This window comes from Bradyrhizobium sp. cir1 (assembly GCF_014198245.1).
Taxonomy (GTDB): Bacteria; Pseudomonadota; Alphaproteobacteria; order Rhizobiales; family Xanthobacteraceae; genus Bradyrhizobium.
The window spans coordinates 54553-169895 of the sequence record NZ_JACIHE010000002.1; the positions used below are offsets into that span (position 1 = coordinate 54553).

General features: G+C 61.3%; 102 protein-coding genes and 1 pseudogene (1 of these 103 running past the window's edge). 72 read left to right on the top strand and 31 right to left on the bottom strand.

Annotated elements, in window-relative coordinates; genetic code table 11:
* A protein-coding gene (locus GGD63_RS04800) for a peptidase M29 (protein WP_183239758.1) crosses the window boundary here: on the top strand, positions 1–622 show its 3' portion. The gene continues 425 nt to the left of window position 1, outside the view; only the last 622 of its 1047 coding nucleotides appear in the window; the start codon falls outside the window, past its left edge; the stop codon is at positions 620–622.
* Here the strand turns inward: GGD63_RS04800 and GGD63_RS04805 are convergent.
* From GGD63_RS04805 to GGD63_RS04825, 5 genes are read right to left on the bottom strand one after another with little or no spacing between them, the layout of a single operon-like run.
* The gene (locus GGD63_RS04805; protein WP_183239759.1) at positions 619–1611 is read right to left on the bottom strand and encodes a 3-hydroxybutyryl-CoA dehydrogenase; all 993 of its coding nucleotides are present in this window, start codon (positions 1609–1611) and stop codon (positions 619–621) included. The genes GGD63_RS04800 and GGD63_RS04805 overlap by 4 nt on opposite strands.
* Positions 1612–1614: 3 nt before the next feature.
* Complete coding sequence (locus tag GGD63_RS04810; protein ID WP_183239760.1) at positions 1615–2703, bottom strand: NAD/NADP-dependent octopine/nopaline dehydrogenase family protein; 1089 nt, start codon at positions 2701–2703, stop codon at positions 1615–1617.
* Complete coding sequence (locus tag GGD63_RS04815) at positions 2700–4235, bottom strand: class I adenylate-forming enzyme family protein (protein WP_183239761.1); 1536 nt, start codon at positions 4233–4235, stop codon at positions 2700–2702. The genes GGD63_RS04810 and GGD63_RS04815 overlap by 4 nt, the downstream gene beginning before the upstream one ends.
* Before the next feature lie 2 nt (positions 4236–4237).
* A complete protein-coding gene (locus tag GGD63_RS04820) occupies positions 4238–5527 on the bottom strand; it encodes an acyl-CoA dehydrogenase family protein (RefSeq protein WP_183239762.1) in 1290 nt (429 codons plus the stop codon).
* Positions 5528–5539: 12 nt separating this feature from the next.
* Entirely contained in the window at positions 5540–6355 is an 816-nt protein-coding gene (locus GGD63_RS04825; protein WP_183239763.1) for an alpha/beta fold hydrolase, read from the bottom strand.
* A gap of 198 nt (positions 6356–6553) precedes the next feature.
* Here GGD63_RS04825 and GGD63_RS04830 point away from each other — a divergent pair, with 198 nt between their 5' ends.
* The 4 genes from GGD63_RS04830 (at position 6554) to GGD63_RS04845 (ending at position 11954) form a co-directional block, all read left to right on the top strand.
* Positions 6554–7315, top strand: coding sequence for an SDR family NAD(P)-dependent oxidoreductase (locus GGD63_RS04830; protein WP_183239764.1), 762 nt, complete (start codon positions 6554–6556; stop codon positions 7313–7315).
* A gap of 42 nt (positions 7316–7357) precedes the next feature.
* Entirely contained in the window at positions 7358–8194 is an 837-nt protein-coding gene (locus tag GGD63_RS04835) for an enoyl-CoA hydratase family protein (RefSeq protein ID WP_183239765.1), read from the top strand.
* Between the two features lie 102 nt (positions 8195–8296).
* Positions 8297–10648, top strand: a complete 2352-nt coding sequence (locus GGD63_RS04840; protein ID WP_183239766.1) for a bifunctional salicylyl-CoA 5-hydroxylase/oxidoreductase — start codon at positions 8297–8299, stop codon at positions 10646–10648.
* A gap of 55 nt (positions 10649–10703) precedes the next feature.
* Complete coding sequence (locus GGD63_RS04845) at positions 10704–11954, top strand: flavin-dependent oxidoreductase (protein ID WP_183239767.1); 1251 nt, start codon at positions 10704–10706, stop codon at positions 11952–11954.
* A 10-nt stretch (positions 11955–11964) separates the two neighbouring features.
* Here the strand turns inward: GGD63_RS04845 and GGD63_RS04850 are convergent, their stop codons facing one another.
* Both GGD63_RS04850 and GGD63_RS04855 read right to left on the bottom strand, forming a co-directional pair.
* Entirely contained in the window at positions 11965–12423 is a 459-nt protein-coding gene (locus GGD63_RS04850; RefSeq protein ID WP_183239768.1) for a cupin domain-containing protein, read from the bottom strand.
* A 30-nt stretch (positions 12424–12453) separates the two neighbouring features.
* Positions 12454–13626, bottom strand: coding sequence for an ABC transporter substrate-binding protein (locus tag GGD63_RS04855; protein WP_183239769.1), 1173 nt, complete (start codon positions 13624–13626; stop codon positions 12454–12456).
* A gap of 277 nt (positions 13627–13903) precedes the next feature.
* On the opposite strand from GGD63_RS04855, the gene GGD63_RS04860 reads away from it, so the two are divergent.
* From GGD63_RS04860 to GGD63_RS04870, 3 genes are all read left to right on the top strand, one after another.
* Entirely contained in the window at positions 13904–14395 is a 492-nt protein-coding gene (locus GGD63_RS04860) for a MarR family winged helix-turn-helix transcriptional regulator (protein ID WP_035971233.1), read from the top strand.
* A gap of 147 nt (positions 14396–14542) precedes the next feature.
* The gene (locus GGD63_RS04865) at positions 14543–16234 is read left to right on the top strand and encodes a benzoate-CoA ligase family protein (RefSeq protein ID WP_183239770.1); all 1692 of its coding nucleotides are present in this window, start codon (positions 14543–14545) and stop codon (positions 16232–16234) included.
* Between the two features lie 21 nt (positions 16235–16255).
* Entirely contained in the window at positions 16256–16714 is a 459-nt protein-coding gene (locus GGD63_RS04870) for a RidA family protein (protein WP_409334041.1), read from the top strand.
* 21 nt (positions 16715–16735) lie between these two features.
* Here the strand turns inward: GGD63_RS04870 and GGD63_RS04875 are convergent, their stop codons facing one another.
* Positions 16736–17464 (bottom strand): CBS domain-containing protein, encoded by a 729-nt coding sequence (locus GGD63_RS04875; RefSeq protein WP_183239772.1) that lies wholly within the window; start codon positions 17462–17464, stop codon positions 16736–16738.
* Positions 17465–17676: 212 nt separating this feature from the next.
* On the opposite strand from GGD63_RS04875, the gene GGD63_RS04880 reads away from it, so the two are divergent.
* A complete protein-coding gene (locus tag GGD63_RS04880) occupies positions 17677–19515 on the top strand; it encodes an alpha/beta hydrolase (protein ID WP_183239773.1) in 1839 nt (612 codons plus the stop codon).
* A gap of 101 nt (positions 19516–19616) precedes the next feature.
* On the opposite strand, the gene GGD63_RS04885 is transcribed toward GGD63_RS04880, so the two are convergent.
* From GGD63_RS04885 to GGD63_RS04895, 3 genes are read right to left on the bottom strand one after another with little or no spacing between them, the layout of a single operon-like run.
* Positions 19617–20585 (bottom strand): CHAD domain-containing protein, encoded by a 969-nt coding sequence (locus GGD63_RS04885; RefSeq protein WP_183239774.1) that lies wholly within the window; start codon positions 20583–20585, stop codon positions 19617–19619.
* Between the two features lie 11 nt (positions 20586–20596).
* A complete protein-coding gene (locus GGD63_RS04890) occupies positions 20597–22132 on the bottom strand; it encodes a bifunctional aminoglycoside phosphotransferase/ATP-binding protein (RefSeq protein WP_183239775.1) in 1536 nt (511 codons plus the stop codon).
* Between the two features lie 24 nt (positions 22133–22156).
* Positions 22157–23140: a zinc-dependent alcohol dehydrogenase family protein gene (locus GGD63_RS04895; protein WP_183239776.1), complete on the bottom strand. Its 984-nt coding sequence runs from the start codon at positions 23138–23140 to the stop codon at positions 22157–22159.
* 174 nt (positions 23141–23314) lie between these two features.
* Here GGD63_RS04895 and GGD63_RS04900 point away from each other — a divergent pair, with 174 nt between their 5' ends.
* Together GGD63_RS04900 and GGD63_RS04905 are read left to right on the top strand one after the other, a co-directional pair.
* Entirely contained in the window at positions 23315–24154 is an 840-nt protein-coding gene (locus GGD63_RS04900) for a universal stress protein (protein WP_183239777.1), read from the top strand.
* 69 nt (positions 24155–24223) lie between these two features.
* The gene (locus GGD63_RS04905; protein WP_183239778.1) at positions 24224–26917 is read left to right on the top strand and encodes a bifunctional acetate--CoA ligase family protein/GNAT family N-acetyltransferase; all 2694 of its coding nucleotides are present in this window, start codon (positions 24224–24226) and stop codon (positions 26915–26917) included.
* A gap of 9 nt (positions 26918–26926) precedes the next feature.
* On the opposite strand, the gene GGD63_RS04910 is transcribed toward GGD63_RS04905, so the two are convergent.
* Entirely contained in the window at positions 26927–27439 is a 513-nt protein-coding gene (locus GGD63_RS04910) for a phage holin family protein (protein WP_183239779.1), read from the bottom strand.
* Entirely contained in the window at positions 27440–27715 is a 276-nt protein-coding gene (locus GGD63_RS04915; protein ID WP_183239780.1) for a hypothetical protein, read from the bottom strand.
* Positions 27716–27889: 174 nt separating this feature from the next.
* On the opposite strand from GGD63_RS04915, the gene GGD63_RS04920 reads away from it, so the two are divergent.
* The 3 genes from GGD63_RS04920 to GGD63_RS04930 are packed head-to-tail and all read left to right on the top strand — an operon-like array spanning position 27890 to position 30903.
* On the top strand, positions 27890–29026 hold the full coding sequence (locus GGD63_RS04920) for an ABC transporter permease (protein WP_183239781.1): 1137 nt from the start codon (positions 27890–27892) through the stop codon (positions 29024–29026).
* Positions 29027–29028: 2 nt separating this feature from the next.
* Entirely contained in the window at positions 29029–29796 is a 768-nt protein-coding gene (locus GGD63_RS04925; RefSeq protein ID WP_183239782.1) for an ABC transporter ATP-binding protein, read from the top strand.
* A 3-nt stretch (positions 29797–29799) separates the two neighbouring features.
* Positions 29800–30903: an ABC-type transport auxiliary lipoprotein family protein gene (locus tag GGD63_RS04930; RefSeq protein ID WP_183239783.1), complete on the top strand. Its 1104-nt coding sequence runs from the start codon at positions 29800–29802 to the stop codon at positions 30901–30903.
* Between the two features lie 128 nt (positions 30904–31031).
* Here the strand turns inward: GGD63_RS04930 and GGD63_RS04935 are convergent, their stop codons facing one another.
* On the bottom strand, positions 31032–31349 hold the full coding sequence (locus GGD63_RS04935) for a cytochrome c (protein ID WP_183239784.1): 318 nt from the start codon (positions 31347–31349) through the stop codon (positions 31032–31034).
* 159 nt (positions 31350–31508) lie between these two features.
* Here GGD63_RS04935 and GGD63_RS04940 point away from each other — a divergent pair, with 159 nt between their 5' ends.
* The 3 genes from GGD63_RS04940 (at position 31509) to GGD63_RS04945 (ending at position 33454) form a co-directional block, all read left to right on the top strand.
* Entirely contained in the window at positions 31509–32222 is a 714-nt protein-coding gene (locus tag GGD63_RS04940; RefSeq protein WP_183239785.1) for a Crp/Fnr family transcriptional regulator, read from the top strand.
* A gap of 93 nt (positions 32223–32315) precedes the next feature.
* Entirely contained in the window at positions 32316–32444 is a 129-nt protein-coding gene (locus tag GGD63_RS40560; protein WP_283811937.1) for a hypothetical protein, read from the top strand.
* A gap of 281 nt (positions 32445–32725) precedes the next feature.
* Positions 32726–33454, top strand: a complete 729-nt coding sequence (locus GGD63_RS04945; RefSeq protein WP_183239786.1) for a Crp/Fnr family transcriptional regulator — start codon at positions 32726–32728, stop codon at positions 33452–33454.
* 10 nt (positions 33455–33464) lie between these two features.
* Here GGD63_RS04945 and GGD63_RS04950 read toward each other — a convergent pair whose 3' ends face one another.
* A complete protein-coding gene (locus tag GGD63_RS04950) occupies positions 33465–34241 on the bottom strand; it encodes a cyclase family protein (protein WP_183239787.1) in 777 nt (258 codons plus the stop codon).
* A 295-nt stretch (positions 34242–34536) separates the two neighbouring features.
* On the opposite strand from GGD63_RS04950, the gene GGD63_RS04955 reads away from it, so the two are divergent.
* From GGD63_RS04955 to GGD63_RS04970, 4 genes are all read left to right on the top strand, one after another.
* Complete coding sequence (locus tag GGD63_RS04955) at positions 34537–35508, top strand: TRAP transporter substrate-binding protein (protein WP_183239788.1); 972 nt, start codon at positions 34537–34539, stop codon at positions 35506–35508.
* Positions 35509–35574: 66 nt separating this feature from the next.
* Positions 35575–36126 (top strand): TRAP transporter small permease, encoded by a 552-nt coding sequence (locus GGD63_RS04960; RefSeq protein WP_183239789.1) that lies wholly within the window; start codon positions 35575–35577, stop codon positions 36124–36126.
* Entirely contained in the window at positions 36117–37409 is a 1293-nt protein-coding gene (locus GGD63_RS04965; RefSeq protein ID WP_080136263.1) for a TRAP transporter large permease, read from the top strand. The genes GGD63_RS04960 and GGD63_RS04965 overlap by 10 nt, the downstream gene beginning before the upstream one ends.
* Before the next feature lie 78 nt (positions 37410–37487).
* Positions 37488–38294 (top strand): SDR family oxidoreductase, encoded by an 807-nt coding sequence (locus GGD63_RS04970; RefSeq protein WP_183239790.1) that lies wholly within the window; start codon positions 37488–37490, stop codon positions 38292–38294.
* 14 nt (positions 38295–38308) lie between these two features.
* Here GGD63_RS04970 and GGD63_RS04975 read toward each other — a convergent pair whose 3' ends face one another.
* The 4 genes from GGD63_RS04975 to GGD63_RS04990 are packed head-to-tail and all read right to left on the bottom strand — an operon-like array spanning position 38309 to position 42582.
* The gene (locus tag GGD63_RS04975; RefSeq protein WP_183239791.1) at positions 38309–39007 is read right to left on the bottom strand and encodes a substrate-binding domain-containing protein; all 699 of its coding nucleotides are present in this window, start codon (positions 39005–39007) and stop codon (positions 38309–38311) included.
* On the bottom strand, positions 39004–41127 hold the full coding sequence (locus tag GGD63_RS04980; protein ID WP_183239792.1) for a xanthine dehydrogenase family protein molybdopterin-binding subunit: 2124 nt from the start codon (positions 41125–41127) through the stop codon (positions 39004–39006). The genes GGD63_RS04975 and GGD63_RS04980 overlap by 4 nt, the downstream gene beginning before the upstream one ends.
* A complete protein-coding gene (locus tag GGD63_RS04985) occupies positions 41124–41594 on the bottom strand; it encodes a (2Fe-2S)-binding protein (protein WP_183239793.1) in 471 nt (156 codons plus the stop codon). The genes GGD63_RS04980 and GGD63_RS04985 overlap by 4 nt, the downstream gene beginning before the upstream one ends.
* A gap of 13 nt (positions 41595–41607) precedes the next feature.
* Positions 41608–42582, bottom strand: a complete 975-nt coding sequence (locus GGD63_RS04990; protein ID WP_183239794.1) for a tripartite tricarboxylate transporter substrate binding protein — start codon at positions 42580–42582, stop codon at positions 41608–41610.
* A gap of 234 nt (positions 42583–42816) precedes the next feature.
* Between GGD63_RS04990 and GGD63_RS04995 the strand changes: the two genes are divergently transcribed.
* Entirely contained in the window at positions 42817–44904 is a 2088-nt protein-coding gene (locus GGD63_RS04995; RefSeq protein ID WP_183239795.1) for a molybdopterin oxidoreductase family protein, read from the top strand.
* Between the two features lie 129 nt (positions 44905–45033).
* Complete coding sequence (locus GGD63_RS05000) at positions 45034–45816, top strand: enoyl-CoA hydratase/isomerase family protein (RefSeq protein ID WP_183239796.1); 783 nt, start codon at positions 45034–45036, stop codon at positions 45814–45816.
* Between the two features lie 48 nt (positions 45817–45864).
* On the opposite strand, the gene GGD63_RS05005 is transcribed toward GGD63_RS05000, so the two are convergent.
* A complete protein-coding gene (locus GGD63_RS05005) occupies positions 45865–47166 on the bottom strand; it encodes a hypothetical protein (RefSeq protein ID WP_183239797.1) in 1302 nt (433 codons plus the stop codon).
* A gap of 1529 nt (positions 47167–48695) precedes the next feature.
* Here GGD63_RS05005 and GGD63_RS05010 point away from each other — a divergent pair.
* The 3 genes and pseudogenes from GGD63_RS05010 to GGD63_RS05020 all read left to right on the top strand — a co-directional run.
* Positions 48696–49025, top strand: a pseudogene (locus tag GGD63_RS05010) (DNA-binding protein); the annotation flags it as partial.
* A 98-nt stretch (positions 49026–49123) separates the two neighbouring features.
* Complete coding sequence (locus tag GGD63_RS05015) at positions 49124–50185, top strand: toprim domain-containing protein (RefSeq protein ID WP_183239798.1); 1062 nt, start codon at positions 49124–49126, stop codon at positions 50183–50185.
* A gap of 339 nt (positions 50186–50524) precedes the next feature.
* Complete coding sequence (locus GGD63_RS05020; protein ID WP_183239799.1) at positions 50525–51448, top strand: SLOG family protein; 924 nt, start codon at positions 50525–50527, stop codon at positions 51446–51448.
* 792 nt (positions 51449–52240) lie between these two features.
* On the opposite strand, the gene GGD63_RS40565 is transcribed toward GGD63_RS05020, so the two are convergent.
* Positions 52241–52369, bottom strand: coding sequence for a hypothetical protein (locus tag GGD63_RS40565; protein WP_283811919.1), 129 nt, complete (start codon positions 52367–52369; stop codon positions 52241–52243).
* Between the two features lie 256 nt (positions 52370–52625).
* Here GGD63_RS40565 and GGD63_RS05025 point away from each other — a divergent pair, with 256 nt between their 5' ends.
* Both GGD63_RS05025 and GGD63_RS05030 read left to right on the top strand, forming a co-directional pair.
* Complete coding sequence (locus GGD63_RS05025) at positions 52626–52937, top strand: DUF736 domain-containing protein (protein WP_183239800.1); 312 nt, start codon at positions 52626–52628, stop codon at positions 52935–52937.
* Positions 52938–53305: 368 nt separating this feature from the next.
* On the top strand, positions 53306–54496 hold the full coding sequence (locus tag GGD63_RS05030) for a DUF932 domain-containing protein (protein WP_183240718.1): 1191 nt from the start codon (positions 53306–53308) through the stop codon (positions 54494–54496).
* Positions 54497–54641: 145 nt separating this feature from the next.
* Here GGD63_RS05030 and GGD63_RS05035 read toward each other — a convergent pair whose 3' ends face one another.
* Positions 54642–54887: a helix-turn-helix domain-containing protein gene (locus GGD63_RS05035; protein WP_246785362.1), complete on the bottom strand. Its 246-nt coding sequence runs from the start codon at positions 54885–54887 to the stop codon at positions 54642–54644.
* Between the two features lie 213 nt (positions 54888–55100).
* On the opposite strand from GGD63_RS05035, the gene GGD63_RS05040 reads away from it, so the two are divergent.
* The 18 genes from GGD63_RS05040 (at position 55101) to GGD63_RS05125 (ending at position 71894) form a co-directional block, all read left to right on the top strand.
* Complete coding sequence (locus GGD63_RS05040; RefSeq protein WP_183239801.1) at positions 55101–55373, top strand: DUF2285 domain-containing protein; 273 nt, start codon at positions 55101–55103, stop codon at positions 55371–55373.
* Between the two features lie 165 nt (positions 55374–55538).
* The gene (locus GGD63_RS05045; protein ID WP_183239802.1) at positions 55539–55733 is read left to right on the top strand and encodes a transcriptional regulator domain-containing protein; all 195 of its coding nucleotides are present in this window, start codon (positions 55539–55541) and stop codon (positions 55731–55733) included.
* Between the two features lie 94 nt (positions 55734–55827).
* The gene (locus GGD63_RS05050; RefSeq protein WP_312013087.1) at positions 55828–56310 is read left to right on the top strand and encodes a DUF2285 domain-containing protein; all 483 of its coding nucleotides are present in this window, start codon (positions 55828–55830) and stop codon (positions 56308–56310) included.
* A gap of 134 nt (positions 56311–56444) precedes the next feature.
* Positions 56445–56726 carry an AlpA family transcriptional regulator gene (locus GGD63_RS05055; RefSeq protein ID WP_008561544.1) on the top strand — a complete coding sequence of 94 codons (282 nt, stop codon included), beginning with the start codon at positions 56445–56447 and terminating at the stop codon, positions 56724–56726.
* 22 nt (positions 56727–56748) lie between these two features.
* Complete coding sequence (locus tag GGD63_RS05060; protein ID WP_183239803.1) at positions 56749–57630, top strand: replication initiator protein A; 882 nt, start codon at positions 56749–56751, stop codon at positions 57628–57630.
* A 283-nt stretch (positions 57631–57913) separates the two neighbouring features.
* Positions 57914–58378, top strand: coding sequence for a DUF2840 domain-containing protein (locus GGD63_RS05065; protein WP_183239804.1), 465 nt, complete (start codon positions 57914–57916; stop codon positions 58376–58378).
* A complete protein-coding gene (locus tag GGD63_RS05070; RefSeq protein WP_183239805.1) occupies positions 58375–58887 on the top strand; it encodes a S26 family signal peptidase in 513 nt (170 codons plus the stop codon). The genes GGD63_RS05065 and GGD63_RS05070 overlap by 4 nt, the downstream gene beginning before the upstream one ends.
* Before the next feature lie 2 nt (positions 58888–58889).
* Positions 58890–59720 carry a lytic transglycosylase domain-containing protein gene (locus GGD63_RS05075; RefSeq protein WP_183239806.1) on the top strand — a complete coding sequence of 277 codons (831 nt, stop codon included), beginning with the start codon at positions 58890–58892 and terminating at the stop codon, positions 59718–59720.
* Positions 59721–60138: 418 nt separating this feature from the next.
* On the top strand, positions 60139–61902 hold the full coding sequence (locus tag GGD63_RS05080) for a DUF3363 domain-containing protein (protein ID WP_183239807.1): 1764 nt from the start codon (positions 60139–60141) through the stop codon (positions 61900–61902).
* A gap of 37 nt (positions 61903–61939) precedes the next feature.
* Positions 61940–63928 carry a conjugal transfer protein TraG gene (locus tag GGD63_RS05085; protein ID WP_183240722.1) on the top strand — a complete coding sequence of 663 codons (1989 nt, stop codon included), beginning with the start codon at positions 61940–61942 and terminating at the stop codon, positions 63926–63928.
* Between the two features lie 6 nt (positions 63929–63934).
* Positions 63935–64360: a CopG family transcriptional regulator gene (locus GGD63_RS05090; RefSeq protein ID WP_183239808.1), complete on the top strand. Its 426-nt coding sequence runs from the start codon at positions 63935–63937 to the stop codon at positions 64358–64360.
* A gap of 544 nt (positions 64361–64904) precedes the next feature.
* Positions 64905–66506 (top strand): S8 family serine peptidase, encoded by a 1602-nt coding sequence (locus GGD63_RS05095; RefSeq protein ID WP_183239809.1) that lies wholly within the window; start codon positions 64905–64907, stop codon positions 66504–66506.
* A gap of 91 nt (positions 66507–66597) precedes the next feature.
* Positions 66598–67797, top strand: coding sequence for a hypothetical protein (locus GGD63_RS05100; RefSeq protein WP_183239810.1), 1200 nt, complete (start codon positions 66598–66600; stop codon positions 67795–67797).
* 24 nt (positions 67798–67821) lie between these two features.
* Positions 67822–68289 carry a Rieske (2Fe-2S) protein gene (locus GGD63_RS05105; RefSeq protein ID WP_183239811.1) on the top strand — a complete coding sequence of 156 codons (468 nt, stop codon included), beginning with the start codon at positions 67822–67824 and terminating at the stop codon, positions 68287–68289.
* Between the two features lie 35 nt (positions 68290–68324).
* Entirely contained in the window at positions 68325–69644 is a 1320-nt protein-coding gene (locus tag GGD63_RS05110) for a YCF48-related protein (protein WP_183239812.1), read from the top strand.
* A 74-nt stretch (positions 69645–69718) separates the two neighbouring features.
* Positions 69719–71176 carry a hypothetical protein gene (locus GGD63_RS05115; RefSeq protein WP_183239813.1) on the top strand — a complete coding sequence of 486 codons (1458 nt, stop codon included), beginning with the start codon at positions 69719–69721 and terminating at the stop codon, positions 71174–71176.
* Between the two features lie 38 nt (positions 71177–71214).
* Positions 71215–71580 carry a hypothetical protein gene (locus GGD63_RS05120; protein ID WP_183239814.1) on the top strand — a complete coding sequence of 122 codons (366 nt, stop codon included), beginning with the start codon at positions 71215–71217 and terminating at the stop codon, positions 71578–71580.
* A 128-nt stretch (positions 71581–71708) separates the two neighbouring features.
* Entirely contained in the window at positions 71709–71894 is a 186-nt protein-coding gene (locus GGD63_RS05125; protein WP_183239815.1) for a hypothetical protein, read from the top strand.
* Positions 71895–71947: 53 nt separating this feature from the next.
* On the opposite strand, the gene GGD63_RS05130 is transcribed toward GGD63_RS05125, so the two are convergent.
* On the bottom strand, positions 71948–72286 hold the full coding sequence (locus tag GGD63_RS05130; RefSeq protein WP_246785363.1) for a KTSC domain-containing protein: 339 nt from the start codon (positions 72284–72286) through the stop codon (positions 71948–71950).
* A 472-nt stretch (positions 72287–72758) separates the two neighbouring features.
* Here GGD63_RS05130 and GGD63_RS05135 point away from each other — a divergent pair, with 472 nt between their 5' ends.
* The 13 genes from GGD63_RS05135 to GGD63_RS05195 all read left to right on the top strand — a co-directional run bounded on the left by GGD63_RS05135 (position 72759) and on the right by GGD63_RS05195 (position 84159).
* Complete coding sequence (locus GGD63_RS05135) at positions 72759–73538, top strand: hypothetical protein (protein WP_183239817.1); 780 nt, start codon at positions 72759–72761, stop codon at positions 73536–73538.
* A 3-nt stretch (positions 73539–73541) separates the two neighbouring features.
* Complete coding sequence (locus GGD63_RS05140) at positions 73542–74207, top strand: hypothetical protein (protein WP_183239818.1); 666 nt, start codon at positions 73542–73544, stop codon at positions 74205–74207.
* A gap of 402 nt (positions 74208–74609) precedes the next feature.
* On the top strand, positions 74610–75524 hold the full coding sequence (gene trbB, locus GGD63_RS05145) for a P-type conjugative transfer ATPase TrbB (protein ID WP_183240724.1): 915 nt from the start codon (positions 74610–74612) through the stop codon (positions 75522–75524).
* A gap of 1 nt (position 75525) precedes the next feature.
* Positions 75526–75849 (top strand): TrbC/VirB2 family protein, encoded by a 324-nt coding sequence (locus GGD63_RS05150; protein WP_183240725.1) that lies wholly within the window; start codon positions 75526–75528, stop codon positions 75847–75849.
* Positions 75849–76112, top strand: a complete 264-nt coding sequence (locus GGD63_RS05155) for a VirB3 family type IV secretion system protein (RefSeq protein WP_183239819.1) — start codon at positions 75849–75851, stop codon at positions 76110–76112. Before GGD63_RS05150 ends, GGD63_RS05155 begins: the two co-directional genes overlap by 1 nt.
* 10 nt (positions 76113–76122) lie before the next feature.
* Positions 76123–78564 (top strand): conjugal transfer protein TrbE, encoded by a 2442-nt coding sequence (trbE, locus tag GGD63_RS05160; protein WP_183239820.1) that lies wholly within the window; start codon positions 76123–76125, stop codon positions 78562–78564.
* Positions 78561–79292, top strand: coding sequence for a P-type conjugative transfer protein TrbJ (gene trbJ, locus GGD63_RS05165; RefSeq protein WP_183239821.1), 732 nt, complete (start codon positions 78561–78563; stop codon positions 79290–79292). Before trbE ends, trbJ begins: the two co-directional genes overlap by 4 nt.
* Positions 79292–79663, top strand: a complete 372-nt coding sequence (gene trbK-alt, locus GGD63_RS05170) for a putative entry exclusion protein TrbK-alt (protein WP_183239822.1) — start codon at positions 79292–79294, stop codon at positions 79661–79663. The genes trbJ and trbK-alt overlap by 1 nt, the downstream gene beginning before the upstream one ends.
* A complete protein-coding gene (trbL, locus tag GGD63_RS05175) occupies positions 79660–80889 on the top strand; it encodes a P-type conjugative transfer protein TrbL (protein WP_183239823.1) in 1230 nt (409 codons plus the stop codon). Before trbK-alt ends, trbL begins: the two co-directional genes overlap by 4 nt.
* A 99-nt stretch (positions 80890–80988) precedes the next feature.
* Positions 80989–81672 (top strand): conjugal transfer protein TrbF, encoded by a 684-nt coding sequence (gene trbF / locus GGD63_RS05180; RefSeq protein WP_183239824.1) that lies wholly within the window; start codon positions 80989–80991, stop codon positions 81670–81672.
* Entirely contained in the window at positions 81669–82703 is a 1035-nt protein-coding gene (trbG, locus tag GGD63_RS05185) for a P-type conjugative transfer protein TrbG (protein WP_183239825.1), read from the top strand. Before trbF ends, trbG begins: the two co-directional genes overlap by 4 nt.
* The gene (locus GGD63_RS05190; protein ID WP_183239826.1) at positions 82700–83911 is read left to right on the top strand and encodes a TrbI/VirB10 family protein; all 1212 of its coding nucleotides are present in this window, start codon (positions 82700–82702) and stop codon (positions 83909–83911) included. The genes trbG and GGD63_RS05190 overlap by 4 nt, the downstream gene beginning before the upstream one ends.
* 2 nt (positions 83912–83913) lie before the next feature.
* Positions 83914–84159 carry a DUF2274 domain-containing protein gene (locus GGD63_RS05195; RefSeq protein ID WP_183239827.1) on the top strand — a complete coding sequence of 82 codons (246 nt, stop codon included), beginning with the start codon at positions 83914–83916 and terminating at the stop codon, positions 84157–84159.
* A 7-nt stretch (positions 84160–84166) separates the two neighbouring features.
* Here the strand turns inward: GGD63_RS05195 and GGD63_RS05200 are convergent, their stop codons facing one another.
* The 6 genes from GGD63_RS05200 to GGD63_RS05225 all read right to left on the bottom strand — a co-directional run bounded on the left by GGD63_RS05200 (position 84167) and on the right by GGD63_RS05225 (position 91774).
* Entirely contained in the window at positions 84167–86221 is a 2055-nt protein-coding gene (locus tag GGD63_RS05200) for a methyl-accepting chemotaxis protein (protein ID WP_409334042.1), read from the bottom strand.
* 264 nt (positions 86222–86485) lie between these two features.
* Positions 86486–87421: a LysR family transcriptional regulator gene (locus tag GGD63_RS05205; protein WP_183239828.1), complete on the bottom strand. Its 936-nt coding sequence runs from the start codon at positions 87419–87421 to the stop codon at positions 86486–86488.
* 64 nt (positions 87422–87485) lie between these two features.
* Complete coding sequence (locus GGD63_RS05210; protein ID WP_183239829.1) at positions 87486–88115, bottom strand: acyl-homoserine-lactone synthase; 630 nt, start codon at positions 88113–88115, stop codon at positions 87486–87488.
* Positions 88116–88213: 98 nt separating this feature from the next.
* On the bottom strand, positions 88214–88936 hold the full coding sequence (locus GGD63_RS05215; protein WP_183239830.1) for a LuxR family transcriptional regulator: 723 nt from the start codon (positions 88934–88936) through the stop codon (positions 88214–88216).
* A gap of 923 nt (positions 88937–89859) precedes the next feature.
* Positions 89860–90546, bottom strand: a complete 687-nt coding sequence (locus tag GGD63_RS05220; protein ID WP_183239831.1) for a Crp/Fnr family transcriptional regulator — start codon at positions 90544–90546, stop codon at positions 89860–89862.
* A 262-nt stretch (positions 90547–90808) separates the two neighbouring features.
* Complete coding sequence (locus tag GGD63_RS05225; RefSeq protein ID WP_183239832.1) at positions 90809–91774, bottom strand: LysR substrate-binding domain-containing protein; 966 nt, start codon at positions 91772–91774, stop codon at positions 90809–90811.
* A 214-nt stretch (positions 91775–91988) separates the two neighbouring features.
* Between GGD63_RS05225 and GGD63_RS05230 the strand changes: the two genes are divergently transcribed.
* Positions 91989–93158 carry a mandelate racemase/muconate lactonizing enzyme family protein gene (locus tag GGD63_RS05230; RefSeq protein WP_183239833.1) on the top strand — a complete coding sequence of 390 codons (1170 nt, stop codon included), beginning with the start codon at positions 91989–91991 and terminating at the stop codon, positions 93156–93158.
* Positions 93091–94170: a D-2-hydroxyacid dehydrogenase gene (locus tag GGD63_RS05235; protein WP_183239834.1), complete on the top strand. Its 1080-nt coding sequence runs from the start codon at positions 93091–93093 to the stop codon at positions 94168–94170. The genes GGD63_RS05230 and GGD63_RS05235 overlap by 68 nt, the downstream gene beginning before the upstream one ends.
* A 3-nt stretch (positions 94171–94173) precedes the next feature.
* On the opposite strand, the gene GGD63_RS05240 is transcribed toward GGD63_RS05235, so the two are convergent.
* Positions 94174–95166, bottom strand: coding sequence for a LysR substrate-binding domain-containing protein (locus GGD63_RS05240; RefSeq protein ID WP_183239835.1), 993 nt, complete (start codon positions 95164–95166; stop codon positions 94174–94176).
* Between the two features lie 225 nt (positions 95167–95391).
* Between GGD63_RS05240 and GGD63_RS05245 the strand changes: the two genes are divergently transcribed.
* The 11 genes from GGD63_RS05245 to GGD63_RS05295 all read left to right on the top strand — a co-directional run bounded on the left by GGD63_RS05245 (position 95392) and on the right by GGD63_RS05295 (position 113458).
* On the top strand, positions 95392–96942 hold the full coding sequence (locus tag GGD63_RS05245; protein ID WP_183239836.1) for an ABC transporter substrate-binding protein: 1551 nt from the start codon (positions 95392–95394) through the stop codon (positions 96940–96942).
* Between the two features lie 72 nt (positions 96943–97014).
* Positions 97015–97965, top strand: a complete 951-nt coding sequence (locus GGD63_RS05250; RefSeq protein ID WP_183239837.1) for an ABC transporter permease — start codon at positions 97015–97017, stop codon at positions 97963–97965.
* An 8-nt stretch (positions 97966–97973) separates the two neighbouring features.
* Positions 97974–99863 (top strand): dipeptide/oligopeptide/nickel ABC transporter permease/ATP-binding protein, encoded by a 1890-nt coding sequence (locus GGD63_RS05255; protein ID WP_183239838.1) that lies wholly within the window; start codon positions 97974–97976, stop codon positions 99861–99863.
* Positions 99863–100897 (top strand): ABC transporter ATP-binding protein, encoded by a 1035-nt coding sequence (locus GGD63_RS05260; protein WP_183239839.1) that lies wholly within the window; start codon positions 99863–99865, stop codon positions 100895–100897. Before GGD63_RS05255 ends, GGD63_RS05260 begins: the two co-directional genes overlap by 1 nt.
* A 5-nt stretch (positions 100898–100902) precedes the next feature.
* Complete coding sequence (locus GGD63_RS05265) at positions 100903–102960, top strand: hydantoinase/oxoprolinase family protein (protein WP_183239840.1); 2058 nt, start codon at positions 100903–100905, stop codon at positions 102958–102960.
* Positions 102957–104672 (top strand): hydantoinase B/oxoprolinase family protein, encoded by a 1716-nt coding sequence (locus tag GGD63_RS05270; protein ID WP_183239841.1) that lies wholly within the window; start codon positions 102957–102959, stop codon positions 104670–104672. The genes GGD63_RS05265 and GGD63_RS05270 overlap by 4 nt, the downstream gene beginning before the upstream one ends.
* Before the next feature lie 172 nt (positions 104673–104844).
* Positions 104845–106104, top strand: a complete 1260-nt coding sequence (locus GGD63_RS05275; RefSeq protein WP_183239842.1) for a Glu/Leu/Phe/Val dehydrogenase — start codon at positions 104845–104847, stop codon at positions 106102–106104.
* A 1005-nt stretch (positions 106105–107109) separates the two neighbouring features.
* The gene (locus GGD63_RS05280; RefSeq protein WP_312013090.1) at positions 107110–108798 is read left to right on the top strand and encodes a carboxylesterase family protein; all 1689 of its coding nucleotides are present in this window, start codon (positions 107110–107112) and stop codon (positions 108796–108798) included.
* Positions 108799–108968: 170 nt separating this feature from the next.
* Positions 108969–109895 (top strand): amidohydrolase, encoded by a 927-nt coding sequence (locus GGD63_RS05285; protein ID WP_183239844.1) that lies wholly within the window; start codon positions 108969–108971, stop codon positions 109893–109895.
* 1033 nt (positions 109896–110928) lie between these two features.
* Complete coding sequence (locus GGD63_RS05290; RefSeq protein WP_183239845.1) at positions 110929–112467, top strand: porin; 1539 nt, start codon at positions 110929–110931, stop codon at positions 112465–112467.
* Between the two features lie 430 nt (positions 112468–112897).
* Positions 112898–113458, top strand: a complete 561-nt coding sequence (locus GGD63_RS05295; RefSeq protein WP_183239846.1) for a MarR family winged helix-turn-helix transcriptional regulator — start codon at positions 112898–112900, stop codon at positions 113456–113458.
* Positions 113459–113707: 249 nt separating this feature from the next.
* On the opposite strand, the gene GGD63_RS05300 is transcribed toward GGD63_RS05295, so the two are convergent.
* Positions 113708–115066 carry a hypothetical protein gene (locus GGD63_RS05300; RefSeq protein ID WP_183239847.1) on the bottom strand — a complete coding sequence of 453 codons (1359 nt, stop codon included), beginning with the start codon at positions 115064–115066 and terminating at the stop codon, positions 113708–113710.
* Positions 115067–115343 lie beyond the last annotated feature (277 nt).

The following is a 115343-nucleotide window of genomic DNA, read 5'->3' on the forward strand; positions in this document are numbered from 1 at the left end:
AAAGCGCGTCCGCGCCGCGGCGAAGATGCTGCGCGGAACCAAGCGCATGCGGGTAACGTCGAAGGCCGGCACGGCGCTCGACATCGATATGGTCGGTGCTTCAACGGTCGGTGTGTGGGGCTGGACGGACAAGCCCGGCACGCTGGCTCATTGGCCCGGCGGAATCGTCGTCAGCTTTCCCAAGAGCGGGACGATCAACGGCACGCTGGTGATGGCACCCGGTGACATCAATCTGACCTTCAAGCGTTACCTGACCTCGCCTGTGAAGATGACCTTGAAGGATGACTATGTCGTCGAGCTGGAAGGCGAGGGCACGGATGCCGCTATGATGCGCGCCTATCTCGCCGCTTGGGGCGATCGCGAGGCCTACGCCGTGTCGCATGTCGGCTTTGGCATGAATCCGGGCGCGCGCTACGAGGCGCTGTCGATGTATGACCAGCGCGACACCAACGGCACGGAAATCCGTGCCGTCTCCGGCAATTTCCTGTTCTCGACCGGCGCGAATGAATTCGCCGGCCGCTACACGGCAGGGCACTTCGATCTGCCGATGATGGGAACGACCATCGAACTCGATGGCGTCGCGGTGGTCCGGGAGGGCGTCCTGCAGGACGTCTTCGGCTAGTTGCGGTCGAGCACGGGCGGGCGAGCCAGGTCGAAATGCCGGAGCAGGTCCACCATGGCCTGAAGCCGCTTGACGCGATAGGCATCGACGTCCATGCCCGAATAATCAAGAAAGCCGGCGCCCGTGCGGAGACCGATCCGGCCCTCGTGCATGTTCTTTGAAATCACCTCGGGCGCCCGATAGCGGTCGCTCCCGAGTGCGCCCTCGAGATAGCGGCTGGCGTAGTACAATATGTCGCCGCCGCCCCAGTCGATGAATTCGAGCAGCCCGAGCACGGCGTAGCGGAAGCCGAAGCCGTAGCGGATCGCCTTGTCGATCTCCTCGGCGCTGGCGACGCCTTCCTCGACCATGCGTGCAGCCTCGTTCATCGCCAGCGCCTGGATGCGCGGGACGATGAAGCCGGGCGTCGCCGCGCAGACCACCGGTACCTTCCCAATGCCTTCAAGCAGCGCCTTGACCTCGTCGACGATGGCGGGATCGGTGGCCTTGCCGGGCGAAACCTCGACCAGCGGGATCAGATAGGCCGGGTTGAGCCAGTGCACGTTGAGAAAGCGACGAGGGTTCACAATCGCACCGGAAAGATCGTCGACCAGAATGGTCGACGTCGTCGAGGCGATGATCGTGTTCGGTCCAACCTGCCTCGAGGCTGCCCCCAGCACTTCTCGCTTGAGCTCAACGACTTCTGGAACACCTTCGAAGACCATTCCGGCTTCGGACAGCGCTGCGCCGCTTTGGCTGGTCGGCACCACCGACACACGAGCGATGAGGGGATCGACATCTGCCTCGGTGAGCAGCCCCAACCTTGCGAGGCTAGCAAAAGTCTTCCTGATTTCCCCGAGTGCGTCCGCCTCCAGCTTGGCGAAATCTTCCACTGAACGGGCCTTGACGTCGATCATCGTGACCGTATGCCCCGCATAAGCGAACGCAACGGCGATGCCGCGCCCCATGCGGCCAGCCCCGAGACAGGCGATGTTGGCGCGATGGGTCATCGATCAGAATCCATTGCGAAGCAGTGTCTGCAATTCGGCCTTACTGAGGTTGCCAAGGCCAAGCGTATCGAGCGTTCGGCCGCCTTGTGCGAAATCCTCGCCACAGACCGCGCCACCGATCGCCAGGAAGGCCTTGGCCAGCGGCGTGGCCACGCCCGCCAGGTCGGCGACGGAGACCAGCAGCGATAGCCCAAGCCGCAAATCCTCACGCATGTAGCGGTGCTCGGTCAGTACGATGCGTTCGCGCCAGTCGCCGGAATCGGTCAGCCGGTCATGTGAGCCGCGGCCATACATCCAAATCTCGCCTTCCTTCTCGTAGTGATGAGCGAGCGGAAAATGCGGTGGGCCGTAGCCGAGCGCCTCGCGTACCGCGATCCGCTCCGCGTCGAGTGCGTCGGTGACGCGGCGGATAGCGGCTTGCGTTCCTTCCTTGTGGATATCCCACCTTTCGAAGTGCTCGATCGGGCCCGCATTCATCACGATCAGCGGCGGATGGATAATCGGGCCCGCATTCATCAGCGCGCCGGACAGAGCATCGCCGCACGGCTCGATTGCACCAGGGAAGGCACGTCCGATCACTTCGAGCGCATGTGGCGCCTGGTCCAGCGGGAACACCCCGACCGGAAGCCGTTTGGCGCGGATGGTGATCGCAACCTCGAACGGACCGTGCTTACGGGTGAGCCAAGGCAGCGTGCCGGTCTCGGCAAAGCTCACCTGGGCGTGATTGCCGGCATCCAGTGTGGCCTGCGCGAAGATCATCGAGCCAAATGTCGCCGGCGGCAGGAATACGACCTGACCGTCCCGCAGATGTGGCGCGAGGAGCCGGGCAATGTCCGGCTGTGCGAAAGCCGGGGCAGGGCACAGGATCAGTTCGGCGCCGTTTGCCGCCTCGGCAATATCGGTCGTGACCAGCGCGAGCTTTACCTCGTGGCGGCCGGTATGGTCCTTCACCACGATGCGCGAGCCGGCCGCGCGATGTGCCGCGACCTGATCTGCGTTCCGGCGCCAGAGCCGGACCTCGTGTCCCGACAGCGCAAAATCGCCAGCGGCCGCGAAAGAGCCGTTTCCCCCACCCAGAACCGCAATCTTCAAGATGCTTCTCCTTGCGCGCGCGAGCGCGCATCAAGCTGCTTCAGCAGGAAATGCTGGACCTTACCCAGTGCCGTACGCGGCAGGTCGGTGACGAAGACGATCTCACGCGGAACCTTGTAGCGCGCGAGCTGCGCCTGAAGATGCGTTCTCAGTTCGTCCGCTTCGAGCCGGCAGCCTGACCGCCGGATGACATAGGCGATCGGCACCTCGTCCCAGCGCGGGTCGGGCCGGCCGATCACGGCGCATTCGCTGACATCGGGGTGCTCGAGCAGAGCGCGTTCGACCTCGGCCGGATAGACGTTCTCGCCGCCGGAAATGATCATGTTCTTCTTGCGGTCGCGCACCCAGAAATAGCCGTCGGCATCACACAGGCCGATATCGCCGGTGCGATACCAGCCGTCGTGCAGCGCATCGCGTGTGGCATCCGCGTTGCCCCAATACTCGAAGAACACGTTGGGGCCGCGTACCGCGATCTCGCCCGGCGTGCCCGCCGGCACTTCGGCGCCGGCTTGGTCGATCACCTTCGCCTCGCAGCACAGGCCGGCAAGTCCGGTCGATCCCGCGCGCGAAAGGTCGCCGCCAAGCCGGGTGTACACCGCGATGGGGCAGGTTTCCGTCGAGCCGTAGACCTGAAGCACCGGGACGCCGCGCGCCACGAAGCGCTCGATCAGGTGCGGTGGCACGATGGTCGAGCCTGTGGCGACGGCCTTGAGCGAAGACAGATCAGCCGTGGACCAGGCCGGATGCTCGCTCACGGCCTGGATGATCGCCGGCACCATCACGGTCAGCGTCGGCCGCTCATTTTCGATAGCGGCAAGCGCCGTATCCGGCGCAAACCGCGCATGGATCGTGACCGTCGCGCCGAGCTGAAGCGCTGGCGTGGTCTGGATGTTGAGGCCACCGACATGAAAGAACGGTAGCACAGTCAGCACATGATCGTCGGAGGTCATGTTGTGCATGTGCTGGCTCATGACGCCGTTCCAGAACAGTGCCTCCTGGCGCAATACAGCGCCTTTCGGCCGTCCGGTGGTTCCCGACGTGTAGACGATCAGGAGCGGGCAGGAGGGATCAGTATGCGGGTTGCGGCTGTTGCCTTCGCCATGGGCCAGCAGGCTTTCGAATGTCGTGCCGCGAGGAGGCGTGAAATCGAAACCAATGACTGCGGTGCCCGGCGCAGTCTGCGCCAGCTCCGGGAGAACTCCCTCGAACGCCTGTTCGAGCACCAGCACCTTGGCACCCGCATCGTTGAGGATGAAGAGCTGCTCGGCGACCGCCAGTCGCCAGTTCAATGGCACCAGCATCGCCCCGAGCCGCGCGCAAGCATAAAGCAGAACCAGATAGTCCGGCCGGTTCAGGCTGAGAATCGCAACGCGGTCGCCGCGACCGACGCCGAGCTCCTGCTTCAAGGCCGTGGCCGTTCGCTCGATGCGTGCGGCGAATGCCGCGTAGCTCAGCCGTTCGCCTTCGAAGACAATGGCTGTCTTGTCTGGCGCGAACGCCGCGTTGCGGTCGATGAGATTACAAAGGTCCACCGTCAGTCGTCCGTCTCGCCGGCCTCGTACAGCGCCTCGCGCCCGATCCGGTCGAGGCAGAGCTCGGCTGTCCAGGGCAGCATCAGCGAGCCGCAGCGGCTATCGCGATAAATGCGCTCCAGCGGCAATGAGCGAAGCATAGCCTGGCCGCCGCAGGTGCGGATCGCGAGCGCCGCGAGCTCATTGGCGCCTTCCATCACCGAATATTGCGCGGCGTAAGCTCGCAACACCTGCTCTTTGCTCGGATTGGCGCGTGCTTCGGTGACTGCCTGGAACCAGATCGACTTGATCTGCTCCAGCTTGATCTGCATCTGCGCGACTGCGATCTGCTTGGTCGGGTACATTCGGCGCTTGACCGGGGGCATGCCCGGGACCTCGCCACGCAGATAGCGTACCGTGAAGTCATAGGCCGCTTGCGCGAGGCCCATATACGTCGGCGACAGCGTCAGGAACATATGTGGCCAGCGCATCGCAGCCTGGAAATAGACGCCGCGCGGCATCAGCGCCGAATCGTCCGGGACGAACACATCCTTGAACAGCAGCGTTCGCGAGACCGTCCCGCGCATGCCGAGCGGATCCCAGTCGCCGACAACGGAGACGCCTTCCGACTTTGCGGAGATCGCGAGGTAAAGCGTATTGCGGCGCGAGGCCTTTTCGCCTTCCTCGATCTCGGTGCAAAGCACGCCGTAATAGTCGGCATGGCCGGAGAGCGATGCGAAGATCTTCTTGCCGTTGACGATCCAGCCACCCTCGACCGACCTGGCTTCCGTGCCGAAGGCAACGCCGCCCGCGGCCGCCGCGCCGCCCTCGGAGAAGGGCTGCGAATAGATCGCGCCGTCTTCGACGATGCGCTTGTAATGGACTGCGCGTCGCCGCTCGTGCTCGGCGCGGGTTTCCGAATCCATGTCGAGGTCGTCGGCGAGGGGCCCCGACCACAGGGTCGAGCAGACATGCATGTTCCAGGTCAGCGCAGTGGCGCCGCAATAGCGGCCGATCTCGGCGGCTGCGAGCGCATAAGTCTGATAGTTTGCGCCAAGCCCGCCATGCTTCCTGGGGACGGCGATGCCGAGCAGACCGACGCGGTGCAGATCGCGATAATTCTCCGTCGGGAAGATCGCCTCGCGATCATAGGTCGCCGCGCGGCCCGCGAACACGCTCTGGCCGATTTCACGGGCGCGCGTGATGATACCTGCTTGCTCATCGCTCAGGCGGAATGCGACGGGGTCGAAGATCGGCGCATCCAGCGCGACCTTGTCGCTCGCGCCGATGGTCTTGCTGACTTGCATGGTCATTGCGTAGTCACCTTACGCTTTGGTCGCGACGGAATTCAGGAACCGGCCGAGTGCCTCGTCAAAGGCGCCGGGCCGCTCAAGGTTGGCGAGATGGCCGACGCCGGGCAGCTCGACATATTCAGCTGCAGGAATATAGGTCGCCGTCTTCGCCATCATCGGGGCAGGCGCATTGTTGTCCTTGGAACCGGATAGCAGCAGCGCCGGCACCGAAATCTCCTTGAGCGCGCTGCGCTGATCGAAGCCGATCAGGGCCAGCATCATGGCGCGATAGCTTGCCTCCGGCACGCTCGCCATGCACTCGCGCGCAAGCTCCATTCCGCTGGGATCCGGATCATCGCCGACAAGCTCTTTCACCAGCGAGGGCGCCAGCGACCTCATCGTCTCGCCGCGGTCGAGCGGCCCGAGCCGCGCCGCGATGAACGATTTCTGCCAGTCGCCGTCGGCCTTGCCGAAGGCCGGACTTGTCTGCGCCAGGACGACCGCACGGGCCAGTTTCGGCGCCTGCACCAGCCATTTCTGGACGATCATGCCGCCGATGGAATGGCCGACCAGAATAGGCCTGGTCGCACCAAGCTGTTCGAGGAATTGCTGGAGCGCGTCCGCCAGGGCACCAATGCTCACACTGGCAAGCGGCGCTGATCCGCCATACCCGGGCATGTCCCAGGCGATCGCGCGGAAGCGGTTGCCGAATGCAGCTAGCTGGTGCCGCCATGCGCGCGCCGCGCCGCCGATGCCATGCAGAAAGATCAAGGGTATCGCGTCGGAAGCGCCCGCAGCTTCATAGGCGAAGCGTCCGTCCTTTGTTATCATTGGCGCAGGCTGCGACACGCGACATCCTTTTGCTTGGCCCCGTGATGCTAACAGGCCTGTGGGGGATGGAAAGAGATAATTTTATACTTAAAGCAATTTCCGGGCCGGTCTCTGGCGCACGGCTATTCACGGCGACGATCGGCGGTTTCGTTGCAAAAATTTGAAGTTTAAAATATATCCGAAGGAGCGATCAACAGATCCCGAGGAGCCCAGCGCATGTCCGCATTGCCGCAATCGCCGCACGCGCTGGTGACCGGTGGCGGCCGCGGCATCGGCCGCGCGATCGCAGCCGCTCTCGTCGGGGCCGGCGCAACCGTGACGGTGCTCGGCCGGAATGCCGCAACTCTTGAAGAGGCAATCAAAGCGGGAGCCGCGCATTTCGCAGCCGTCGCCGACGTTTCAGACGAGGTGTCGCTCAACGCCGCTATCACGGAGGCGAGCGCGCGACAGCCGATCGATATCCTGATCGCCAATGCGGGCAATGCCGAATTCGCATCGTTCGTGAAATCGGACAGTGCCCTTTTCGCGCGCATGATGGACGTCAATTTTATGGGCGTGGTTCATACGATCCGCGCGGTCTTGCCAGGCATGAAGGATCGGCCCTATGGACGCATCGTGGCGGTCGCGTCGACAGCCGGGCTCAAAGGGTATGCCTATGTCAGCGCATACACTGCAGCCAAGCACGCGGTGGTCGGACTCGTGCGGTCGCTCGCCCTCGAAATGGCCGGCAGCAATGTCACGGTGAATGCCGTGTGTCCGGGCTTCACCGACACGGATCTCGTCGCCGGCAGCATCGAGAACATCATGAAGAAGACGGGGCGAACCCGCGAGCAGGCGATCGCCGAGCTCGCTAGGCATAATCCGCAGGGGCGGCTGATCTCACCTCAGGAGGTCGCCGACGCTGTGCTCTGGTTGTGCGGTGAGGGAGCCGGTGCGATCACCGGACAGGCAATCGCCGTTGCCGGTGGGGAAATCTAGCGTGCGAGGCACGGGCCGGAACAAGGAAGTTAAGGAGATCGCATGAGCAGACCAGCAAATCCTGTGACCGTGCCGCTTGCGGACTATTCGCCGCAACACTTCCTGCTGGCCGTTGTCGACGGTGTTGCCACGGTGACGCTCAATCGTCCCGAACGGAAGAATCCTCTGACGTTCGAGAGCTACCGGGAACTGACCGATTTCTTCCGTGCCTGCGCGTTTGACGACGCGGTCAAGACGATCGTCGTCACCGGCGCCGGCGGTAATTTCTCGTCCGGCGGCGATGTGTTCGAGATCATCGGCCCGCTCGTCAAGATGGACACCAAAGGGCTGACGGCCTTCACGCGGATGACCGGCGACCTCGTCAAGGCGATGCGGGCCTGTCCGCAGCCGATCGTGGCTGCGGTCGAGGGCATCTGCGCCGGCGCCGGCGCAATCGTCGCCATGGCATCCGATATGAGGCTCGCGGCCAGCGGGACCAAGGTCGCCTTCCTGTTCAACAAGGTGGGCCTTGCCGGCTGTGACATGGGTGCCTGCGCGATCCTGCCGCGGATCATCGGGCAATCCCGCGCCTCCGAGCTGCTCTATACCGGCCGGTTCATGACCGCGGAGGAGGGCGAGCGCTGGGGCTTCTTCAGTCGGATCGTCACACCCGAGCAGGTGCTGCCCCAGGCGCAGATTCTGGCCAGGCAGGTCGCGGAAGGGCCGACCTTCGCCAACACCATGACCAAGCGGATGCTGGCGATGGAATGGGCGATGTCGGTGGAGGAGGCGATCGAGGCGGAAGCCGTTGCCCAAGCTCTGTGCATGACCACGGCGGATTTCGAGCGGGCTTTCGAGGCCTTCGCCAACAAGGTCAAGCCGGTCTTCAGGGGCGACTGAGCCGGCTGCTATTAACCGTGGCCAAGCCAGCGACGGGGACTTGCGTGAAATTATTTTAGGCTTAAAATAGTTTTCACGGCCGGGTCAATTGGCGAGGCTCACATGAAAGTCGCGATCATCGGTGGCGGACCTGCGGGTCTTTATGCGGCGATCCTGCTGAAAAAGCAGCGGCCAAGCGCCGACATCACCGTGTATGAGCGCAACCGCGCCGACGACACCTTCGGCTTCGGCGTGGTGTTCTCGGATGCGACGCTCGACAATTTCGAGAAGCACGATCTTCCGAGCTATCGCCGCATCACCCAGGAATTCGCCTATTGGGACGATATCGCCGTGCATTTCCGCGGCATGGTGCACCGGGTCGGCGGCAACGGCTTTTGCGGCTGCTCACGGCAGAAGCTGCTCCTGATCCTCCAGGAGCGTGCACGTGAGTTGGGCGTCACGCTGCATTTCGAGGTGGATATCGACGACGAATCCCGCTTCGCCGATGCCGATCTCATCCTGCTCGCCGATGGCATCAACAGCCGCTTCCGCGAAAAATACGTCGGCCATTTCCAGCCGGAGGTCGACGTCCGTGCCAACAAGTTCGCCTGGATGGGCTCCACCAGGCCGCTTGATGCCTTCACCTTCATCTTCCAGGAAACGGAGTGGGGACCGTTCATCGCCCACGCCTATCAGTATGAAGCCGGGCACTCGACCTGGATCTTCGAGACTGACCCGCAAACATTCGAGCGGGCAGGGCTGACCGGGCTGAACGAGCAAGAGTCCGCCGCGCGGATGGCCGATATCTTCGGCTGGTTCCTCGATGGCCACAAGCTGCTTACCAACCGCTCGATGTGGCGCAATTTCCCGATGATCCGCAGCAAGCGCTGGGTCAAGGACAACATGGTGCTGCTCGGCGACGCCAAGGCGAGCGCGCATTTCTCGATCGGATCGGGCACCAAGCTCGCGATGGAAGACGCGATCGCGCTGGCTGAGGCGATGGAGAAAGCGCCCAGCATCAAGGCAGCACTGGAAGTTTACGAGCACGGCCGCCGTGAGGAGGTCGAGAAGACGCAGCATGCCGCCGACGTCTCGCTGGTCTGGTTCGAACACGTCGATCGCTTCTGGGATTTTGATCCCGTGCAGTTCGCCTTCGGCGTGATGACGCGCTCGAAGGCGATCACTTATGACAACTTGAAACTTCGTGCGCCAGATTTTGTGGCCGAGGTCGAAAAGTCTTTCGCAAAGAAGGTTCGCAGCAGCGGCTTTGACGTCAGCATCAGCAAGCCGATGGTGCCGTTGTTCCAGCCGTTCCGCTTGCGCGAGATGGAGATCGCCAACCGCGCGGTGATGTCGCCGATGTGCATGTATTCGGCGAAGGAGGGCGTTCCGGGCGATTTTCATCTGGTGCATTATGGCTCGCGCGCAATCGGCGGCGCCGGCCTGATCTTCACGGAGATGGCCTGCGTTGCCCGCGACGCCCGGATCACGCCCGGCTGCGCCGGCCTCTGGAATGACGAACAGGAGGCGGCGTGGCGGCGCATCGTGGATTTCGTCCACGGCAATTCGGCTGCAAAGTTCTGCCTGCAACTCGGCCATGCCGGCCGAAAGGGCGCGACCAAGCTGATGTGGGACGGCATGGACCGCCCCCTGGAGCAGGGTGGCTGGGAGGTCTTTTCGGCATCGCCGCTACCCTATTTCCCCGACAGCCAGGTGCCGCGCGAACTCGATCGTGCTGGCATGAATGCGGTGAGGGACTCTTTCGTTGCAGCGGCCGAACGCGGTGAACGCTGCGGCTTCGACATGTTGGAGCTGCACTGTGCCCACGGCTATCTGCTCGCGAGCTTCATCTCGCCACTGACGAACACCCGAACGGACGAGTATGGCGGCTCGCTCGAAAACCGCCTCCGCTTCCCGCTCGAGATCTTCGAGGCCCTGCGTGCGGTCTGGCCGTCGCACAAGCCGATGTCCGTGCGTATCTCCGCGACCGACTGGGCCGATGGCGGCATCATTGGCGACGACGCGGTAGCCATCGCTCGTGCTTTTGCCGAAGCCGGCGTCGATCTCGTCGACGTCTCGACCGGGCAGACCGTGCGCGATGCGCAGCCGGTCTATGGGCGCATGTTCCAGACACCGTTCTCCGACCAGGTCCGCAACGAGGCGCGGGTCGCCACCATGTGTGTCGGCAACATCACGACGGCGGACCAGGCGAACACCATCCTGGCCGCCGGCCGGGCGGATCTCGTCGCGCTCGGCCGTCCGCATCTGGTCGATCCTTTCTTCACCATGAAGGCGGCGGCCTGGTACGGCGCGGACGACGCCTTCTGCCCGCCGCAATATCTGCCGGGAAAAGATCAGATTTTCCGGAACAGCGTGCGCGACCGGCAGGATCTCGAGGAGCTGAGAATTAAGGCTAAGCCTAAGACCCGGGCCGAGCTGAAGGCGGAGGCGACAAAGCCGCTTGCGGCGGAGTAACCGCCCGTGCGACGTTAACTGCATTGCCTGGCGTATTTCGAGTGGAGTAAGGGCGATGAAGGCGATTATCGTCGGTGGTGGTATTGGCGGTCTGACCACGGCACTGATGCTGCGCTCGCGCGGCATTGGTTGCGAGGTCTTCGAGCAGGCCGACACCATCCGCGAGCTTGGTGTCGGCATCAACACGCTGCCGCATGCCATGCGTGAACTCGCCGGCCTCGGCCTGCTCCAGAAGCTCGACGAGGTCGCGATCCGCACCGACCAGCTCTACTACCTCAATCGTCACGGCCAGGAGGTCTGGCGCGAAGCCCGCGGCATCGACGCCGGCCACGACGTTCCGCAATTCTCGATCCATCGCGGCCGCCTTCAGGGCGTCATTCATCGTGCCGTCGAGGAGCGGCTCGGTGCGGACGCAATCCACACCGGCTGCCGTCTCGGTGCCTTCACGCAGGACGAAGGTGGCGTCACCGCCTATTTCTTCGATCGTGCCGGCGCCCACATCCACACTGCGCGTGGCGATATCCTGATCGGCGCCGACGGCATCCATTCACGCGTCCGCGAGACATTGTTCCCGAACGAGGGGCCGCCGTGCTGGAACGGCCTGATGCTGTGGCGCGGCGCCCGCGATTGGCCGCTGTTCCTCACCGGCAAATCGATGATCGTGGCCGGCGGTCTCAATGCCAAGGTGGTGATCTATCCGATTGCGGAGGGATCGAGCCCCGCGAGCCGCCTGACCAATTGGGCGGTGCTGGTGAAGGTCGGCGAGGGCAATGCCCCGCCGCCGCGCAAGGAGGACTGGTCGCGTCCGGGCCGCCGCGAGGAATTGATGCCGCACGTGGCGCGCTTCTCCGTGCCCTATATCGACGTGAAGAGCCTGATCTCGGCCACGCCCGAATTCTACGAATATCCGACCTGCGACCGCGATCCCTTGCCCTATTGGTCGTCCGGGCGCGTCACGCTGCTCGGCGATGCCGCGCATCCCATGTACCCGGTCGGCTCCAACGGCGCCTCGCAGGCGATCCTCGACGCGCGCTGCCTCGCCGACGCGCTGGTGCGCGCCGAGCACCCGCGCCAGGCGCTGCTCGAATACGAGAAGAAGCGCTTGCCGATGACCGCGGACATCGTCCGCTCCAACCGCCGCGGTGGCCCCGAGGGCGTCATCGATGCCGTCGAGCAGCTCGCGCCCGACGGCTTCGACAATGTCGACAACGTGCTGAGCTATTCCCAGCGCGAGGCGATCGTGCGCGGTTATGCCACAAAGGCAGGCTTCGCCGCAGTGCCAGGACTTGCGGCGGTGCGCGCCTGACGCCGCGTCGCTAGCCAGCGCCGGGAGGCGGCGGCAGGAAGTGGATGTTGAACTCGGCGGCCATTGCCACCACGTCCTCCGGCTTCTGCTCCTTCATGTTGTGCAGGCCCCAGAACAGGTCGAACAACTTGCGGCTCGGCGACACCCAGAACAGCACCTTCGCGGTCTGCTCCGATTTGTTGAAAATGCCGTGCGGCACGCCCATGCCGAGACGGATCAGGTCGCCCGCAGTCGCCTGCGCCTCCGAATTGCCGAGCATGAAGTCGAGCTTGCCCTCCAGCATGTAGAGATACTCATCCTGGTCGGGATGAATGTGTGGCGGCACGAATGTGCCCGGCGGCAGCGTCGCGTGCCAGGAGAAGCTGTTCTCCGCGTAGCTCTTCGGCACATAGGTCTGGCCGAGGATGTTCCAGGAAATGCCCTGGATCCCCTCATTGGCCCGCGTGATGCCGGTAATTTCGCTCTTCATTGCAGTCCTCCCTTAACGCGACGCGCGACCTCAGTTTGCCTTGCAGTCCTTGGCATAGCGGTCGCCGTAATTTTCAAAGACCTTCTGGACGATCTCGGTCTGGAACTTGCCGTCCGGCCGCTTGGCGACCTTGGTCAGGTAGAAATCCTGGATCGGGTAGCCGTTGGTGTTGAACTTGAAAGCGCCACGCAGCGAGGTGAAATCCGCCTTCTTCAGCGCGGCTCCAACAGCGTCCTTGTTCGAGAGGTCGCCTTTCACGCCCTTGATGGCGCTGTCGATCAGCATCGCGGCGTCGTAGGCCTGGAAGGCGTAAGTGCCGGGCACGACGTTGTAGGCCGCTTCATAGGCTGCAACGAATTTCTTGTTCTGTGGGTTGTCGAGATTGGGCGCCCAGTTTGCGCCGCCGAACATGCCGACGGCCGCGTCCTGCTGTGCCGGCAGTGTCGACTCGTCGACCGTGAACGCCGAGAGCACCGGAATGCTGTCAGCGAGGCCCGCCTGCCGGTACTGCTTGACGAGGTTGACGCCGAGGCCGCCCGGCATGAACGTGAACAGCGCATCGGGCTTCTGCGAGGAGATCTTGGACAGCTCCGGCTGGAAATCCAGCGTGTTCAGCGGCATGTAGGATTCTTCGACGATCTCGCCCTTGTAGTCGAGCTTGAAGCCGGCGACCGAATCCTTGCCGGCCTGATAATTCGGCACCATCAGGTACATGCGCTTGTAGCCGCGATCCTGTGCAACCTTGCCGAGGATCTCGTGGACCTGGTCGTTCTGATAGGATGTGACGTAGAAGAACGGGCTGCAGTCCTTGCCGGCAAAGGTCGACGGCCCGGCATTGGGGCTGATCAGGAACACTTTCGATTCCGTCACGGGCCGGTGGATCGCCTGGAGGATGTTGGAGAAGATCGGGCCGACCACGAAATCGACCTTCTCGCGCTCGAGCAGGCCCTTGACCTTGGTCACCGCCGCGTCCGGCTTGAGCTCGTCGTCGACCACCACGACCTCGACATCGCGGCCACCCATCTTGCTGCCGAGGTCCTTCACCGCGAGCGCAAAGCCGTCGCGAACCTGCTGGCCGAGCGCGGCGGCCGGCCCCGACAGGGTCACGATCACACCGAGCTTGATCTTCTCCTGGGCGAGGGCGGGGCTCATTGCGGTGCCGAGCAGCAAGGTGGCTGCGGCCAGGGTCGACTGAATTTTCATGATCTGTCCCTCGTGACATCGGGCCTGCGCTGCAAGGCGCGTACTCCAATCCAAGCTTATGCCGATGATGGCTGCCGCGGCAAGCAAGGCTCAAGACGTCGCCGTCCCGCGGCACAGCGCTCATGCAAGCGGCGCGCCAATTATTTGAAGCCTAAAGAAATTGGCGTGCGGTCGATTGCTGCAGCTTTGGACTTGCGGCCGGCTTCGATTTATTTGAAGCTCAAAACGTTGGGGAATCCGTGCCGGCGCCAATGCCTGCCGTCAATGACTGCATCAGATGCTTGATTCCGAGACCAAGGCCGTCGAGACTCCGGAAGACCATGCCGAAGAGCTTCGGCTGTGGCTGCGCTTGTTGACCTGCACGACCCTGATCGAGGGCGAGGTGCGCGGCCGGCTGCGGCAGCGCTTCGACGTCACGCTGCCCCGATTCGATCTGATGGCGCAGCTCGACAAGGCGCCTGACGGCATGACCTTGTCCGACGTCTCCAAGCGTATGATGGTCTCCAACGGCAACGTCACCGGTCTTGTCGAGCGTCTGGTGGAATCAGGCCATCTCGACCGGCGTACCTCGGAGACCGACCGCCGCGTCCAGGTGATCCGTCTCACAAAGCTCGGCCGCGCCGAGTTTCGCAGGATGGCAGCGGAACACGAGACCTGGATCGCCGATCTCTTCGCCGATCTGACGCCGAAGGACGTGCGCGAGCTGATGCGCCTGCTCGCCAAGACCAAGGCGTCGGCGCAGAAATCGGCCGCGCGCCGCCGGCCTTAGGGCCACGGTCGGCCGGACTGCCAATCCACTTTGCCGCAGCAAAATGCACGGGATGCCCAAAATCCGCTATTGCGCCAAATTGTTTTAAGCCTAAAATGTTTCCCAGATAGTGCTGCCGGGTGCTTTCCATGCGCAAAGGAGCGTGCGATGGCCAACGCTGCCAAGGTTCAAGCGTCGGGCCCGTATGACGGCAACGCCGCGACGGCCCATGTCGATACATTTGCGCGGCAGCATCTGCCGCCGCGCGAGCTCTGGCCCGAATTCATCTTCTCGCGGCCGGAGCTGCACTATCCGCCGCGGTTGAACTGCGTCAGTTATTTTCTCGACCGGTGGGTGGAGCAGGGTCATGGCGATGCGCCTTGCGTCATCAGCCCCGCCGTGAGCTACACCTATCGCGAGCTGCAGGCGCTCGTGAACCGCATCGCCAATGTGCTGGTCGGCAAGCTGGGCCTCGTCGCCGGCGGGCGCGTGCTGCTGCGTTCGGCCAACAATCCGATGATGGTCGCGACTTACCTCGCTGTGATCAAGGCCGGCGGAATTTGCGTGGCGACGATGCCGCTGCTGCGCGCCAAGGAGCTGTCCTATCCGATCCAGAAGTCGGAGATCACGCTGGCGCTCTGCGACGGAAAGCTCGCCGACGAGATGGAGAAGGCGAAGCTAGCTGCGCCCGGTCTCAAGCGGGTCGTCTATTGGGGCAATGGCGCGCCCGACTCGCTCGAGGCGCTGATCGCCGATGCCAGTCCCGAATTCACGGCCGTCGATACCGCATCCGACGACATCTGCCTGATCGCCTTCACATCGGGCACAACAGGCGATCCCAAGGGCACCATGCATTTCCACCGCGACATGCTGGCCGTCTGCGATGGCTACGCGCGCAACATCCTGCGGGCCGAGCAGAAGGATCGCTTCGTCGGCTCGGCGCCGCTCGCCTTCACCTTCGGCTTCGGCGGCGTGCTGTTTCCGATGCACATCGGCGCCTCTTTCGTGGTGCTGGAGAAGACGACGCCGGACGACATCCTGACGGCGATCGAGCAGTACAAGACCACAGTCTGCTTCACCGCGCCGACCGCCTATCGCGCCATGATCGGCAAGCTTGGGGGACGCGACATTTCCTCGCTTCGGAAGTGCGTCTCGGCCGGTGAGACGCTGCCAAAGCCGACATTCGATGCCTGGCTCAAGGCAACCGGCATCAAGCTGATGGACGGGATCGGCTCGACCGAGATGCTGCACATCTTCATCAGCGCGACCGAGGATGAGATCCGCCCGGGCGCGACGGGCAAGCCGGTGCCGGGCTATGAGGCCAAGATCGTCGATGATGCCGGCAATGACGTGCCGCCGGGCACGATGGGGAAGCTCGCCGTGCGCGGGCCGACCGGTTGCCGCTATCTCGCTGACGAGCGGCAGCGCAAATACGTCCGGGATGGCTGGAACATCACCGGCGATACCTATCTGATGGATAGTGACGGTTATTTCTGGTACCAGTCCCGCTCCGACGACATGATCGTGTCGGCCGGCTACAACATCGCGGGCACCGACGTCGAGGCGGCGCTGCTGACGCACCCTTCTGTCGTTGAGTGCGGTGTGGTTGGGGCGCCGGACGAGGCGCGCGGGATGATCGTCAAGGCCTATGTCATCGCCGCGCCCGGCGTGACGCCAGATGCTCAGCTCGCAGCCGAGTTGCAGGAGCATGTCAAACGCGAGATCGCGCCGTACAAATATCCGCGCGCAATCGAGTTTGTGACGCAGTTGCCGAAGACCGAGACCGGCAAGTTGAAACGTTTTGCCCTGCGACAGCTCGCGCAGGCCGCAGCGACGTCCTCGGGTGTCGCGGCGGAATGAGAGAAGGATAGAGAATTGTCCGTGACGACGCCGAAAGGCCCGCAGCTTGCGGTGCTGCCGACCGCCGACGAGAGTGACACGGGTTCGGTGGCGCAGATCCTCCAGCCGTCCGGCTGGCGGGTGCCGAAAGGCTATGCCAACGGCATCGCTGCCGAAGGGCGGATCGTCGTCACCGGTGGCGTGATCGGCTGGGATGCCGATGAACGGCTCGCCGACGGATTCGTCGCGCAGGTTCACCAGACCCTGAGCAACATCGCCGCGATCCTGAATGAGGCCGGCGCACGCCCCGAACACCTGGTGCGCCTGACCTGGTACGTCGTTGACATGGACGAATACCTGGCGAACCTGAAGGAACTCGGCAGGGTCTACCGCGCCGTCTTCGGTGCGCATTATCCGGCGATGGCGCTGGTCCAGGTCGTGCGGCTGGTCGAGAAGGCGGCTCGCGTCGAGATCGAGGCGACCGCCGTCATTCCTCGCTGAGCCGCGCTTCAGTTCGCTTTGTCAGCTTGCCTTGGCGAGATCGTCGTCTTCAGGTGAGTTCAGATAGACGCCGGACATGGTGTCGACCCAGCACAGATGGTCGTGGACCTTCTTCACGCCTTCGACGTTCTCCGCTGCGACGACAGCAGCCTGCCGCGCACGCTCTTCGGTGATGACGCCGCTGAGGTGAACGATGCCATCGCGGACGATGACGTTGAGGCCGAACGGGCACCAGTCGTTCTTCTCCATGGTATCGATGATGCGGCTGCGAATGTGATCGTCATCGGCCGTCGGATCCGGCACGTCCCGGGCGAGCCCCGCAACCGCCTGCAGCAGATTGGCGCGGGACACGATCCCGACGACTATGTCACCGCGCACCACCGGCAGGCGCTTCACGTTGTTCCGCTCCATGAGATCGACGATCTCGGCAAGTGCGGTATCCTCGGTGATGGTCACGGGCGAGGCGGTCATCACCTCCGAAACCTTGCGGCCGTGTTCGTGGACGAAGTCGCTGGCCGACTGTCCCGTGCCCAGGATGAACCGCAACCAGCGACCCCGCTTGCGTCCGGTGCCGATTTCGCTGCGGCGGATGAAATCTCCTTCCGAGACGACGCCGACCAGCTTGCCGGCATCGTCCACGACCGTGAGGCCGCTGACGTGCCGCTTCAGCATGATGTTCGCCGCCTCCACGATGCTGGTGTCGGGGGTGACCGAGATGACCGACCGGGTCATGATCTGATGGGCGCGCATGGAAGACTCCGCTGGCATGTCGAATTTCAATGCGCAAAACCTAGCCCGAGCGTCGCGGTACAGTTTGACCCAGGTCAAGCGGACAAAGCCGTTTTTGCCCTGATTGAGCAATTGTGATCCGTGCTCGCATTTGATGCAGCTCAACGCGCAGCGGAAGCGTCGCCATATCCTGCTATAAGCGTAGAACCAGAAGCCCGCAGGAACAATGAACCATGAGCGTCGTGAAGATATTTCCACGGGCCGAAGCGCCGCTGCAAGCTCCCTCCGCCGAGCCGGTTGCAGAGGTTTCTGCCGCGATTCCCAAAAAGGCCGCAGGGACGCCGGATATCTGCAATTGCCCGACCGAATCAGATTCGTATCCGCTCGATCGCGCGTATCATGCCATGCTGGCGCGGTTCACCGGCGGGATTTCGCCCGTGGCCTTGTCGCTCGCCTGGCTCGATTGGGGCGCGCATCTTGCTGCGGCGCCGCAGCACCAGATGGAGCTTTCCCGCAATATTTTTCGCGATAGCGGACGACTCCTGGAAGCCGCCGCGCACGCGACGTCGCAAGAGCCGTGGTCCGTCATTCGACCGCAGGAGCGGGATCGTCGCTTCAACGATCGGCAATGGGAAGCCGCGCCGTTCAACCTGTTTGCGCAGGCGTTTCTGCTCAGCGAGCGCTGGTGGCACGATGCCACGACCGGCATACGCGGCGTGTCCCACGCAAATGAAGCCATCGTCGAGTTCTCGATGCGCCAGATGCTCGACATGCTGGCGCCCTCCAACTTCGCAGCCACCAATCCGCAGGTTCTGGAAAAAGCGTTCCAGAGCGGCGGAGAGAATTTTGTGTTCGGCTGGCAAAACTGGTGCAGCGACCTGACGCGCCTGCTCTCCAGCTCGAAGCCGGTGGGCGACGATCAGTTTGTCGTCGGCAAGACGGTGGCGGCCTCGCCCGGCAAGGTCGTCTACCGCAACGGCCTGATCGAGCTGATCCAGTACCATCCGACGACCGCGCAGGTGCGGCCGGAGCCGATTCTGATCGTGCCGGCCTGGATCATGAAGTACTACATCCTCGATCTGTCGCCGCAGAATTCCCTGGTCAAATATCTGACCGGTCAAGGCTTCACCGTCTTCGCGATCTCCTGGCGCAATCCGGATGAGAACGACCGGGATGTGGCCTTCGACGACTATCGCAAGCTGGGTGTGATGGCCGCATTGGACATGATCGGTCAGATCGTGCCGGGCCGGAAGATCCACGCGCTCGGCTACTGTCTGGGAGGCACTTTGCTGTCGATCGCCGCTGCCGCCATGGGACGCGACGGCGATAGCCGTCTCGGCACCATCACGCTGCTCGCCGCGCAAACCGATTTCACGGAGGCCGGCGAATTGACGCTCTTCATCAACGAGAGCCAGGTCGCCTTCCTCGAAGACATGATGTGGCAGCGCGGCTATCTCGACACGACGCAGATGGCCGGCGCGTTCCAGCTGCTGCGCTCCAACGAGCTGATCTGGTCGCGGCTCTCGCGTGACTATCTGATGGGCGAGGGCTCTCCGCCGAGCGACCTGATGGCCTGGAATGCCGACGCCACTCGGCTGCCCTATCGCATGCACTCGGAGTATTTGCGCGAGCTGTTCCTCGACAACGATCTGGCCGAAGGTCGCTATCGCGTCGAATGCAGGAGCATCTCGCTGTCCGACATTCACACGCCGATGTTCGTGGTCGGCACGCTCGCCGACCATGTCGCGCCGTGGCGATCCGTCTACAAGATCCATTACCAGGTCGACGCCGACGTGACGTTCGTGTTGACCAGCGGCGGTCACAATGCCGGCGTCGTCGCGCCTCCTGGCGAGTCCTGGCACAACTATCAGGTCAAGACCAAGGCCGCGGACGCGCCTTATGTCGGTCCGGAGGAGTGGCTGAGGCTGGCGCCGCACGTCGAGGGCTCGTGGTGGCCTGAATGGACCCAATGGCTGGCGGCGCGTTCGGGCGCGCCTTGCGAGCCACCGTCGATCGGGGGCGGAGACATTGACGGCCTGCCCGACGCGCCGGGCGACTACGTCCACAGCTAGTCTAGAGCCATTTCCGTTCCGATTGAATCGGAACGGGTCTAGATTTCTATCTTGACGCCTTTTCTTCACGCGAACCGGTGTCCACGTCGCTCGAAAACGCTCTAATCCTTGGGCTCCGAGTTCGGCGCAAGGTCTGACGAGCGGAACGGCTTGGCCTTGTCCAGTTTCCGGTAGGCTTTCGCGGCGGCTCGCAGCAGCTTCCTTTCCCGCTTGCGGTCGAGGAAGCGAATGCCTGCCTCGGGGACGGCCTCGTTCAATGACGCCGCCAGCGTTTGTCCACGCACATCATCGTTCAATTGTCCAAGGGATTTCTGCGCCTTCCTCAATTGCTTGAGGATCGACTTCTGCTTGGTCAAGGATTCGTCGGCGAACAGGTCCGCGAGCGACTCGACCGAATAGGTCATCCGCTTGTTGAGAAGCCGCAGCTTGTGACGCTTCTCGACGTCAAGCTTGCGCAGCTTCCGGGCCTTCCTGAGCAGCGTCTCTTCCCACTCGGTCAGGCGGGCCGTCGCGTGGTCGGCCAGCGGGCACCGGCGCAGCCTGACCGCCTCCTTGCTGCGCCGGGTCGACCAGGGGCCGCTCTCGATCCAGGCCGAGGTCTGCTCGGACAGGCGCCGAAAGCGAGCGGATTGCAATGCGCGCGTCAGCAGGCGGTGGCTCTCGGCGCGTTTCTCGTCCCAGTGCTGGAGCTCGGCGACCACATCAAGCTCCCCGCCGCTCTCGGCGATGACCCGATCGATCGCGACATCGAGGTCGCGCACCATGCCCAGCTGGCTATTCAGCCATTTCAGCTCGGCCCAGACGTTTGGCCGCAGCCCGTCATCGACCATGGGGGAAAAGAAGCGGATGGCGGTGCGCAGATGCGTCAGCGCGATCCGGATCTGATGCAGCGCCTCGGGGTCGCCGCAGCAGGTGCCGTCATGCTGGGCGAGGACGGCATCGAGATGGCGGCGGGCGATGATCCGGAATGCGGTATCGCAGGCCATGCCGGGGCTGAGGCGGCCGGGCAGGACATTGCGCCGCGTCGCCGGCTTGGCGGGCGCGGTCGAACTCGTGGTGGGTCGCGACATCCTTGCCCGCGTCAATCAGATTGCCTTGCCTGCCTTGCGATCGCGTCCCGGCAGCTCTGAAGCGTCTGCTCCTGCGTGCCGGATGCATCGATGGTCGCCCAACCGACGTGACCGATATTATAGTGCTCTTGCTGCGCAGCAATCTCTTGCGTGGCGTCGGAGGCATCGCCGTGACGGCCGCCGATGCGGGCCTGACGGGTCGCGAGGTCGGCAACGAGGAATAGTCCGCTCAACGGCACGTTGCATTCGCGCCCCAGGGCGGCCAGTTGGTCCCGTTCGGACTCGCGTGCAAAGACGGCATCGACGATGACGGAATGGCCTTGCGCCAGCGCCTGCCGGGCGCGCTGCGCCAGCATCTCGTAGACGCGTGCCGTGACCTCAGGCCGGTAAGTGGACGGTGGCAGGCGGTCGGTGTGTCCCACCTGAAACAGCTGCTTGCGAACGATGTCGCTGCGCAGCACGACCGCTCCCGGCTGCGGCGCGATGTGGGGCGCTAGGGCGCGGGCGAGGACGGATTTGCCGGTGCCTGATAATCCGCCGACCGCAATCAGGCGCGGGGCGGGGGGAGCGATCAGCGCCCGGGCGAGGTCGAAATAACGACGTGCTTCGTCGAGAATTCCGCTCCGGTCCGCATCGGGCCGCGTCAGCCGCGCCAATGCGACCTGCGCACGGATTGCCGCGCGAACGGACATGAACAGCGGCAGGGCGGCCAGCGCGTCGAGAGTTTCGACGGACGTCGTGGTCAGGTACTGGTTCAGCACGATATTGGCTGCCGCGGCCTGGTCATGGCTCAGCAGGTCCATCAGCACGAATGCGAGGTCGTAGAGCACGTCGACGGTTGCCATCTGCGCATCGAACTCGATGGCATCGAACAGGATGGGCTGTTCACTGATCAAGACGATGTTCGCAAGATGCAGGTCGCCATGGCAGCGGCGCACGAAGCCCTGTCGGCCGCGTTCGTCGAGCAGCGGCCGCAGGCGCAGGAACATCGCGTGCGAGGCCGTGCCGAGCTGCTCGATCGCCTCGGCTGAGAGATGGTTGCCCTCCCGCAGGCCGTTGCTGTTTGCCTTGATGAGGCCGGGGATCGAGGAAACCCATGCCTTGCCGTCGGCGCGGGGCGCTGCCGCATGCGAAGCCGCGATGGCGTCAGCGGTTGCCGAGGCGAGGCTCGCATCGAGCGGGCCGGCCTTCGCCAGATGATCCAGCGTCCGGCTTTCGTCGAAGCGGGACATGTCGACCGCATACTCGAGCGGCCGGCCGCTGCCGTCGACCTTCAGCGATCCGTCGGTCTCCTCGGTGATCGCCACGACGCGATGATAGATCTGCGGCGCCAGCGGCCGGTTGATCCTGATCTCTTCCTCGCAGGCCGCCTTGCGTTTTTCGAGCGTCGAATAGTCGAGGAACGGAAACCGCACGGCTCGCTTGATCTTCAGCGCCCGCGGCCCGTCGAGAAAGACCGAAGCGGCATGCGTATCGATCCGCGTCACGCCGGGATGGGCGCAGAGCGCCGCGAAGATCCGTTCCTGGGCAGCCGTTTCGTCTGTCATCGAAGCTGGTGTCCCAAGATGCGGTCAGGGCTTCAGCACGGCTGCGCCTAGAATTTGTCCATTCCGCAGCATGTCCAGGACTTCATTGGCCTGATCGAGTGGAAATGCGGTCGTCTCCGTGTGTACGCCGGCTTGCGGGGCGATGCTTAGAAAATCGAGACCGTCCTGTCGCGTGAGATTGGCAACGGAGATCAACTGTCGTTCCTGCCAGAGCAGATCATACGGGAAGCTCGGAATGTCGCTCATATGGATGCCGGCGCAAACGACGCGGCCGCCCTTGCGAACGGCGCGCAATGCGGCCGGCACGAGTTCGCCGGCGGGGGCGTAGATGATGGCGGCGTCGAGCGGCGTGTCCGGCGTCTCGTCCGAAGCGCCGGCCCAGACGGCGCCGAGCCGGCGCGCGAGATCCTGTGCAGCCGCATCTCCACGCCGCGTAAACGCATGGACCGAGCGCCCCTGCCAGACTGCGACTTGCGCGACGATGTGGCCGGCGGCGCCGAAGCCGTAGATGCCGAGCCGCTCGGCCTCGCCGGCCAGAATCAGCGAACGCCAGCCGATCAGGCCTGCACACAGCAGAGGGGCGAGAGCCACGTCGTCGCCGGCTTCGCCGAGCGGAAAGGCGTAGCGCGCGTCGGCGACCACGTGCGTGGCATAGCCACCGTCCCGTGTATAGCCGGTGAAGAGCGGGCGGTCGCAGAGGTTCTCCATGCCCTCCCGGCAGAACCGGCAGTTTCCGCAGGTGAACCCGAGCCAGGGAATGCCGACCCGGTCGCCCAGCGCATGCGTTGCGACATTGGGGCCGATGAGATCGACGCGGCCGACGATTTCATGGCCGGGCACGATGGGATAGCGGATGTCGGGCAGTTCGGCGTCGACGACATGAAGATCGGTCCGGCAGACGCCGCAAGCGCTGACCCTGACCCGGATCTGGCCTTCGCCGGGGATTGGATCGGGGCGCTCCTCCATTCGGAGCCGCGCTCGCGGGGCCGCCAACACCATCGCACGCATCAGTCTCTCCGGGGCGGACCGCTCCGATCGAACTATCCATAGAATGGCAGCGCGCGGCCAGTCCTTGACTTCCGTCAATGCCCGTCCTCGCCCGGTCGGGCAGTTCCCGAGGCTTGACGAGGATCAAGCATCCTGACGAAAGCCGGCCTATTCTGGCAACTAAGGAGAATTCCGATGCCCATCAAGGACGTCTTTCTGCCGCTTGTCGGCCAGCCGCGTGGACCGACCCTCGCAGCGATCGAGAAATGCGTTTCCGTCGCCGCCGATCTCGGTGCCAGGATCACCGCGCTTGCGCTCGAGGAAGATCTCTTCGTACGACCAAAGGTGCTGCTCCCCGACGATTTCGACGCCGCCGATGCAAAGGGGGCTCCTGCAGCGGGCGATATGCAACGTCTGCTGGATGCCTTCACCGGTGCGGCATCTCGTGCCAACATTCGGACCCAAAGCCGGTCGGGCAAGGTGCCAGCGGACCAGATCGCGCCGATCCTGGCCGAACATGCGCGTTTCAGCGATCTCACCCTAGTCCCCGTGAAGCCGCATGACAGCCGAACGGAGCACATCATCGAGACGTTCCTGTTCGAATCCGGCCGACCGCTGTTGCTGTGCCCGGAACAGCATGTGGAGGTGCTGCGACCGGAATTCGAGAACGTCATGATCGCCTGGGATCACTCCGCGCGCGCGGCGCGCGCAGTTGGCGACGCGATGCCTATCCTTCAGGCTGCGGCCTCGGTCCGCGTGGTGACTGTGGCGGACGACAAGACTGACGAGATCGTGCAATCCGGAACCTCGCTCGTCGAGCATTTGAGGGAACACGGTGTCTACGCCTCGTTCGAAACGGCGAAGGGCGGCGGCAGCTCGATCGGCAAGGTGCTCGGCAGCTGGGCGAATTCCAATGCCATTGATGCGATCGTGATGGGAGCCTACCATCATTCACGCCTGAACGAGATCGTTTGGGGCGGTGTGACAAAGACTGTCATTGGCCAGCCACCGTGCTGGGTTATGATCTCGCACTAGGCTAGCCGCTCGTTTCCGGCCTGATCTCTCGACCATCGGAACCGCCCCCGACCGGGTGCATTTGCTTTCATGTCAACCTATCGCCTGAAGAATCTGCTGTCGCCGCGTTCAGTCGCGCTTGTCGGGGCTAGCGCCCGCCCGGTCTCTGTGGGACGTGCCGTTCTGGAAAACATTCACAAGGCCGACTTCAAGGGACAGTTCGGCCTGGTGAATCCGCGCCATGCGGAAATCGGCGGTGTTGCTGCGGTATCCAGCCTGGACAGGCTGGAATTCGTGCCCGAGCTGGTGGTCATCACCGCGCCGGCGCGAGAGATTCCCGGCATCATCGACCAGGCCGGGCGGCGCGGCTCGGCAGGCGCGCTGATCGTCTCGGCCGGATTAGGCCATGGGCCGGGATCGCTGCTGGAGGCCGCAATCGCGGCGGCCCGCAAATACGGCATGCGGCTGATCGGGCCGAATTGCCTTGGCATCATGATGCCTGGTGTGAGCCTCAACGCGAGTTTTGCCGCGCACATGCCGGGGGCGGGAAATCTCGCGCTGATTTCGCAATCCGGCGCGATCGCCGCCGGCATGGTTGATTGGGCCGCGCAGCGCGGCGTCGGCTTCTCCGGCATCGTCTCGATCGGTGACCAGATCGACGTTGACCTTGCCGACCTGCTCGACTATTTCGCGATGGATCACAAGACCCGCGCGATCCTGCTCTATATTGAGGCCATCAAGGATGCGCGCAAGTTCATGTCGGCGGCCCGCACCGCGGCGCGCGTCAAGCCGGTCGTCGTGGTGAAGTCCGGCCGCATGGCGCAAGGAGCGAAGGCAGCCGCGACCCATACGGGCGCGCTCGCGGGCGCCGACGCCGTCTATGATGCGGCGTTCCGCCGTGCGGGTATCCTGCGGGTCTCCGATCTGCGCGAGCTGTTCGACTGCGCCGAGACGCTCGGCCGCGTCGAATCGCCGACTGGAAAGCGACTGGCCATCCTTACCAATGGCGGCGGCATCGGCGTCCTCGCCGTCGATCGTTTGGTCGAGCTTGGCGGGATTCCGGCTTCGATCTCGGCGGACACTCGCAAGAAACTCGACGACGTGCTGCCGTCGACCTGGTCCGGCGGCAATCCCGTCGACATCGTCGGCGATGCCGATGCATCGCGCTACGCGGCTGCGCTCGAGGCGCTGCTGGCCGATTCCGACAATGACGCAGTTCTCGTGCTCAATGTGCAAACAGCGATCGCCTCGGCTGCCGACATCGCGACGACCGTAACGGATCTCGTCGCCAAATATCGCGAGCGGCACCGCAGTTGGGCAAGGCCCGTGCTAGCCGCATGGGTCGGGGCCGATCAGCCGATCATTCAGACGCTTTCCGGCGCGGGCATTCCGAACTACCCGACCGAGGACGATGCGGTGCGTGGCTTCATGCATCTGGTCCGGCATCGCGAAGTCGTCGAGGAACTGAGCCAGGTTCCTCCCGCGATGCCCGACACGTTTGTACCCGATGCCCAGGGCGCCAGACAGATCGTTGCCGCAGCCATCGCCGACGGCCGCAAATGGCTCGAGCCTGTCGAGATCAAGAACCTGCTCGAAGCCTACGACATCGCGATGGTGCCGACCTATGCCGCTAGTGATGTCGAGCAGGCGGTGGTCTGCGCGAACGAGATATTTGCACAAGGCGGGACCGTCGTGCTGAAGATCATGTCGCGCGACATCGTGCACAAGTCGGATGTCGGCGGCGTCGTGCTCAATCTGACGACGCCGGAGGCGGTGCGCGCGGCTGCTACCGATATTCTCGCCCGGGCCAGGAAGCTGCGGCCCGAAGCTCGCATCAGCGGCGTCATCGTCCAGGCGATGGTCGTCAAGGCGAAGGCGCGCGAACTGATCCTCGGTCTTGCCGACGATCCTACCTTCGGCACCGTCGTGGTCTTCGGCCGGGGCGGGACGGCGGTGGAGATCATCAACGACAAGGCGCTGGCGCTGCCGCCGCTCGATCTGCAACTCGCCCGCGATTTGATCGATCGCACGCGGGTCTCGCGGCTGCTGCGCGCCTATCGGGACGTGCCTGCCGTCAAGCAGGACGCGGTCGCCATGGTGCTGGTCAAGCTTGCGCAGATGGCGGCCGATATTCCGGAGATTCGCGAGTTCGACATCAACCCGCTGCTTGCGGATGAGACCGGCGTGACGGCAGTCGACGCCCGTGTCGCGGTGGGGCGGTCGCAGCGGAAATTCGCTGGCTCCGGCCCCGCCAATTTCGCCGTTCGGGCCTATCCCTCGCAGTGGGAGCGCCGTCTCAAGCTCAAGGACGATTGGCGGATCTTCGTGCGGCCGTTGCGTCCCGAGGACGAGCCGACCATCCATGAGTTCCTGCGTCACGTGACGCCTCACGACCTTCGCCTGCGCTTCTTCGCGCCGATGAAGGAGTTCACTCACGAATTCATCGCGCGGCTGACCCAACTCGACTATGCGCGCGCCATGGCCTTCATCGCATTCGACGAGGCGACCGGCGAGATGGTCGGCGTCGTCCGGCTCCATTCGGACTCGATCTACGAGAGCGGCGAATATGCGATCCTGCTGCGGTCGGATCTCAAGGGCAGGGGGCTCGGATGGGCCCTGATGCAGCTGATCATCAACTACGCGAGGTCGGAAGGGCTGAAGGTGATCTCGGGCGATGTGCTGCAGGAGAACACCGTGATGCTCGATATGTGCCGGCAGCTCGGTTTCGAGGTCAAGCCGGATCCGACCGAGCCTGATATCTGCGACGTCCGGCTGAAGCTCTGAGCGCCCCCGTCAGGAGCGCGCTTCAGCCGAATTTGCAGCGGCGGATGTTTTTGCAGATGTCTTGGCAGCTGTCTTGGCAGTGGTTCGCAAAGACTTGACGATAATCGCGATCAGAGGCACCAGCACCGGCACGATCGTGCTCAGCGGATGATGCACCGCGCCCGACACCTGAGCCTGAAGCGCGCGCGCCTCGAGCTGAAGGGCCTCGATGGACGCGCCGTGAATTTCGTTGGCAAGCTCGATGTCGCGGCCGGACGGAGCACGGCTAGCGATGACGAAGAGAATCGCCGCGATGGCAAAGTTGACGGTGCCGAGAATGGCGGCCGCGGCAATGGCGCTCCAGATCTGGACCAGCGCGAAATAGGCCGACAGCTCCAGCATCAAGAGCCCGAACGCTGCGATCAGCGCCGCAAAGGCGCGCAGGCCGAGGCCCATCAGGAGGTGGCGCAGCCTGATGTCCGCGATGATCCTGTCGGTGCGCCACAAGAGGCGCAGATGTTTGACGACATTCTCGCTATTCACCTAGTGTCTCCTCAGCATGAAGCCGACGACCACGCCGAGCGCGAAAGCCGAGGCGAGCGACGTCATCGGGCGCTCCGCAATGAGGCCTTGAAGCTGCTCCTGCTCGTCGCTGACGGTTTCGCCGAGCTCGGCAAGCGCGGCCTTGATCTGATCGGCCAGAGCCTCGGCACGGTCCTTCGAACTGTCGAACATCTGCTCGCCGGCCGTGCTCAAGAGGCGCGTGACGTCCACCTTGAGCGTCCGCAATTCTTCGCTCATCCTGTCGCTGTCGAACATGGATTTGATGTCTCCATTGAATGGAGCGAATCCTAGGGCCCGCCGGCGTGACCGCGTTTGACTTGCGTCAAGACGTGGGCAGGTCCGCCACTTGAGACAGGTCAAACCGGCCGCCACACGCTGGCCTAGAAGTAGCGGCTGAATGGGGACCAATTGTCCCGATGAGGTGGAAGCGTGAACACCGAACCGCTGTTGCTGGCAACGTCCTCTGGCGATGCGTTGAAATTGCGCCCGGAAGGGCCCTGGACCGCAGCGAACGTGGCGACGCTCGAAACTCTGTCCCGGTCGGTCGGAGCCGAGGTCGATCGGTCAAGAGTTGTGACCCTGGACATGTCGGGCATCAGCGCGCTGGATACTCTCGGCGCCTGGGTCCTGGAGAAACTGTCGCGCAGAGCCGCCTCATCCGGTAGATCGGCCGAGTTCATCGGTGTCGCCGACCATTTCAGCGGTCTGATGGACGAGGTGCGCCAGGTCAACCGCCACACGCCGCCGCCTGCAGCTGCGCCAAACCCGGTTCTGCTCAGGCTTGGCGATCTCGGCAAGTCCACCGTCGGCGCGCGGGAGGACATCACGATCTTCCTGCAAATGCTTGGCGCCTTGTTCATGGCCGTCGTCGGCGTGCTGCGCCGGCCACAAACGCTGCGGCTGACATCACTGGTCTACCAGCTCTACCGCATCGGATGGCAGGCGATTCCCATCGTCGCTCTGATCACGTTCCTGATCGGCGCCATCATCGCCCAGCAGGGATTCTTCCACTTCCGCAGGTTCGGCGCGGAATCCTACACCGTCGACATGGTCGGCATCCTGGTGCTGCGCGAACTCGGCGTTCTGATCGTCGCCATCATGGTCGCGGGACGTTCGGGAAGCGCCTACACCGCCGAGCTTGGCTCGATGAAGATGCGCGAGGAGATCGATGCTCTCTCGACCATGGGGCTCGATCCGGTCGACGTCCTGATCCTGCCCCGCGTTGCGGCTCTGGTCATCGCGCTGCCGATCCTGGCCTTCATCGGATCAATTGCCGCGCTCTATGGCGGCGGCCTCGTCGCGCAGTTCTATGGCGACATGGGGCCGGCGATCTACATCGCACGGCTGCATGAGGCGATTTCCGTCACCCATTTCGAGGTCGGCATCCTGAAGGCGCCGTTCATGGCGCTGGTGATCGGGATCGTCGCCTGCAGCGAGGGCTTGCGCGTCAAGGGCAGCGCCGAGTCGCTCGGGCGGCAGACGACGACGTCGGTGGTGAAGTCGATCTTTCTGGTGATCGTGCTCGACGGCCTGTTCGCGATCTTCTTTGCCTCGATCGGAATGTGACGATGAGCGAACACCAGGAAGAGTTCGCGATCAGGGTTCGCGACCTCGTGGTCGGTTTCGGCCGCCAGACCGTGCTCGATCATCTGTCGCTCGATGTGCGCCGGGGCGAGATTCTCGGGCTGGTGGGCGCGTCCGGCGGCGGCAAGTCGGTGCTGATGCGGACCATCATCGGCCTCATCCCGCGCCGGGGCGGCACCATTGAGGTCATGGGAGAGCCGATCGGCGGCCGCACGCGGGGCGCGGCAACGGCTTGGGGCATCCTGTTCCAGCAGGGCGCGCTGTTCTCCTCGCTGACGGTCCGCCAGAACGTCCAGTTTCCGCTGCGCGAAAATCTCGTCCTGTCGCCAGAGCTGATGGACGAGATCGCGATCGCCAAGCTGGAGATGGTCGGATTGCGGGCGCAGGATGCCGACAAATATCCGGCAGAATTGTCGGGCGGCATGACCAAGCGCGTGGCGCTGGCGCGCGCGCTGGCGCTCGATCCGCCGATCCTGTTCCTGGACGAGCCGACCTCCGGCCTCGATCCGATCGCCGCCGGCGATTTCGACGCGCTGATCAGGACCCTGCAAAAGACCCTGGGGCTGACCGTGTTCATGGTCACCCACGATCTTGCCAGCCTCACCACCGTCTGCGACCGCGTTGCCGCGCTCGCCGACGGCAAGATCGTCGCAATCGGGCCGATGCGCGAACTGCTGCAATCCGAGCATCCCTGGGTGCGCGCCTATTTCCACGGCAAGCGCTCGCAGATGCTGCAACACGAGATGAGATGAGACATGGAAACCCGCGCTCCCTACGTGCTGATCGGCAGCTTCGTGCTGGCCGCGATTATCGCGGTGTTCGGCTTCGTCTATTGGCTGAACAACACCGGCGGCATCGGGCCGCGTACGAACTATCACGTGCAGTTCCAGGGACCGGTGCCGGGTCTGCTGGTCGGCGCCGGTGTGCTGTTCAACGGCATCCGCGTTGGCGAGGTGACTCAGCTCGGGCTCGCGCCGGACAATCCGCGCTTCGTCAACGCGACGATCTCGGTTGCTTCGACGACGCCCGTGCGCGCCGACACCAGGGTCGGGCTCGATTTCCAGGGACTGACCGGCGTGCCGGTGGTGACGCTGGAGGGTGGCATGATCGTCGTCAAATCCGGTGAGCCCCTGACCTTGATCGCCGAGGCCGGCGCAGGCCAGAGCATGACGCAGGCCGCGCGCGATGCACTGCGGCGGGTCGACACCGTGCTGGAGGACAATTCCGGTCCGCTGAAGGACACCATCGCCAATCTCAAGACATTCTCCGACGGGCTCGCGCGCAACACCGGCAAGATCGACGGCATCCTGGCGGGTCTCGAGAAGATGACCGGTGGTGGGACGCCGGCACAGAAGATCACCTACGATCTGCGCGCGCCGCAGAACCTTGGCCCGGCCGGCAAAACGTTCTCGGCGTCGCTGGCCATTCCCGAGCCGACCGCGGTCGCGATGCTCCAGACCCAGCGCATGCTGTTCTCTCCCGTGGGTGACAACCCGGGCTTTGCCGATTTCCTGTGGGCCGACAGCATCCCGAAGCTGGTGCAGGCGAGGCTGATCGACAGTTTCGAGAACTACGACATCGCTCACGCGCCGCTGCGCACGAGCGATCTCGGACAGGCGGATTACCAGCTTCTGATCGACATCAGGCGCTTCCGGATTGCCACGGAGGGCGAGACCAGGGTCGAGATTGCCCTGTCGGCGCGGATCGTCGACAAGAACGGCAAGGTGGTCGCGTCCCGCATCATTGAGGCCAGCGAGAAGCTCGACAAGGTCGAGCCGGCGGCTGCCGTTGCAGCGTTCGATGCGGCGTTCGCCCGCATCGCCAAGGAGCTGATCGGCTGGACGGTGCAGGCGGTCTAAAGCATGATCCGGACCCGAAGGGCCGCGTTAGCGCAAAGTGCGAAGCGGTTTTCCGGAAAGATCAGCGTAAACAACAACCTAAAGCGCGATGATGATTCATCCCAATCTCATCGCGCTTTAGGGGCCGGCTATTCGAGCGTTTTCAGGTAGGACAGCAGATCATGGATCTGGTCCGGACTGAGCTCGAAGGCGGGCATGTCGGCGTGGCCGGTGTAGATGCCTTCCGCCAGAGCCTCGCCAAGGGTCTCGATCGGATACCGCCGGTGCAGGGTGCGTAGCGGGGGCGCGATCTTGAGCGGGCTCTCGGAGACGCGGTCGATCGCGTGGCAGCGCGCGCAATTGGTCTGTGCAAAGGCCTTGCCGCGTTGTTCGGCGGTAGGGGCTGCGAGCGCAGGCGTGATCAGAAGCAGGCCAATCAGGCCCTGGCGGAGCGCATGCTGAAACATGGAAGGCGGGATCCCGTCGAACTCTCGAGCCAGAATAGAGGGGGGGAGGAAGGCCAAAATTGATCTGGGTCAATCGCGTTTGTGGCGGCGCAGTAGAATGCAGCCGCGCGTGGCGGACTCGGCCGGGGGGCAGAGCTGGACCGGCGCTAGGAGCGGTGGATGAAGGCTTCCGTGGTCATGATTGAGCCGAACGGGCATTTCTGCAGCGATTGTGGCGTACGCGGATCGGCGGTCTGTTCGTCGCTGGATCCGGCCGAACTCAGGGAGTTCGAGCATCTCGGACGCCGCGTCCATTTTTCCTCGGGCGAGACCGTGTTTTCCGAGGAGGACATCACGACCTCGTTCTACAACGTCCTTGACGGCGTCATGCGGCTGTACAAGCTGCTGCCCGACGGCCGGCGGCAGATCGTGGGTTTCGCGTTACCCGGCGACTTCCTTGGGATGAATCTTTCCGGCCGTCACAATTTTTCGGCCGATGCAATCGGCGCGGTGATCGTCTGCCAGTTCGCAAAAACGCCCTTTGGCCGTTTCATCGAGGACCGTCCGCAACTGCTCAGGCGGATCAACGAGCTGGCCATTCGCGAGTTGGGCCAGGCGCGCGACCATATGGTCCTGCTCGGCCGCCGCTCGGCGGACGAGAAGGTCGCGGCGTTCCTGCTGGGCTGGCGCGAACGGCTGTTGGCGCTCAAGGGGCCGTCCGACACGGTTCCGCTTCCGATGAGTCGCCAGGACATCGCCGACTATCTCGGCCTGACCATCGAAACCGTCAGCCGCACCTTCACCAAGCTCGAGCGCCACGGTGCGATCGAGATCATCCACGGCGGAATCAGCCTGCTCGACCCGGCGCGCGTCGAGGCCCTCGCCGCAGCCTGACGGGCTTTCCACAGCGCTGCCGGCCTTTTTGATCCCGATCAATGACGCCGGCTACCGGCCGCAAATAATGCCGTCAAACAATCCGGGAGGAGCATGATGCCAGCTGACGCGTTGCTGATGACGATGGTCGTCGTGGCGATCTTCGTCGCTTTCGGGGTAGCTTTGGCGTGGGCGGACCGGCAAACCAGCGCGGGCCGGATCGATTCCGATTCCAAGCGCTGATGCTCCGGATCATAGCTTCCGTCTGATGCGCCGGCTATCGGCTCTCGCCCAGCCGGCGTTGGGGCGTTCGGCAGCGCCTTGACGCAATCGCGACTGCGGTGCCTGCAACTCTGCATCGACCGGGGCGCATTGGCGCATCCTTTGGGTGCCGACTCGGAGCCGCGCCTGGAGCAATTTCGCCGCATTTGCCTAAAACCGCGGGCATGCTTTCCGGTTGAAAAGCCGGGCAACACTGACTACGCAGGAACTCCAGTGCCTCGCAGTCTTAGGAGCCCAGCGGCGTGCCTCAGGACAAGACCGGCGACCCCCGACAATCGGCGGGCAACAAATTATCGGTCCTGCGCAAGCACCCGATCTTCGCGGATCTGGAGCCGGAGGCGCTCGATCAGCTTTGCCGCTACGCCAAGCACACCACCGTGAAGCGCGGCGCGACGATCGCCGCCAAGGGCGATCCCGGCAACAACCTGTTCGCGGTGATCACCGGAACTGTGAAGATATCCTCCTCGTCGCCCGACGGGCGGAATGCCATTCTCAATCTCATCGGTCCTGGAGAAATCTTTGGCGAGATCGCGGTTCTCGATGGTGCGCCGCGTTCGGCGGATGCGACCGCCAACACCAATTGCGAGCTCTACATCATCGACCGCCGCGACTTCCTGCCATTCGTGAAGAGTCAGCCGGCGCTGGCGATGAAGTTCATCGAACTGCTCTGCGCGCGCCTGCGTTGGACCAGCCAGCAGGTCGAACAGGTGATCCTGCAAAATCTGCCGGGCCGGCTTGCCAGTGCGCTGCTCGGTCTCACCGAAGAGCGCAAGCTCGATTCCGGCAGCGGTACGCTCGCCATCACCCAGCAGGAGATCAGCGAGATGGTGGGGATGACACGCGAGAGCATCAACAAGCAATTGCGCGCTTGGGCCGGTCGCGGTTGGGTTCGTCTCGAGCATGGTGCCATCGTGGTGCTAGACACCGATGCCTTGCGCGAGCTCGCGGAGAGCGGCCTCGACGGCGAATGATGCGTCGCACCTAATTGTCAATGATGGCGACGGCGCGGGTCCAGCCCGCCGAGGCGCGTTCGATCTTCACCGGGAAGCACGAGACAGTAAACCCGGTCGGGGGCAATTGATCGAGATTGTGCAGCTTCTCGAGATGGCAATAGCCGATGTGGCGGCCCGCCTTGTGGCCTTCCCAGATCAGGCCGGCGTCCTTGGTTTCGGCATATTTCCTCGCGGTGTAGACGAACGGCGCGTCCCAGCTCCAGCCATCGGTGCCGGTCAGCCGCACGCCGCGTTCGAGCAGGTACATGGTGGCCTCATAGCCCATGCCGCAACCGGAGTTGACGTAACTGGCCTCGCCGAATTTGGCGCCGGCGCTGGTGTTGACGACGACGATCTCGAGCGGCGACAGCGCGTGCCCGATGCGCTTGAGCTCCGTCTCGACGTCACCTGCAGTCACAACGTAGCCGTCAGGCAGATGTCGGAAGTCGAGCTTCACGCCGGGCTGAAAGCACCACTCCAGCGGCACCTCGTCGATGGTCCATGACCGCTCACCGCGGTTCATGGTCGGATGAAAGTGCCAGGGCGCGTCGAGATGCGTGCCGTTATGCGTCGACAGCGACACCTGCTCCACGGCCCAGCCCTGGCCATCCGGCAGGTCTTCCGCCCTGAGGCCGTCGAAGAACTGCAGCATGCGCGGCAGGCCCTGCTGGTGGTCGATGTACTGGATCGTCGGATGGTTGCCTGGCGGATCGGACGTCACGTCGTTTCGGAGCGGCACCGAAATATCGATCAGCTTCCGCGGCATGGGCATTCCCTCAAGACAGTCCAGTGTTTAGGATATCTTGAGGGGCCTCCATTGGAGGCGTCAAGTCACGTGCCGGCGACGTCGAGCCAGCCCGCCATACCCACCATAGTGCGAATTGCGCCAGAAATTGATCGATGCAACTCTTGCATTGATCGATGCTGGATTTGGCTTGGACAGAGAATGCCGCCCGCCCTAGGGACGACATTGGCGCTTGACTTCACGTCTGAAGTGGAGCGACCCAAGACGGCCTGCAGCCTGCCCGACAACGATATAATCACCTCAGGAGGAAGCCCAGATGAAGACACTCACCGGTATCATCGCAGCCGCTGTGCTGGCGGTCTCAGCACCCTTGGCGACCGCGCGCGATTTCCGTTCCGCCGACGTGCACCCCGCCGATTATCCGACTGTCGAGGCCGTCAAGTTCATGGGCAAGCAGCTCGCGACGGCGAGCGGCGGCAAGTTCGGTGTGAAGGTGTTTCCCAATGGAGCCCTGGGCTCCGAGAAGGACACCATCGAGCAGCTCAAGATCGGCGCACTCGATATGATGCGGATCAACGCATCGCCGTTGAACAACTTCGTGCCGGAAACCGTCGCGTTGTGCCTGCCCTTCGTCTTCCGCGACACGCAGCATATGCGCACGGTTCTTGATGGGCCGATCGGCGACGAGATACTGGCGGCGATGGAGCCCGCGGGCCTGGTCGGCCTTGCCTATTACGACAGCGGCGCCCGGTCCATCTACACCGTCAAGGCACCCGTCAAGTCGCTCGCCGACCTCAAGGGCCTGAAGATCCGCGTCCAGCAATCCGACCTCTGGGTCGGCATGATCCAGAGCCTCGGTGCAAACCCGACACCGATGCCGTATGGCGAGGTCTACACCGCCCTCAAGACCGGTCTGGTGGACGCCGCGGAGAACAACTGGCCCTCCTACGAGTCCTCGCGCCACTTCGAGGCGGCCAAGTTCTATAATGTCACCGAGCACTCGCTCGCGCCCGAAGTTCTCGTGATGTCCAAAAAGGTCTGGGACACGCTGAGCAAGGACGACCAGGCGATGGTCCGCAAGGCGGCCAAGGAATCGGTGCCGGTCATGCGCAAGCTCTGGGACGAGCGCGAGCAGGCCTCCCGCAAGACCGTCGAGGCGGCCGGCGTCCAGGTCGTGACCATCGCCAACAAGCAGGAGTTCGTCGACGCGATGAAGCCGGTGTACCAGAAGTTCGCCGGTGACGAGAAACTGCAGGGCCTCGTCAAGCGTATCCAGGACACGAAGTAAGAGCACGGCGGATCGGGTCCGGCGCCGCCGCAAGGTGACACCGGGCCCTCGCGACGGAGGCGCGGGATGACAGACCCACATGTTGCAGATCACGAGCAGGAGGCGGTCGCCGTACGCCCGTCCACCGGCCTGCTCTCGCGGATCAATGCACCCATCGCGCGCCTCGGCATGTATCTGTCGGTAGCGGGGCTGCTCGTCATCGTCACCATCGTGTTCTACCAGGTGTTCGGACGTTACGTGCTCAATTCCAGCCCGACCTGGACCGAGAACCTTGCGCTGGTCCTGATCCTCTACGTCACACTGATCGGCGCCGCCGTCGGCGTGCGCGATGCCGGCCACATCGGCATGGACAGTCTGCTGGTCATGCTTCCGGATCATCTGCGAGAAGAGATCGAGATCGTGATCCACGTTCTGGTGGCCCTGTTCGGCATCGCGATGGCCTATAACGGCTGGATCCTCGGGGCGTCGGTCGGAACCGTGAAAATCCCCAATCTCGGCCTGCCCGAGGTCATCCGCTACGTGCCGCTGATCGCCTCGGGCATCCTGACCGTCTCCTTCTCAATCGAGCACATCATTGCTCTCCTGCGCGGCGAAGAGGTCGTCCCGTCATGGAACTGATCATCCTCGGCGCCACCTTCTTCGGCTTCCTGATCCTCGGCGTCCCGGTCGCCTTCGCGATCGGCCTGTCGGCAATCTGCACCATCCTCTATGAAGGCCTGCCGGTCGCCGTCATCTTCCAGCAGATGATGTCGGGGATGAACATCTTCTCCTTCCTCGCCATCCCGTTCTTCGTCTTCAGCGGTGAGCTGATGCTGCATGGTGGCGTTGCCGACAAGATCGTGAAGCTCGCCAAGAATCTCGTCGGGCACATCCGCGGCGGCCTCGGCATGTCGAACGTGGTCGCCTGCACGCTGTTCGGCGGCGTCTCCGGCTCGCCCGTGGCCGACGTGTCGGCGATGGGCGCGGTGATGATCCCGATGATGAAAAAAGAGGGGTTCGATACCGACTACGCCGTCAACGTCACCACCCATGCCTCGCTGGTGGGCGCGCTGATGCCGACCAGCCACAACATGATCATCTATGCGCTTGCCGCCGGCGGCAAGGTCTCGATCGGCGCGCTGATCGCCGCCGGCCTTTTGCCGGCGCTCGTGCTGATGGTGTGCATGCTGGTCGCCGCTTACGCGGTCGCGGTGAAGCGCGGCTATCCGGCCGGCAAGTTCCCGGGCTGGGCCGAAGTGTTCCGTTCGCTCGCCGCCGCGCTGCCCGGCCTGCTGATCGTTGGCATTATTCTCGCCGGCATCCTGTCCGGCGTCTTCACGGCCACTGAATCGGCGGCCGTCGCGGTCACCTACACGATCCTGCTGACTTTCTTCATCTACCGGACCATGACCTTGCAGAACTTCCTGCGGGCCGCGGCCAAGGCGGTCAAGACGACGGGCGTGGTGTTGCTGCTGATCGGCGTCTCCACCATGTTCCAGTACCTGATGGGTCTCTACGAGGTAGCCGACTTCGCAGGCGACCTCATGAGCAAGGTGTCCACGCAGCCCTGGATGATCTTCCTGCTCATCAACGTCATCCTGTTCGTGCTAGGCACGTTCATGGACATGGCGGCGACCATCCTGATCTGCACCCCGATCTTCCTGCCGATCGCGATGAAGGCGGGCATGGATCCGGTGCAGTTCGGCATGCTGATGCTGATCAACTGTGCCCTCGGGCTGAACACCCCGCCGGTCGGAACGACGCAGTTCGTCGGCTGCGCCATCGGCGGCATTTCGGTCGGCGCGGTGATGCGCACCATCCTGCCGTTCTATGCAGCGTTGATCGCGGCGCTGATGTTCGTCACCTACGTTCCCGCCTTCTCGCTGTGGCTGCCGCGCCTCCTGATGGGATACAAGGGATAGCTGCCGTGCGTGCGCCGGCCCTTGGCCGACGCATCGCCCTTGCGTAGTTTGCGTCGCGACAACAGGGAGAAACTGTCCGTGACCGACTATCGCAAGCTCTTCGATCTCACCGGCAAGACGGCCGTGGTGCTCGGCGCCGCCTCAGGGATCGGCAAATCGTCGGCCGCGGCGCTGGCCGGGTTAGGGGCCCGCGTCGTCTGCGCCGATCGGGCGGTCGACGCAGCGGAGGCGACCGCCGTCGGCATTCGCGACAAGGGCGGCTGGGCGGAAGCAGCTAGCTGCGATGCTGCGAGTTCCGCGGACGTCAATGCGCTGGCCAAGACCTTGATGCAGAAATTTCCGCGGCTCGACATCGCGGTGACCACACCCGGACTCAACATCCGCAAGACTATCCTCGACTACACCGAGGAGGATCTCGACCGCGTGCTCAACCTGAACGTCAAGGGCACGGTCTGGTTCTTCCAGGCCTTCGGCCGCATCATGGTCGAACAAAAGGGCGGCAGCATTATCGCCTGCTCCTCGGTGCGCGCGGTGACCATCGAGCCGGGCCTCGGCATCTACGGCTCGACCAAGGCGGCGATCGGCCTCTTGGTGAAGGGCTTTGCCTCCGAGGTCGGCCATGCCGGCGTGCGCGTCAACGCGATTGCGCCGAGCATCGCCGAGACCGCGCTGACCGGCCCGTTCAAGCAGCGTCCCGACATCTACAATCTCTATGCCGGCCATACCGTGTTCAACCGCTGGAGCAGCGCCGACGAGGTCGCCACCGCCGTCGCCTATCTCGCCTCGGATGCCGCAAGCTATGTCAGCGGCAGCACGCTGTTCGTTGACGGCGGCTGGACAGCCGTCGACGGTCCGCCGACCGGCCTCACCCAGCTGCACAAATAGGGCTTGCATCTAATCTAGCCGGCAAAGCCCACGCGCTGGCGCAGTTCCTTCCGGTCTGCGCCGGTCAGCAACGCGACCAGTGCGGCTGCCTCCTTTGGATGCGCGGCCCGCGCTGTCACGCCCGCCGTGTACATCGTCACGAGCTCGCATCCCGGCGGCAATGATCCCGACAACGCGATGCCGTCGGCGGCGATGATTTCGGTGGCCTGGGTGCATCCGATCGGCCTTTGCGCAGTGGAGGCCGCAAGCTCACGCATCGCCGTCGCGCCGTTCGGAAAGATCTTCAGGCGCGAGGCGACCTCGTAAGCAATGCCGAGCTGATCCAGCACCTTTGCGACGTGCTGTCCCGCGGTCGACGCCTTCGTGTCCGGGATATAGATAGCGTCTGCGGAACGCAGCACATCGCGCAAATCGGCGTCGGTCTTCACCGTCACCTTGGCATCGCGGCTGCGGACTGCGAGTGCAGTCTCGACCCGGCCGACATCCGCGATCGAGGAGAGGATAACGAGCTTCTCCTCGGCAAGCTTTGCAAGCAGGGCCCGCGTCAAGATCACGAGATCGGCCGGCGTCCCCGCGCGCAGCTTGTCGGCCATGATACCGACTGCGCCGAATTCGCCGTCGATGCCACAGCCGGTCTGCGCCTTGAAAGGTTCAGTGAGGCCGCGCACCAGGCCTTGCGCCGCGCCGCCGCTCAAAATGGTCACTGTCGTCACGATGCAAGCTCCATGGCTGCGATGATCCTGTCGCGCGTGATCGGCAGGTCGCGGACGCGCACGCCGAGGCAGTCGAACACGGCGTTCGCGATCGCGGCCGTCACCGGGCCGAGGGCGGCTTCGCCGGCGCCGACAGGCTCGATCTCCGACCGCTGGATGATCTCGACATCCACCGCCGGCGCCTCGCTGAAGGTCAGGATCGGATAATCCGTCCAGGAGGTCGAGGTGATACGCGACCGGTCGAACCGGACGCGCTCTTTCAAGACCCAGCTCGTCGCCTGGATGGCGCCGCCCTCGATCTGGTTGATGACGCCGTCCGGATTGATGGCCTCGCCGACATCGACCGCAAGCGTCAGCCGCTTGACGCGGATGTCGTCGGCGCCTTCGATTTCGGCGATCGCGGCGCAATAGGCGCCCGTGTTCTTGTAGCGCGCAAAGCCGACGCCGTGGCCGATGCCGGCCTGCTTCTGCGGTTTCCATTGCGCGCGTCGCGCTGCAGCAGAGATGACGTCGCGCGCCCGCTCATCACGGAGATGGCGCAGGCGGAATGCGATGGGGTCCTCACCGCGCAGCGCGGCGATCTCATCGAGCATGGACTCGATGGCGAAGACATTGCCTTGTCCGCCCAGCGTCCGCAGCGCAGAGGTGCGCACCGGCATTGTCAGCAGCCGATGGCTCGTGATCGTCCAGGCCGGCAGGTCATAGAGTGGAACAGAGTTGCGGTCACCGCCGCCACCATTGGCGGCGGGCGGATTCGTCGAGATCATACGCGGGTAGGGATTTGCGATTTCGGTTGCGGCGAGCAGCGCCGGCTGCCCCGCACGTCCCGGCCTTGCAGCGTGACCGTTGCTCCAGATCGCATGGCGCCAGCCCACAATCTCATTGTCCGCATCGAGGTCGGCCTCGATCTCGATGGCCATCGCCGCGCCGAACGGCGCGTGGCTCATCTCGTCGTGGCGCGACCACTGCACCCGGACCGGCCGGCCGCCGGCCGCTTTCGCCAGCAGCACGGCATCGAGCGCGACGTCATCGGCCGCGTTGTGCCCGTAGCAGCCGGCGCCCTCCATATGCTCGACGACGATGTTCTCGGTCGGTAGCTTGAGCACGATGGCGAGATCGGCGCGCAGCAGATAGACGCCCTGGCTGTGGGTCCAGACGTGGACGCGATCACCGTTCCATCGCGCCATGGCGCAGGAGGGTGCGATCGAGGCATGTGCGATGTAGGGACGGGTGTATTGCCGGCGGAGGGTACGGGCGTGCTCGCGCCTCGTCGCCGTCCTGGTGTCGATGACAGTGGTCTCGACCGGTTGGCTTTTCAGGAAGCCAGCCAGATCATCTTCGTCAGGCAGCGGTTCGCCCGCCGACCAGGTCGCGCTCTTGCGCAGGGCCTTCAACGCGGCTTCCGCTGCCACTTCACTGTCGGCGACCACGCCGGCAAAGCCGCCGTCGCGGGCGATCGCGATAAGGCCGGCAACGGCGCGTGCGGCTGTTTCGTCCAGCGCGATCAGCCTCGCGGCCGAGATGTCCGGCCGCAGCACGCGTCCGTGCAGCAGTCCGGGCAACGCCCGGTCGTGAATGAAGCGCGGCTGGGCGAACACCTTGTCGGGAATGTCCACGCGCTGGATGGAATGGCCGGCGACGGCGCGCATGGTGGCGAGCTTCGCTGTCGCGCCTGGTGCGGCGTCGTGGTCGAGCGAGACTTCGCCCGCGAGCTCCCAATAGCTGGTCCTGACATTGCCTGGACCCGAGATCGTGCCGTCATTGATGCTCAGCAGCGACGCATCAACGCCGAGACGCTCCGACGCTGCAGCGAGGAAGCGCTGGCGCACCTCGGCACAGACGTGTCGAAACGCGCGGCCGGATTGCTGGATCGACAGGCTGCCTGACGTAACGCCTTCGTTCGGGCTGGCCGCCGTCGAGGCGCGGATCATCTCGATGCGGCCGATATCGACGTCGAGCTCATCCGCTGCGATCTGCGCCAGCGCCGTGACGATGCCCTGGCCGATCTCGACCTTGCCGGGCGAGATCGCCACGTGGCCGTCGCCAGAGAACCGCACCCACGACGAAAGCCTTGGATTGGCCGCGAGGCTGACCGGCAGTTTTGGGGCAGGGGAGCTCATGACGCCGCCATCTCCGAGGCCGCGCGCAACACGGCACGCACCATGCGATTGTGCGATCCGCAGCGGCAGAGGTTGCGATCCAGCGCCGCTCTGACTTCAGCCTCCGTCGGCGATGGATTGCGTTTCAGCAGCGCCGCTGCGCTGATTAGGATTCCTGATGCGCAATAGCCGCATTGCATCGCCTGTTCGAAGATGAAGGCGCGTTGCAGCGGATGCGGCTGCTCCACTGTCCCGAGGCCCTCCAGCGTGACGACGTCCTTGTCCGCGACCGACCACATCGGCATGTCGCAGGAGGTCATCGCGCGGTCATCGACCATGACGTGACACGCGCCGCACTCACCGGCTCCACAGCCGAAATGCGGACCGGTGACGCCGAGCAGGCCGCGCAGCACATCGAGCAGCATCTGGTCCGGATCAGCATCCACGGCGATCGCGGCGCCGTTGAGCCGGAATTGAACGGAGGGCATGAGCAGTGCAGCCTCAGGACTTGTCGAACTTCTTGACGACATCAGCCCATTTCTCGATGTCGCCGCGCAGGAACTTGTCGAATTGCTCCGGCGTCATGGACATGGGGACGGCACCCTGCTCGGTCCAGAGCTTGACGATGTCGGGTCGCTTCACCATTGCGTTCACGGCAGCATTGAGCTTGTCGATGACAGGCTTGGGTGTGCCCGCAGGCGCCATCAGGCCGAGCCAGATCGTGGCCTCGTAGCCGAGAACGCCGGCTTCGATCGTGGTCGGCACGTTCGGCAGCACCGCGGAGCGCTGCTTGCCTGTGGTGGCGAGCGGGCGAACCTGGTTTTCGGCAACGTTCGGCGCCATCGCCGGCACTGCGTCGATCATCATCTGCACCTGTCCGCCGATCACGCCGCTGCGCGCCTCGCCGCTGTTGCGGTAGGGGACATGGACGATATCGATACCGGCCATGGCTTTGAACAGCTCACCGGCCATGTGATACGGCGTGCCCTGACCGGAGGAGGCATAGTTCAGCTTTCCGGGCTGCGATTTGGCGAGCGCGATGAACTCGGCAAGCGTCTTCACGGGGACTTGCGGGTTCACCACGACGACGAGATCGGAATAATTGACCGGCGCGATCGGCGCGAGGTCGCGCATCAGCTCGTATTTGCGCTTGTCCGGCGTCAGCAGCGATTCATTCGCGGTCTGGGTGTTGGACATCATCAGCAGCGTGTAGCCATCAGCTGGCGACTTCGCAGCTTCCACAGTACCGATGACGCCGCCCGCGCCGGTGCGGTTCTCGATCACGAAGGGCTGGCCAAAGCTCTCCTGGAAGACGTTGCCGATCAGCCGGGCCGCTACATCGGCCGGTCCGCCGGCCCCGAAGGGGACGACGATCCGGACCGCGTGCGTGGGGTAGTCCTGTGCCAATGAGGAGGATGCGGCGAATGCGCCGAGCAAGCCGGCGGCCAGCGCCAGCATGAAGCTTCGGGCTGTCATGCCCACCTCCCTGATGTCGTTCTTGTTGGCCGGCACTGTAGCGGCAGGGAATGCGGACTGTCGACGCCTCACAAAGCCGATCCGGTCGGCAATATCCCGGAGGATTCGGTTCGATTGGGGCGCATTTCGCGGTTGCGGCAGGAACCGCCGGCGCGCGCGGTTTGAGCAAATCGCATGGGCATTGGCGGATAAATGCCCTCGGCTGACAGGTATTTTGGTGTTACGAACCGGGACATGAATCAGCACGCCAAGATCGAAATCCGCCATTCGACCTGTCCGCATGATTGCCCCTCGGCCTGTGCCCTCGACGTCGAGGTGGTCGACGGCCGCAGCATCGGCCGCGTCCGCGGTTCGAAAAAGCAGACCTACACGGCCGGCGTCGTCTGCGCCAAGGTCGCCCGCTATGCCGAGCGCATCCATCACCCTGAGAGGGTGACATTCCCGATGCGGCGCATTGGGCCGAAGGGCTCGGGTCAGTTCGCGCGCATCTCCTGGGACGAGGCGCTCGACGAGATCGCGGAGCGCTTCAATCAGGCGGAGCGTGAGTTCGGCGCGGAATCGATCTGGCCCTACTACTACGCCGGGACGATGGGCCTCGTGATGCGGGACGGGCTCAACCGTCTGACGCATGTGAAAAAGTATTCGCGCTTCTATCAGACCATCTGCGCCAATGTGGCGCGCATCGGTTATGCGATCGGCACCGGCAAGATCGCCGGCGTCGATCCGCGCGAGATGGCGCTCTCCGACCTCGTGGTGATCTGGGGCACCAATCCCGTCAACACCCAGGTCAACGTGATGACGCACGCCTCGCGTGCCCGCAAGGAACGCGGCGCGAAGATCGCGGCGGTCGACATCTACGACAACGAGACCATGAAGCAGGCTGACATCAAGATCATCCTGCGTCCGGGCACCGACGGCGCGTTCGCCTGCGGCGTCATGCATGTCCTGTTCCGCGACGGCTACGCCGACCGCGCCTACATGGACAAATACACCGACTGCCCCGCCGAGCTCGAGGCGCATCTGAAGACGCGCACCCCTGAATGGGCTTCTGCGATTTGCGGCGTGCCGGTGGCGGAGATCGAGGCCTTCGCCAAGGCCGTCGGCGAGACCAAGCGGACGTTCTTCCGGCTCGGCTACGGTTTCACCCGCTCGCGCAATGGCGCAACGCAGATGCACGCGGCGAATTGCATCCCCGCGGTGACCGGTGCCTGGCAATATGAGGGCGGCGGCGCCTTCTTCAATAACTACGCGCTTTGGCATTTCAACGAATCCATCATCGAAGCCCACGACGCGATCGACCAGAGCGTCCGCGCGCTCGACCAGTCCAAGATCGGCCGCATCCTCACCGGCGACGCCGAGGCCCTGCGCGGTAAGGGGCCGGTGAAGGCGATGCTGATCCAGAACACCAACCCGATGACGGTGGCGCCGGAGCAGGCGCTGGTCCGGCAGGGTTTTGCGCGCGAGGATCTGTTCGTCGCGGTGCACGAGCAGTTCATGACCGAGACGGCGCAGATGGCCGACATCGTGCTGCCGGCGACCATGTTCATGGAGCACGACGACCTCTATTACGGCGGTGGCCACCAGCACATCTCGGTCGGGCCGAAGCTGATCGACCCGCCCGGCGAATGCCGCTCCAATCACGAGGTCTTGCAGGCGCTGGCGCCGCGGCTTGGCGCGAAACATCGCGGCTTTGAGATGACGCCGCGCGAACTGATCGATGCAACGCTGAAGCTCAGCAACCACGGCGACATCGCCGGTCTCGAAGCGGATGTCTGGCGCGACCTGCAGCCTGATTTCCGTACCTCGCATTTCCTCGACGGATTCGCCCATGCCGACGGGAAATTCCACTTCAGGGCGGATTGGGCGCACCCGCCGTTCGGCGTGACGATGGGCGATTTCCACAAGATGCCTGATCTGCCGGACCATTGGGCGGTGATCGAGCACGCCGACCAGGCCCATCCGTTCCGGCTCGCCACCAGCCCCTCGCGCAGCTTCCTCAACACCACCTTCAACGAGACGCCATCCTCGCAGGCGCGCGAGGGCAAAGCGAGCGTGATGATCCATCCGCTCGATGCGGCCGCGCTCGACATTGCCGATGGCGATGCGGTGACACTGGGCAACAGCCGCGGCGAAACTAAGCTGATCGCAACGCTGTTCGAAGGCGTGCGGCGCGGCGTCTTGATCGCGGAGTCCGTTCACCCGAACAAGAATCATATCGGCGGCCGCGGCATCAACATGCTGACGGGCGCGGACATAATCGCGCCGATTGGCGGGGCGGCGTTCCACGACAACAAGGTCTGGATCAGGAAAGCGGTCGCCTGAGCGCGCTTGACGATCGCCGTGCAATTTGCGTCGAGGCGCTAAAGCGGCGCCGCGCCGCAGTTTGCGCTTGCACCTCTCGCCCGAGCTGCCGCAAATGGCGGTAAACGGAAGCAAGGAAGCGAGCGTGCCATGACCGATACCACAGCCGTCATCACCGAAAAGCGCGGGCAGGCGTTCTGGATCACCATCAACCGGCCGGAGAAGCGCAACGCGTTGAACGGCGAGGTGATTGCCGGCATCAGCAAAGGCTATCGCGACGCGCATGAGGACAAGGACGTCCGTGTCATCGTGCTGACGGGCGCGGGCGACAAGGCGTTCTGCGCCGGCGCGGACCTGCAGAATTCAGGCGCGGCGTTCGCGATGGATCATTCCAGGCCAAATGTCGATTATGCCGATCTGCTGCGCCTGTCGCAGAACGCGACCAAGCCGGCGATAGCGCGGGTCGGCGGCGTCTGCATGGCCGGCGGCATGGGCCTGCTCTGCATGACCGACATGGCGGTTGCCGCCGATCACGTCATCTTCGGCCTGCCGGAGGTGAAGGTGGGTGTATTCCCGATGCAGGTGCTGAGCCTCTTGCAGAACATCGCGCCGCGGCGGCTCGTCAACGAATGGGCGCTGACCGGCGAGCCGTTCGATGCGATCGCCGCGCAAGCTGCGGGAATCCTCAATTATGTGGTGCCTACGGCCGAGCTCGACGCCAAGGTCGACTGGCTGATCGGCCGCATCGTCGACAAATCCCCGACCGCGATCCGCCGCGGCAAATACGCCATGCGCGCCATTGCCGCAATGTCGTTCGACGAGAGCATCGCCTACACCGAAAGCCAGATTGCGCTGCTTGCGATGACCGAGGACGCCAAGGAGGGCTTGAGGGCGTTCAGCGAGAAGCGTTTGCCATTGTGGACGGGAAAATAGGCGATCATTTCAGGGTACAGTAGGACGCTGTGGTCGTTCAATGCACCACTATTCCGCGGAATGATCGGCGTTTAGTCGAACAGGGAACGATCTAGTCCGCTCCTCACGACGCTTCTTTGTGGCCGTAATCAACTGCTTGCCGGTGCGCTTGGCGTAGGTTGGCAGTTGGCGGCTTGATCTATGACGGCCCGCGGCGCGCAACTCTGCATCCGTGAGATCGCTGTCGGCACCTTCGGTGAAGCCTCCGTGCCGGAAGGAAGTAAAGGAAAGTTCGTGACGAAGGCCGGCCTCTGCGATGATCTGCTTTACCACGCTGCGCAGATAGCGCAGGTCCTTGCGTGGCGTAATCCATGGAATCGGGGTTGCCGACCGGCGATGGGCATGGTCACGCCGGAATACCAGGCCCGTGAGCGAGGTCTTCTTAATCTCGTCGAGCTCGTCCATAAGTTCAGGAAACAGAGGGGCGCCCGTTTCGTCCAATAGGGGCCACCAGGCTTCCTCGCCATTCTTTGGGTGCACGATCCTGACGCTGTTTGGCCGTTCGCTAGGACGGTAGTGCGACATGTCGAAGGAGCCAAACACGTGCTGCTCTCGCTGCAGCCACTCCCATGACAACAAAGCAGCAGTTGCGATCGAGCGATAGTCGAGCCTTTTCGCGGCAGCTCTGAACGCGACGAGTTCATCCCAAGTTGCGGTTGGTGTGGGTCGTATCGGCTGGCCGGGCGCCCGTGATCTTAATCCCATCCGTGAAAATGGATTGCTCGCTGGTACTATTTTTTCTTGAGCACGCTGGCCAACGAACCAGGCGCGCCGGCAGCTCGCCATGGCCACATTTGCATAGCGACGACGCTCGCGGACGACGACCTCTCCATTGTTACTCACTTTTGTTACGACTAGCAGCTTTCCATAAACTGCGTCGACGAAGGCTCTCGTGAAATCGGACAATTGCTTCGACCCAACGCGACTTCCATCTTTCAGCTCGTGATTGGCAAAGAGCGCGAGACTCTTTGTGTACTGACGCTGAGTGGTGCTTTCGATTTCGCCCCACTTCTGGTGAGCTTGGAAGATGCCCACTAGCCAATCGAACGTGCCGGGTTCGGGAGAGGCCGGCATCATGTCACTTAGACCCCGTGAGCGCCAACTCTCGAATGCGGGCAAGAGGACTTTCTCAACCCGTTCGACGGCAACAGCATAATCGCTCCCTAAAGCTTCAGGGCTCAAATCGCAGCCCTGCCGACGAGCCCACGTTGGCGGTGCAAAATAATAAGCCACCGTATTGTTCGCCAACAGCTTTCGTTGACAATATCGAGGAAGCTTTTGTGCCGTATCGACTGAGATCATACCAGACATAAGAGATCCTCCGGCTCCCTGGCGTCCCCTCTTCCAGTAGGTGCTGCGAAGTGGTCCATGGTCGCCTTCGACCAGACCGGCTGCCGCAGCCGTCCTGTTCCACGACAGCTGACCGGTGGCGGTGCGTCTCCTCGGCGGATCGCCCGCGCAAGTTCACCTGTGTCTTTAAAGTCCAGGTAGGCGGCGGCCATGTCCGCTCTCATCATCGCGGGCCAGGTTCCAGCGGGTGGGTAGCGAGCAGGCAGCGCTGTGCGTGGTGAGGAGTCTGATCTCACTGATGCTGCCCGTTTAGGTCCAACAAGAGTTCAATTCGCCGAACAATGACGTCCGATCTGGAAGATCTAGATGATCTCTACTCGTGGTCGGTGGAGCGGCAGTCGCGGTGGGTCATAAAATGGACTCTTACGATCAAAGAGTTTTTCGCTCTACTGCGCAGTGCGACCTAGCGGGGATAGGCTAAGTTAGCGCGCGAAAAGGAGACCTTGGCGTGCAGTTCTCGAGAAGGACGAATTCTGATCGGCAGGCCCCCAAAAAGTGGAAATAGTCGTCGAGGGGCCGCTAGCAGGCAGTCAGCTGCTTTAGATGCATCATCAATGGCTTTTCCGACAGAGTCGCAGGTCGACTTGCATTAAGTATATCGGAGCGTCGTCCGGTGTCGGAATTTGGATGCGCACGCTGCACCAGACTGGCTCTTTATCGAAGCATGGCAACATCGAGCACGTGTTGGGCCGCTGACGGCCTGTAGCTACACGCTTGAAGCAGCCGATCGATTCAAAGCCGAATTTGCAACCAGAGACGACACTGGTCAGGTGAGAAGAACTAAAGGACGTTTTCCCATGCTCCAGATCAGGATCTGTGGAGCGCAGAGAGTGCGCGTTAGGAAATGTCGCCCTCCGCCTGGCGGACTCCCTTGCTAGCGCGCGTGCGGCTGCCGCCGCACCGGGCTCTCGTAGAACCGAGCCGCTTTGCGTCTCGGCCTGCGGCGTCGATCCCTCGCGCAAGGACTAGCGGTGCTCCTCGCCGGGGGCACTCGGGAAAGGGGCTCGCCTGCGGCGATCGCTATCACTGCCCCGTTCCCGGGTGCCGCTATTGAACCGGTCTCGTCGCTGCACTCGGACCCGCGTGCCCTTCGGGTCGCTATGCTCACGCTCTCCGGGTGCCATTTTTGGTTGAGGCGACGTGCCCTCGGCGCGCGCCTAGCCACGCCTGCAGCCCAAGGCACCTCAATCCCATCAAGAATCGTACGTTGGCGGTCTGCGTCGCAGAGTTCGCATTCTGTGATGCAGATGTCGATCTTGCCGTGGCGGGTTATGCGATTGCCTTCGAAGACAATCGCACGATTGCGCGAACTTCTTCACAAGCCAGCAAGCTCATAAACTAGCTCGTTGGAGTCTTGCCGGAGCCCGCGGTCGACATGACGACCGCGAGCGGAGCGGGAGGCGGGAGGGGAGTGAAAGTGGGGCGGCGGCTTTCGCGACGGGTTGGAGGCCGAGAGAGTGACCCCCGGTCGCTCGTCGTGGAGAATTGAGATGACGGAGGCTGCCCAAAAGATCACCCTGTCGCCTTCGCGCGACATCCCCTTCAACAAACTGGTACTCAGACAATCGATGGTTCTGCCTCTCAAGGCCGGAATTTCGATCGAGCAATTCGCCAAAAGTATCGCACACTGTACGTTGCTGCAGCGTCTCTACGTATGGGCGATTGTGGACGGCAATGAGACTGGCATGTTTGAGGTGCCGGTGGACGGCCTTCGGTACCGCGCGCTCGGACTACTCGCGAAGCAGAAGCGAACGGCGAAGGCGCAAGCAGTTCCTTTTGTCGTGCGCGAGAACGGCGTCGTTGAAGACGAGATCATCTCCTGGAAGCTGCGCATGCCCGCGGACGCAAGCGGCATCGAGATCCTATCGAAAGTGCTCGACGGTTATCCGCTTGCCATCGGCGAGCGGGAGGCTCCGTGATGTCCCGCAAGCCTTGCGAACTGGCACGGCGCCTCGCGCGCGAGGCGGAGGCGGTGTGCCGACATTATCTCTCCAATGGCAAGCGGTCGGGTCGGTACTGGGTCGTCGGTGACGTCCACAATACCCCGGGGCGCTCGCTGTTCGTGCGGCTCCAGGAATCACCTAAAGGCCCAGCTGGCAAGTGGACCGATGCTGCGACCGCGGAGCATGGCGATCTCCTCGACATCATTCGCGAAAGCTTGGGCTTGCGGAATTTCCGCGAGGTTGCCGAGGAGGCGAGGCGCTTTCTCAAGCTACCTCGTTCTGAGCGGCATTCTACCCCGAAGCTCGTTCGGCCAACAGTGCTGGCAGGATCTCAGAAAGCCGCCCGCCGGCTCTTTGCGATGTCCAACCCGATTCGGGGGACCGCGGTGGAAACGTATTTGCACCGTCGGGGGATAGCCCGAATCCACGACGGTGGCAGCCTGCGCTTCCACCCACGATGCTATTATCGAGCCAACAAGCATTCGCCGACCGAGACCTGGCCAGCGATGATTGCTCGCGTCACGGATCTCGATGGACAGATCACCGGTGTGCACCGTACCTGGCTCGATCCAGATAGGTTTGATCGGAAGCGGCTTGGCAAGGCGCCGCTTGACACACCACGACGTGCCATGGGCGACCTGCTCGGTAACGCCGTTCGCTTCGGTGCGGTGGACGATGTGCTCGTTGCTGGTGAGGGTATCGAGACCATGCTGTCGCTAAGGCACGTGTTGCCGACGTTGCCGATGGCAGCCGCGCTTTCGGCCAACCACCTCGCAGCTATGCTGCTACCGACCGACCTGCGTCGGCTCTATATCGCACGCGACGTCGATGCAGCCGGAAACGCCGCACAGGCTATTCTCACCCAGCGCGCTGAAGCCGTCAGCATTGAAGTGATCCCGCTATCGCCGCGGGTTGGCGACTTCAACGACGATTTGCAAATCTTCGGCTCCGATTCCGTCCGAGAAGCGATACGGCATCAACTCGTCCCAGAGGACGTCGGCCGTTTCCTGCACTCGTCGACGGTAGCCGCTGGATAGCTCCGGTGTTTCGATCAAATCGACAGATCGATCATCGCGAGGCCGTTTTCCGGAAGAGCACACGTCCTCGGCCTTCTAGAGGGCGATCGGACGGCAAGCGGCCTAGGCCGGCAATGGCTACATCCGGCTATTTTCCGTCGCGCGCGGGCAACACGAAGACACATTGTCCATCTGGCCCGCGCGCTTTGCATCGCGAAGCAAAATAGCCGGCCTCCGCCATCCTCCGCCGCCGCTTCAGCCCTGCGCTCCGCTGCGGGTTCTGGCCCGTTCCGCCCGCCGCCTGAGTGATCGCTATGAAGGCCGCGATGAGCGCGGCCGATCCGGGAAAGGACCTCCTCCATGAGCGACCACGACGACCTCGAACGGCCGCACGCCTCTTCTCCAACTGACCACGTCCTCAGCGAACTACAGCTCTTCGGCTATCACCTCTTCGACGACGAACCCGATCCGCGCCCAATTCCCGAGGCAAGGATCATCGCTGGCGCCGTCACCGACATCTTCGACGCCCTGGTCGCGACATTGAGCGACACACGGCTTGAGCCGGATATCAATGATCTGCTCTGGTCGACCGTCAACTTGTTCCATCGTGCCGTCGACCGCATCGAACGCCATCTCGACGACAACGAACAGGCGCAGCAGAAAAGTCAGCGCGAGCAGAATGGCTCCGAAGTTCGATCGGTTGAACTCGAGCGCCTGACGGCGGAAGGCATCACATTGATCGAGCGCCGCAACTGCCTGGAGCTCTTCCGCGATCAGGCCATCGAGCGCTTTGAGACCCACACCGGGTCATCCTGGCGCGCTCGATCGGGATCCCTGGTGAACCACCGCACGCTAACCGCGGCGATGATCGACTCTCGCGACTTCATCGCCGCCAAGCGTCGTGCCGAAACCGAGGTCATGCTGCCGTCGGGCCCGAAGATCGCACTCACCGGTGGGCTCGATTTCGATGACCACCATCTGATCTGGGATCGCCTGGACAAGGTTCATGTCAAGTATCCCGACATGGTCCTGCTCCACGGCGGCTCCCCGAAAGGTGCCGAACTGATCGCCTCCAAATGGGCGGCGACCCGCAAGGTACCCCAGATCGCTTTCAAGCCCGATTGGACGAAACATGTCAAGGCAGCACCGTTCAAGCGCAACGATGCTATGCTCGAACTCCTGCCGATCGGCGTCATACACTTCCCGGGCACGGGAATTCAGGACAATCTCGCCGACAAGGCGAAGCGGCTCAGCATCCCTGTCTGGAGGTTCGGCGGCGCGTGAGCGCCGTCTTCTCCACTCCAAGCCATCAAGGCGGAATTGCTTAAAGGCGCAACTCCGCCTCCTTTCGCTTTCAATATTCCAGAGTTGCGCCGTGGTGGTGGAAGGCGCGACGGGTACATCTATGCACATGGAGCCACCACCATGCTCGCTCTTGCGCTTGTTCTCAACACAATCGGCATTGGCTTGTTCTGCTGGGCTATCTTTGCGCTCGCTGTGTAATGCCCTGCCGCTTTTCCTCGCACTGAGTATCGGGATGACTGCGTTTCAGGGCGGCGCCGGCATCGCTCTGGAGGCAGTTCGCGAACGCGCGAGACCGCCGAGCGAATTTGGATAAGGTTGACATGGCGGGAGCCGCGGAACAGTTGCTGGCGACGACCGCTTGGCGCTCACTGCTGAGAACGACCAAGCCGGAGAATCGGGCGGCTGCGGCAGACGAGGCGCAAGACGGTGATGCATATTCGCAGGCTGCGGAGTGACACCAGAGCCGGGACCGCCTGAGCGGCCACGGTCAGCATCAAATTGTCGGCCGCGCGCCTGCCCGGCGCGCGGCCGATTCTTTGCGCACAGCGCCGTCCGCTGAATGGAGGCCCCGCCATCATCGAGGTCCGGATCACTCTGATCTACGCCGTCTGGGGCAGCCAAGGGACGGCTGTGTCGTGCTCGTCAATCAGCAGCAAGTGGTGAGGCCGGGCGCATTGATCGTGTGATACCTGGAGTATTTTGAGATTGCTGTCTGGTGGATTACCCCAGTCGCACTATCGCACCTGGCACGCGGGAATACGATGAGGGTCGCTAGCGTTTGCCAAAATGCGTCTTTCTTGCCGTTGATCCGCGGGCGCCAGCATGAACCCGATCGCCCCAGGTATGTCCTTGTGCTGCGTCGGCATCGGCCGCCATGGTGGTCTCCGTCAGTTCGTTCATGGCGCGTCCAACGCAACCTCGGATGGGCTGATCAGGCCCGAGGGACGGCAAGAGCCTCGATCGCCTTCCCGCAACGGCTGCGCCTGCTTTTTTCCCCTGCCGCGCGGCGGCATTCCTCGCGGAAGACAAAAAAGCAAGCTATCGCCGTCCTCCGCTGTCGCTGCGGGCCTGAAGGCTGCGGGCCGATCGCTCCCCGGGCCAAGGATCGCCATCGAGGCTGCGATGGGCGCGGCCCGAGCAACAAACGGAGACCACCATGGCTACCATCGGCAACTTCACCGCTTCGGACAATGGCTACATCGGCTCGATCAAGACGCTGACACTCAACATCAAGGCACGGTTCGCCGCATCCGAGAAGGACAACGAGAAGGCGCCGGACTATCGCATCTTCGCCGGTATGATCGAATTCGGCGCCGCCTGGAAGAAGACCGCCCGCGAAACCGATCGCGAATACCTCTCGGTGAAGCTCGACGATCCGACCTTTCCGGCTCCGATCTACGCCTCGCTGGTGAAGGTCGAAGGCGACGAGGGCTTCGCCCTGATCTGGTCCCGCCGCAACGGCGACTGATCCCGAGGGATCGTCAGCTCCGCCTCCTCGGAGGCGGGGCCCTTTTCGCATTTCTTGCGCCGCTTTGCAGGAAGAAGAGCATTTTTCTTTGAGGAGATTGCTAAGGGCTCCGCCCTCGCGCGGTCAAGGGTGAAGCACACTTCGCGTGCCGGCCGGAGCGGTATCCCCGGTCTTCCGCGCAAAGGATCTTCATGACGACGATGTCGTTAGGCGCGTGCAGACGCGCGCTCTTAGCGCGCCCTCTTCAGGCGGGTGATCCCCCTCCGCTCTGGCCGCCCTTGCCCTTGCTACCCTAAGTCTCGCCGACGGGCAGGGTTGCAGCGCAGCGCTGCGCTTCAACCTCAGCCCATAGGAGAACGACCATGAACATGATGACCTTGTCCCAGAGCGAACAGCCTGTTTCCGGCGGTTTCCGCGTGGATGTATCCCGCGGCCAGCGGATCGGCCGCGTGTCGTCCGAGTGGTTTGCGCGACCGGATGACGAGCGGTACCTGAACCTGCCGGACCTCTTTGAAGCGGTACGAGGCCGAGCCGAACGCGCACAGGCGCGGACAGTGGAAAGCCGGACCATCCGGGTGGAGGCGAGCCGGGATAATGCCGAGCGGCTGGCCCTGACAGTGCCGGGACGTGACGAGCCGGTGGCGCCGACCCATTGGAGCTTCGGCCAGTTGTGTACGCTCGTCGGTGCGCCGACCTCCTATCTGCGGCAGCTTCCCGCGGCCCTATCCGCCATAAACCTGCAACACGGCCTGCTGTCACATCGCGACGAGCTCGTGAAAACCTTGGAGACGGACAATGGACGCGTCGAGCTTCGTGCTGTCACCGGGCCGGACTATGGCCGCATCTGGGATCACGAGTTGGTCGCCGCGGTGATGAAGATCGCGGGCAATGGCACAGGTGACACGCGGTGGAAGGTCCCGGGCGTGATGGATTGGGCAACCATGACCCATAATCCGTTTGTGGACGTGACCAAGGACACGACCACGCTCTATGCCAGTGACCGGGATGTGTTCCTGTTTCTGGTCGACGACACAAATCCAATCGAGGCGGGCCGTCTGGCGGACGGATCGCCGGATTTGTATTTCCGGGGCTTCTACTGCTGGAACAGCGAAGTCGGCAGCAAGACGCTTGGGATTGCGAGCTTCTATCTTCGCGCCGTCTGCATGAACCGCAATCTTTGGGGCGTGGAGAATTTCGAAGAGATCACGATCCGGCATTCGAAGTTCGCAGCCCAACGTTTCGCGCATGAAGCCGCCCCGGCATTGACCAGCTTTGCCAATTCCTCGCCCGCGCCATTCGTCGCGGCGATCAAGGCGGCTCGGGAGCAGATCGTTGCCCGCACCGACGAGGACCGGGAGACGTTCCTCCGCAAAGGCGGGTTTTCCAAATTCGAGACCTCGAAAATCATCGAGACTGTCTTGGGCGAGGAAAACCGCAAGCCGGAAAGCATCTTTGATTTTGTGCAGGGCATTACGGCGTTTGCACGAGGCAAGGCTCATCAGGACACCCGCCTTGAGCTGGAGGGCAAAGCGAAGCGCTTGATGGAACGCGCAATCTAAAGACATGGGCCGCGTAACTCGCGTCGGTTGCGCGGCCTTGCGTTCAGATCTGGTGCAACGCCGCCGATCCGGCGAGCCGGATCGGCGGCGTTGACGTGTATTCGCGTCCGGCGCTCGCCGGGCCTCTGGCCCGGCTCGCGGAAAATCAGGATCGAACCTTGGCGACTTTCTCTTCAAGCAGATCTGAAGGCCGAACCTCCAGTGCTTGGGCAATCTGCCAGATTGTGAGCAATGTCGCGTTTTGCAGCCCACGCTCCATGCTGCTTACGAAGGCCCGGTCGACGCCCATGCGTTCCGCCACTGCCTCTTGGCTCAAGCCAAGGGCTAGTCGAAATCGACGCGCGTTCGCTCCAAAGACCTTGCGAATATCCATCCGCAGGATAGGAAGCAATCGCGTATTTTGGCGCTACGTGTTATAATACGCGGAGCTTGATGCCGACGATCACGGACGGAGCTTCGATTGCCTGAAATGTGGCGAAAGCAACCTCTTGAATGCTCGTACGGGCTGGTGGCATGCCATATGCTACAGTCTGGAACTGTTCGAGCCGACAAGGCTCGCGCCTCGCGATTCGATTTTCAATCCCGCGTGTAATTGTAGGCTCTGATGTCAAAGCCGCCGCTAGATCCCGACGTCGCGGATGTCGCGCCGAACGAGCCGGCGCTGACGGCCTATGACGAACAGCATGTCGTCACGTACGTTCGCCTTCTGCAGGCCGAAGGTGCAGGGGCGGACTGGCGCGAAGTGGCTCGAGTGGTCTTGCATATGGACCCAGAGCGGGAGCCGGATCGTGCGTGGCGCGCATATCAGAGTCACCTTGCGCGCGCCAAATGGGTAACAGAGCAAGGGCGGCTCTTACGCGGCACCGGCTCGAAATAGAAGAAAATCGCCGGCTGACGACTTGCAGCCAGAACTATTTTCTTTTGCTGACGGGTGGTCATTCCAGGGCACCACGTGGTGCCAAATCAGGGGCTTCCTACAACCGCCTCGTTCATACCTATTGCGGCGCAATCGTTGTTAGCAGCGTGCAATGGGGTGGAAGCAATGCCTGAATTCGACTGGCGGTCGCCGGAATCCTACAAGAGACTACAAGACGCTGAGATCACCGACATCGCCTGGGAATGTCTCCGCCGTAACGCCGACTATCGGCGTGAGTACGAAGCGATGATCGCCAACAGTCCCGATGGCGAAGTGACCGACGAATTCAGGAGGAAATGGGGCATCTGCTTTCGCCCATGACCCACAGAGGTCCTTCGACGAGCAGACGATCTTTTGGGCGCCTGAGGTTTTAGCGGCGGTCGTTCCGGTCAAGGTTGCCTCGACGGCCGACCTCGTGTCGGCGTCTCAGCCACTGCTCGACCTCACAGCTGGCCAGGTGCGCCGCGCCGTCGACGGCTGGCATACTGTGCTGCGCATCGGTGCGGTAGATCACCGTGTTTGGTCCAAAGAGCCGCCGGTGCTCGGCGCGTCATACGCAGCCGAACTGCCATTTGATGGCGATTTTGGCCCACGCGCCTATGCAGCCCGGCGGCTGTGGCGCGCGATGAACGGACGCGCGCCAGGTCCTGCATTTCATCAACTATCCAAACAGCGGCGCGAACGCCTGAGCGCTGCGATCCGTGCGCTCGATGCGCACAGCGCCGGCGGCAGTTATCGCGTTATCGCCGAAGCGCTGTTCGGCAAAAAGCGCATCCCCGATCGCGCCTGGAAGACGCATGATCTGCGCAATCGAACAATCCGCCTGGTGCAAGGCGGCGTCGCGTTGATGCGCGGAGGCTACCGCAAACTCCTGCGGTCCGGGCGCAGGGACGAATAGCCGGTCCGCTTGGGGGGTGTCGAAAACGGCCCCCTCCATATTCGGCATCCCCCTCCGAGATCTTGCTTCTCCATGATGACCGCACACACGCTGGCCTAGCCAGGCGTAGTGCGATGTCCTCCTGGAGTCCTCAAATGCCCGATCCGATGGCCGGTCTTCCTCCGCGATTCCTGCGTACACCGGAGGCCGCACGCTATCTTGGCCTGTCAGGCCGCACACTCGAAAAACATCGGACATATGGCACAGGGCCGACTTATCGGAAGATCGGTGGTCGTGTCGTTTACGCCGTCGATGACCTGAAAGCGTGGGCCGACCGGGGCGCCAAGACGTCGACCTCAGACCCCGGGAAGGGGACCGTGCTACCCGCCAAGAAGCATCCCGCGCTGCGCCCCTATGCGGGCCAGGAACGCCGCTGATTACCGCGTGAGAGCAGTGACAATGCGGCGCAAACACCATTCCGAGCGAGAGCAGCTTGAGCTCTTTCGGGCGCTGCCCGGTGATCTTGCGCCCCGCGACGCGCAGGATCTCATGGCTTATCCGTTCTTTTCGCTCGCCAAGACTAAGCGGATCGTGCCGATCGATTTCCGCGCGGGTGCGATCGCAATTCGTGTCGAAGCCGTGCCGGAACACGGGATGGCGACCATTTGGGATGCAGACGTTCTGATCTGGGCCGCGTCCCAGATCGTCGAAGCCCGCGACGCCGGCTTGAAGACCTCGCGCTTGATGGCTGCAACGCCCTACGAGATTTTGACGTTCGTGGGCCGCGGCACCAGCGCACGTGACTATGACCGCCTGAAGGCGGGCCTCGACAGACTTCAGTCGACAACTGTGCTGACATCGATCCGCCAGCCGGCAGAACGACGGCGACATCGCTTCTCCTGGATCAACGAGTGGAAAGAGACGGCCGATGCAAATGGACGTCCATTTGGGCTCGAGCTGATCCTGCCTGATTGGTTCTACGCTGGCGTCATCGATGACGCGCTCGTGCTGACGATCGACCGCGCCTATTTCGATCTGACGGGCGGACTCGAGCGGTGGCTTTACCGCCTCGTGCGCAAGCACGGCGGCCGCCAGGATGGCGGCTGGAGCTTTGACCTTGTGCACCTCCATGCCAAGTCGGGCATCATATCGCCGCTCAAGCACTTTGCTTACGACGTGCGTCAGATCGTCCAGCGCCAGACATTGCCCGGCTATCAGCTCGTGCTGACGCGCGATCCTGATGGCACCGAGAGGCTGAACTTCTCGCCTACGCCTACTGATCCCTTAACGGCACGCCTGCGCCGGCGCGGTCTCATTCCAAATTCGGAGGACAACCTGTGAATCAGCTCGTGCTATCGAGGACCGCAACCCTCGTGCTATCGAGGACCCGATCCTCGTGCTATCGGGGACCGGAATCGAGCTTAAGAGCTTGTTTCTCCGCGCTTTCCAGCTGCTCTAACTTTACTAACCAGAAATCCTTCGGATTTCTTCTAACGGACCAGGCCGAAAGCCGCGTCGGTGGCTCTGGGCCGTCCGATAGGCCAGCCTACCTTTGCAGGCCATACACACTCTCCACCGAGCCCAAGCTCGCGGCCTCCAGCTCCAGCGTCGAGGAGCCGGTGGCATGAGTGATCTCACGGAAGTGGAAGTGTTGTGGCTCGAGAAGCGCATCGAAAATCGCATTCGGTTCGGTTGCATTGTCAAGGAACGGAAGCTTGATCGTTACCGGCGTGTCCTGTCTTTTGCATCGGGAAGCATCTTTGCATTCGTCCGATGGACCTCAAACGACTTCGGCACGATCATTTCGCGGATCGACATCTTGCGCGCGGTCGCGCCAGGACAGCGCTGCTCAACCGTTCCTTATGTAACACCCGGCGGAGAGATTCTGCTGCGTCTGTCCGGCTGGCCGAAGGTCGAGCGCGTGCTGCAGATGATCGATGCCGTTGAGGCGCTGGGCATCGATCCGGCTGACGTCGCGCCTGATCATTGGCATCACGTTCATAACCGTCTGTCCGTCAATGAAAACCCGCGCCCATATACGAAAGCGCGCCATCAGGCCTGGCTTCATCGGCAGAGGGCCATGCGATGAAGGGCCGTCTCATGATGCTGGCCGGGACGATTGAGCTCGTCGCCGCGCTCATCGCTACGATCGTCCTGGAGCCGGTTCCGCTTTACATCTGGAACGCATCCGCGAGCGTGCCGATCGGTCTCTACAGCCTCCGACAGGCGGACCAATTCCAAATCACTGAATTGGTCGCCGTTCAGCCGCCGGAGCCGCTTGCGACCTTCCTCGATTTGAACGGCTATCTGCCTTTCGGCGTCCCCATGCTGAAGCGCGTGCTTGCCCTTCCCGGGCAGACCGTTTGCAGAACGGACCTCACGATTTCGGTCGACGACATCGCAGTGGGCGAGGCGAAGGATCACGACAGACGAGGCCGGCCGCTGCCGAAATGGCAGGGCTGCCGCGTCGTCGGTGACGGCGAGCTGTTTCTGATGAATTGGCAGTCGGACGACTCTCTTGACGGCCGGTATTTTGGATTTCTTCCGGCATCTAGCGTGATCGGCCGTGCGATGCCGGTGTTGACGTGGGAGGAGTGATCGTGCGTATCCGACGTGTTCTGGTCGCCATTCCCTTGTTCGATCGATTGCGGGATCGTTCGTCCGGCTCGATCGATGTTTGCAAGGCTGACGCGAGCCCGACCGCGTCCTTGGGGCGGTTGGGCACGCGCGTTTGCGCTGTCGTGCCGCTGATGCTTCTTCTGACCGCGTTCGACGGTGCTGCTTTGGCCCAGAGCGGATCAGCCGCCCTGCCGGGGACCAGTCAGACCGCTTACTCATTTGCCGGCTTCATCAATGAAGCCTCACAACGCTTTGCGATTGCGCCGAACTGGATCCGATCAGTCCAACGCATCGAGAGCGCTGGTGACGTGCACGCCAGATCGCCAAAAGGCGCAATGGGCCTGATGCAAATCATGCCGGCGACTTGGGTGGAACTTCGTGAGCGCTACAATCTCGGAAACGACCCCTACGACCCGCACGACAACATTTTGGCCGGCACGGCTTACTTGCGCGAGCTGCTCGATCGGTATGGCTCGCCTGGCGTGTTTGCCGCGTACAATGCGGGACCAGCTCGCTACGAAGAGCATCTCGCAGGCGCCCCTCTGCCAGACGAGACGCGAGCATACGTCGCAAAGCTTGCAAATCTGCTTACCTTCGAACTGCCGCCGAGGTGGACGTCCAGCGGACAGTCGTCAGCAGCTGCGACGTTATTCGTCACGCGATCCGAGCCAATGAAAACGCGCGATCGGTTGCTGGCGCTCATGCCGTCAAGCGGTGTCACGACCGCAATCTCGGCGCCCGATGTTTCGCCAATGGTCCCCCGGCCAATTGGTGTGTTCGTCCCTCGATCGGATTCGGGAGCATCGCAATGACCAAGTGTGCGGGTTCGCAAGCTTTGGTGTGCTTCACCAAGCAGGTGCCGCGTGCTGATGGCGTATGGGCGATGCCTTCGGCCCGCGCTCTACTCGTCGCTTCGCTCCTCACCGAGCCACCCTTCGGGTGTCTCGGCCCTTCGGGTAACGATCGCTATCGCAAGCGCTCGGAAGCAGTGGGGGCTTCGCGGGTTGGCTGCCAGGTCGCGGCGGCTCTTTCGGGAACCGGCCACCGGGAGACAACGACGGCAGGACGGCGAGATAAAAGGGGCTCGCCGGTCGAACCGCAAGCCATTGGCATGGCTTGGGTTCTGGCGTGCCGGTCGGTCGGGGCGCGTGCCGCGCCGTGCATTTTAACAAATGCAATCAAAGGCATTTTCGGCACCGCGTGCGCTTTTGATCGTTGGGAGGCCCTGCCGTGAGCGTGGGCGACAGCGACCTGCGTATTCGGCCCGGGCGCATTCGCAGTACCCGCGCGCCGAAGCCGAAGAGCTTCATCAACCAGGTGCTGCGGGCGGCGAAGAAAGCAGGACACAGCTCGGGTCAGCCTGCTGCTGGCAGGCGTTCTGCGGCTTATGGGCGCTCGACGTTTGGCCGCGGGCGCCTCGCCTTTAGCCGCGCCAGATTGTTCAGCCCGACCCGGCGTGTTGTGGTAAAGGCGCGCGTGGTTCGTCACAAAGGGCGGGCCTTCCGTTCAGCACCACTGGCCGCCCATCTTTCATATCTGAAGCGCGACGGCGTGACCCGGAGTGGTGAGCGGGCCGAGATGTTCGATGCCGGGAGCGACCGCGCCGATAGCGCGGCTTTCGCGGAACGCTGCAAGGACGACCGGCATCATTTCAGGTTCATCATCTCGCCGGAGGACGCCGGCGACATGACCGACCTGAAGGCCTTCACCCGCGACCTCGCCAAGCAGATGGAGACCGATCTCGGCACGCGGCTCGATTGGGTAGCTGTCGATCATTGGAATACCGACAACCCTCACGTCCATCTTCTCGCTCGGGGGGTAGATAAGGACGGGGCGGACCTCGTGATCTCCCGCGACTATATCAGCCAGGGCCTGCGCTCACGCGCCGAGGAACTGGTCGGCATCGAACTGGGTCCTACACCGGAGCACGAGATCCGCAATTCGCTGGAGAGGGAAGTCACGGCAGAGCGATGGACGCGGCTCGATCGGAAGATCCGGCTGGCGGCAGATGAGACCGGCTATATCGATCTACGTCCCGAAAATCCCGGCAAGTTTGATCCCGAGATCCGGCGGCTGATGGTCGGTCGCATTCAACACCTGGAGAAGATGGGTCTTGCCGCGTCCGCCGCACCAGGGGAATGGATGGTAGGGCTCGAGGCCGAGCGCAGCTTGCGCGACCTAAGCATGCGCGGCGACATCATCAAGACCATGCACCGTGCCTTCACCGAGCGTGGGGAAGCGCGCGGCGTTGCCGACTTCGTTATTGAGGGTGGACTGCCGACGTCCCAGATCATCGGACGGCTGGTCGACCGTGGATTGCACGACGAACTGACTGGGGAGGCCTACGCTCTGATCGACGGAACAGACGGACGCGCGCACCATGTGCGCTTCCGAGGGCTCGAGGCTTTCGAACAGGCGCCACCGGTCGGCGGCATCGTCGAAGTCCGACGCTTCGGTCAAGCCGGCGACCCGCGTCCGACGATGGTGCTCGCAACCCGTTCGGATCTCGATCTCGGTGGCCAGATTACGGCGCGAGGGGCGACCTGGCTCGATCATAGACTGGTTGAACACGACCCGATGCCGCTCGCCATGGGCGGATTCGGCCGCGAGACCCGCGACGCCATGGAAGCCCGTACCGAGCATCTGATTCAGAAGAGTCTGGCGCGGCGGCAGGGCCAACGCGTCATCTTGCAGCGCGACCTCCTGAACACGTTGCGTCGGCGTGAGTTGGACGAGGTGGCAGCAAAGGTCTCGGCCGACACCAGCCTCCCTTACGTGAAACCTGACTCCGGGGAGCATGTGGCGGGCACGTATCGCCAGCGTCTGACGCTCGCCTCCGGACGCTTCGCCATGATCGACAATGGGCTCGGCTTCCAATTCGTGCCCTGGTCGCGCGAACTCGAAAAGAGACTCGGCCAACATGTCACTGGTGTCGTCAAGGACGGCGGCGGCATCGAATGGGGCTTTGGCCGGAAGCGCGACCTCGGCCTCTAGCTATCTCACCAATTCAGTTGCAGGAAGGGTATTTGGGATGTCCGGAACCAAGATCCTCTGGGGACAGGTGATCGTTGTCGGTCTGATCGTTTTGCTGGCCATATGGGGAGCAACCGAGTGGACGGCTTGGCGGCTCGCCTATCAACCGGAACTTGGGCGGCCCTGGTTCGAACTGTTGGGCTTCAAGATCTATTACCCGCCAGTCTTCTTCTGGTGGTGGTTCGTCTACGACGCCTATGCACCTCAGGTCTTTGTCGAGGGTGCCTTCATCGCAGCGTCGGGGACGTTCATTTCGATCGCGGTTGCGATTGGCATGTCAGTCTGGCGGGCGCGCGAAGCGAAGAATGTCGAGACTTATGGCTCGGCGCGCTGGGCTGGTCCTGACGAAGTGAGAGCGGCGGGACTTCTCGGTCCGGACGGCGTGGTACTTGGCAAGCTCGACCGCGACTACCTCCGCCACGATGGACCGGAGCACGTTTTGTGTTTTGCACCAACCCGATCCGGCAAAGGCGTCGGTCTTGTCGTCCCCTCCCTGCTGGCTTGGCCCGGCTCGGCCATAGTTCACGACATCAAGGGCGAGAACTGGCAACTGACCGCGGGTTTTCGCTCGCGGCATGGCCGCGTCTTGTTGTTTGATCCCACCAACCCGAAGTCCTCAGCCTACAATCCTCTGCTCGAGGTCCGGCGGGGGGAATGGGAGGTTCGCGACGTCCAGAACGTCGCCGACGTCCTGGTCGACCCCGAAGGCTCCCTCGACAAGCGGAACCATTGGGAGAAGACCAGTCATTCCCTCTTGGTCGGCGCCATCCTCCACGTCCTCTATGCCGAGGCGGACAAGACCTTGGCTGGCGTCGCCGCCTTTCTGTCCGACCCGAAGCGGCCGATCGAGGCGACGCTGAAGGCGATGATGACAACCGCGCATCTTGGCGAGCAGGGCGCCCATCCCGTTGTCGCCTCGACCGCGCGCGAGCTCCTCAACAAGTCCGAGAATGAACGCTCCGGCGTCCTGTCCACCGCGATGTCATTCCTTGGGCTCTACCGCGATCCCGTCGTGGCCCAGGCGACCTGTCGCTGCGACTGGCGGATTGCCGATCTGATCGCAGATAGCCGCCCGACGACGCTTTACCTCGTGGTGCCGCCCTCGGATATCTCTCGGACCAAGCCGCTAATCCGTCTCGTGCTGAACCAGATCGGCCGACGCCTGACCGAGGATCTGCACGCCCGCGACCGCCGGCATCGCGTTCTGATGATGCTCGACGAGTTCCCGGCGCTGGGACGGCTCGATTTTTTCGAGTCTGCGCTCGCCTTCATGGCGGGGTACGGCATCAAGAGTTTCTTGATCGCGCAGTCGCTCAATCAGATCGAGAAGGCCTACGGGTCCAACAATGCGATCCTGGACAACTGCCACGTCCGCGTCAGCTTCGCGACCAACGACGAGCGGACCGCCAAGCGGGTTTCCGACGCGTTGGGCACGGCGACCGAGATGCGGGCGATGAAGAACTATGCCGGTCACAGGTTGAACCCGTGGCTGGGGCACCTGATGGTCTCGCGCCAGGAGACGGCAAGACCGCTGCTGACCCCAGGCGAAGTCATGCAGCTTCCGCCGAAGGACGAGATCGTTATGGTGGCGGGCACGCCGCCGATCCGGGCAAAGAAGGTCCGCTACTACGAGGATCGCCGATTCACCGAGCGGGTTCTGCCGCCGCCCGATCCGGCGAGCGCCGGCCGATCATCGCGAACGGACGGATGGTCAGCGCTCGGACCGTTGAAGCCGACGGCAAGTCCAGCTGACAAAGCTGCAGGGGCCGAGGAGGACACGGCGAACAGCGGGCTCCGTCGCGAGCCCGAACTCCCCGATCACGTCGCGATCGCCAAGGAGACGACCGAACCGACGCCGGCGGAGGAATTTGCCGTCGTTCTTGACGACGACGAGGATGCGGTCCGTCAGTCCCGGCTCATACGCCAACAGATGCGAGGTGTCGCCCGTCAGGCCGCCCTGGACCCGAATGACGGTATGGAGCTCTGAGGCGATATGCGCGACCGGATGAACGTCTATTTTCCGCCAGAGCTTCTGAAACAGATCTCGGAGCTTGCCGATCGCAAGAAGCTTTCCCGGTCAGCGATCGTTGAGGCCGCTGTCGCTTCGTTTCTGTCACCGGATGCGGCGGACAGGCGGGAGGCGGCGTTCACCCGGCGCCTCGATCGGCTGTCGCGTCAGATGCAGAGGCTGGAGCGCGACGTGGGTTTGACGGCGGAGACCTTGGCTCTCTTCATTCGTTTCTGGCTGACGATTACGCCACCATTGCCAAGCGATGCGCAAGCGGCCGCACAAGCCAAGGGCAGGGAGCGTTTTGAAGGATTTGTCGAAACGCTCGGGCGTCGGCTACAAAAAGGACAAGGCTTTCTGCGCGAGATTCCTGGAGATCTTCACCGTCAGGAACCGGCCGGCGATACGTGACCGAACATCCCGGGTAGGTTATCGCGCTTTCCCTTCTTTTCCACACCAGCCTGCTACCGCAGGAACCAGGCGTAGTTGGCAATAGGCTGGACGCGATATCGGCGCGAACGATCTGGGCTTTGGTCGCCAATCAGCTCGGCTTGGATACCGGGCTTGGGGCTGCTGATCCCTGGGGCCTCCTAAGTCTGTTTCCCGATGCTTTGCCGCCGCGGAGATCCCGGCCGGTATTTTGTTGGACCGCTATTGCACCCGTCCAGCGCCCAAGTGTCGCGGTCGATTTGCGAGTACGTCGATAAATATCATTAGACAAATTCCAAGTCACAATTTAGGATTGTAATATCCGATCGCATGCCGAACCGGCTAACGCCTGAATTTTTTGGTTTGCGTTGCTTTGCAAGTCTTTGAGCGTTGCTGGCTGGTGGCTACGCGCGCTGATACTGAATTGCCTTGCTTCTGAATGGATAGTGCGAGGCCGAATGCCTTGATCGCTGATCAGGATAACGGCGTCCAATCTTACTGACAAAAATATTTCGGCGGTTGATCCGTGAGTAATATTTTAAACCTTCGGTACGGCAGCGGGTCGCTCGCTCTGAACAAGAGCAGTACCCTCGCAGCTGTCCATTCCGGCTCGTTGCTTCAGCCCGCTGCGGAAAATCAAATCGCTACTCGCTCCGGTTCGTATCAAATCCGGAATCGTAGCGATCTCGGAAACATCAGAACGCTTGGAGTCGGAACGCGAAGGGATTCCAAGAGCTTCGAAAGTACGATCGACAGGCTGTTGCGTCCCGCGGAAATTACCAATGTCTATCACAGCTCTCCCGATATGGTGCCTTTCGTTCCAACCGGGACGGTCTACCTCGAATTTCATGAAATGACCAATGAGCAGACGAGGAATGATCTGATCACCCGGCACCACTTAAAGCTGGTGAGATCGGAATTCGATGGCGGGTTGACGGTTCGTGTGGACGATCGACGGGACGCCGTCGAAGTCTGTGCCGCCTTGCAGCTGGAGCCATCGGTCAGGATCGCCGAGCCCGACCTGTCGACAGAGGGTGAGGTGAAGGGATTTGCCGTCCCGAATGATGCCCTTATAGACCACGAGTGGTACCTCGAAAATACCGGCCTTAACGGCGGCGATTCAAGTGACCTGAAGGCAGGCGCAGATGCGCGGGTGATTGCAGCATGGCGCCTGCTTCAAGGCTTCGGTTCTCCCGATGTGACGATCGGAATTATCGATGACGGCTTCGACCTGAGTCATCCCGATCTTGCGGATCGATCGGTGCATCCCTGGGACTTTATGCGCAACGCGGCCAATGTCGCTCCCGAGCCCAACCTCACATCGCCGCAGTTGGGAAACTGGCATGGCACGGCATGTGCGGGGATTGCCATTGGAGCCGCTGGCGCCGGCAACATCGTCGGTGCGGCTCCGGGATGTTCCTGGATACCGGTGCGCTGGTCGAGCCTGGAGCCGATAGAGATCGCGAAATGGTTTGACTATATGCGCGAGCGTGGTGCATCGATCGTCAGTTGCAGCTGGGGCGCTCGAGCCACCAACTACCCACTATCGACGCGGGTTGCCAAAGCGATCAGCCGTTGTGCCATCGAGGGGCGTGAAGGTAAGGGCAGCATAATCGTCTTTGCCGCTGGAAATGAAGGCCGTAACGTCAATGACCCGGCCAACGCCAGCGTAAACGGATTTGCCATCCATCCGGATATTATAGCCGTCGGGGCTTCCGACAGCCTTGATGAATATGCGTCCTATTCAAACATCGGCAAAGAAATCTGGATATGCGCGCCCTCGAGCAGTGACAGGGGTCGTGGTGTTACGACTGCCGACGTGACTGGAGAATTCATCGACTCGATCGGTGCGACGCGTCCCTTGGGCTATGTGCCGGGTGATTACAATGAACATTTCGGCAAGACCTCGAGCTCCTGTCCGCTGGTCGCCGGAATCTGCGGCCTGGTGCTGAGCGCCAATCCTGGACTGACCGCGGCGGAGTGCCGCGAGATCCTCAAACAGACCGCACGTCGGATCGGCGATCTCGGTTCCTACGATGCTGACGGCCATTCACGACTCTTTGGATACGGATGTGTTCACGCCGAGGCGGCGGTTGCCGAGGCGAAGACCCGATTGTTGCAGGCTTAGTTCAATTCGCCGTCTGCAGATCAAGTGTTTGTCCCAGAGGGCGCAAGTTGTAACGCAGGAGGAAGCTATGTGGGCATTCCGGGCTGTCGCAATGATGATCGCCGTCAATGCGAGCTTGCATTCGGCCAGTGCGATAGCCCAGGAGGCATGGAAAGAACCGCAAGATTCCGCCGCTGCCATCACCGATCCAGACCGGTACGCCTGGCGGCTTTTCGTTGCCCTCAATTGGCCGGCAAACGTCAAGCAGAGGGCACCGGATTCAACCAAGAAGTTCGGAGATACGGCACCGGGACCGGTCGTTTGGGAAACCTGGCGGAGCGCCAATAACAATGCAGCCGACACGGCTTACCCCATCGACGGTTCTGACCCCGGTACCTGGCTCGACAAGGAAACGCCCGCCGACAAACCTATCGCTGGTCTGGACCGTGGCGCGGAGCAGCAACGAATCCTGCTGGAATCGATGAAGCGATTGAATACGCCACTGCCGGCGTTCGAGGAAGACATCGCAAAAGCACTGGAAGACGAAGATACGGTCAACGAAACCAGATTGAATCAAGCGACGTTCGAATTTGTCAGATCGAAAAGGCTCTACAACGTCGACGAACAGATCAAGCTGTTCACAAATCGTGTCCAGACCATCGACTTTCCCCTGGCCGCCAAGGAGGTAAAGGCGCAATGGCGCGAGATACAGGAAGTGGACAAGCCGCGTTATCATTGGGTCAAGTCCGATAACGGCAAGATATACGGCTTGACGGCGCTTCACATCACGACAAAAGATTTACCGAAGTGGCTTTGGGCAACCTTCGAACATATCGACAACAAGATTCCGGAATCGCAGGGCGGACGCAAATTTAACATCGGGTGGAATCTGAAATCGGTGGATCGCTTTGCCTGTCCGCAGGCGCCGCATGATTGCGAAAAGGCGCCGGCGGGTATCGGTCTCGAAGGCACCAAATGGGAAAATTACCGACTTCGCGGAACGCAGATCGATTTCGTCGACAGCCGTGGCAACATCACACTGCTCGCAAATTCGCAGCCTGAAGGCGGCTTCCAGAACACGTCGTCCTGTATCACGTGCCACGCCCGGGCAACGATCGGCGCGACGGCGCGCATGTCGGTCTTCAAATGCCAGGGGCAGGGGTCGACCGGTATGCCGAGCCCGGCGTGGTTCGTCGACTCGGCCAACAATCTCAAGTTCGTACAACTAGACTTTGTCTGGTCTCTCTTCCGGGCGCGGCGCGCAAATCAGAGCAGGGCTCTCCCGGCGCCCGATCCGCTCTGCGCGAACTAGACCGTTAAGCCGAGGGAGAGTGAGATGACAACGAACATTCCCGGTTTCGTACAAATCATCAAAGTCAACGACTTTCTGCCGGGTGATCCACCAATCGACATAACTGACATCGTTCATCGGACGGATAGCGGCGCAACTCCGCGGATACTTGCGCGGTTAGAGACGGATAAGCCAGATGGAGAGCAACCGCCGTCACCGCCAAAATTCTTTTCGATTGCGCGGCGATGCACGCATGCCGGCTGCAATATTCTCAAGGGCAGTCCGAACTGGGCGACGGCTGACCGGCCCATTGTGTTCAGCATGCTTGGGGAGGGTGCTACGGTTTATCCGGTCATCCAGTGTCCGTGTCATGGCAGCAGATTCGATCTGACCACTGGCAAGCGCTTGCTGGGTCCGGCGCCGCCCGGTGCCAATCTTGCTCAATTTGAAACCAGGATTGAGACGGTGGGCGAAGATGCCTATGTATTCGTGGCACTGGCTGCCACGGCCTGACGGCACAGATCCACTTTAACGAGCGGAGGCTGACAATGGCAGCAACGGCATTGAAATGGACGCCGACCGGTGCAACACCCAGCCAGCGTTACGACGATGTCTGGTTTTTCAATCCCGCTGTCGGATGGGCGGTCAACAGCTCGGGACACGTCCAGAAGACGACCAACGGTGGACAGACATGGGACACCAAGTTCAAGACACCCATCCTCCCCGGTACTAATCGGCCGGTGTACCTTCGCTGCATGGCTTGGCCGAGCGAGCAGGTGGGGTGCGTCGGGACCCTGACGACCGAGCTCCGGCTCTATCGCACCACGGATGGTGGCGAACAGTGGAATCCGGTCACTCTGCCGGCCGCCGCGCCAAAGAAGGTTTGTGGATTATATGCGGTAGACCAGTCAGTCATCTACGGTTCGGGGACCAACGATCCCAGCGATGGAGCTGCGATCATCAAGAGCAGCGACGGAGGGAATAGCTGGACCGCGATCGACGTGTCGGCGCACGCGTCCAATTTGATCGACATCTTTTTCCAGACCAGGGAGCGCGGCTGGGTTGTCGGCGGCTTCTCCGACAAGGCGCATCCCACATATGATGACGTCAAGCCGGTGATCCTCTTTACTGAGGACGGGGGGACGACGTGGGTCGATCGTCTGAAAGACATGCGCTCCCAATTTGTGGAGGGCACCTGGGGATGGAAGATTCAGTTCCTGAATGACCAGCTCGGATTCGTCTCGCTGGAGAACATGACCCAGGCCTTCATTCTCAAGACCGAGGATGGTGGCAAGACATGGTCGAAGTTTTCGGTACCCGGCAATGCCAATATTGAAGGCATTGGCTTCCTCGATTCATCCAACGGTTGGGTCGGCGGGTGGGGCGATGAGGACTTTGCCTCGGGCAAGAGCAGCGTCACAAATGATGGCGGCCAGAGCTGGCAGAATGCGGATTCGATCGGAAAGTTCATTAATCGATTTCGCTTCTTCGGCAACCCCGTCAATCTCGGATACGCCGCGGGACGGACCATCTACAAATATGCACCGGGCGTCGCGATCGAAGGCGTCGCACCGGTTGCCGTTGCCGCCGCCGCCCGCGCGGAAACCGAAAGCACTCCGTCCTACGACGAGCAGGTGCCGATCAGGTTCCAGGTCCCCGCCGGGAGCCAGCGCGCAACGCTCCATATCTGGAATCGCTTCGGCAAGGAGATGCGAACGCTGATCGATGAAAAGAAGCCCGAAGCAGGGTCTCGGGAGATCGTGTGGGACCGCAAGGACGACCGCGGACAGGCGGTTCGCCATGGCGTCTACATCTATCGCGTGACGGTCGACGGGAATGCGAAGAGTGGCGTCTTCGCGTTGCGCTAGCAGAGAGGTCAGTCCGAAGACGGATTTAGTCTCGGACGATTTGCACAATGATGACCCCTTGGGAGGGATACGCGATGCAAACGGGCTTTGTTGTTGCTGGAGCTCTCCTTGCCACAATTCTCATAAGTGCTCACGCCGCATCGGCGCAGGGAGTGCCGGATGTAACGCCCAGGGTGCTGCCCGACCGAATCGGCGATGTGCCGGATGCTGACGGGAGCCCGTTTCCGCGCTTCGACAATTTCAGTTGGCGGGCGTTCATCGCCCTGAACTGGCCAGCGCTTGAGGGGCCTGCAAATCGCGGCATGCCGGATCGGACAAGGAAGCCGGGTGATAGCGGACCGCGCGTGTGGGAGACTTACAAGGCGCGATACGAGGTTTTCGCACCGGGCGCGCCAGAACCGAAGGACTGGACCAGCTACGAGGGCGCGAATCCGTGCGGCGGGGCCGACAACAAGACGAAGACACTCAGCGCATTCAGTCATTTTGCCGACTACAATCAGGCGTCATTCGTGCTGGGGAGGCTGGCTAATCCGCTGATCGACCAGAGCAAGATGTATACGCGTTATGAGGTCCGCTTCAGCCGCGAACAGTTTGAATCGATCGTGGATCCCAACAACAAATGGTACATCAAGCAGAATTTGCCCACGGCTGCGAAGCCTGGAACGTTCAAGGATGGCTCGGTTGAGATCAAGGCCGCATGGCGCGTGCTTAATCCTGGTGATGGCACCGTTCGGAGCCGCTTCTACATCAACAAGGCGATGGTTTTCGATCCGGTTGCGACGGATCAGCAGGGGAAGGTCGTCTGCAATGAACATGAAATTGCGCTGGTCGGATTTCATATCGTCATCAAGACGAAGTTGAGGCCACAGTGGATCTGGAGCTCTTTCGAGCACGTCGACAATGTGCCGCCCAGGACTGACGAACCCGATGCCAGGGCCGTGCCTGTCCCATACTCATTCAATTCCGGATTGCCGCCGCAGGTAGTGGCGCCGATGCCGGCGCCAGGGATGATTTCCGAGACCAACCGGCCCGACCCGAATTTGAAGATGCAGGTTATCCGCGCGCAACCGATTCAGCCGGAAACGATGCAGATGAATCGGGATTACTGGAATCTCCCTGACATCAAGGGGACCGTTTGGGCCAACTACATGCTGGTCATGACGCAGTGGCCGAGAGTGCCGGGCACGCCCGGGATCGGCAACGCGGGAACGCCATTTCCGACCGGTGTTTCATCGACGCTCGCGAACACGACGATGGAGACCTATCAACAGAGAAGCGGCAGAAGTTGCATCGAGTGCCATCAAGAAGTTTCCAACTCGCTGGGCAGGGATTTCGTTGCCTTCATGGGCTTCGACGCTGCAGATCCTGTGCAGCAGGCGATCGCCGCGACAGCATTCCGGGCCAGCTCCATTCGCGCTGCGAATGCGACCAGGAATTCGCCGAGCCTGGACTCTGTAAGGAGCCCGTCGCGAACTGCACTGGATGATGACCCATCGGTGCAGGCTTTGGTCCGGATTCTTCAGGAGCCGTGAGATTGAACGCCGTAATGTGCTGAACAGGAGGGCGAAGAATGGCCGGCAAGATTAATACATACCGGGAATTTCAGGACTTCATGGACGCTTGCTGCGTAAAGGTCCAGGCCGATCCGGACCTCTCGGGGCATGGGCGATGGTGGCGGCAGATGGATTACAATGAATTTGTCACCACCGGCGAGGTCAAACATCGGCGCGTTGTGGTGGTTGGCGATCCCGACAATTCAATTGTGATCCAGGCGTTGCGAGGCGTCCCGCCGGACTTTGCCGACGATCCTGGCGCATTGTTCGGCCGTATGCCGCAGAATGCTGGGGCATTTTTCGACGTGGCCGATATCGACGAAATCGCAGACTGGATCAAACGCGGATGCCCAAACGGGGGAGGTGGCGTACCGGTTTCCTGACATCGTGACATCTATCGGGAAGGGCTGCTCGGGGCGAGTTCGTTCGAAGGATAAAAAAATCCGGTAAGTGAACTAGCGCGGCCGGATGTCACGTGATTATTGGTAAACCTCTTTAGCTGGAGGTTGTCATGCTCAAAATTGATGTGCTTCAGTACCTTGTTGAACACGGTCCAGGCCGGACGGAGGTTGAGCTGGCCAAGGCAATTCATGGTGACAAAGGATATCAGCAACAGGTCAACCAGGACCTGGCGTTGTTGCTGGGAAAAGTAACAGTCACCCGGCGGGGTGAACCATGGCGATACTATCCCGTCTGACTTTTCCTCTTCGGAATGCTTCAAGGTCGAGGTAGCTGGTTCTGCCTGCGGTCTTAGTAGCTCGGGACGCGATGCGTCCTGCAATCGTACGGACCGTCCTTACCTGTACCCTTAATCCTCGTATTGTAAAAATGGCCCATGGACGGAGCGGCCAGCCATTCGTCAACAATCGGCTTCGGCATTTCGCAATAGTGGTAGTAGGTCGTTTTGAGCTGGACGACGACGTACTGATTTGAAGCGTCGTAGCAGAGCCTGCTGACGACACTGCTCCGGGTGATTTCCTGGCAAGTGAAGGGTTTGAGTTCGACCGGCCCGCGATACTTCACATCGACGGACTCTGCACCGGCCCATTTGGCACTCATCAAGAGGAGGATCAGAGACAGGTAGCGCATTGATTTGCTCATTCATTCGAGTGGGCTGCGACTGTAAGCCTGTGACCGCGGGCAAGATGCATTCGAACCAGTCGCGCAGGCTTGAGGAGGTTCGCTGTCGAACCCGGATCCCTCGAGACGCGTTTCTTGTTGAGCCCAGGTAATCCGGGTCGAAAAGAGTCCACCCGCGGCCAGCGTCGATCCTCGCCCCGGGCAGGGCTCAGATCCAGCATGCTATGGAAATCCCCCTGCGGCCATTCCTGTGTATTTCGCTTCCGCGACCCGTCGGCGGATAAATTCGATGTGGTATCAAATGGTTATTGGGCGTCGATCCGGCTCTGGCGAAAAGAACGGCTAAGGTCCTCCAGGCTGTGCCGCTTGTCCTTACAGCTTTCAACCCTAATTAGCTGACTGTACCCGCGCGGTCGATGATGATTCTTCTCACGAGGATTGGCCGGCAAACATTTTCAAATGGTTTGGATCGCAGGTTGTGATGTCATTGAGCTATCTCAGGCGAAACCTCGAGGACCGTCGTGAAGACGCCAGGCAGGCTTTCGGCAAGGAAGTGATGAGGGTCGAAGGTGAAGCGACCCTGGCGGGCGCTTTACATGGCTCACGTACGTTCATTCTCAACATGCAAGCGGGGAAAGGGGTTCTCGATCAGCAAGTCAGATCGGCAATTCAATTTGCATTTAACCTGTCCGGCGAACCTTCCGCGGAGGTCGTAGATCTTGTTGCGGGATTTGGGAAAGCTGTTCTGGACGACATTGCTGGAGCAATAAGGAAGAAAGCCGAACTTCACGACAGGGCCTTCGGGGGCGGTTACATGGCCATCGTGGATCGCCAGCAGCCCGATCTGGAGAGAAAGCTTGCAGGTCTGATCGATGGCTTCAGGCATGGCATGATGGGAGACGAGCGCTTGAAGAGAGAGCCGGTGGTAAGCATTACCAATAACCAGACTAACAGCCCCGGAGCGGTCCTGCAGGTCGGCTCCAACTTCAACATGTCGGCGTTCAACCAGCATCATCAGTCGCTCGTTCAGGAGATTGAGAGAACGCTGGCGTCACCTGAGTTCGGTGCCCTGACCGCAGAACAGCAGGATGAACTGCGTGACATCGCGGATGTCGTGAAAGCCGAGGCCGGGAAGGCCACCCCGGATGAAGGAAAGCTGAAGAGATGGGGCAGGAAACTGGTCGATTTCTCCGGCGACGTCGGGCTGAAGGTAGCCTCAGGGTCAATTGCCGGTTTGCTGGCCAAAATGTTCATCGGGTGAACCATGGAAAGTCTGGACTACGAATTCATTCGCTGGTCAATCGATGCACGGAAATCGATCCAGGCCGCCATTCTGAATCTGACGCAATGCGCCGACGGTCCGATGCGGGGAGGGAAGAACGCTGAGAGGTTCACAGAACTGACAGGCGTTGCTTTTTCGCTGTGGCGCGCTGCTTTCCTCGCCAGCATGGGGACGACTCCACTGGTTGATGACCGTATGCCCGACTCAACAGACAAGAAATCCCAGGCCAAAGTTGATCATGCAGCCGATCTTTTGCGCACGATCCTTGCGTCCAATACGGTTTCATTCGCCGACGACAGGCGGACTCAGTCGTGGATGGCGGAGTTCTATATCGACAACGCCTCAATGCGACTGATGCGTTACATCGAGAAGCACGGACCGGAGTTTATCAAGGCTCCAGTGGAGCGGTTCATCAACTATGCGCGGGAGCATCAGGTCCCGACAGGGCTCGTAGCCAGCGCCCACGCATGGACCATCATCTTCGCCTGTTTCAACGAAGTGCTTGATGCCCTCGTTTCCGATATGAAGCGGAAAAATCTCGTCACGGTCAATGTGCTTGATAACTCGAACTACAAGTTCAGGCCTCGGCCGGCCACACTTGAAGATCTGTTCTTGGAAGCGCACGTCGAGACCGGCGAAAAACCCTGACGTTTGCGAATACGCCCGGCGTTGTCCGCAATGCCGGATATACATCAGGGTTGATGTTGCGGGAGAGTCGACGTCAAGGTGAGACCTGAACGCATTCAGTTGCCGGCCGGATCAGGTGTGGGCAATCCGGCGGATACGATGCTTGAGGCTGCGGTTTCTGGCTTGATTGCGATTGCCCTTACGGAGTTGAGTCTCCGCCAGTTGGACGAACGCAGGTCGCCGGCTCGTCGACGTTTTCTCTTTCTACGCCAGAGTACGATCCTCCATTTGTTGCCATTGCTGCAAGAGCAATCCTGCCTTTCAAGTTCGCCTATCTGAGGGCCCTCCGGGACGCCCTCATACGGTGGGGCGGCGGTGGCGATCAATTCCTTTCAATCGGAAGCGAGTATACGTGGTGCGCGAATGCTGCGCAGCGCGCTTGGCTCGGCGATTTCGGGCTACCTCGAAGATCAAACGATCATCGAGGTGATGCTCAATCCGGATGGGCGTCTGTGGATCGACAGGTTGTCGAATGGCTTGGTCGACACTGGTGAAACACTGTCCGCGGCAGATGGTGAGCGCATCGTCCGGCTTGTGGCGCATCACGTGGGCGCGGAGGTCCACGCCGGTTCTCCCCGCGTCTCCGCGGAGTTGCCGGGGACCGGCGAGCGCTTCGAAGGCCTGTTACCCCCTGTCGTCACTGCGCCAGCCTTCGCTATCCGCAAGCCTGCTGTCGCCGTGTTCACGCTTGATGATTACGTCGCTGCAGGAATCATGGACTCGGCGCAAGCCCGGACATTGAGGGGCGCGGTCGCGGCTCGCAAGAACATCCTCGTTGCCGGCGGCACATCGAGCGGCAAGACAACGTTGACCAACGCTCTTCTCGCCGAGGTCGCCAGGACTTCCGACCGCGTCGTCCTGATCGAGGACACCCGCGAACTTCAGTGCAAGGCGCCCAATCTCGTGGCGCTGAGGACCAAGGACGGCGTAGCCACTCTGTCTGACCTGGTTCGCTCTTCGCTTCGATTGCGTCCGGATCGAATCCCGATCGGCGAAGTGAGAGGTGCTGAAGCGCTCGACCTCCTCAAGGCCTGGGGCACAGGCCATCCCGGCGGCGTCGGTACCATTCATGCCGGCACCGCGCTGGGCGCGCTGCGGCGTCTTGAGCAACTCATCCAGGAAGCAGTCATCACGGTTCCGCGTGCGCTGATCGCTGAGACTATCAACGTCGTCGCTGTGCTCGCCGGCCGCGGACCCGACCGGCGGCTCACGGAACTCGCCATCGTCACGGGGCTCGGGAGCGCCGGTGACTATAGCTTTGTACCAGCAGGAGACTGATATGCGTCCGCAACTTCGCTTTCGTCGAGCCGTTTCTCTGGCATTTTTCGGTGCTGTTTTTCTCATGTCGACGCCGGCACGAGCGGCTGGTTCGAACATGCCGTGGGAGCAGCCACTCAATCAGATCTTGCAGTCCGTTGAAGGTCCGGTCGCGAAGATCATCGCCGTCATCATCATCGTGGTGACCGGGCTCACGCTCGCGTTCGGGGACTCGTCAGGCGGCTTCCGCAGGCTGATCCAGATCGTGTTCGGTCTGTCGATCGCGTTTGCCGCATCGAGCTTCTTCCTGTCGTTCTTCTCCTTCGGCGGCGGGGTGGTGATCTGATGGATGATCAAGTCACAGGCTTTGTCGTGCCCGTCCACCGCGCGCTTACCGAGCCAATCCTGATGGGCGGCGCCCCGCGGTCGGTTGCGATCGTCAATGGCACGCTTGCGGCAGCCCTTGGGCTGGGATTGCGGCTCTGGATTGCGGGTCTTGTCCTCTGGTTCATCGGCCACATGGCTGCCGTCTGGGCCGCCAAACGCGATTCGGCCTTTGTCGATGTGGTGCGCCGGCATCTGCGCATTCCCGGTCATCTCAATCTCTGAGTTCTCGGTCATGATGAACCTTGCCGAATATCGCCATCCCAGCGCGCGTCTCGCCGACTTCCTGCCCTGGGCAGCCCTCGTCGATGAGGGAATCATCCTGAACAAGGACGGCTCGTTCCAGCGGACGGCGAGGTTTCGGGGGCCTGACCTCGACAGCGCGGTGCCGGCCGAACTTGTCGGCGCCGCCGGTCGCCTGAACAACGCCCTGCGCCGTCTGGGATCTGGTTGGGCCGTATTTGTTGAGGCGCAGCGTCATTTTGCTGGGGCCTATCCTCCGAGTACATTTCCGGATGTCGCGTCCGCGCTGGTCGATGCCGAACGCAGGGCCCAGTTCGAAGAGGCCGGCGCTCACTACGAGTCCAGCTACTTCTTGACCTTCCTCTATCTGCCGCCGGAAGAGGGCGCTGCGAGGGCAGAGCGCCTGCTCTATGAGGGCCGGGATCGGACCGTTGGAGCAGACGCGCGCGAGGTACTACGTGGCTTTGTCGATCAGACCAATCGCGTGCTGCAGCTCATTGAAGGGTTCATGCCGGAGTGCGCCTGGCTTGATGATCAGGGCACGCTGACCTACCTGCACTCGACGATCTCGACCAGGCGTCATCGCGTTCGCGTGCCTGAAGTTCCCATGTACATCGATGCGCTGTTGGCGGACCAGCCGCTGACCGGCGGGCTTGAGCCGATGCTGGGGGCAGCCAACCTGCGGGTTCTGACGATTGTCGGCTTTCCGGGCGCGACGACCCCGGGAATTCTGGATGATCTGAATCGCCTGCCATTCTCTTATCGTTGGTCGACCCGGGCGATCATGCTCGACAAGATCGATGCCACCAGGCTGCTGACCAAGATTCGTCGGCAGTGGTTTGCCAAGCGAAAATCCATCGGTGCTATCCTCAAAGAGGTCATGACGAACGAAGCGTCGACGCTGCTCGATACCGACGCCCACAACAAGGCGCTTGATGCCGACGCGGCCTTGCAGGAACTGGGGTCTGATCAGATCGGACAGGCCTTTGTCACGGCAACCATTACCGTCTGGGATCGCAATCCCAGTGCTGCCGATGAAAAGCTGAGGCTGGTCGAGAAGGTCATTCAGGGCCGCGATTTCACCTGCATGATCGAGACGGTGAACGCCGTCGAAGCCTGGCTCGGCAGTCTGCCGGGGCACGCCTACGCCAACGTGCGGCAGCCGCCGATCTCAACTCTCAACCTCGCCCATATGATTCCAATGTCGGCCGTTTGGGCCGGTGAGGCGAGGGACCTCCACTTCAAGGGGCCGCCGCTTCTGTTCGGCAAGACCGAGGGATCAACGCCGTTCCGATTCTCGCTCCACGTCGGTGACGTCGGCCATACCCTTGTGGTGGGACCGACGGGCGCTGGCAAGTCAGTGCTGCTCGCGCTGATGGCGCTACAGTTCAGACGTTATCCGAACTCTCAGGTCTTTGCGTTTGACTTCGGTGGTTCGATCCGGGCGGCCGCCCTTGCCATGGGCGGTGACTGGCATGATCTCGGTGGCGCATTGTCCGACGGAGGTGAACAACCCGTGGCCCTGCAGCCGCTGGCCTGGATCGATGATCCCTCCGAACGCGGATGGGCCACGGAATGGATCTGCGCAATCCTTGCGCGAGAAAGGGTCGAGATCACCCCTGAGGTCAAGGATCATCTGTGGTCGGCGCTGACATCTCTCGCTTCGGCGCCGAGGGAGGAACGGACCCTCACCGGCCTGTCCGTCCTGCTTCAATTGAACTCCCTGAAGCGCGCCCTGCAACCATACTGCCTGGGCGGACCTTGCGGGCGCTTGCTCGATGCTGAATTCGAACGTCTCGGCGAGGCATCGGTCCAGGCTTTTGAGACCGAAGGCTTGATCGGAACCACTGCTGCGCCGGCCGTTCTGGCGTACCTCTTCCATCGTATCGGGGATCGTCTCGATGGCCGGCCCACACTCCTGATTGTCGATGAAGGTTGGCTTGCCCTTGACGATGAGGATTTTGCAGGGCAGCTCCGGGAATGGCTGAAGACGCTTCGGAAGAAGAACGCGTCCGTCATCTTCGCCACACAGTCGCTCTCCGACATTGATGGCTCCGCGATCGCGCCGGCTATCATCGAAAGCTGTCCAACGCGATTGTTGCTGCCGAACGAACGGGCGATCGAACCGCAGATTACTGCCATCTACCACCGCTTCGGACTTAACGATCGCCAGATCGAGCTACTGAGCCGGGCAACGCCAAAGCGCGACTATTACTGCCAGTCCCGTCGTGGCAACCGGATGTTCGAACTAGGCCTTGGCGAGGTTGCGCTCGCCTTCGCCGCTGCCTCTGCCAAGACAGACCAAGCGGTCATCGGGCAGTTCCTCGCTGAGCATGGACCCGATGGCTTCGTGCCTGCGTGGCTCCAGCATCGTGGCATCGCCTGGGCGACAGATCTGATCCCTAATCTCGTCAATCTGGAGAAATCGCTATGAGGCGTCTTGGCCAATTGGCGGCGGCCGGCACCGTCGCGCTGATGCTTGGCGTCGCGGTGCCCACGCACGCGCAGTGGATCGTATTTGATCCCAACAACTACGTTCAGAATGTCCTGACGGCCGCGCGGGAGCTGCAGCAGATCAACAACCAGGTTACCTCGTTGCAGAACGAGGCGCAGATGTTGATCAACCAGGCCAGGAATCTGGCAAACCTGCCGTATTCGTCGCTGCAGCAACTGCAATTATCGATCCAGCGCACCCAGCAATTACTGGCCCAGGCCCAGCGCATTGCCTACGACATCCAGCAGATCGACCATGCCTTCTCGACAAGTTACGCGCCAGCGACCAGTAGCCAGTCGAACCAGTTGCTGATCTCCAACGCTCAATCGCGATGGCAGAATGCCTATGCCGCGACACAAGACGCGCTTCGTGTCCAGGCCGGCATCGTGGGCAACCTCGACACCAATCGCATCCAGACGTCAGCCCTCGTAACCTCGAGCCAGAGTGCCAGTGGTGCCTTGCAGGCAACTCAGGCCGGCAACCAGATCCTCGCGATTCAAGCGCAACAACTTGCCGATCTCACAGCGGCCGCGGCGGCGCAGGGCAGGGCGCAGAGCCTCGAAGCCGCTCAGCGCGCCTCGGCTCAGGATCAGGGGCGAGAGCAGCTCAGGCGTTTTCTGACACCAGGACAGGGCTACCAATCCTCCAATGTGCAGATGTTCCACTGATGACCGACATAAGGGCATTCAAGGCGCTGTCGCTGCTTACGACAATCGGCCTGGTGGCCGTCGCGACCTGCACGCTTCAGCTGCGTGGCCGAGACGAAGCCGGGGCGGCGCCGAAGGCTGATCAGAGGACTGATGCAGCCAACGCCGACCTCGTACACTGCCGCGGCGTCACTCCGGAGGAAACGGCAGACTATCGTCGCCACTGCCAGCAGATATGGGCCGAAAACCGGCGCCGCTTCCTTGGCACGAAAGGCGGCGTCGTCGCTCCCGGCCACGATGACCCAACCAGCTCGGTACCTGCCCAAAAGGATCAAAGCCGGATCCCGCAGGGGTATTCGAACCTGGCGACACCCGAGGCCAGCAAGCCATGACTGGTACGGGGATCATTGACCAGTTCCTTGAAACGTTCACGCGCTATATCGACAACGGTTTTGGGCTGCTCGGCAGCGATGTCGGATATCTCGCGACGACCCTCGCTGCGATCGACATCACGCTTGCCGCGTTGTTCTGGAGTTGGGGGCCTGACGAGGACATTATCGCGCGGCTTGTCAAGAAGACGCTCTTCGTGGGGGTCTTCGCCTACCTGATCGGTAACTGGAACAGCCTGGCGCGCATCGTCTTCGAGAGCTTTGCCGGTCTTGGACTGAAAGCATCGGGCGCAAGCCTGTCCGCATCCGATTTCCTGAGACCTGGAAAAATCGCTCAAGTCGGGCTCGACGCCGGCCGACCGCTGCTCGATTCGATCTCGAACCTGATGGGCTACATCAGCTTCTTCGAAAACTTCGTCCAGATTGTTGTTCTCCTGTTCGCATGGGTCGTGGTGCTACTCGCCTTCTTCATTCTGGCGATTCAGCTCTTTGTCACCCTGATCGAATTCAAGCTTACGACGCTGGCCGGGTTCGTGCTCATTCCATTTGGCTTGTTTGGCAAGACCGCCTTCGCAGCAGAGCGGGTATTAGGCAACGTCGTTTCCTCAGGGATCAAAGTCCTTGTTTTGGCCGTCATCGTCGGCATCGGCTCGACCCTGTTCTCGCAGTTCACCGCTGGCTTTGGTGGCAATCAGCCAACGATCGAAGACGCAATGACATTGGTGCTTGCCGCGCTCTCCTTGTTGGGCTTGGGTATCTTCGGTCCTGGTATCGCGAACGGCCTGGTGTCGGGCGGACCCCAACTCGGTGCCGGTGCCGCGATTGGAACAGGCCTTGCTGCCGGCGGAATTGTTGCCGCGGGCGCCGGTCTCGCGGCCGGCGGTGCTGGCCTCGCCGGCGGCGCGATTGCAGGCGCCGCGCGCAGTGGTGGAGCTGTCATCAGCGGAGCATCAGCCGCCTATCGAAGCGGCGGCCTTGCCGGTGTCGCGGAGGCCGGCGCTTCCGCTGCGATGAGCCCGTTGCGTCGTGCAGCGGCTGCGCTCGGCAGAGGTGGGGAAGCCGGCGCGCATGGTGCGAGCACTTCCGCCGAAGGGCAGCCCGATTGGGCGCGGCGCATGAAGCGTGCCGAGACTGTTCGGCACGGTGCGTCGGCAGTCAGCCACGCGGTCCGCTCAGGTGATCACGGCGGCGGCGGCTCTTCCGTCGATTTGTCTGAAGGAGAGCGCTGACGCTTAGCTACTGCGCCTTCGCCAGCCGCTGCGCGGGCGACTGAAACGCGGACACCGAACAACTCGAAAACGATCACTTGATCTCAGGGGCAACTATCGATGTTCAAACGACCTTCCGTACACTACGGGCGCATGCCCGAGCCGATCACGCCTTACCAAAAGGCAGCGCAGGTTTGGGACGAACGCATTGGATCTGCCCGTGTGCAGGCCAAAAACTGGCGCTTGATGGCGTTCGGCTGCCTCATGCTGTCAGCAGGTCTCGCTGCTAGTCTTGTCTGGCAATCGAGCCAGGGCTCGATCACGCCCTGGGTGGTCGAAGTCGATCATCTTGGCCAGTCCCAAAGAGTTGCGCCGGCTAACATCGACTATCAACCGACTGACGCGCAGATCGCCTGGCATCTGGCGCGCTTCATCGAAGATGTCAGAGGCCTGCCAACCGACGGCATCGTTCTGCGCCAGAACTGGCTCCGGGCCTATGATTTTACGACCGATCGGGGCGCCGCTGCGCTCAACGACTACGCGCGCAACAATGACCCCTTTGCCAGGCTGGGCAAGGCGCAGATCTCCGTCGACGTCTCGAGCGTCATTCGCGCGTCGTCGGAAAGCTTTCGCGTCGCGTGGACCCAGCGCATCTACGACAACGGCTCGTTGAGCTCGACTGAGCGTTGGACTGCAATTCTCTCGATCGTGATCGAGACGCCGCGTGATGCCGAGCGCCTGCGCAAGAATCCCCTTGGCGTCTATGTTCGCGCCATCAACTGGTCAAAGGAGTTGAGTCAGTGACCAAGACGCCGCCTGACGTTCATTCGAGACGTTTCCTCCCGCACGGCAAGTTCAATTCGCCTCGGTCCAGGTTCGTGACCCCGAGGCGAGTCCTTCTGTCAGCGCTCTTGCTTGGCTCGTCGGCACTCGGTGGGTGCGCGACCTACATTCCGCCGGAGATCAGCTATGACGCGGAGGTCCCGCCGCTGCCGGCGGCTCCAGCGGCTCTGGACGACAGGTCGCGGCCGCTTCACGTACCACCGCTCTGGAGGCCGGCTCTCGGCGGCAAGTCGGGAGGGAAGGAAGACGCTGAACCCGTGAGCCGGGTTGAGACGGCAAATAGCGCGGCCCGCGTCGAACCGCGCAAGCGGGGGTATTTCAATGCGGCACAAATCTATGCCTACAGTCCCGGAGCGCTCTATCAGATTTATGCTGCCCCGGGGCAGATTACGGATATCGCGCTCGAGGAGGGAGAACAGTTGACGGGATCGGGGCCTGTCGCGGCCGGAGATACCGTGCGCTGGGTCGTAGGAGATACCGAGAGCGGGAACGGCGACACGCGCCGCGTCCACATCCTGGTCAAGCCGACCCGCGCATCAATCGAGACCAACCTGGTCGTGAATACCGATCGGCGCACCTACCTGATCGAGCTCCGCTCCCGCGAGCGGCCATATATGCCATCCGTTGCCTGGTACTATCCGGAAGCGGCGCGCGAACGATCCCGTTCGATCGCCCTGAAGCCCGTTCTTCCGGACCCGGCGCAGCGCATCTCTCGCTATGCCATCGAAGGGGACAGTCCGCCCTGGCGACCGCTCGCCGCCTATGACGATGGCCGAAAGGTCTACGTCGAATTCCCGCAAGGCATCGTGCAAGGCGAGATGCCTCCGTTCTTTGTGATTGGCCCTGACGGCAGGACCGAACTCGTCAACTACCGCGCCTACGGCAACGTGTTGATCGTTGATCGACTGTTTGCAGCCGCCGAACTCCGACTTGGCGGTGAGCACCAGCAGAAGGTCAGGATTGTCAGGACCGACGGGAGGCCATCGTCATGAACACTCGGAACGCCAACGATCCCGAGCAAGCAGCTCCGCCGGCGACACAAAGGGAGCATCCCGAGAGCTTCCGCCTGAGAGCAGAGCATCCGCCTGTGACACGGTTGTCGCGACATACCCTGGCCGGCGGGAGCGCGGTTGCCCTGCTCGTCATCGGCGGTGCGGTGCTATGGTCGTTGCAAAACAATGGCTCTCGTAATCAGGCGACCGACGAGCTCTACAGCACTGACCACCACAATGTTGCCGATGGCATTACGACACTGCCGAAGGACTATGCTGGCGTCCCGCGCCAGCCAATCCCGCAACTTGGTCCACCACTGCCCGGGGACCTCGGTCGACCGATCCTTGCCGCTCAAGGCCAGTTGCCGACAAGCGGGGCTGATCCGGACCAGCAGCGCCGGGATCAGGAGACCGAAGCAGCCCGCATCAGTCATTTATTCGCTTCGACCAATGGGCGAGAAGTGCGCCCGTCAGTCGGTGGAGTTGTTGGCAGCGAGCGCGTCGTGCCGCCGAACGCAACGAGCGCTGGCGACGATGGACCCGCGCAAAACGGTCAGGACCGCAAGCTTGCCTTCGTGAACGCTTCTGTGGACCGTCGTACGGTCAGCCCTGACCATGTCAGCAAGCCCGCCTCACCTTACATCGTGCAGGCCGGGACAGTGATTCCGGGAGCCCTGATCACCGGGATACGATCGGACCTGCCAGGCCAGATCACGGCGCAGGTTACCGAGAACGTCTTTGACACGCCGACCGGCCGCTTTCTGCTTGTGCCTCAGGGAGCGCGCCTGATCGGGATCTACGACAGCCAGGTCACTTTCGGCCAGTCCCGCGTCCTGCTCGTCTGGACCCGGCTGATCATGCCGAACGGACGTTCTATCGTTCTCGAGCGGCAGCCTGGCGCCGACGCTGCCGGCTATGCCGGTCTCGAAGACCAGGTCGACAATCACTGGGGTGAACTTTTCAAGGCTGCGGCACTATCGACGTTTCTGGCGGTCGGGACCGAACTGGGAGCCGGCTCCGATACCAACAGCAACGACAGCGCAATTGTCCAGGCATTGCGGCATGGCGCTTCGGATTCACTGAACCAGACCGGACAGCAGGTGGTTCGGCGCAGTCTCAATATACAGCCGACGCTGACTGTGCGGCCCGGCTTCCCGGTTCGCGTTATCGTCAATCGAGATCTTGCACTTGCCCCGTATGGAACGTGAACATGCCGAAGCTCAGAATAGGAACGATTGCCGACGACAAGCCAGTAAAGGTGACCGCCGAGCTCCCAGCTCAGGTTTACCGGGATCTTGCCACTTATGCGGAAGCGTTGGCTACAGAGGCCGGTCAACAGATTGATCCAGCCAGGCTGATTGCTCCCATGCTGGTCCGCTTCATGGCCTCTGATCGAGGTTTCGCGCGAGTGCGACGAGCCGCCAATTCCTCAAGAACCGCTCAAGGTGAGGCATAGCGCCCTGCTAGGCCGCCCGGATGTTCGCCATAAAACGATCGAGTTCCTCGCGTAACCGAGAGCTTTCGGAGGAAAGCGTTTTCGCTGAACTCAGTACGGCCTCCGATGCACATCCGGTTTCGGTCGCGCCGCGATTGACCAGCATGACGTTCGAAACAGCTTCATGGGTACCGTGGGCAACCACTTGCAGACTCTTGGCAATTTCTTGTGTTGTCGAACTCTGCTGGTCCACAGCAATCGCGATCGTCGAGGCGATTGAGGAGATCTGACTGATCGTGCCGCCGATCTCCTTGATTGCAGCTACCGAATCCCGGGTCGCATCCTGCATGCCAGAAATGTGAGAGGAGATCTCATCCGTCGCCTTTGCGGTCTGGCTGGCCAGCGACTTAACCTCTGACGCGACGACCGCAAAGCCGCGTCCGGCCTCGCCGGCGCGCGCGGCTTCGATTGTCGCGTTCAGAGCCAGCAAATTGGTCTGCTCAGCGATGGCGGTGATCAGCCTCACTACATCCCCGATCCGTTGCGCTGCCGATGAAAGCTTTCCAATACGGACATCGGTCTGCTGCGCCTGAAGCACTGCTTCTTCGGCGATCTGACTCGACGCACGCACCTGGCGACCTATCTCGTTGACCGACGCCGATAGCTCCTCTGTCGCGCAAGCGACCGATTGCATATTGCTCGACGCGTGTTCAGATGCCCCGGCCACATCGCCTGACAGGCGTTGGGTGCTCTCCGCCGTCCGCGTCAGCGTGCCAGCAGCACTTTCAAGTTGTAACGCCAAGTCGGAAACGCTGGTCACGATTGCGCCCACAGCGGTCTCGAAGTTGTCGGCGAAACGAATGAGCTCTGCACGGCGCGTAGCGCGACCTGCTTCATTCTGTGCATCTCGCGCAGCCGCCTCACGTTCGCCTTTGGCAATTGCCTGCTTTTTGAACTCCTCCATGGCGCTGGCCATCTCGCCGAGTTCATCATTGCGCCCGAGACCCGGAAGAACAATATCGAAATTACCGCTGGAGAGCTCACGCATGGCCTTGCACATCGTGATCATCGGTCGGGAAAGTCCGCGGCCGAGCAACATGGCCAGCGCGCCACCCAGGAGAAAGCCCCCGGCTGCCAACAAAACGAGGAGATGCTCGGTAGCACCTACCGTGGTATCAGACTCGGCCTCAAGCCTCTTCTGATCAGCCAAAAGGTCGGACTTCATCGTGTCTGACCCTTGGCCGATCGCGCTGGCCGATTTTGCCATGTCGATAATAAGCTGGTCGATGGACCTCGAATTATCGACAAGCTTCGTGAGAGAGCTTCGGTATTCATCGAGTAGCGTTGAGATCTCCTTGATCTTCTGCCCGACCTGCGGATCTTGTGGTGAGATCGCCAGCAACGAGGTGCCGACGAAATTCAGGCGTGTGATGGCGTTGGCTGCGACCGCCTTGTCCGAATTGAAGACGAACGTGTTTACAAGCGCTGCCGCAGCCTGGAACTGCTCGAGTACCCTTTTGGCGCCGGCCGTGACATCCTGGGGACCGGAATCGGCGGTCTCGCTCGAAAGGTCGTCAAGCTTGTAACGCAGAGAAGTGGCGCTGCGAGTCAGCGGACCCTGGGCGGTCATCGAGCTTTCTGCTCTCACCCTCAATATGTCCGCGAAAATATTGCTGAAGGCGGCAAAATCGCGGGTCAGAGTCGTGATCTGATCAAGCCGCAGCGCACTGGTGGTGCCGTTCATCGAACTGTCGATCGCTTTCCTTAGATTGGCTTCAGCCGCCAGCGCAGCCTTTCCATCAATCTCTCTTCCAGTGACCACGAAGTATTGCGCAAGCAAGCGGTAGGAAATGAGTTCGCGGTCGATGTTGCGCGCCAGGTCAGCTTCCTGAACACTGTGTCGGTAGGCGCCAACTCCGAGGGAGACGCGTTCGAAGCTGTAGTAGGCAAATCCCATGCTGGTTGCCGAGATGGCCAACACAACAGAAAAGCCTAGCATGATCCTGGTGCGCAGTCGCAAGGTTGGAGCGACGACTAGTGAACTTGTGCGAGAGCGCATGCTCATATCGATCACCACCTTCATTCTGAAAACCGAGGACGAGAGTCCGACGTCGAACCTCTTTCAGTTAGAAGGCGATTGAATAAGGGTACGTAAATTCGGCAGGGACTTCGGCCAATCGCGAACGATGAAGTTTGTACGAAACGTACAGATACGCGCGAGTCCTTCGGCGATGGAAGCTCTTCATCATACATCTTCGGGACCGTCGGAGCGGCGGAACTGTCATGCCGATGATCGTAATCCGGTTCATTGCGGAATGCGTTTCTCAAGAGGCAGGAATATGGATCCTCACTCAGGCGCGGCAATAGGAAAGGGGTAGCGTTCGGATAATAGACTGAGAAAGCGCTTCAGTGCAGGATTGTCGTTGTCCTTGAGCCAATGCGCATAAAAGCCAATTCGGCTCGGCCCCGTTCCGTCTTGCAACTCGCGATAGTCGAGGCCCGAAAAGCATGCTCCGATGTCGGACTCCATGACGAGGCCTATGCCAAGGCCCATGCTGATGAGGCTCTTCACGATGTCCCGGCTAACATCATGCCTTTCAATTTTCGGACGATCGTCGCGCGCAATGAGCTTCGAAACGATGAGATCCTCTATTTGGCTCGCGGGGTCTTGTCGGCCCAAAATAACTGTTTCGCCGTGGAGATCGGTCCAGTTGACGATATCCCGGGCGGCCAGACGGTGATCCTTATCCAGCAGAATCAGGATGCGCTCGTTCCACACCTGAAGACTGCCCTGGCTGCAGGAGGCGGAAAATCCTGGCGCAATGGCGATGTCGATCGTTCCGCTGCGGAGCGCGCGCATGAGTCGAACGCGCGAGCGTTCGAATGTCGAAAGTTCAACCTGCGGTGTGCGTCTTTTGAACTCCGCGAGGGTGGCGCGGAGATCGCCAATCGACATCGAAGTGGAGAAGCCGACGGACAGACGTCCGGCCTCGCCGTAGCCATGAGCGCGACTGGCTATGAGCAGGGAATCCAGTTGCTCGAGGATCAGGCGGGACATTCGCAGCGCGCTCCGACCGGCAACCGTCGGTACGACGCCGCCTGTCGAGCGATCGAACAGGGTGACCCCGAGGAGATGTTCAAACTGGCTGATGGACCTGCTCAACACGGAATGCCGAACTTCGAGGAGCTCGGCTGCCTGACGAAAGCTCCCGCAATCGGCTGCCGCGATTGCCGAGCGCAGGTGGTGCAGTCCGATCCTGGCTGACCGAATCGTGCGAGCCATACTTGTCTAAGGTCCACTTGTCTGACCCACGGCCGTGGGCTGTGGCTTCCCGATATGGCCTGGCTCAGGCTGCGCCGAGAGCGGGTTCCCACAGTACCGGGGAACGGACTTTGCCTGCATCGCAGACGCGAGCCAGGGCGTCCCTGGACACCTCGAGATAGCCAGCAATAGCGTCCGAGCGACCCAGACGGATCGGCTCTCCAGCGCGACGCAGCGGCCATCCTGCGCGACGCAATATGCGTTCCATGCGAGTGTCGGTGACGGTCACGATCTCCACGAGCCGTCGGGAAAGGCCGAACTCGATCATGCCAGCGAACAGTTCGTAAGTTGCACTTGTCAATCCTCGCATCATGCTGCGTGGCTCGTCACCTACGTGGACCGCGAAGCGACTGCTCTCCCAAAGCGAGTTATTTGTGGGTAATGGCTGTCCGCCAAGCAGGGTCGGAAAGGTATCACGTATCATTGTAGGTCCGTTGGATGGAAGAAGTCGCACGCAGCCTTGAACACGATCGCCGTTGGCGCGTTGAATCAGGTAGACTGGATCGAGTGCGTCATACTCATCGACTTCCACACCGCTATTGAACTGAACATCCCACTGCAGACGCTCCTTGAAGACCCGGTAGCGCAGGCGGTGCATATCCAGGAGTTCGTTCGCAAAGGCCCCATAAAAGTCTCGCGTGATGGCCTGTATCATGACTCCGCCTCCGATGCCGATGGGACCCGGATCAAAGACGAAACTGGCCGTATGCACAGCCTCCTCAGGTCGGGAGGTGTTGCCCGGCATGGAGCAGGCTATGCATTTCCGTTGGCCGCAGAAAGAAGCGCGACGGCCTGAATAGTGGATCGGACGCCGAGCTTGATCCGCGCGTTCTCCAGGTGAAATGCAACGGTATGATGAGAGATACCTAGAATGCGACCAGCATCCCAGGCCGATTTTCCACGTGCGGCCCATTGCAGACATTCCAGTTCGCGTCGGGAAAGCGGCACGTGCTCAATACGATTCGGAACTCCCAGCTTCCGCTGTGCGTGGGCATGAAAATACATCGCTACGAGTTGCAGTGTCCGAAGGTTCTCGCGTATCGCAGTGTGGAAGTGAGAATGTCGTTCGTCAGTGGCGAAGGTAATGGCCGCGATAGCTCCTCTTCCATCGTGAACTGGGACCGTGAAGCCGCACCGGATTCCAAACGTGGCAGCCTCTTCGAACAATTGGTGGACTTGGGGCGAGTGTGCGATTGGCAGGTGGTCAACGCCCCACTCGAACGGCTCAGGTTGTTGAATGGCTCGAACGATGACCGGATCGACCCGATGATACCGCTGCTTCATGTAATGCGATGTCCAATTCTCGGGGTAGTTGGAAATAAGCAGCGGCATCATCGGCGGCTTGGGCGACGTGGCAAGGTAAGCAAAGCAGGTGAGGTCGAGTGCACTGGTGGTCTCGGCCATGCTGTGTCGAAGATCTTCCTGGCTATCGGCCTCGATCAGCTGATCAACGAAGGACTGGAATATCCGGCGCACTGTGCTTTCTCGCAAATTTGCTTCCCTGGAGAGTTGGATGTTGCCCACGAAGCGAAGCAGGGGCGGACTTTATCCGTTCGGCCCCTAAAGCGCGGCGCGCTCGCAAGGCAGATCAGGAGGACCTCGCCCGCGTCTGTTGAGTTTCGCTGCTCGGCGCAATCAATGGTAGCACGGTTGAAAGCATGTTAGCCATTACCGGCGCGCCAAGGGGTAACACGACGTAGTCGCTCACAGCCAGAAAGCGTGGTTTTCCGTATCCAGGCGTGACTTCCCCAGGATGAAAGTGACCGCCGGCTCGTGAGGCCGGCGGCCAAGTCAGGGAGGAAACGCCCCGGGGGGCTGCCGCAGGAGTTGCCCACGGCATCTGTCGCCGATCGCTCGACGGACATGCATCGGACTCGAGCACGGTCACCGAACTCTTTGTCTTAGCGGTGGTAAGGTATCGCTATTCCCAACCCGACTTAAGAGCAGATCATCGGCGCGGACGAATTTTGCTGCCGGATGTGTCGATAGCGAACCACTTTCGTACGGACAGTACCGAACGTGCGTCGCTCTCAGGTGTAGCCCTGAACTTCACTTGGATGTTGTTGAAAACCCGGCTTGCTTGAAGAGTTCTGGATCGGCCGACGCCAACCGCTCGCAGAACGAGCCAGCGTGTTTGAGCGGTATCCGCCGTTACGAGCACGCGATAAAGAGGTTGTCTTGCCCGACGGAGGAAATGCCCCGGCTCGATCCGGTCCGGTGTGATTGCGACAACAGGCGTGATCACTCGAGGGTGATACCTCTCCGGTGCGGCACCAATCTCCTGGATGCACGGCAGGTCTGAAGTTCTTGCAGGTTGGCCAAGCCGGAGACTGTCACCTACGAGAGAGTTGCGGCAATGCGGGCGCGGTGCTCATGAGATGAGCCGATATTTCGTTTTACTAGAGAGCGACACTCTCCGGGTCGATCTCGGGTTGCCGAGCGGCAGCTTTTCCATATGCATTTGAGATTGTGCTGTAACAGCCGCACGCTCGCTGTTCGAGGGATTGGCGCTCTCGTACCTCGAGAAGGCCGCGGGCCTTTCGGACCAATCCGAGGTCTTCGAACCGCATCAACGCTTCGGTTACGGAAGCGCGGCGCAGGCCGAGGATATAGGAGAGATGGTCGTGTGTTATCGCAAATGCCTCGCCGTCCAGAAAGTCGCAAGCAAGGCAAAGCCAGCATGCGAGGCGTTGCTCAAGCTGGTGGCAAACGCCACATAGGGCTGTTTGAGAACTGTGGATCATAAGAGACTGGAGATAACGCAACAGGTGTTCGCGAATCTTCGGCCGCTCGGCCATTGTCCGCAGCAGCTCGTCCCTGTGAATTCGGAGAGCGGTTCCTGGTACTAAAACGACCGACTTGTGGATGGAGAGCCGGCCCCCAAGAGCAATCGATGCGCCGGCGACACCTTGATGACCCACCATTGCGGTTTCGAGGGTCCTTCCTTTCGCAAGTGTCATGAGCGAAACCAGGCCCGACTCTATGAAATTGATGTGCTCTATGGGTCTGTTTGCTTCATTTAATACCGCGCCCTTTTCCAGCAACACGGGCTGCAAGAACGTGCGGAGAGGATCGAGATCCGACAAGGATAACGTCGTGAGGATTCTGTTCTTGATTGGTGGTCGCGCCAAAAGGTCGGAAAGCGAAATTGCATCGCTGTGAGACGGATCCTGAGACCAGTTGATCTTTGGTGCGTGTTCCACAATCAGCCATTGCGATGAAATCGATCACTGGACTGTGAAGACTAGAGATCACGCAATGCAGGTCAAATTCCAATAATTTTCGGTCGTATTCGTGCTGGTTATAGGCTTCGCCTTGCTAGAACCGCACGCGGACGTCGCGCCCGCGTCAGCGGAGAGGGCTGGGGGCGGTTTTGCGTGCAAGAGGAGTCGGCTTCCTTTCGACCGCTCCTAACTCCGCAATCAGACGTGCGGCGGTTGCCTTCGTCTCCTCTACGAAGTTTGAAATGAGATCCAGGTTGCGGACATCGCGGCCATAGCACAACAGAAAATCCATCGGCGTTTCTGGTTCAAATGGTCTGGCAACCAGGTGTTCCTCCATGCCTGCAAGAAAAAGAGGGTGCACAAGCGAAATGCCAAGCCCGGCGGAGACGAACCGGCACACCGTGGGATTCATGTCGGCTGTCAGTACGACATTGGTGTGCACGCGGTATTTCTCGAAGATGCCTGCAATCTTTTGCCCGGTATAGGAGTCTCTGTTGAATGAGATGAACGGGATGTCGTTCAGGTGCTCCGGGTGAATCACCGGAAATCGAGAGAGTGCGTGCCCGATTGGCATGATACAGAGCAATGGATGCTCAAGCAAAGAATCAGTAACCAGGTGAGGATTGTCAATTCGGGCGCTCACAAGGCCAACATCGAGCTTGCGCGTGAGCACGTATTCCGCGATCCACTGTGAAGTCAATGACTGAACCGAGCAATAGACCTTCGGGTTGCACTTCAGGAAGTTCATCGTTGTGCGTTGGATGAAGGCGCCCCCGAGACCGGGAATTGTCCCGATGACGAGCTTGCCCTGGTCTTCACGGCGTATGTGCGCGATCGCGCTTTCCACTTGCCGGACGCCTGAAAAGATCCGATCAATCTCTTCATAAAGGCGCAGGCTCTGGGCGGTTGGCGCCAAACGCCCCTTGTAACGATCAAAGAGCTTGAGGCCGGTGTCACTCTCGAGATGCATCAGGAGCTTACTCGCTGCCGGTTGCGAGATGTTCAACACCTCTGCCGCTCGACTTACGGTTCCGTGTTCGATCAACGCCTTGAAGATCTCGATCTGACGAAGATTGATGGCGCGTGGCATGCTATAACCTTGAGAATAGCCGATGCATCGTTCCGCATTTGATATCATACCATCCGCTTGCTCGTTCCCGTCAACCTCATCGACTTGATCGAATTCAAAAATCAGCGGACCGGAGCGCTATTCGATAACCTTTCTGAATAGGTTCAGTTGTCCTTGATATTGGACCCGACCCCGCGGTCTCCATACGGTGCGCGCGATCAAGTTGGAGAAACTGATGCGGATTACGGGATTCAATATCTTCAAGGCAGGTATCGATGGGCGTACACCCGTCATCAGTGAGGCGCTCACCGACGAAGGAATTTCGGGACTTGGCGAAGCGGCCTTGGCGTATGGTTCGGGTGCAACTGCTGTTTGCGAGCTTATTGCCGAATTCGCCGCGCGGTTCGTCATCGGCAGGGATCCATTCCAGATCGAAGCAATCTGGAGCGATCTCTACGACCATACGTTTTGGGCCAAGGGCGGCGGACCCATTGTCTTCGCAGCTATTAGCGCTATCGAACAGACTCTCTGGGATATCAAGGCGCGTGCGCTGGGGGTACCGGTTTTCGAGTTGCTAGGCGGCAAATATCGCGACGAAGTGCGTGTCTATGCGAACGGCTGGTCTTTTCGCGCCACCACTCCGGCGGAGATCGCCAAAGCGGCAGAAACGGCAGTTTCACGTGGATATGATGCTCTTAAACTTTATCCACTCAGCCAGGTCGATCCGCAACATCCAAACGGAATATTCAAGCACGTCTCTTTGCGTCACTATGATCGTGCCATGCGCGATCATGCCGTGGACATGGTCCGCTCGGTGCGCTCTGCAGTTGGACCTGCGGTCGATATCATGGTTGATATGAGCGCCGAACTCACGACTGACGCCATAATCCAGGTTGGCCGCGCCCTTGAAGAGTTCGATCTTATGTTTCTTGAGGAGCCGGTCGATCCGACGAATGTCCAGGCTCTGAAAATCGTTGCAAACAAGCTCGACACGACCATCGCGGTCGGCGAGCGCCTTTATACGCGCTACGGCTTCCGCCCGGTCATGGAGGCGCAGGCAGCTGGTGTACTGCAGCCGGATATCGGTAACACCGGAGGCATTATGGAAACCAAGAAGATTGCGGCTATGGCCGAGGCCTATTCGATGCGGATCGCTCCACATATCTGCGCGGGCCCGGTGGCGTCTGCTGTCGCGTTGCAACTCGATGCGGCCATTCCGAACTTTCTGATCCAGGAACTGTATCCCTTCCGCGTTCCCGAGCATTTTGCGCTAGTCGACAATCCCGTCGAACCACAGGTTCGGAACGGCAAGGTAACCATCCCGCAGACACACGGCTATGGCGTTTCTCTCGATCGCAAGCGCATCGAGCCATACCTTTATCGCCAGGTTCGGGAAAGGGCGTAAACCGATGGTAACGACCGCTCCCAGGGCTTGGGCCTCGGCACCGCGGATTTATGTCGAGAACGTCCGCGGCCGCGATCCAGCGTACAACGTCAGCGCTGAGGCGATTCTGAGAAGCCTTCATTCGGTCTGCCGTCCGGCTGAGCTGACTTGTTGCTTTTCCGACGAGCGTAATCTGGAGGCCTTGCGCCGCGCCGACATTCTCGTTGCAGGCAGACTTGATACAGAAGTCATCCGGTCTGATGCCAGAGATCTGAAACTGATCCAGTGTACCAGTGCCGGCGTCGAGAATTATGCGCCTTTCAATTGGCTCTTACCCACAACTGCGCTGACCAATGCCAGCGGTGTTCATGCTGCCAAGGTCGGCGAATTCGGCCTCATGGCGGCGTTGATGTTGCACGAGCGGGTGCCGTTGATCGCTACCAACCAGCGGTTCCATTCCTGGAAGAGGCAGCTGCGTGGTGTGGCCGCCGGACGCCGCGCACTGATCTATGGCGTGGGAGCGCTCGGCGGGGCAGTCGCCGAACGGCTGCATTCTGCCGGCTTCCATGTGAGCGGCATCCGTCGTAACGGCAGGCAGCATGCCGCTGTCGACCACATGACAACGCCCGACTGCTTTCACAATGAACTGGCGCAAGCGGATATTTTGATCCTGGCTTGTCCGCTGACACCGGAAACGCGGGGAATCATGGGCGAACGCGCATTCGCTGCTATGCCGAAGGGCGCAAGTCTTCTCAATATCGCCCGGGCCGGTGTGATCGACCACGCGGCGCTTGTTTCGTCATTGGTCAGCGGACATCTGTCCGGTGCCATTCTGGACGTGTTCGAAAAAGAGCCGCTGCCGGCCAATGCCCCCTTGTGGGACGTACCCAATCTCATGGTGTTTCCTCACGTTTCAGCGGACGCACCCGACGGATACGTCGATCGTTGCCTTGCAATCCTGGCCGACAACCTCGAACGAGCAAGCTCGGGGCGTCCGTTACGAAATACGATTGATCCGCAGTTGGGCTATTAAGCGTTAAGCGAGCGGATTGCGGATCCAGGGCCCGGGCTCCGTCAGTTGCCCAAAGGCGCGCTCGCCCTCACCGTTGATGAAGACGTCGAAGCGCTGCATGAGTGTGTGCAGGAATGGGACTGCCATCTTGTGCGAGACCGAGCGAAACGCCTCGACCGCGCCGGTGATCGGACGGTCCGGTGCATAGATCATCATCGTCTTGAATGTGATCTTCGGGAGGAAAGGGCGGACCACCAGGCTATCTGCGGCGACGGTATCGAGACAGTAGGGATTGATCAGACCGACCCCCATGCCTTGCTGAACCATCTGGCAAATCGACAGGGCAAAATGAGTCTCGGCAACGACGTTGCGTGCGATGTGCAGGTCATCGAAAAGCTTGTCTATCCGACGCCGGGCACGATCGGCATGCGACAACGAAATGAACGGCTGATCGGCCAGATCCGCCGGCTTGATAACTGCCTTTCGCGCAAGATCATGCCCGCGCGGCAGGGCGCAAACCGCGGGTGGTAGGGTAAACTGCTCGGCGAACACTCCGGAAATATCGATCTCGTCAGCGCCAAAACCAACGTCGATCTGTCCCGCGGCGACCAGATCGCGCACCGTATCGGAGTTTGCGACCTCGAGATTGATCGTTGTCCGCGGGTACGTTTCATGGAAGCTCCCCACGACATGCGGCACGAATGAGAAGCCCAACGCCGGTAACGCGCCCAGCTTCAAGGTGTCAGATCGATAGTTGCGAATGTCGTCTGCAATTGCTCCGAGACGGCTGAATGATTGGAACGCGCGACTGACCTCCGCGTGAAAGAGCAAGCCCTCCCGGGTCGGAATCAGGCGGCCGTTGCGCCGTTCAAACAGCTTCAATTTGGTGGCATGTTCCAACTGCTTGATCAGGCGACTGATTGCCGGCTGCGAAACCGCGAGCATTTCGGCCGCGCGGGTCGTAGCTCCCATAACCACGACGGCATGGAAGGCCTCGAGCTGTCTATGATTGATCATAGGTATAACATATCTGAATAGGCTACGATCAATACGCTATTTGTGCCGTTCGCGAAACCAACTCTAATAACCTCATATTGGGAGCGGAAACAGAGGTCTATTCTATGACCCGCGATCCGAAATTCCCAATAGCAATTAGAGCACAACGACCGACGTCGCCAGGTTTTCCCGAGGTGATCGGCGAGGGGGGGGGCGCATGCACGCCATTCCGAGGAAGATTGAGTCATGACACAGATTGCTTTCGTGCCATCCGTAAGCCGACGCCGCTTTGTGGGGGCAGCGAGCGCCATGACGATCTTGTCGATCGCTGGAGCGCCTATGGAAGTGGCTCGCGCTGCGGCCAAGGGCACGCTCCGTTTCGGCCTGTCGTCTTTCCCTCCCAGTTTGAACCCCTTCGAATATTCCGGGACGGCGGCGCTGACCGTCAAGCTGGTGCTCTATCACTCCCTCCTGTCGTATGGTGCTGACGGCCTGGTGCGCCCCGAACTTGCATCTGACTACAAGCAGGTCGACTCGACCACCTATGAATTCAACCTGCGGGAAGATGCGGTCTTTCACGACGGGTCGCCTGTCGAAGCGGAGGATGTGAAGTTCTCCTACGAAAGCATAGGCGCTCAAAAATCCACCGCTTATCTACGCCAGGACTTTCAAATCATCGACAAGATCGATGTGACCGGCCCGAAGACTCTACGGCTTACATTGAAACAGCCCAATGCCGTCTTCTCCCAGGTCCTCGCAAGCGGATATGCGCCCATTGTGTCGCGTAAATCCGCCGCTTCCAATTTCATTGGTGCAGGACCCTATACGCTCCAGGGCATCGACCGTGGAAGCGCCATTACGGTCAAGGCGTTTCCGGCTTACTATCGCAAGGACCTGCCGAAGCTCGAGGTCATCCGTTTCGTCGCGATGCCAGACGAAAGTTTGCGGATGGCCGCGCTCGAGTCGGGCGACATCGACATCATCGAATATGTCTCCACCCAGAATATGGGCCGTCTCGAGCAAGGAGCGTCGACGCATGCTGCCTCAGTCGATGGCCCTTTCATGTACTTGTTGTTCAACACAAAGGAGGGGCCGTTTACCGATGTGCGGCTCCGCCGTGCCGTGAGCTACGCCATCGATCGAGCCGCCGTCAGTTCGTTTGGCTTCTCGGGCATGGGTAAGCCGATCGATGGATTGCCAGTACCGACCGACCCGGCCTACGATCCATCCCTCGTCAAGGAGCGCCTTGCCTATGATCCAGTAAAGGCTCGAGCGCTGCTGAAGGACGCTGGCGTTTCCAACCTGACCATCCAGCTTTTGTCGACGTCGCAATATGCCCAGCACAACGACACTGCCATCGTCGTGCAGCAAAATCTCGCCGCGGTCGGCATCAATGCCAATATGCGCCTGCCGGACTGGGCCTCCCGTGTTTCGCTCGGTAATGAAGGCAAGTATCATCTGGCTGTCCAGGGCACTTCTGGTGCCTACAACGATCCAGACGCCGTTACCGGGTACATTGGCGGGGGGCAGCCGGCTTCCTACACGCGACCCTTCGGTTACGAGAATGCCGAGCTCGACAGATTTCTGGACGAAGGGCGCCGGGAAATGGATACCGCCAGGCGAGCCGCCATCTACGCGAAAGTCGAAAGGTTGGCGATTGCCGACGTTCCGATCATTCCGCTCATCTGGCGCCCGCAAGTCTGGGGCGTCCGCAATGCGGTCAAGGGATTCGCTCCGTTGCCGGGCTTTCTCTCATTCCAAAGCGCATTGAAGCTCGAAGAGACCGAGCTGAAGTGACTCTTGCTGGAAAAAGGGGCAGCCTTTGGTTTGCCGTCCCTGAGGCCTGCTCTTCCGAACACCGGAGCTTCCATGAACTACTTCGTCCGCCGGGCAGGAACTGCTCTGGCAACGCTGTTCGCCGTCGCTACATTGATCTTTCTGACGCTTCATTTGGTACCGGGCGATCCGGCCGAGGTCCTGATGACCAGCGGCGGAATGGCACCCAGCCGGGAAGCCATCGACGCGTTACGCATCAGCCTCGGCCTCGACCGGCCCCTCTGGGACCAATATTTGGCGTATCTGGCGAGGATCACCAGCGGCGATCTCGGAACTTCCTTTCAGGATCATGCTTCGATCAGCGCAGAGATCATTCGGCGACTGCCTCGCACGGTTGAACTGATCGTCTCGGCCGCGGTGGCTTCGGTTCTCATCGGCATGCCAGCGGGAATCTTGGCCGCCCTGCGTCGCGGAAGCTTTTGGGACGGGCTGCTCTCTTCGCTCGCAAGCCTCGGGCTCTCGTTACCTATCTTCGTTACCGGAACGCTGATGATCCTTGTCTTTTCACAGACGTTGCGGCTCGTCCCTGCCGGCGGCTACGCCGACTTTACCGAAGATCCTTTGAAGCACGTCGTCTATCTCGCAATGCCGGCGATCAGCATCTCAGTCGGGCTCATCCCGGTCGTCTTCCGTATGACACGAACCTCAATCCTCGAATTCCTGGAGCGCGAGTGGGTGCGTACCGCGCGCGCTAAAGGCCTCACCGAGCGAAGTGTCTTGTTGCGTCATGTCGTTCGCAACTCGCTCTCACCGGTGATCACGGTGCTCGGCCTCCACATTGGCACGCTGCTTGGCGGCACAGTCCTCGTCGAATACGTCTTTAACTGGCCTGGTCTCAGCGGAATGCTGGTTCAGGCTGTAGAACAGCGGGACTATCCTGCGGTCCAGGGCATTGTCCTGGTCATCTGCATTCTCTTCGTGTTGATCAATATGGGCGTAGACCTGCTCTATGGACTGCTCGATCCACGAGTCCGTGCTCGGTGATTGTGCGAATGTCAAAATACTCCACCCAGATACTGGCTATCGGCTTTCTGGCGGTCGTTATCGCCGTCGCGATCCTCGCGCCGCTATTGCCGATCGCTGATCCAGTTGCCATGGACGTACTGAATCGTCATGCCGGATTTAGTGCCAGGCATTGGCTTGGCGGAGATGAATTTGGCCGTGACACATTGAGCCGGATCATTTTCGGCGCCCGTGCCTCGCTCTCGGTGTCGATGATAGCGGCTCTTCTTGGCGGCACCGTTGGCGTGATCCTTGGTCTGATCGGAGGCTATTTTCGCGGGTGGCTCGAGATCCTCGCGATGCGGCCTCTCGATATCATCCTCTCGTTTCCGCCGATGTTGCTGGCGCTGCTAACCGTCGCTCTGATCGGGCCGGGTACAGAAACACTGACCGTGCTGCTGGCAATTCTGTTTGTCCCGGCCTACGCGCGGGTCACCTACGGAGAAGTCCTGTCCGTCCGGACGCTTGAATATGTGGAAGCAGCACGGGCACTGGGACATCGTTCGGGCCGAATCCTGTTTCGTACCATCCTGCCCAACGTTATCGGACCGATCCTGGTGCAATTCTCACTCGTGGTCGCATCCTGCATCCTGCTGGAATCCGGCCTCAGCTTTCTCGGTCTCGGTGTTGTTCCGCCCGACAGTTCGTGGGGCGTGATGATTCGCGGTGCGCGCCCGTATATGTATCAAGCGCCCATGCAGCTCGTATGGCCGTGTGTTGCTCTCATTCTCACCATCTACTCGATCAATCGCGTCTGCGACTTGCTGCGCGACCGCCTGGATCCGAAAGCATCGGTCCCGACGTTTCAGTCGCCGAGCCGTTTTCGCAGCCTGCGAAATCGTCCCTTGCGGATAGATCCACCGAGCATTGCTGAGGGAAAGCGGCTCGAAGTGAAGGATCTTGTCGTCGAAATCTCGACCCCAGGCGGCGTGATCCGTGCGCTTGACGGAGTTTCCCTGTCGGTAGAGCCCGGCCAAACGGTAGCGTTGGTCGGCGAGTCCGGGTCCGGAAAATCGATGACGGGGCTGGCGATCATGCAGCTCTTGCCAAGCCGGATCGGCCGCATTGCCGACGGGCGCGTCCTCTACTCGCCGGGTGATCGCGACAAGGCCCATACGATCGACCTTTCACAGGTGCCGGCGGAGAAGTTTCGCTCCTATCGTGGCCGCGAGATCGGTATGGTCTTCCAGGAACCGATGGCCTGCCTCAACCCGGTCTACACGATCGGTTTTCAACTCGAGGAAGCGTTGCTGGTGCAGCGCGAGATGACCCGGGATTGCGCCCGGCGGCAAGCCGAGGAGGAACTGCGCAGAGTGGGCATTCCGGATCCAGCGCGGCGACTGGACGAATATCCCCACCAGCTTTCCGGAGGCATGCGCCAGCGCGTTGCCATTGCGATCGCGCTGTGCGGACGCCCAAAGCTCCTGATCGCCGATGAGCCAACGACCGCGCTCGATGTGACCGTGCAGGCGCAGATTCTCACTCTGCTCGATGTGATCCGCAAGGAACAGGCGATCGGGATGATCTTCATCACGCACAATCTCGGCGTTGTCGCCGAAGTCGCGGACAGGGTTGTGGTGATGTATTGCGGTCAACCTGTTGAACAAGGCACCGTGGATGAGATCTTCTACAATCCTCGCCATCCCTATACGCGAGGCCTCCTGGCGAGCGTGCCGAGAGATGATGAATCGGACGACGACAGTGCGACACAACTGATATCAATCCCGGGCGCGGTACCGAGCCCGACGGCATTGCCGCCCGGTTGTCGGTTTGCGCCCCGCTGCGTTCACGCTGTCGACGATTGTAATCGTGGCGTCCCGCTGATTGAGGCGGTCAACGACGGTCATGAGGTCCGATGCATTCGCTGGAGGGACATCTGATGTCCGGGAACCCCATTCTGTCCGTCAGGAACCTCACCAAGTATTACGGTGGCTCACGCAGCTTTTTCGACAAGACGATTCCGCCCGTGCGTGCGGTCGCTGGCGTCAACTTCGATATCGCGCCCGGCGAGGTGTTGGGCCTCGTCGGCGAATCAGGCTCGGGGAAGAGCACCGTCGGTCGCACCGTGTTGCGGCTCCACGAACCCAGCTCGGGTCGTATCGTGTTCGACGGTGCCGAGATTACGCGGATCAGCGCATCGCGTATGCGCGCCTTGCGCCGCGAGATGCAGATCATCTTTCAAGACCCGTTCGGTAGTCTCAATCCCCGATCGCGCGTGGAGCAGATTATCGGCGAGGCGGTCGATCTCACGGGTCCTCGATCCCGGGAGGAGCGACGCCAGCGCGTGGTCAAGATGCTTGAACAGGTTAGCCTGACACAGGAGCACCTGCGCCGGTTTCCCCACGAATTCTCGGGCGGGCAGCGACAGCGCCTGTCAATCGCCCGAGCCCTGGCCGCCCAGCCGCGCTTTATCGTCGCCGATGAGCCGGTGGCTGCGCTCGACGTTTCGATCCAGGCGCAGATCATGAACCTGATCGCTCATCTTCAGCGCGAGACCAATGTCGCCATGCTCTTCATTTCGCATGATCTCGGCCTCGTCAAATTTATCGCGGACCGCGTCATGGTCATGTATCTCGGCCGCATTGTCGAAATGGCGTCGGTAGAGTCTCTCTACCGTCGGCCGCGCCATCCCTATACCCGTGCGTTGCTTGCTTCCGCGCCGGTCGTCGATCCACGTACGGCGCGGGCGCGGCCCCGGGTTCTGTTGCAAGGCGAGCCTCCCAGCCCCGCCGATCCGCCAAGTGGCTGCGCCTTTCGCACGCGTTGCCCTTTTGTCCTGGAGGCCTGCGCGTCGAGGGTTCCAACGCTACGTGAAGTGAGCAGCGGCCACTCGCATGCATGCATCCGCGATGACATCGCGGCTGCTGCGGCAGTGGCTGCCACCGCATCCCCCGTCCAACCTGAAGGAATATAGATCCCATGTACCGAATTGGAGTTGATGTCGGTGGCACCTTCACCGATTTCACATTGCTGAATGACACGACGGGAGAGGTGCTCTTCTACAAGGTATCCTCCACACCCACAGATCCCTCGGAAGCGATTCAGACCGGTGCTCGCGAGATGTTGGAAGAGTATCGGATCAGTCCCTCCGATGTCAGCTTCATCGGACACGGCACGACCGTTGCGACCAATCTGGTCATCGAACGCAAGGGAGCCAAGACGGCGCTGATCACGACAAAGGGCTTTCGCGACGTACTCGAAATCGGTCGTCAGACCCGGCCCCATCTCTATGATTACCAGGTGCACAATCCGCCGCCGCTCGTGCAACGCGTGCTACGCTTCGAAGTCAGCGAGCGTCTTGACAGTACCGGAAACGAGTTGAGGCCGGTCGACATGGCGGAGGTCGATGCCATCATCGAGAAGCTGATAGTTGCAGATGTCAAGGCGGTCGCGATCTGCTTCCTGCACAGCTACGTCAACGCAGAGCACGAGTCCGTGGTCCGCGATCGCTTGCGCGAACGTCTTCCCGACGTCTACGTCACGACCTCGTCCGATCTTCTACCGGAGTTCCGCGAGTTCGAACGCTTGTCGACCACAGTGCTGAACTCTTACTCGGGACCTCGAATGCAGACTTATCTGGATCGACTGGCCAGGAATGTCTCCTCGCTCGGCTCGCCGGTCATTCCTTATACTATTCATTCCAACGGCGGGCTGATGTCGATTCCGACAGTTCGTCAGTTCCCCGTCCGGACTTGCCTCTCCGGTCCTGCTGCCGGTGTTGTCGGTGCAGCTGTCGTCGCCAGGGAGGCTGGTTTCGAGAACATCGTCACTTTCGATGTTGGTGGCACCAGCACCGACGTTTCCGTCATCGTCGATGGAGAACCTCAATTTACGTCGAACCGCAATGTCGCCGACTATCCGGTCAAGACACCGATGGTCGATATCCACGTGATCGGGGCTGGAGGTGGTTCGATCGCATGGATCGACGACGCCGGTGCATTGAAGGTTGGCCCTCAGAGTGCCGGCGCCGTCCCCGGGCCGGTTGCCTACGGTCGCGGCGGTGAAATGCCAACCGTTACCGACGCCAATGTCGTTCTGCATCGGCTGAGTCCCGCAACCCTGTTGAACGGTAAATTGAAGGTCAAGGAGGACGAGGCCCGTCACGTGCTTGATGAACGCGTCGCAACGCCTCTGGAACTGCCCCTCGAAGATGCGGCAATCGGAATTCTGCGGATTGCCAACGCCAATATGGGGCGCGCCATCCGCTCCGTCTCGACGGAACGGGGACACGATCTATCCAGGTTCGCGCTGATGGCGTTCGGCGGCGCCGGCCCTCTTCACGCCTGCGACGTTGCCGCCGAATGCGGCATCCCGACAGTAATCATTCCCCGCGAGCCGGGAACCATGTGCGCGCGCGGTATCCTCTTGTCCGACATCAGTCTCGATTTCGTGCGTACGCTGATCAAGAGCGCGAGCCTGTCGGCCTGGGCGATCGTCAAGAAAAACTTCGCCGACATGCGTGGACAGGGCGCCGCCTGGCTCGAAGGGGAGAAGGTGGGGGTCGGTCTGCGGCGCTACGTCCAGTTTGTCGAGGCGCGCTATGAGGGGCAGAACTTCGAGGTTGCTGTGGCCGTGCCTGCCGATGCCGACATGAGTTTCGATGAGTTCCTGATCGAATTTGCAAAAGGACATCACGCTGAATACGGATACGATATTCCCGGCCGAACGGTCGAAATCGTAAATTGTCGTATCAAGGCGGTTGGTCTCGTGCCGAAGCCCCGCAACGACTTCCATTCGGATAATCGCGGCTCGCTGGCGGATGCGCGCATAGGTAGTCGCGCCGTGCTGTTTTCGAGCAACTCGGGACGCATCGAAGCGCCGGTATATGAACGAAGCCGCGTACCTCTCGGAACGGAGTTCTCCGGACCGGCCATCATAGAGGAAATGAGCTCGACGACGCTCATTCCCCCGGATGCGAGATTCCACGTCGATAGCGCCGGAAACATCATCATCGTCAGCATGAAGGCAGTGGGATGAGCAACGTGAAAATCGCCCAAACAGGCATCTCTCGCGACCAGGCCATGGCAGATCCGATCTCCATGGAGGTCTTCTCGAACCGCCTTTTGACAATCACCGAAGAAATGGGAAATACGCTCATTCGATCGTCGTTCTCGACCAACATCAAAGAGCGGAAGGATTGCTCGGTTGGATTGTTCGACAAGCGCGGCCGCCTTGTGGCTCAAGCCTCCCACATCCCTCTGCATCTCGGATCTTTGAGGGGGAGCGTTCAGGCCGTTCTCAAACGTTTCCCGGTGGAGACGATTCGCCCTGGCACAGCATTCATCAGCAATGATCCTTATCTTGCCGGCGGCACCCATATGCCCGACATCTCGGTTGTTACGCCGATGTTCGCGGACGGGCAGCTGCGTTTCTTCACGGCCAACATCGCGCACCATTCAGACGTGGGTGGTAGCGTGCCGGGCTCTGTTTCCGCTAATGCGCGCACCGTTTTTGAAGAGGGCATACGCCTGCCGCCGATCTTGATCGTCGAGAATGGCAAAGTCCGCGAGGACCTTCTCGATCTCATTGCGCAGAACACGCGCGAGCCTGAGGAGCGGGTGCTCGACATTCGGGTGCAGATGGCGACGAATGATCAGGGTAACGCTGCCCTTGATGGTCTCATCCGACAGATGGGCATTGAAGCGGTAGAGCAGGCCGTTGGCGACATCCTCTCCTACACGGCGCGACGGCTCCAGATGCGGATCGATGCCTTGGGCAATGCGCGCGGCGCCTTCACCTGCCATCTCGACGACGACGGTTCGGGTGGGGATCCGGTGCCTGTAACCACGACCGTATGGGTCGAAAACGGCAATCTGGTCGTCGACTTCGCGGGCACTGGTCCTCAAGCCAGGGGTGCCCTTAATGTGTCGGCAAGTGCTCTTGATGCAACGGTCTTTTACGCAGTCAAGGCTTTGCTCGACCCGCAGCTCATGCCGAACGAGGGTATGATGCAGTCGATCGATATTCGGGCAGAGAAGGGGCTGATCGTGAACGCGCGCTTCCCTGCGGCAACCGGCGCGCGTTCGATCACCTGCCAGAAGATCGCTCGCGCGATCTTTGGGGCTTTCCGCCAGATACTGCCGGCGGATCGTCTGATGGCATCCGGAAATGACGACCTTCCCACCGTCGTATTCTCTGCAGCGCATGCGAAACGCGAAGGAACCTACGTCTATCTTGAGACGCTCGGCGGTGGCGGGCCTGCGACGGGCCGCACGGATGGGATGAATGCGGTGCACGTTCACGTGACCAATACTTCCAACCTGCCGATCGAAGCGCTGGAGAACGAGTATCCACTGCGGGTCGATGAATATTCTCTGGTTGAACGATCAGGAGGGGCCGGCAGATATCGCGGTGGCCTTGGACTCGTGCGCCAGGTCACCTCGCTGCAGGATGGCACGATCTTCTCCGCTCGCTCCGATGGTCACAAGCATCCGGCTACAGGTGTCGCGGGTGGCGGCGACGGGAAGCCGGCGCGGCTCTATCTGAATTACGGACAGGATGGACAGAAGTCACTGCCCTCCAAGGTGACGCACCTCACGCTGAACACAGGTGAAAACATTCGTATCGAAACGGGCGGAGGGGGAGGCCTCGGCAATCCGGCGGAGCGGCCAGAGGCGGCCGTACGGCTGGATCTCGAGAACGGCTACATCGGAACCGGGGACCTTCCACTCTACGGCCGTACCGGTTGATCTCAGCGTTGGAGCGACTTGCCCCTGCGTACCGCAAGCTTGCGTCGGACGACGGAGAGATCTGAGTCTCCGGATCACAAGATCCCGGAGTCGCTCGAACCGGCAAGCAGACCCAGGCGTATCGGCCGCAGGGTCGTGCAACAATACCAAGCAGATTGAGATTGGAGTTCCTATGACGATCTATACTGGGCCGGTATTCGAAATGGCTCGGCGTCAGTTCGATCAAATCGCCAACCATATCGAGATGCCTGACGATGAAAGAGAACGCGTATTTTATCCTAAACGCGCTGTAACCGTGTCATGCCCCATCCATCGGGATGACGGCTCAGTGACTGTCTTCCAGGGATATCGCGTTCAGCACCACTTGACCTTGGGTCCAACCAAAGGAGGGACTCGATTTGCCAAAACTGTCGACATTGGAGAGGTCGCGGCCCTCGCGGTGTGGATGAGCTGGAAATGTGCACTGGCCGGACTCCCCTATGGTGGCGCCAAAGGAGGGATAACCGTTGATCCCCGAGCTCTTTCGAGCCGCGAACTCGAAGCGCTGTCACGACGGTATATACAGGAGATGATACCCTTTGTCGGCCCACATACCGATGTCATGGCGCCCGATATGGGTACCGATGAACAAGTCATGGCGTGGTTCATGGATACCTACTCGATGTATCAGGGGCGCACAGTCACCGAGATCGTAACGGGTAAGCCTGTGTCCGCCGGTGGGACCGAAGGTCGTAGAGAGGCGACCGGGCGCGGGGTCGCGCATCTCGTCGGCCGCGCGCTTGATCGTATCGGCTTGAGCCCACAGCGATCGACAGTCATCGTACAAGGGTTCGGAAATGTCGGCAGCGTGACCGCGTGCGCTCTCGCCGAACGAGGAGTAAAAGTGATCGGGGTAAGCGATCATACGGCTTCTTACTACAGTCCGGGAGGATTGGATCTTTCGGAACTACAAAGGCACGTAGCTTGCAAAGGCTCATTGCATGGATTCTCTAGCGAGTTGTCGATCGAGCCCGAAGATCTTATGGCGCAACGTTGCGATATCCTCGTGCCGGCGGCGGTAGAACGCGTCATCACACACGAAAATGTAAGCAGATTGCGGTGCAGGATCCTGGCCGAAGGCGCAAATGGCCCGACGACGCCCGAGGCAGACGAAATTCTCGATCAGCGACGCGACGAGATCTTCGTCTTGCCAGACATTCTCTGCAACGCAGGCGGAGTAATCGTCAGCTATTTCGAGTGGGTCCAGGGACTCCAGCAATTATTCTGGGCCGAAAATGAAGTGCTGTCGCGTCTTCACGGCCTTCTCGATCGAACATTTGATCAGGTCATGGCCCGCTCGGATCGTGACCGCGTTTCACATCGAACGGCCGCACTCGCCATCGGTGTCGAGAGAGTGCGCGATGCAAAACGAACACGAGGACTGTTTCCGTAACCGGCGAGACGCAGCAATTCAGTGAGGACATGTGATCGCGATATGTCTTGCGTCAAAAGATGGTGGGGATGTCTGTTCGTCGGCGTCGGTGGTCAAATTGAAATCACGAGCCCATAATCCATCGATCAGTCGCCGCCTGAAACGACGTGCTATCGATGCCCTCATCAGGGGGCGATACGCGAACCTCGGAGGAAAATCGGTTTCAGCAAGGGCGAAGAACCTGGTGAAGATAGCCGCAGCCTACTCTTTCGACGAGTTGCTCGCTGAACATGGTGTGGGCCGCATCACGGCCATCGAGATTCGGGCATGGCTGGAAGGGAACGGAGCATCGCTCCGATCGTCCAGTTGAGGACCGGGGTCCAGGCTCTCTTCCCGTATCGAAGCGTCGCATCGGGATGGCGGCCGAGACAATCTTCAACAACGCACGGCGACCAGGTTCACGTTCTTGGTCTTCGGAAGACTATCCTTCGCCGCCACCATGGCGATCGCCCGTGATACCAGGTCGAGAGCGTGATGCGACCGGCCAGCGCAATGCTGAAGCCGGGATGAAGGTGATAGAACAGCCCTCGATCGAAGCGCTCCCCGGGAAAACGAACTCCGAGGCGGGCGATCGAGTAAGCATCACTCCGGCAGCCAAACCCGGTACGTGACGCAAGCAGCCGACTAGCCTCGCGTGACCACTCGGCGAGCGAGGACCTCTTCTTCGTCCGCCACGTACAAACGTTCATCTTCTAATCGGGTCGCGTTCCATCATACAAAGATACGACGGGGAAGCGCATTCTCTTGCATCGTGACTGGCCCGCATTTGGCTGCTTGATGCTTGAGATAGTGCTGACCTGCCGGACGGATGAAGTACCGCAGCGCTTTGAACGGGTGAGGCTAGGAAGACGCATGATCCGACTCTCAAGACAGTGGGCGACCTTGTGCCTGACGGCTGTTGATGCACTGCAGGCAACGAGTCCGCGCCCCAGGTACGCTCGCCGCCCAAATTCAAACAGATCGATCGTGCGCAAAGCCGCGAGGAAAGCTGGTCTTGGCGTCGGGTTTGCCATCGCGTTGGGAACGCTGGGCGTTTCATCGTCCGCATTGGCCGCCGGGCAGGATCAAACCCCCGAAGAGAAGCTCAGTTCTGTTGTTGAAACAAAGGAAGGACCGGTCCAGGGGTTCATCTCGAACGGCGTTACCAAGTTCCTTGGCATTCCCTACGCCGAGCCCCCGATGGGTGAGTTGCGCTGGCTGCCGCCAAAGGATCACGCGCGATGGACCAATGTTCTGCCGGCGACGAAATTTGCGCCGATCTGTGCATTGAAGACGACCCTTGGCGTGTTCTCAGGACCTCCGAACAATAATGAAGACTGTCTGTACCTGAACGTCTTCGCTCCGGAAGTCAGGCCGTCGCAGCCGCTCCCCGTCATTGTGTTCATCCACGGGGGCGGAAACTATGACGGGGAAACGCCCGGCTATGATGGCAGCAAGATGGTGACCAAGGGCAAAGCTATCGTCGTCACGATGGCGTACCGGCTGAACCTGATGGGTTTCCTGTCGCATCCTGCTCTAAACAACGAGGGACACCCGTTTGCGAACTATGGGTTGCTTGATCAGATCGCGGCCTTCAAATGGGTGCAACGCAATGTCTCTCTGTTCGGTGGCGACAAAGACAACGTCACGCTTGCGGGTCAATCCGCGGGCGCCATCGATGTCCAGTTCCATATGGTTTCGCCCTTCGCCAAGGATCTATTCCATCGGGCGATATGTCAGAGCTCCTGCATGGCGTTTCCTCCGTTGACGACCGCAGCAGCAGCGGAGGCTAAAGGCATCGCCTTTGCCGAGGCCGCCGGGTGCGGATCGGGCAGGGGACCGGAAGTCGCGCAGTGCCTGCGTCATCTTCCTGCCGAGAAGGTCATGGAGTTCGCAGGGACGCCGAACTCCATTAGCCAGTATGTCTCGCCCTACATCGTGGATGGACAGATTGTTCCGGATACGCCGCTCAAGCTGTTCAAGAATGGTCAGTTCCAACGCGTTCCCGTGATGAATGGCGGCACGCGGGACGAGTGGAATTTCACTTTGGCGCTTCCTGTGTACGCCAGCAGCACGGACAATGCGAAGCGGACTGCGCCGACTGCGGAGCAATACCACAAGTACATCAACTCAACTTTTGCGCCGCCAGCATACACGGAAGGAACGGCGGCCAAGGTCCTGGACCTCTATCCCTTGAGCGCCTTCAAGAGCCCTTACGCCGCCTGGAATCGTGTGGCTTCAGACGCGCTGCGTCTTTGCAACCTGCGTTCGAAAAACAAGATAATGGCGCAGTACGTGCCCGTCTACGCTTATGAGTTCGCCGATGCGACAGCTCCGTCGTATTTCCCGGATATGCCGGGAATGGAGGATCTTGGCGCCTATCACACCATGGATATTCAGTACATATTCCCTTCCTGGCATGGTAGTCCGCTCGGCATCGTAAAAGCGTTGAATGAGAAGCAAGCCAAGCTGTCTGATCAAATGGTTGTCTCCTGGGGCAACTTTGCGAAAACCGGCAATCCGAACGGCACAGGTAACAGCCCGTGGCCAGTATCGAACGCTAATGCGTCGGGTTGGCTGATTCAGGATCTGCCCGGTGTGTCCAGCATGACAGATGCCGAGTACTCGAAGCTTCACAACTGCGACTTCTGGGATTCAGTTGGCCCGGCTCCGTAAGGCTTGAGCGGATAAACTGCGCAAAAGCGTGGAGATCAGACAATTGATGTCTCGGCCAGGCCAACACTCCGGATGTCATATCCCTCAATGCAGCAGATGCATGCGAAGCGATAGACCTCTGCAATTGATGGCCCCCAGAGTTGGATCTGGCCGATGAGTCAGGAAAGCTGATGTTACGTCGACGCGACTTCATTAAAGTATCGGTTGGAGCAATCGCCGCTGCCGGAGCACCAGAGAGAGTCAGTGCTTCCACCTGGAAGACCATCGACGCACAAGTTCACTGCTATGAGCGTAATCATGCAGAGCGACCTTGGGCCAGCACCCTGGTCGGGCCGGAGGAGATGACCGGCGATCAGATGGTTGTGGCAATGGATGCGGTCGGGGTCGATGGCGCGGTTCTGGTGTCGCCGTTCGCGATGTATCGATACGATCCCGGCTATGTTCTCGAAGTCGAGGCAAGACATCCAGATCGGTTCTGCCTGGTCAAGCCAGTGGACACGAACGATCCTGCAGTCGCAGAAAACATCGCCGGCTGGAAGGCAAAAAAAGGCACTGTCGGCGTCAGGGTTATCATGGGGGACAATGTCTCGGCTGATCCGGCCGACCCGGGGATGAACCGGGTTCTGGCGGCGGCGGTGAAGCATTCACTGGCGGTCAACCTGCAGTGCTGGGGACGGTTGGAGCAGGTGGGACAATTGGCATCCCGGAATCCAGACACGCAGATCGTTATCGACCATCTGGGGCTGACCCAGCCCATGGCGCCGCCAGCACTTCTTCAGCCGTGGGCTGAATTACCGAAAGTGCTGGCGCTGGCAGCCCATCCCAATGTGGCCATCAAGATCACGGGCGCCTGCACATTGGCGCAGGATCCGTTTCCGTACAGTGACATTTGGGACTCGCTCGACCGCATCTTCACCGCTTTCAGTTTCGATCGCTGCCTGTGGGGTACGGATTGGACGCGAGCGGTTAAATTTCTGACCTATAAAGAGGGTGTCGACGCATTCCGTCTGACAGACCGGGTGTCTGACGGCGACCGCGCCAGGCTGATGGGGGGCACGGCGAGTCGCCTCTACAATTGGTCGCCGTCGAAGTCGTAAACATTCCCTCCCGACTAATTTGCCGATTCCCTGTCTCTATAACTTCCGGGTTTGCCGACACGATTTCGAAGGCGGTTCGCGAGCAGCGGATCGAAGTCACGCTTGCATATGTAAGAGATCCCGAGACAGCGACGACAAAGTATTCGAACGACGTGAACTGGCACTCCTTTAACGAATGCATCTGCGTGCAGGTCGAGCGGTTTCACGCACCTGCCGCTGTCGACGTATCACTCCTCGATCGAGGACAATCGTTGGACGGGGGGCGGGCAATTGCCAGCAAGCCGGCTCTGATCCAATCGCGGATTTTCCGGACAGGAAAAGCGGGCCAGCCGGTTGAGGCGCGACGACGTGATCCTGACGGGCCTGGCGAGCCGTGTCTTCAACACCGATGTAGATCGACCCGCTGGATATCCTGGCGATCAAGAGCGTGCGCCTCGGCCGCGCGTATCGTGCGGGTTGGCTGCTCACGAATCTCTCCTTGCTGACGCTGTGCGGCGGGTGAAATCCAGTCCTCCCTGGTTTCGTTCGGCCACGCGCTACAGGCCGATTGCGGATCACGGAGGGTCCAGATGGATAGCGGCCGGTCCCGTGTGCCGAATCGAACGGCAAGCGAATGCTCTTTTCGTCGTTGAGTTTGCGCGCGCATCGCCAAACGATGTCTCGTCGCCAGGGAGCTCATGGGGCGACGGCGAGCGCGTATTTGCAGCACGAGCTCCCCGCGAGACGCGCGGTTGCGGGGATCGGTGCACAAACGCATCGATCGATATTCGTACAAAACGCACCAATCTGCGTTCGCTACAACACACTCGTCTGGCAAGGGGGAGATCGGTACGTGGCGTACGGTCTTTGGCCGAGCAAAGCTGCGCAAATTTGAGAAAGTGGTTTTGCGAAGAGGGGAGCCTGGTTCGTCACGCTAGCTGCGGCATCGAGGTCTTAGCGACCTGGCCAAGCAATCATGCGTGTTCTTGGGGTGAGGGATCCATCTCGCATCGCGAACCTGCGAGCGAGTGTCGCTCTAGAATTGGAGAGTCAGATGAGAAAGTTCAGAGGATTAATCCTCGGATCGGTGGCGGGTTTGGCCACCGTCGGTGCAGCGCAGGCGGCCGATCTGCCAGTGAAGGCCAAGGCGGTCGAATATGTGAAAGTCTGCTCTCTGTACGGGGCTGGCTTCTACTATATTCCCGGTACGGATACCTGCATCAAGCTTGGCGGCTATCTCCGTGTTGATCTGGCGGTCAACACGAATACGGATACGCTCGGTAACACCAATGGTGCAGCTGGCGCAAGAAACCGTCTCTCGAACGCCTACACCTGGCGCTCACGTGAAGACCTGAACATCGACACCCGCACCGCGACGGAATACGGCGTGGTGCGAACCTTCTTCGATGGCACGTTCTCGTGGACGTCGGGTACGTATACCAGCACCGGCGCGGGCGTGACCAATTACGACGTCATTTCGGGTACGACGTCTGCTGCTCCAGGCAACGGAACGGCCGGCGGAGCGGGCGGTGGTTCGCTCGGCGTCTACTACGCCTTCATTCAGTTCGCCGGTCTGACGATGGGCAAGGCGGTATCGCAGTTCAGCGCTCCATGGACGGCCTATCCCGGCAATAACTTCGACGGTCTCGTTGGTGGCGGCGGCGACGTTACAGGCGTCAACCAGTTCAGCTACACGGCCGATTTTGGTCAGGGAATCACGGCGTCGATCTCGGCCCAGGATCCGACCCAATACTATCAGGCCGGCATCAACAACCTCGCGGTACCCGGCACATTCGGATACGGCACGAGCGATTATGCAGGGACATATGCCCCGGATTTCATTGGCATGGTCCGGGTCGATCAGGCTTGGGGTTTGGTTCAGGCGTCGGTCGCGGCGCACGAGAATCACGCCGCCTACTACTCTCCTGGCGTGGAGACGTCGGGTCATCCGAGCGACAAGTGGGGTTGGGCAGCTCAGCTGGCACTGTCGATCAAAAACGTCCCGACGGGAGCCGGCGATACGATCAACGTCTCCGGCGTCTATACCAACGGTGCGACCCGGTACAACATCCACGAAAATGCGACCCCGGCAGGCGCAGCTACAATCTACGGCGGCACGGGATTGGCTGGTGCTTATCAGAGCCTGGGCCTCGGATTCGCGCCAGACGCAGTGTTCGCAACCGGAGGGGGACTACAGCTGATCGAGACGTGGGGCATGCGCGGTGCGTACACCCACAACTGGGATCCTCAATGGAATAGCGCGCTCTACGGCGCTTATGCCGCCGTCCATTATAATGATACGGCCAAGGGGTTGATGTGTGGCGCGGGGGGTACGGTAGCGACCGCGCTCGGCGCGGGTCTTACCACCTGCAACCCGGACTATAATATTGCCCAGTTGGGGGTAATCACGCGCTGGACGCCGGTCAAGAATCTGACGTTTGCCGCAGATCTCACCTACATGCACATCGACCAGAAGTACGCGGGCACCACAGGTGCCGGTGCAAGTGCGACCGTTGCCAAGCCGGCGGCCGTATATGAGCTCAAGGATCAAAACGCGCTTCAGCTCCAGCTTCGCGTTCAACGCAACTGGTAACAGCTATCGAGGAGCAACGGAAGGAGACGATACCAAGTAGTAGATGTTAACCTCCAAGGAAGGCCCCCGGTATGCCCATCGGGGGCCTTTCACTCTAAAGTGCCCAATCGCTCGACTGGGTCGTCTTGAGAGAGCTTTTGCTGTGCAGCCAGTCCTTCGTTCTGAAGGATTGCGAGTACATTTCGAGGCAGGTCCTTGAGCTCGCATGCGCATGCAGAGTGCCGGCCAGGCTAGAGATCATCGAGGGTCTGTACGATCTGTACAGAGGATTTTCTTCCAATACCCAATCGTTCCGGCACTATGAGGCAGCCTCTCGTTTGACTAAGGAGTCCTCTATCGTTCGATCGCGAAGATGATGACAACACTTCGCAGAATCGATCAACGCATAGACGCCTGTTCGGCGAAGTGGCCAATCGAAAGCACGTAAGCGATGACGACATCAGCTGAGCGCAAGGCGCGGTCCAAGGAATTACGTCTGGTTGAGAGTGGCGCGGGACGCCTCTCAGCCGAAGCTCAGGATGCCGCCAGACGTTTCGTCTGGGAGATTGCCTCGATCAAGGCGCATATGGACGAACTTCGCGATTTCCGCGCGATGCTACTTGGTGTTACTGGCCCGCAATGGACGATTCTGATGGCGCTGGCGAACACCGGGACAGGGCGCGGCCTTCCACTCAAGGCGATAGCGAAGGTGATGCACGTCGATCCATCCTTCATTACGACGCAATCCAAGATTCTGGAGAAGAAAGGACTTCTGGTCCGAAATCCTTCCACGAGCGACGCCAGAGTTGTCGAGATGTCGCTTGCTGACAAGACTTACAGGCACATTCTGCGCCTTGAGGACGAGGAGCGCGCTCTTCGCGAATTCATCTTTCATGGGCTCGATAACGACGAATTGACCAGGTTTGTGTGCCAGCTCACAGCATTGAGTGAGCGTCTTCGTCTAGCCCGCTTGAAGGTCGCTTTCGACAGCGAAGTCTGTCCCCGGAGATAAGGGCCATGCGCAGCGCAATTCAATTCCTCGATTTCGCCGCGGAAGGCTTGGTGTCTGCTTGTGCCAGAGACGTCAGAACTCCACCCCACTTTCCGCCTTCACGATCGATAGGCCTGGCCTGCGTGGGCCGGCCGAATTCGGGACGTGAAGAATTGTGGCCGGAACGGCTCGTAGATGGGCGGATTATCGGTTGATTTTGTCGCTCGAATTAGAGTTGAGCACGTCGTGAGGTTCGCGCCGGCGCCGGCTCTATACCTCGGCGTCGCCGGTCTCGTCCCGGATCTCGTTGTCGATCCCGGTCTCTTGCAAAAGTCCGGCCCGGGTAGCCCATTCCAGTGAACTTATCGATGTCGCGAGTTCTTTCTCTTCGTCGATAGACCAGAATTGAAGCCGGATGGGGGACAGGTGGTCGTAATAGCCACCAGACGCCGAGCGGTCGGGGTCACTCAATTGCTCGACAAAGCCGAGCTTTGCCGATCTCGCTGACAGGTCAAGGAATGCAGGGCCGGTGAGAGCATCGATCTGCTTGATCCGTCTTCGAATCCATACCGAGATGGTCTGCACACGGCTGGCATCATCCCCTGAGAAGTCGTCCAGATGGGCGAGGACCGCCGAGAGCCTTGACCGTTCAAGGAGCTGTGCATGGACAGCCTCGACAAAGTTGACGCGCCGCTTTTCGCGCGCAACAAAGGTTTCTTCACGCTTGCGGCGGACTTCCGCGTCGCGGTACTGGCGCTCCCGCTCTTCGGCGTCGCGCTTGCGCTCCCTGATGAGCGCCGCATGCTCGGCCAGACCTGCGATGACTGCCGGCAGTATCGCTTCCACAGATTGCGTTTTGTGGTCTGAATATGTGCAGCGCAGCCCGGACCAGGCATTCGCGTGAATGACGATCGACAGGCGTCCGGACGGAGAATAGTCGTATTTCGGCAACGGCGGGCTAGAAAGGCCCCGGCGAAAGTTATCGTCCCGTCGCTTCAATTCGGCCACTGTGGGCTCATGCGGCATCTTTCGCGGCCGCTCTTCCACTCCAAAGGCGATGGACACGTTGTCGGCTTCAAGTTCGAGGCCGGTGTCGCTAATCCTGGGACGGTATCCCTCGGTTTCTGCCAGGGCAAAAAACCGGCCCAGAAGCCGGAAAGCCCGATCGATCGAGTTCGGCGCGATCTTCAGAGGGACGATGCCACGCCCCTTTGTGCTCGAGAACCCCTCCACGTCAGGACGGGCTTTGGAGATTGCACGGCGTGTTGTACGCAGGATCGAAGGTTCTTCCACGTCAGTTGCTGTTGCGGCGGCAGTTTCCGGTACGGTCATCAATCGCTCCAGAGCTTCTGCCCCTGCCTTGATGACCTGCTCCGGCAGCCGGCGCGATGTGCCGCCCGAGATTCGAATTTGGTCGAGTCTCGTGTCTGGCAACTTGGGCAGGGAGGAGTTGCGAACCGGCTTTTGATGTTCGCGTTTCGCCCAGTATCCCCGTTCGGGTGTAGGGATCTTGTGGCGCTTGCAAGTCTTCTTAAGAGCTGTGCTGGTCACGCCGTAGTCGGCCGCGACCTTCGTCATCGGTCTTGACCAGACTTGTTCAAAGAGCTCCTTGCGGGAAATGGTACGCACGCACACCTCGGAACGCTCGGGGAATTCCTTGATGGCTTAGCACATAGTTTTCTGGAAGGGGCGAGCCGGGTTTTCAGCGCGGTTGTCGTCCACATGGCAGACATTTGCCGTATCCTTCCCGACTCTGTCGCCCGGGGTCGCAAGATCCGCAGGAATTCACAAGAGGCGAGAGCTGGTTGCAGGGCCGCGATAGGTGCGGAAACGCGTCTCAAATTGCCCGACGGAAGGATCGCGGCGTCGATGGTCGACGGAGGCCCGACCCGTACACCCAGTTGGT

What these genes read in the sequence shown, in the direction of transcription:
- GGD63_RS05085 (WP_183240722.1), top strand. Translation starts at nt 61,940, where the DNA reads ATGTCCGGAACCAAGATCCTCTGGGGACAGGTGATCGTTGTCGGTCTG.
- GGD63_RS05285 (WP_183239844.1), top strand. Translation starts at nt 108,969, where the DNA reads ATGTTACGTCGACGCGACTTCATTAAAGTATCGGTTGGAGCAATCGCC.
- GGD63_RS04905 (WP_183239778.1), top strand. Translation starts at nt 24,224, where the DNA reads ATGTCAACCTATCGCCTGAAGAATCTGCTGTCGCCGCGTTCAGTCGCG.
- GGD63_RS04880 (WP_183239773.1), top strand. Translation starts at nt 17,677, where the DNA reads ATGAGCGTCGTGAAGATATTTCCACGGGCCGAAGCGCCGCTGCAAGCT.
- GGD63_RS04915 (WP_183239780.1), bottom strand. Translation starts at nt 27,715, where the DNA reads ATGTTCGACAGCGACAGGATGAGCGAAGAATTGCGGACGCTCAAGGTG.
- GGD63_RS05255 (WP_183239838.1), top strand. Translation starts at nt 97,974, where the DNA reads ATGTCAAAATACTCCACCCAGATACTGGCTATCGGCTTTCTGGCGGTC.
- GGD63_RS05100 (WP_183239810.1), top strand. Translation starts at nt 66,598, where the DNA reads ATGATGATCGCCGTCAATGCGAGCTTGCATTCGGCCAGTGCGATAGCC.
- GGD63_RS05115 (WP_183239813.1), top strand. Translation starts at nt 69,719, where the DNA reads ATGCAAACGGGCTTTGTTGTTGCTGGAGCTCTCCTTGCCACAATTCTC.
- GGD63_RS04980 (WP_183239792.1), bottom strand. Translation starts at nt 41,127, where the DNA reads ATGAGCTCCCCTGCCCCAAAACTGCCGGTCAGCCTCGCGGCCAATCCA.
- GGD63_RS04950 (WP_183239787.1), bottom strand. Translation starts at nt 34,241, where the DNA reads ATGCCGCGGAAGCTGATCGATATTTCGGTGCCGCTCCGAAACGACGTG.
- GGD63_RS05130 (WP_246785363.1), bottom strand. Translation starts at nt 72,286, where the DNA reads ATGCGCTACCTGTCTCTGATCCTCCTCTTGATGAGTGCCAAATGGGCC.
- GGD63_RS05195 (WP_183239827.1), top strand. Translation starts at nt 83,914, where the DNA reads ATGCCGAAGCTCAGAATAGGAACGATTGCCGACGACAAGCCAGTAAAG.
- GGD63_RS04895 (WP_183239776.1), bottom strand. Translation starts at nt 23,140, where the DNA reads ATGCGTGCGATGGTGTTGGCGGCCCCGCGAGCGCGGCTCCGAATGGAG.
- GGD63_RS05250 (WP_183239837.1), top strand. Translation starts at nt 97,015, where the DNA reads ATGAACTACTTCGTCCGCCGGGCAGGAACTGCTCTGGCAACGCTGTTC.
- GGD63_RS04860 (WP_035971233.1), top strand. Translation starts at nt 13,904, where the DNA reads ATGCTTGATTCCGAGACCAAGGCCGTCGAGACTCCGGAAGACCATGCC.
- GGD63_RS05025 (WP_183239800.1), top strand. Translation starts at nt 52,626, where the DNA reads ATGGCTACCATCGGCAACTTCACCGCTTCGGACAATGGCTACATCGGC.
- GGD63_RS04960 (WP_183239789.1), top strand. Translation starts at nt 35,575, where the DNA reads ATGACAGACCCACATGTTGCAGATCACGAGCAGGAGGCGGTCGCCGTA.
- GGD63_RS05110 (WP_183239812.1), top strand. Translation starts at nt 68,325, where the DNA reads ATGGCAGCAACGGCATTGAAATGGACGCCGACCGGTGCAACACCCAGC.
- trbL (WP_183239823.1), top strand. Translation starts at nt 79,660, where the DNA reads ATGACTGGTACGGGGATCATTGACCAGTTCCTTGAAACGTTCACGCGC.
- GGD63_RS05015 (WP_183239798.1), top strand. Translation starts at nt 49,124, where the DNA reads ATGTCCCGCAAGCCTTGCGAACTGGCACGGCGCCTCGCGCGCGAGGCG.
- GGD63_RS04805 (WP_183239759.1), bottom strand. Translation starts at nt 1,611, where the DNA reads ATGACCCATCGCGCCAACATCGCCTGTCTCGGGGCTGGCCGCATGGGG.
- GGD63_RS05020 (WP_183239799.1), top strand. Translation starts at nt 50,525, where the DNA reads ATGAGCGACCACGACGACCTCGAACGGCCGCACGCCTCTTCTCCAACT.
- trbF (WP_183239824.1), top strand. Translation starts at nt 80,989, where the DNA reads ATGTTCAAACGACCTTCCGTACACTACGGGCGCATGCCCGAGCCGATC.
- GGD63_RS05265 (WP_183239840.1), top strand. Translation starts at nt 100,903, where the DNA reads ATGTACCGAATTGGAGTTGATGTCGGTGGCACCTTCACCGATTTCACA.
- GGD63_RS05200 (WP_409334042.1), bottom strand. Translation starts at nt 86,221, where the DNA reads ATGAAGGTGGTGATCGATATGAGCATGCGCTCTCGCACAAGTTCACTA.
- GGD63_RS04900 (WP_183239777.1), top strand. Translation starts at nt 23,315, where the DNA reads ATGCCCATCAAGGACGTCTTTCTGCCGCTTGTCGGCCAGCCGCGTGGA.
- GGD63_RS05290 (WP_183239845.1), top strand. Translation starts at nt 110,929, where the DNA reads ATGAGAAAGTTCAGAGGATTAATCCTCGGATCGGTGGCGGGTTTGGCC.
- GGD63_RS05240 (WP_183239835.1), bottom strand. Translation starts at nt 95,166, where the DNA reads ATGATCAATCATAGACAGCTCGAGGCCTTCCATGCCGTCGTGGTTATG.
- GGD63_RS04935 (WP_183239784.1), bottom strand. Translation starts at nt 31,349, where the DNA reads ATGTTTCAGCATGCGCTCCGCCAGGGCCTGATTGGCCTGCTTCTGATC.
- GGD63_RS04930 (WP_183239783.1), top strand. Translation starts at nt 29,800, where the DNA reads ATGGAAACCCGCGCTCCCTACGTGCTGATCGGCAGCTTCGTGCTGGCC.
- GGD63_RS05065 (WP_183239804.1), top strand. Translation starts at nt 57,914, where the DNA reads ATGAGTGATCTCACGGAAGTGGAAGTGTTGTGGCTCGAGAAGCGCATC.
- GGD63_RS04840 (WP_183239766.1), top strand. Translation starts at nt 8,297, where the DNA reads ATGAAAGTCGCGATCATCGGTGGCGGACCTGCGGGTCTTTATGCGGCG.
- GGD63_RS04965 (WP_080136263.1), top strand. Translation starts at nt 36,117, where the DNA reads ATGGAACTGATCATCCTCGGCGCCACCTTCTTCGGCTTCCTGATCCTC.
- GGD63_RS05245 (WP_183239836.1), top strand. Translation starts at nt 95,392, where the DNA reads ATGACACAGATTGCTTTCGTGCCATCCGTAAGCCGACGCCGCTTTGTG.
- GGD63_RS05295 (WP_183239846.1), top strand. Translation starts at nt 112,898, where the DNA reads ATGACGACATCAGCTGAGCGCAAGGCGCGGTCCAAGGAATTACGTCTG.
- GGD63_RS05155 (WP_183239819.1), top strand. Translation starts at nt 75,849, where the DNA reads ATGGATGATCAAGTCACAGGCTTTGTCGTGCCCGTCCACCGCGCGCTT.
- GGD63_RS05005 (WP_183239797.1), bottom strand. Translation starts at nt 47,166, where the DNA reads ATGTCTGGTATGATCTCAGTCGATACGGCACAAAAGCTTCCTCGATAT.
- GGD63_RS05055 (WP_008561544.1), top strand. Translation starts at nt 56,445, where the DNA reads ATGCCCGATCCGATGGCCGGTCTTCCTCCGCGATTCCTGCGTACACCG.
- GGD63_RS05120 (WP_183239814.1), top strand. Translation starts at nt 71,215, where the DNA reads ATGGCCGGCAAGATTAATACATACCGGGAATTTCAGGACTTCATGGAC.
- GGD63_RS05275 (WP_183239842.1), top strand. Translation starts at nt 104,845, where the DNA reads ATGACGATCTATACTGGGCCGGTATTCGAAATGGCTCGGCGTCAGTTC.
- GGD63_RS04990 (WP_183239794.1), bottom strand. Translation starts at nt 42,582, where the DNA reads ATGACAGCCCGAAGCTTCATGCTGGCGCTGGCCGCCGGCTTGCTCGGC.
- trbE (WP_183239820.1), top strand. Translation starts at nt 76,123, where the DNA reads ATGATGAACCTTGCCGAATATCGCCATCCCAGCGCGCGTCTCGCCGAC.
- GGD63_RS05105 (WP_183239811.1), top strand. Translation starts at nt 67,822, where the DNA reads ATGACAACGAACATTCCCGGTTTCGTACAAATCATCAAAGTCAACGAC.
- GGD63_RS05270 (WP_183239841.1), top strand. Translation starts at nt 102,957, where the DNA reads ATGAGCAACGTGAAAATCGCCCAAACAGGCATCTCTCGCGACCAGGCC.
- GGD63_RS05205 (WP_183239828.1), bottom strand. Translation starts at nt 87,421, where the DNA reads ATGGCTCGCACGATTCGGTCAGCCAGGATCGGACTGCACCACCTGCGC.
- GGD63_RS05225 (WP_183239832.1), bottom strand. Translation starts at nt 91,774, where the DNA reads ATGCCACGCGCCATCAATCTTCGTCAGATCGAGATCTTCAAGGCGTTG.
- GGD63_RS04845 (WP_183239767.1), top strand. Translation starts at nt 10,704, where the DNA reads ATGAAGGCGATTATCGTCGGTGGTGGTATTGGCGGTCTGACCACGGCA.
- GGD63_RS04890 (WP_183239775.1), bottom strand. Translation starts at nt 22,132, where the DNA reads ATGACAGACGAAACGGCTGCCCAGGAACGGATCTTCGCGGCGCTCTGC.
- GGD63_RS04820 (WP_183239762.1), bottom strand. Translation starts at nt 5,527, where the DNA reads ATGACCATGCAAGTCAGCAAGACCATCGGCGCGAGCGACAAGGTCGCG.
- GGD63_RS04940 (WP_183239785.1), top strand. Translation starts at nt 31,509, where the DNA reads ATGAAGGCTTCCGTGGTCATGATTGAGCCGAACGGGCATTTCTGCAGC.
- GGD63_RS05260 (WP_183239839.1), top strand. Translation starts at nt 99,863, where the DNA reads ATGTCCGGGAACCCCATTCTGTCCGTCAGGAACCTCACCAAGTATTAC.
- GGD63_RS05140 (WP_183239818.1), top strand. Translation starts at nt 73,542, where the DNA reads ATGGAAAGTCTGGACTACGAATTCATTCGCTGGTCAATCGATGCACGG.
- GGD63_RS04835 (WP_183239765.1), top strand. Translation starts at nt 7,358, where the DNA reads ATGAGCAGACCAGCAAATCCTGTGACCGTGCCGCTTGCGGACTATTCG.
- GGD63_RS05045 (WP_183239802.1), top strand. Translation starts at nt 55,539, where the DNA reads ATGCCTGAATTCGACTGGCGGTCGCCGGAATCCTACAAGAGACTACAA.
- GGD63_RS04995 (WP_183239795.1), top strand. Translation starts at nt 42,817, where the DNA reads ATGAATCAGCACGCCAAGATCGAAATCCGCCATTCGACCTGTCCGCAT.
- GGD63_RS05040 (WP_183239801.1), top strand. Translation starts at nt 55,101, where the DNA reads ATGTCAAAGCCGCCGCTAGATCCCGACGTCGCGGATGTCGCGCCGAAC.
- GGD63_RS04830 (WP_183239764.1), top strand. Translation starts at nt 6,554, where the DNA reads ATGTCCGCATTGCCGCAATCGCCGCACGCGCTGGTGACCGGTGGCGGC.
- GGD63_RS05030 (WP_183240718.1), top strand. Translation starts at nt 53,306, where the DNA reads ATGATGACCTTGTCCCAGAGCGAACAGCCTGTTTCCGGCGGTTTCCGC.
- GGD63_RS05060 (WP_183239803.1), top strand. Translation starts at nt 56,749, where the DNA reads ATGCGGCGCAAACACCATTCCGAGCGAGAGCAGCTTGAGCTCTTTCGG.
- GGD63_RS04850 (WP_183239768.1), bottom strand. Translation starts at nt 12,423, where the DNA reads ATGAAGAGCGAAATTACCGGCATCACGCGGGCCAATGAGGGGATCCAG.
- GGD63_RS05190 (WP_183239826.1), top strand. Translation starts at nt 82,700, where the DNA reads ATGAACACTCGGAACGCCAACGATCCCGAGCAAGCAGCTCCGCCGGCG.
- GGD63_RS40560 (WP_283811937.1), top strand. Translation starts at nt 32,316, where the DNA reads ATGATGCCAGCTGACGCGTTGCTGATGACGATGGTCGTCGTGGCGATC.
- GGD63_RS05000 (WP_183239796.1), top strand. Translation starts at nt 45,034, where the DNA reads ATGACCGATACCACAGCCGTCATCACCGAAAAGCGCGGGCAGGCGTTC.
- GGD63_RS04855 (WP_183239769.1), bottom strand. Translation starts at nt 13,626, where the DNA reads ATGAAAATTCAGTCGACCCTGGCCGCAGCCACCTTGCTGCTCGGCACC.
- GGD63_RS05135 (WP_183239817.1), top strand. Translation starts at nt 72,759, where the DNA reads ATGTCATTGAGCTATCTCAGGCGAAACCTCGAGGACCGTCGTGAAGAC.
- GGD63_RS04925 (WP_183239782.1), top strand. Translation starts at nt 29,029, where the DNA reads ATGAGCGAACACCAGGAAGAGTTCGCGATCAGGGTTCGCGACCTCGTG.
- trbB (WP_183240724.1), top strand. Translation starts at nt 74,610, where the DNA reads ATGCTGCGCAGCGCGCTTGGCTCGGCGATTTCGGGCTACCTCGAAGAT.
- GGD63_RS04955 (WP_183239788.1), top strand. Translation starts at nt 34,537, where the DNA reads ATGAAGACACTCACCGGTATCATCGCAGCCGCTGTGCTGGCGGTCTCA.
- GGD63_RS05230 (WP_183239833.1), top strand. Translation starts at nt 91,989, where the DNA reads ATGCGGATTACGGGATTCAATATCTTCAAGGCAGGTATCGATGGGCGT.
- GGD63_RS04985 (WP_183239793.1), bottom strand. Translation starts at nt 41,594, where the DNA reads ATGCCCTCCGTTCAATTCCGGCTCAACGGCGCCGCGATCGCCGTGGAT.
- GGD63_RS05210 (WP_183239829.1), bottom strand. Translation starts at nt 88,115, where the DNA reads ATGATACAGGCCATCACGCGAGACTTTTATGGGGCCTTTGCGAACGAA.
- GGD63_RS05150 (WP_183240725.1), top strand. Translation starts at nt 75,526, where the DNA reads ATGCGTCCGCAACTTCGCTTTCGTCGAGCCGTTTCTCTGGCATTTTTC.
- GGD63_RS40565 (WP_283811919.1), bottom strand. Translation starts at nt 52,369, where the DNA reads ATGAACGAACTGACGGAGACCACCATGGCGGCCGATGCCGACGCAGCA.
- GGD63_RS05235 (WP_183239834.1), top strand. Translation starts at nt 93,091, where the DNA reads ATGGCGTTTCTCTCGATCGCAAGCGCATCGAGCCATACCTTTATCGCC.
- GGD63_RS05070 (WP_183239805.1), top strand. Translation starts at nt 58,375, where the DNA reads ATGAAGGGCCGTCTCATGATGCTGGCCGGGACGATTGAGCTCGTCGCC.
- GGD63_RS04885 (WP_183239774.1), bottom strand. Translation starts at nt 20,585, where the DNA reads ATGTCGCGACCCACCACGAGTTCGACCGCGCCCGCCAAGCCGGCGACG.
- trbJ (WP_183239821.1), top strand. Translation starts at nt 78,561, where the DNA reads ATGAGGCGTCTTGGCCAATTGGCGGCGGCCGGCACCGTCGCGCTGATG.
- GGD63_RS04875 (WP_183239772.1), bottom strand. Translation starts at nt 17,464, where the DNA reads ATGCGCGCCCATCAGATCATGACCCGGTCGGTCATCTCGGTCACCCCC.
- GGD63_RS05090 (WP_183239808.1), top strand. Translation starts at nt 63,935, where the DNA reads ATGCGCGACCGGATGAACGTCTATTTTCCGCCAGAGCTTCTGAAACAG.
- trbK-alt (WP_183239822.1), top strand. Translation starts at nt 79,292, where the DNA reads ATGACCGACATAAGGGCATTCAAGGCGCTGTCGCTGCTTACGACAATC.
- GGD63_RS05125 (WP_183239815.1), top strand. Translation starts at nt 71,709, where the DNA reads ATGCTCAAAATTGATGTGCTTCAGTACCTTGTTGAACACGGTCCAGGC.
- GGD63_RS04865 (WP_183239770.1), top strand. Translation starts at nt 14,543, where the DNA reads ATGGCCAACGCTGCCAAGGTTCAAGCGTCGGGCCCGTATGACGGCAAC.